We start from the raw sequence: 114,164 nt of genomic DNA, 5'->3' as shown, positions 1-114,164 counted from the left end.
TGCCCGGCATGATCGAGGAGCCGGGCTGGAGGTCGGGCAGGCTGATCTCGGCGAGGCCGGTGCGCGGCCCCGAAGCCATCCACCGCAGATCGTTGGCGATCTTCGTGAGGCCCACGGCGATGGTCCGCAGCTGCCCGCTGGTCTCGACGACCCCGTCGCGCGCGCCCTGCGCCTCGAAGTGGTCGCGGGCCTCGGTCAGCGGCAGCCCGGTGGCCCGCGCCACCTCCTCGATGACGGCGGCGGAGAAGCCGGGGGGCGTGTTGATGCCGGTGCCGACCGCGGTACCGCCCAGCGGCAGCTCGGCGAGCCGGGGGAGCGAGGCGTTCAGCCGCTCCACGCCGTACCGCACCTGGGCGGCGTACCCGCCGAACTCCTGGCCGAGCGTCACGGGCGTGGCGTCCATCAGATGCGTCCGCCCCGCCTTCACCACGTCGGCGAACTCGGCGGACTTGCGCTCCAGGGCTGCCGCGAGCTGCTCCAGGGCGGGGATCAGGTCGCGGGTGACGGCGGCCGTGGCCGCGATGTGCAGGGACGAGGGGAAGACGTCGTTGGAGGACTGGGAGGCGTTGACGTGGTCGTTGGGGTGCACGGCCCGGCCCAGGCGCTCGGTGGCGAGGGTGGCGACCACCTCGTTGGTGTTCATGTTGGACGAGGTCCCGGACCCGGTCTGGAACACGTCGACGGGGAAGTGCTCGTCCCACCGCCCCTCGGCGACCTCGGCGGCCGCCTCCTGGATGGCGTCGGCGATGTCCTTGTCGACCACCCCGAGGCGCGCGTTCACCTTCGCCGCGGCCCCCTTGATCCGGGCCAGCGCCTCGATGTGCGCACGCTCGATGCGCTGCCCCGAGACGGGGAAGTTCTCGACGGCGCGCTGTGTCTGGGCCCGCCACTTGGCGTTCGCCGGGACGCGTACCTCACCCATGGAGTCGTGCTCGATCCGGTAGTCGCTCATGTCCGGTACAGCGATCGGGGCGGCCCGGATGTTCCGCGCGCTGGGCCGTCCGGATGGCATCCGGCATGTGACCCAGGTCTCGTCGGGGTCGTGCAGCAGACGGGGGGCCGTTCACGTCGAGGAGGGGTGACAGGAAGGGAGGAGCGTGTGGAGACGGACTTCCAGGAATTCGTGGCCGCCCGGTCGGCCGCGTTGTTCAAGGGCGCGTTCGTCCTCACGGGAAGCCGTGAGGCGGCCGAGGACCTGGTCCAGGAGACCTTGGAGAAGGCGTGCCGCAAGTGGCGCGTCATCGCCGCGAAGGACGCTCCGGACGCCTACGTCCGGCGGATCATGGTGAACCTGGCCAACGACCGCTGGCGGAGATTCCGCCGCCTGACCACGACCGCCCATCCGGAAGACGGCGACACCGCCGCCCCGGGGGACGAGTACGGGCAGGTCGACAGCAGGGACCAGTTGGTGCGCGCGTTGCAGCAACTTCCCATGCGGATGCGGACGGTGGTGGTGCTGCGATACTTCGACGATCTCTCGGACGCTGAGATCGCGGCCGATCTCGGCATCACGCCGAGTACGGTCCGCTCCCAGCTGGCCCGGGGCATCGAGAAGCTCAGAAGTCAGTTCCCCGCACTCTCCGGCCCTTCACCGCTGCGGCACCCGGAAGGAATCCGATGACCTCGTACGGCGACGCGCGGCCTTCCGCCCGCACACCATTCGAAGAGGAACTGATGAACGCCATGAACCGTTTCGCGGACTCCGCCGAGACCCCCGACTTCGACGCGCCCCGGATCGAGCGGCGCACCCGCCGCAGGCGGACCGTCGGCATCGCCGCCGTCGCCGCCGCGCTCATCCTGGGCGGCGGGGGCACGGCCCTGGCCACCTCGGTGGCGGGCGGGGGGAAGTCGGCGGCCCCGGCGGCGACCAGCACGGTCACCGCGAGCGACGACGCCACCACCCTGCTCTACCTCTTCGGGGACGGTACGACCACGCGGCTCCCCCTCGCGGGCCTCAGCCTGGACATGGCCAAGCCGCTGCTCGAAAAGACGCAGACGAAGCTCGGCACCGTCACCAAGAAGGCCGTCAAGGGCTGCAAGCCGAACTCGGTGCTCGAGGTGACCCCGCACGCCCCGAAGACCATCAAGCCGGGCGACACGGTCAACTTCACCATCTGCGCCGGCTGACCAGGCCCTGACCTGACAACGACGCCCGCCCCTGCGTCAATCAGGGGCGGGCGTCCGTCACAGGATCACACGCGTCACACCAGACCCGGCCCCCGCACCGGAATCGACGTGAACGTCGGCGCCGGGGCCGGGTCCTGGAAGAAGTCGTTGCCCTTGTCGTCGACGACGACGAAGGCGGGGAAGTCCTCGACCTCGATCTTCCAGACGGCCTCCATGCCGAGCTCCTCGTACTCGACGACCTCGACCTTCTTGATGCAGTCCTGGGCGAGCCGGGCGGCCGGACCGCCGATGGAGCCGAGGTAGAAGCCGCCGTGCGTGCCGCACGCGTCCGTGACCTGCTTGCTGCGGTTGCCCTTGGCGAGCATGACCTTGGAGCCGCCGGCGGCCTGGAACTGCTCGACGTAGGAGTCCATGCGGCCGGCCGTCGTCGGGCCGAAGGAGCCGGACGCGTAGCCCTCGGGGGTCTTGGCCGGGCCCGCGTAGTACACCGGGTGGTCCTTCAGGTACTGCGGCATCTCCTCGCCCGCGTCCAGACGTTCCTTGATCTTGGCGTGCGCGATGTCGCGGGCCACGACCAGCGGACCGGTCAGCGAGAGCCGGGTCTTGACCGGGTACTTCGTCAGCTCGGCGAGGATGTCGTCCATCGGCTGGTTGAGGTCGATGCGCACGACGTCGGAGGAGTCGTCGAGGTGCTCGTCCGTGGTCTCCGGCAGGAAGCGCGCCGGGTCGGTCTCGAGCTGCTCCAGGAAGACGCCCTCGGCGGTGATCTTCGCGACGGCCTGCCGGTCGGCCGAGCAGGAGACGGCGATGGCGACGGGGCAGGACGCGCCGTGCCGGGGGAGGCGGACGACCCGCACGTCGTGGCAGAAGTACTTGCCGCCGAACTGCGCGCCGATGCCGATCCGCTGGGTCAGCTCGAAGACCTTCTCCTCGAGCTCCTTGTCCCGGAAGCCGTGCCCGAGCGGCGAACCCTCGGCCGGGATCTCGTCCAGGTAGTGCGCGGAGGCGTACTTCGCGGTCTTCAGCGCGAACTCGGCCGACGTGCCGCCGACGACGATCGCCAGGTGGTACGGCGGGCAGGCGGCCGTACCGAGCGAGCGGATCTTCTCCTCCAGGAACTTCATCATGGAGGCCTCGTTCAGGACGGCCTTCGTCTCCTGGTAGAGGAAGCTCTTGTTGGCCGAGCCGCCGCCCTTGGCCATGAACAGGAACTTGTACGCGCCGCCGTCGGCCGCGTACAGCTCGATCTGGGCCGGCAGGTTGGAGCCGGTGTTCCTCTCGTCCCACATGGTCAGCGGGGCCATCTGCGAGTAGCGCAGATTGAGGTTCAGATAGGCGTCGTAGATGCCGCGCGAGAGCGCCGACTCGTCGCCGCCGTCGGTGAGCACGTTCTGTCCGCGCTTGCCCATGACGATCGCCGTGCCGGTGTCCTGGCACATGGGGAGCACGCCGGCGGCCGCGATGTTCGCGTTCTTCAGCAGGTCCAGCGCGACGAACTTGTCGTTGCCGGAGGCCTCCGGGTCGTCGATGATGCGGCGCAGCTGCGCCAGGTGGGCCGGGCGCAGGTAGTGCTGGATGTCGTGGATGGCCTCTTCGGCGAGCTTGCGCAGCGCCTCCGGCTCCACCTTGAGGAACGTCCGCCCGTCGGCCTCGAAGGTGGAGACACCCTCGGCGGTCACCAGCCGGTAGGGGGTGGTGTCCTCTCCCATGGGAAGCAGATCGGTGTATGCGAACTCAGGCATCTCGCCCATTCCTCACTCGACAGACAGCGGGCCCGCCTCCATCGGCGGGCGCTCACCAGCGTAGAACCTGCCGTCGGCGGCGAGCTTGTGAGGTAAGGCTCAGTTCGCCGGTGCCCGCTTCGAGGTGGGGCTATCGCGATCTATCGTGTTTCGGTACGCTGCTCTCGTGGACCTTCACAAACAGACCGCCGCCCCCGCGCCGGCCGCGGAGTTGCGCGCCTCGGACGCCGACCGTGACCGTATCGCCGACATGCTCCGCGAGGCCCTCGCGGAGGGCCGGCTGACCGCCGACGAGCACGCGGAGCGTGTCGAGGGCGTACTGGCCGCCAAGACGGTGGGCGAGCTGGAGGTCTTCGTCCGGGACCTGCCGGCCGCGCACGAGCGGCGCGCGGCCCCCTCCTCCGCCCCCAGCCGGCCCACCGCGGGCGCGATCCCCGCCGACCCCGACGACAACGTGGTCGCGGTCTTCAGCAGCGCCGTCCGCAGGGGTCGCTGGCGCGCGGGCCGCCGGATCCACGCCTACGCGGTCTTCGGCACCGTCGAGATCGACCTCACCGAGGCGCTCTTCGAGTACCAGCAGGTCGTGATCAAGGCGATCTCGGTCTTCGGCAACGTCGAGGTCCGCGTCCCGGAGAACGTCTCGCTGCGCGGCACCGGCGGCGCGGTGCTGGGCAACTTCGAGGTGGACTCGCTCGATTCGCCCCAGCCCGACGCCCCGGTGGTCTACGTGGACGGCTGGGCGGTGCTGGGCAACATCGAGGGCCGGCCGAAGCGGGGCAAGCTCGTGGCGGACATTCTCGATCGGGTCCAGCACAAGGTCGACAGGAGTTTGCGCAAACACCTGGACCGTTGACGGTCGTGAAGTTCGCCGCGGGTCCGAGGCGAGGCTGTCGCGAGGGTCACCGCGGGCACGGTGGTCGGGGACTCAGTGCATAGGCGCGCGCACAGCGGGTAGGCCTTGCTGCATCGTCTCTCGCTCGCGAAGCCGTCGTCAGGAGTAGACCCGTGCTGCAACCGCCGCATTCGCCCGTGCAGGTCGCCGCTGTTCCGGCCCAGCGGGTACCAGCGCGCGACAGGGATCAAGACGCCCCCTGGCATACCGAGGCGGTGTGCCGACGCGACGAGGCAGGTCTGTTCTTCGCCCCCTCCAAGGAGCCCACGGCCGCCCGGCTCTCCCGCGAGGAGGCCGCGAAACGGGTCTGCGCGCGCTGTCCCGTCATGGTGGAGTGCCGCGAACACGCGCTCCTCCAACCCGAGCCCTATGGCGTCTGGGGCGGCCTCACCGCCGCCGAACGCCGGGTGGCCCTCGCCCGGCGCCGCCGACGCGACGTGGAACTGAAGAAGGCGGCACAGTCGGCCGGCCGTATAGCGGCGGCGGGCTGAGAAGTCCTCGGGGCACGCGAAAGGGGCACCCCCACCGCACCGGGGGTGCCCCTCTCACGCACTACGGGGACCGAACCGCCAGGTTCACCGAACTGCCCGGTCCTGTCGGACTACTTGGCCCGACCGACCACTCGGCCCGGCGAACTACTTGGCCCGGTCGAAGTCGACCGCGCTGTAGGCCCGCAGCTTGCTCAGCCGGTGCTCGGAGTCGATCCGCCGGACCGTCCCGGACTTCGACCGCATCACGATCGAGTCGGTGGTCGCGGTCTCCGACCGGTACCTGACCCCGCGCAGCAGCTCACCGTCGGTGATACCGGTGGCGACGAAGAACACGTTCTCGCCGGTCACCAGGTCCTCGGTGGTCAGGACGCGGTCGAGGTCGTGACCGGCGTCGAGCGCCCGCTGCCGCTCCTCGGCGTCCTTGGGCCACAGCTTGCCCTGGATGACACCGCCCAGGCACTTCACGGCACAGGCCGAGATGATGCCCTCGGGGGTGCCGCCGATGCCGAGCAGCAGGTCGACGCCGGTGCCCTCGCGCAGGGCCAGGATCGAGCCGGCGACGTCACCGTCGGAGATCAGCTTGATGCGCGCGCCGGTCGCCCGGATCTCCTCGATGATGCCCTCGTGCCGCGGGCGGTCCAGGATGACGACGGTGACGTCCTCGGGCATGGCCCGCTTGGCCTTGGCGACCCGCCGGATGTTCACGGCCACGGGCGCGTCGATGTCGACGAAGTCGGCGGCCTCGGGGCCGGTGACCAGCTTGTCCATGTAGAAGACGGCGGACGGGTCGAACATCGCGCCCCGCTCGGTGGCCGCGAGGACGGCGATCGCGTTCGGCATGCCCTTCGCCGTCAGCGTGGTGCCGTCGATCGGGTCGACCGCGATGTCGACCTCGGGCCCGGTCCCGTCACCTACGCGCTCCCCGTTGAAGAGCATCGGGGCCTCGTCCTTCTCGCCCTCGCCGATGACGACCACGCCGTTCATCGACACGGTGGAGACGAGGGTCCGCATGGCGCGCACCGCGGCGCCGTCGGCCCCGTTCTTGTCGCCGCGTCCCACCCAGCGGCCCGCGGCCATGGCGGCGGCTTCGGTCACCCGGACGAGTTCCAGGGCGAGGTTGCGGTCGGGGGCCTCGGAGGGGACATCGAGTTCGGACGGCAATTGATGATGCTCGGTCATCGGAGCGCACCTTTCTGACTGATACGACGACGGCCGGATGAGGGTTCGAACCCGACTCTATCGTCAGTCCGACAAAATGAGCAGGGGACCCCACGGATGAGCGCCTCGGGCACCTGCGACGATAGGGGGCGTGGCAGGTTCGAACGGCAAGCAGAAGACGGCCCGCGACATGATCCTCTCCCTCGGGGTGATCGTGCTCGCGGCGTGGGTCATATACCTCTTCGTCCCGCACGACGATCGCCCTCGCGACGTCCAGCAGGTCGACTACCGCGTAGAGCTCCTCACGGCGCGTCGCGCGGCGGCGTACCCGGTGGCCGCGCCCGAGGGCCTGCCCGCCACCTGGAAGGCGACCTCGGTGCGGTTCCAGGGCGACGACTTCGATGCCTGGCACCTCGGTTTCCACGCTCCCGACGGGGAGTACGTGGCGGTCGAGCAGTCCACTCAGCAGCGCTCGGAGTTCGTCGAGGAAGCCAGCCAGGGCTCGAAGGCGACCAAGGTCACCGAGCAGATCGGCGGCCGTACCTGGATCCGTTACACCGGCGGCCGCTACGACGCGCTCGTCCTCCAGGGCGCGGCGGGCTCCACCACCGTGGTGGCGGGCACGGGTTCCTTCGAGCAGCTGTCGACGATGGCCGAGGCGCTGAAGCTGGCGTGAGCACCACCTGACCTGCGAAGAGGCCCCCGGCGAGCTCGCCGGGGGCCTCTTCGCAGGCACTGCTGTCGGACGGCCGGTCAGACGGTCGGACGACGGTCAGGCGGTCGGACGACGGTCGGACGGCCTGGTGACGGTCAGACCGTGGTGACGACCTCGTCGTACGCCAGGCGCGGGGAGCGCGGGTAGGAGGCGCCCTCGCCCGGCTTGCCGATGTTGACGACCATCAGCGGGGTGTGGTCGTCGTCCAGGAACTCCTTGCGGACGCCCTCGAGGTCCACGCCGGTCATCGGGCCGGCGGCCAGGCCGGCGGCGCGGACGCCGATGATGAAGTACGCGGCCTGGAGGGCGGCGTTCAGCGCGGCGGCGCCCTCGCGGGCCGGGCGCTCGCTGAAGAACAGGTCCTTGGCCTGCGGGAAGGCCGGGAACAGGGTCGGCAGCTCGTGGTGGAACTCGTTGTCCGCGGAGAGGATCGCGACCAGCGGGGCGGTGGAGGTCTTGGGCTGGTTGCCCTCGGCCATGTGCTGCACCAGGCGCTCGCGGGCCTCGGCGGAGCGGACCAGGGTGATGCGCAGCGGGGTCTGGTTGAACGCCGTCGGCCCGTACTTGACCAGGTCGTAGATCGCCTGGACCTGCTCGTCGGTCACCGGCTCGTCGGTGAAGGTGTTCGCGGTGTGGGCCTCGCGGAACAGCAGGTCCTGGGCGGTGGCGTCAAGAACGAGAGACATGCGGAAACTTCCTCGGGGGTGGCGTCCGGATCCAGTACCGGACCGCGGTCCGGATAGGCTGACGGCACCGACAGTACGCGGGGAAGGTTCAAAGTTCAACAAAGACCGGAGTGGCGTGATCCGCTTCACAGGCCCGGTGCACCGCCACCCCGGCCGGGGGCACTCGGCTCACTCCCCGTCTTCCGCTTCCCCCTCCACGGCCAGCGCCGCGTCCAGCCGCGCCCGGGCGCCCTCCAGCCAGCGCCGGCACACCTTGGCCAGCTCCTCACCGCGCTCCCACAGGGCGAGGGACTCCTCCAGCGTCGTACCCCCCGCCTCCAGACGTCGTACGACCTCGATCAGCTCGTCGCGGGCCTGCTCGTACCCGAGCGCCTCGTCCGTCTTGCTCGTCATGCACCCATTCCCGGTGATCGTTGTTGTGATCGTCGCCGCCTAGTCGGCGACGTTCTCGACGCTCTCGATGTCGTCGATGTCGTCGACGTCGTCGACGTCGTCCACCCGGACGGTGAACTCGCCCTCGGCGACCCGCGCGCGCAGTGTCTCGGCGGCCGTCACCTCGGCCGGATCCCGGACCACGTGTCCGTCGGCCTTCTGAAGCACCGCGTACCCCCGCTTCAGCGTCGCGGCCGGCGAGAGCGCCACCACGCGCGCGTGCGTGTGGCCCAGCTCGGAGTCGGCGCGGTCCAGGAGATGCCCGAGCGTGCGCCGTGAACGGTCGACGAGCGAGGAGACGCGATCGGCCCGCTCGTCGATCATCCGGTGCGGATCCTGTATCGCGGGCCGCGCGAGGGCGTGGGCGAGCCCGCGTTCCTCCCGCTCCAGGAACCCCTGCACGCAGCGCCGCGCCCGCCCGCGCAGCATCCGCACCCGCTCCAGTTCCTCGCCGACGTCCGGTACGACCTTCTTCGCGGCGTCGGTCGGCGTCGAGGCGCGCAGGTCGGCCACGTGGTCGAGCAGCGGATTGTCCGGCTCGTGCCCGATCGCCGAGACGACCGGCGTACGGCAGGCGGCGACCGCCCTGACCAGCTGCTCGTCGGAGAACGGCAGCAGATCCTCCACGCTTCCACCGCCCCGCGCGACGATGATCACGTCCACGTCGTCCCTGCCGTCCAGCTCCTTCACCGCCTGGACGACCTGCGTCACCGCGTGCACGCCCTGGACGGCGACGTTGCGCACCTCGAAGCGGACGGCGGGCCAGCGGTGCCGGGCGTTCTCCAGGACGTCCCGCTCGGCCGCGGAGGCCCGCCCGCACACCAGCCCGATGAGCTGCGGCAGGAAGGGCAGCGGCTTCTTCCGGGCGGGGGCGAAGAGCCCCTCGGCGGCCAGGGACTTCTTCAGCTGCTCCAGCCGCGCGAGCAGCTCACCGACCCCCACCGGCCGTATCTCGACAGCCCGCAGTGACAACTGGCCACGCGGCGCGTACCACTCCGGCTTCGCGTGGACGACGACCCGCGCGCCCTCGCCGACGACGTCCGCGACCGCGTCGAAGACCTGCCGGTAGCAGGTCACGCTCACCGAGATGTCGTGCGACGGATCCCGCAGCGTCAGAAACACAACGCCGGCCCCCGGGCGCCGGGACAGCTGGGTGATCTGCCCCTCGACCCACACCGCGCCGAGCCGGTCGATCCAGCTTCCGATGAGCCGCGAGATCTCGCCGACGGGCAGCGGGGCGTCCGCGGACGTGTTCACAGCCATGCGCCCGAGCGTATCGGCAGCCACCGACAATCCGGGGGTCTCGCCGCCCCGGTGAGGAAGGCGCGGGCGGGGGTGGGGGTGGGGGCCGACCTCAGGTGATCCATCCCGGCTTCCGGACGTAGGTGCCTCCGGACGTCGGTGCCTCCGGACATCGGTGCCTCATGGCGTCGTTGCCTCGGGGCGTCGGTTCCTGGCGGCTCCCCTCGGCTCACCGCCGGTCTGCCCAGGCCCGGCAACGCGGTGATCTCCGACCCCTCGGGCGCGGCCTTACGATGGGACGCATGACTGCTTCGCCTGGCCGCCGCCGTGTCCTGCTCGCCGCTCCCCGGGGCTACTGCGCGGGCGTCGACCGTGCCGTGATCGCCGTCGAGAAGGCCCTGGAGCAGTACGGGGCGCCGGTCTACGTCCGGCACGAGATCGTCCACAACAAGTACGTCGTGCAGACCCTGGAGCGGAAGGGCGCCGTCTTCGTCGAGCGGACCGAGGAGGTCCCGCCGGGCAACATCGTCATGTTCTCCGCGCACGGCGTCGCCCCCGTCGTCCACGAGGAGGCCGCGCGCGGGCGGCTGGCAACCATCGACGCGACCTGCCCCCTGGTCACCAAGGTCCACAAGGAAGCCGTCCGTTTCGCCGACGAGGACTACGACATCCTCCTGATCGGGCACGAGGGCCACGAGGAGGTCATCGGCACCTCCGGCGAGGCCCCCGACCACATCCAGCTCGTCGACGGTCCCGCGGACGTCGCCAAGGTGGAGGTCCGCGACCCGTCGAAGATCGTGTGGCTCTCCCAGACGACCCTCTCGGTCGACGAGACCATGGAGACGGTCGACGCCCTCAAGGAGAGGTTCCCGCAGCTGATCTCCCCGCCCAGCGACGACATCTGCTACGCCACGCAGAACCGTCAGCTCGCGGTGAAGCAGATGGGCGCGGAGGCGGAGCTGGTGATCGTGGTCGGCTCCCGCAACTCCTCGAACTCCGTGCGGCTCGTCGAGGTCGCCAAGCTGGCCGGCTCCCGCGCGGCCTACCTGGTGGACTTCGCGAGCGAGATCGACGAGGCCTGGCTGGAGGGCGTGACCACGGTGGGCGTCACCTCCGGCGCCTCCGTCCCGGAGGTCCTCGTCGAGGAGGTCCTGGCCTGGCTCACCGAGCGCGGTTACGGGGACGTCGAACTCGTCAAGGCGGCCGAGGAGCACATCACCTTCTCGCTGCCCAAGGAGCTCCGCCGTGACCTGCGCGAGGAGGCGGCGGCGCTGGCGGCCGAGCGGGGCGGCAGCGGCACGGCGTCCGCGTCCGCGGCCGCGTCCGAGGCGGCGTCGGACGCCGGGTCCGACACCGGGTCCGCCGCGGTCTCCGGTCCTGCGGACAGCTGACCGACACCTCGGCCGAGTGAGTGACTGTCAGTCGACCGTCGTAACGTAGGGCCATGCAGATCTTCGGCGTGGACATCGGCGGCTCCGGGATCAAGGGCGCCCCGGTCGATTTGGACAGGGGCGACCTGGCTCAGGAGCGCCACAAAGTGCTCACCCCGCACCCGGCCACGCCCGAGGGCGTGGCCGACGGCGTGCGGGAGGTCGTCGAGCACTTCGAGTGGACCGGGCCGGTGGGCCTGACCTTCCCGGGCGTGGTCACCGGCGGCTCCACGATCCGTACGGCGGCCAACGTCGACAAGGACTGGATCGACACGGACGCGCGTGCCCTCTTCAGCGAGCGGCTGGGCGGCCTGCCGGTGACGGTGGTCAACGACGCGGACGCGGCGGGCGTCGCGGAGGTGTCCTTCGGCGCCGGCCGCGACCGCAGCGGCACGGTGATCCTGCTGACGTTCGGCACGGGCATCGGCAGCGCCCTCTTCGTCGACGGCGTCCTCGTCCCCAACACCGAGCTCGGTCACCTGGAGCTGCACGGGCACGACGCCGAGAAGCGCGCCTCCAGCAAGGCCAAGGAGGACGGCGAGCTGACCTGGGAGCACTGGGCACGCCGGGTCACGAAGTACCTCGCCCATGTCGAGATGCTCTTCTCGCCCGAGCTGTTCATCATCGGCGGCGGCGTCAGCCGCAAGGCCGACAAGTTCCTGCACCTCATCGAGGGCATCCGGGCGGACATCGTGCCGGCCGAGCTGCAGAACAACGCGGGCATCGTGGGAGCGGCGATGCACGCGGCGAAGCCGGAGTAGCCTCCGGCGGTCGGTGGCGAGGGTCCGGCGGCGAGGGGTCGGCGGTCGGTGGCTGGGCGCTAGCGGCGGTGCGGGGTCTGGCGGCGGGCCGCCGCCCGGCGCAGTCCGCGCGCCAGGACGGCCGCTCCCGCCACGAGCGTCCCGGCGTACAGCCAGCCGACCTGTGTGGCCAGCGCCGTGACCAGCCCCATCAGCCGCGCCCCGATGCCGTTCCCGCCCTCGGACACGGGCAGCAGTCCCACGGCGAACGCGATCGGCACGACCACCGGCGCGGACAGCAGGTCGCCCCGGCGCACGCACAGGGCGGTCAGCAGGCACACCGGCAGGAACAGCACGCTGTACACCGTCACCGAGGCGCCGAACAGCAGCTGGTCCAGGCAGCCGATCACGAACATCAACACCGTGCTGAACAGCCCGCCGCCGAGCCCGGTGAGCCGGGGATTCGGCATCCGGCGCACCGTCCCCGTCGCCCCCGCCGTTCCCGGCGCCCCGGCCGTCCGCACCAGGGGCGGCGCGGGCCGTCGTCCGGCGGGGGCCGGGCGAGGACCGCCGGAGCGCGGGTCCCTGGAGCGCGGGCCCCCGGAGCGCGGGGCGGCGGCTCGAGCGGGCCCGCTTGCCGGGCGTGGCTGCTCGCGGCCCGGCTCCCGGCTTGCGTCCCGGCCTGCCTGGGGTGGCAGAGGTGGTAGGGGTGGTGTGTCGCGGCGGGTGCCTTGGGCCGGGGAACGCGTCCTGTGTTGCTCCACTGGACCAACTTAGGTCGGTTTATGTGCCGAATCGGGTGTCGGACACGCCGCGGGGCGGAGCTTGGCCATGCGTTCGACAGGTCCGCCGGGGCGGCGCCGGGCACGCCGTAAACTGGTGGACCGGTCAGCTCTCTGGCCCCTGGCCCTCCCACTTCGGGACCGGCCCTCCGGCCCTCTCACCACGGGAAGTCGCAACGTGTCGCTCACGATCGGAATCGTCGGTCTGCCGAATGTCGGCAAGTCGACCCTGTTCAACGCCCTGACCAAGAACGACGTGCTGGCGGCCAACTACCCGTTCGCCACGATCGAGCCGAACGTCGGCGTGGTCGGCGTCCCGGACGCCCGCCTCACGAAGCTGGCCGAGATCTTCTCCTCGCAGAAGATCCTCCCGGCGACCGTCGACTTCGTCGACATCGCGGGCATCGTGCGCGGCGCGAGCGAGGGTGAGGGCCTGGGGAACAAGTTCCTGGCCAACATCCGCGAGTCCGACGCGATCTGCCAGGTCATCCGCGCCTTCAAGGACGAGAACGTCGTCCACGTCGACGGCAAGGTCTCGCCCAAGGACGACATCGAGACGATCAACACCGAGCTGATCCTCGCGGACCTCCAGACGATCGAGAAGGTCCTGCCGCGCCTCCAGAAGGAGTCGAGGATCAAGAAGGAGGTCGCGGCGAAGGTCGCGGCGGTCGAGGCGGCCCAGGAGATCCTGGAGAAGGGCGACACCCTCTTCTCCGCGGGCATCGCCCAGGGCTCCGGACGCGAGGAGCTCCTGCACGACCTGCACCTGCTCACCACCAAGCCCTTCCTCTACGTCTTCAACGTCGACGAGGACGAGCTGGTCGACGAGGAGTTCAAGGCCGAGCAGAGCGCGCTGGTCGCCCCGGCCGAGGCGATCTTCCTCAACGCCAAGCTGGAGCAGGACCTCGCCGAGCTGGACGAGGAGGACGCGATGGAGCTGCTGGAGTCGGTCGGCGCCGAGGAGCCCGGCCTCGCCACCCTCGCCCGCGTCGGCTTCGACACCCTCGGCCTCCAGACCTACCTCACGGCAGGCCCCAAGGAGTCCCGCGCCTGGACCATCAAGAAGGGCGCCACCGCGCCCGAGGCCGCCGGTGTCATCCACACCGACTTCCAGAAGGGCTTCATCAAGGCGGAGGTCATCTCCTTCGCCGACCTGGTGGAGACCGGCTCGGTCGCCGAGGCCCGCGCCAAGGGCAAGGCCCGCATGGAAGGCAAGGACTACGTCATGCAGGACGGCGACGTGGTGGAGTTCCGCTTCAACGTGTAGCGGTTGGACGCTCGGCGACGGGGGATCCGTCGAGCGGACAGGTCAGGAGGGGGCGGGCTCCATGGAGCCCGCCCCCTCCTGCGGTAGAGGCCCTGACGTTCTTCGGGCCCCGGCGGTGATGCGAGGTCGTGTTACCGTCGCGCGATGTCCAAGATCGAGATCGACTTGATGACCGCGGACTTCTTCGGCTCCTTCGACAACCGGGGCGGCGCGACCGCCGACTGGCACGAATCCGTCGGCTGGTTCTTCCCGATGGCGTGATCGTCAAGACCGGTCCGGAGTTCACGGTCTACACCGTGGAGGAGTTCATCGAGCCTCGTCGGCGGCTGCTGAACGACGGTCGGCTGGTCGAGTTCTCCGAATGGGAGACCTCCGAGCGAACCGACATCGCGGGCGACATCGCGTCGAGGTTCGGCGAGTACCGCAAGTCCGGGATCTTGGACGGTGAGCCGTTCGAGGGCGGCGGGACCAAGACCATCCAGTTCGTCCGCGCCTCGGAGGGCTGGCGCATCGCGGCGTTGGCCTGGTACGACCAGCCCTGACCGCCGTGGCAGCACCGGCGATCGCGGCCGTCACGAGGGGTGCCGTCCGGGCTGATCTCGGGCTACGGCATCCGGCCACGCTGCCGGGTTCAGGTCGGTGTGGTCGATCAGCTCGGTGAAGTGGGCCGAGGGCCAGCCGGGCGCGTCATCCGCGGCCGTGGAGCGCAGGCGGGCGGTGAGCGGCGGGACGACAGGGGTCCGTGCGCCCAGTTCCGTGAGGGCCCGGCGGATGCCGCCGGGCTCGCTCCAGTCGGGTGGGGTCGCCCGTTCCAGGCAGGCGCGGTAGGCGCGCCGCAGCGGCTCGACCGCGCCGCCGATCTCCAGGGTCGCCAGGGCCATGGCCGCCCATTCGCGGACGGTCGCGTTGTCGCTGTTCAGCAACCCGATGAGGGCGGGACCGCAGCGGGCGCCGCCCACCTCTTCGAAGACCTCGACGGCGGTCAGCTGACCGAAGCCGCCGAGGGAGGGCAGTCCGTCGACGACGGCGGGGGCGCGCGTGGCGCCCCTCGGCGGGCGGCGTAAGCGCTGGGCGAAAAGGCTGCGCGAAAGGGCTGGTCAGAGCCATGGATGGGGCTTCAGGGCAGGTCGGGATCACGGGCTCTGCCGGTCTTCTCGGTGTGTCGGTCCCGGGCCCGATAGGGCAGGGATAGCCGCTTCGGTTCGGGCGGATAGCGCGGGGCGCAAGAGTGTTTCTCGTCAAGCCACCCCCCACCGGATCGTGAGGACCTGAAGATGACCGAAACCCAACTCCGCCCGGCGTCGGGGGAGGTGACGTCACCGGATGCCGCCGTGCTCAGCGCGGTCGTGAAGCGGTTCGCCAATGCCAAGGGCGAGGAGTTCACGGCTGTGGACGGGCTGGACCTGCGGATCCGGCGCGGCGAGGTCGTGGCGTTTCTCGGACCGAACGGCGCGGGCAAGACGACGACGATCGACATGCTCCTGGGGCTCACCCGGCCCGACTCGGGGCAGGTGGAGCTGTTCGGCGAGGCGGCGCAGCAGGCGGTGCGCGCCGGTCGGGTGGCGGCGGTCCTCCAGAGCGGCGGACTGCTGCCGGACCTGACCGTCGAGGCCACGGTGCGGATGCTCGGCTCGCTGCACCCCGGCGCCGACCCGGAGACCGTGATGAGCAGGGCCGGCGTCACCAGGCTGCGGGACCGGCGGGTCGCCGAGTGCTCCGGCGGTGAGCAGCAGCGGCTGCGGTTCGCGATCGCGCTGCTGTCGAACCCGGAGTTCCTGGTGCTGGACGAGCCGACCGCCGGGATGGACGTGGCGGCCCGCCGCGAGTTCTGGGCCACCGTCCGCGAGGACGCCCGGGGCGGCATGACGGTCCTGTTCGCCACGCACTACATGGAGGAGGCCGACCAGTTCGCCGACCGGGTGGTGATGGTCGACCGGGGGCGGGTCGTCGCCGACGGATCCGCCTCCTCGATCCGCGCGCGTATCAGCGGCCGCACCGTTTCCGCCCTGATCAGCCCGCAGGACGCCGACGCGGTGGCCGGCTCCCCGTCCGTCCGTTCCGTCGCGGTCCGCGGCGAGCGTCACTACTTCGACTCCACCGACTCCGACGACCTGCTGCGGCTGCTCGTCACCCGGACCTCCGCCACCGAGATCGAGGTCGCGCCCCGAAGCCTCGAAGAGGCGTTCATGGCCATCACGCATGCCGGCCGCACCGGCCAGGAGGGCCCGCGATGACCACCTTGACCGCGCCGCCCGCCCGTCCCCGCGCCTCGTCGTTCGGCGGAGTCAACCCCACGTTCGTCCGCTACGAGCTGGCCCGCCGCTTCAACCGTCAGACCACGATCTTCACCCTCCTCCTGCCGGCCGTCCTCTACCTCGCCCTGTTCCGTACCGCGCCGGCCCACGGCACGCTGCCGCACGGCAACTTCGCGGCCTGGATGATGATCGGCCTCGCCGTGTACGGGGCCGCGATGGCCGCCACCAGTTCCGCGGCCACCATCTCGGTCGAGAAGTCGGCGGGCTGGATGCGCACGATCGCGCTGAGCCCGCTCGCCCCGCCCGGATACCTGCTCGTCAAGGTCCTGTGCTCGGTGGTGATGGCCGCCGTGCCGGTGGCCATCGTCGGAGTGCTGGGCTTCGTCACCGGCGCGCACGCCGATGCCGAGGTGTGGGTGACGTCGCTGGTCGTCGCCTGGCTCGGGGCCGCGGTCTTCGCCGCGCTGGGCATCTCGCTGGGCCTGGCCCTCAAGCCCGACGTCGTGATGCACATGCCGGGGCTGACGATGACCGCGCTGGCCTTCCTGGGCAACCTGTTCATCCCGCTCAGCGGCACCATGCTCGAGATCTCGCGGTACACGCCGATGTACGGCGTCTCCACCCTCGCCCGTTACGCCCTCACCGACGGCTACAGCTTCAGCGGCGAGCACTCCAGCCTGGCGGGCGCCGTCTTCAACATCGTCGCCTGGTTCGCCGGGTTCGGCTTCATGGCCGTCCGTCGGTTCGCGAAGAGCACCGGCCGCCAGTAGCACGGCCCAGGCCACCCGAAGCCCACCGCACCACCCGAAGCCCACCGCACCACCGGAATCCCACCGCACCACCTGAACACCACCTCACCGCACCCCACCGCCCGCCGGCCCGAGTGCCGTGCGACGGGCTCAACACGAAAGGGGGAGAGAACACATGTTCGCAATCATGGCGCCGGGTCAGGGCTCCCAGACCCCTGGCATGATGGCCGGCTGGCTGCGTGACCCGGTCCACGCCGAGCGCGTACGGGCCTGGTCCGAGGCCGCGGACTGCGACCTCGTCCACTTGGGCACCCGGGCCTCGGCCGCGGAGATCGCCCGCACCGAGAACACCCAGCCGCTGCTGGTCGCCCAGGGCCTGCTGGCCCACGAGGCACTGGCGGCGGCGGGCGACGCGGTCGTGGCCGGGCACTCGGTCGGCGAGCTCACCGCCGCCGCCTACGCCGGCTTCCTCACGCCCGTCGACGCGGTACGGCTGGCCGCGGTCCGTGGCCGGGCGATGGCCGCGGCCTGCGCCGAGGCACCCACCTCGATGGCGGCCGTGGTCGGCGGCGACGAGGCCCGGGTGCTGGCGCGGATCGCCGAACTCGGCCTGTACGCGGCCACGTTCAACGGTCCCGGCCAGATCGTGGCCGCCGGGCTCGCCGAGGACCTCCAGCGGCTGGCGGCGGCGCCCCCGCCCGACTCGACCGTCAAACCCCTGCCGGTCGCGGGCGCCTTCCACACCCCGTACATGGAGTCCGCGCGGCAGGCCTTCGCCGCCGCGGTCGCCGCGACCGACTTCGGGACGCCCCGCGGGTCCCTGCTCTCCAACGCCGACGGCGAGGTGGTCGCCGATCCCGAGGCGGTCCGCCGGCGGCTCGTCGACCAGGTGGTCCGGCCGGTGCGCTGGGACCTGTGCCTGCACACCCTCGCCCGCCTGCGACCCGGGCTGACGGTGTCCCTGCCGCCCGCCCGCACCCTCGCCAACATCGTCAAGCGCCGCCATCCCGAACTCGACGTCCTCCCGGTCAACACGGCCCGCGACATCGGCAAGGCCCTCGTGCGCATCGGCGAGAGCACTCGTCAGGAGGAACCCGCCCATGCTGGTGTCTGACCTCTTCGAGCGCGCCCGCGCCGAGCGCCCCGACCATCCCGCGGTCGTCGACGGCGACGGCAGCCTCACCTACGCCGAACTCGGCACGGACGTCGACCGCGCGGCCGGCTGGCTGCGGGCCCAGGGCATCGCCCCCGGCCGGCGCGTCGTCCACGCCGGCGGCAACGACCGCACCTTCCTCGCCCTCTTCCACGCCACCCTCCGGATCGGCGCCGTCTTCGTCCCCGTTCACCCCGGCCTGACCGACCTCCAGATCGCCGGGATCGTCGAGGACTGCTCGGCCGCCCTGGCGATCTGCCCGCCCGGCGCGGGGGAGGGGGCCGGGCGGACGGTCCCGGTCGAGCAGGCCCGCCGTGAGATCCGGGACACCCCCGCCGACGGCTTCGCCGCCCGGATCCCGGACGACGGCGTGGCGATGCTGATCTACACCTCGGGCACCACCGGCCGCCCGAAGGGCGTCGTCTGCCCGCACCGGCAGATGATCGCGGCCGTCGAGGCCGTGGGCGCCTGCCTCGGCTACACCGCGGACGACGTGGTGCTGTGCCGGCTCCCGCTCTCCTTCGACTACGGCCTCTACCAGGCCCTGCTGTGCGCCCGCACCGGCGGCACGCTCGTCCTCGCCGAACGCGGCGGCGACCGGGGACTGTTGGGGACGATCGAGCAGCACGGCGTGACCGTCGTCCCGCTCGTGCCCTCGCTGGCCCAGATACTGGCCCTGCTCCAGAGCCGGCTCCGGCGCCCCACCGGGGTGCGGCTGTTCACCAACACGGGCGCCCGCCCCGGCCGGGCCGTCATGGCCGAACTCCTCGAGGTCTTCCCGGGGTCGGCGTTCGCCTCGATGTACGGCATGACCGAGTGCAAGCGCATCTCGATCCTCGACCCCGCCGAGTACGCCGCCCACCCCGACTCGGTCGGGCGGCCCATCCCCGGCGACCGGGTCCGGATCGTCGACGGTGACAAGCGCGAGCTCGGCCCCCGCGAGGTCGGCGAGATCGTCGTGGGCGGCGCGACCGTGATGGCCGGCTACTGGGGCGTCCCGGCGGAGGCGCAGAACCGCTACGTCCGCGGGGCCGACGGCGAGCTGGAGCTGCACACCGGCGACCAGGGCTACCTCGACGAGGACGGCCGGCTCTACTTCGTCGGCCGCGACGACGACATGATCAAGCGGCGCGGGATCCGCCTCGGGCTGACCGAGATCGAGGACGCCGCCGAGCGGATCCCCGGCGTGATCGCGGCGGTGGCGCTCCGGCCCGAGACCGAGGACGCCCCCCTGCGACTGGCCGTGCAGACCTCCCTCACACCCGAAGAGGTCCGCGACCGGCTGCGGCCGCACCTCGACCGGGCCCGGCTGCCCGACCGGATCGTGCCCATCGACGCCGTACCGCTGACCGCGAACGGCAAACCGGACCGCAAGGCCGCCGAACTGCTGGTCCGCGCCGCCGACGCCGCCGCCACGGCTGGTGACGCCGCCGCCGACCCCCGCCCCGTCGGACAGCCGACACGACAGCCCACACAGACGAGGACCACCCATGAACCAGTCGCAGTTTGACCAGCTCGTCGAGGAGATCTGCGCCGTCACGGTCACCGACCCGCAGACCCCGCTCGTGGACCTCGGCGTGGACTCGCTCCAGACCATCGCCCTGGTGATGGCCGTCGAGGAGCAGTACGGCATCGAGATCGACCCCGAGGCGCTCGCCGACCCGGCGCTCACCTCCTCGGCCGGCCTGCTGCGTTCCGTGCAGGACCAGTTGGCCGCGGCACTGCCGGCCAGAGCCGGGAGCTGACCGCCATGTGGACCGACACACGACCCGCGGTGGAGATGCCGCGACTGTTCGAGCGGGGCGGGGACCTGATCTCCTTCGCGGGGGGCCTGCCCGACCTGGACGTCCTGCCGCTGGACGTCATCTCCGCCCAGCTCTCCCGGCTCCTGCGGCTCGGCGGGAAGCTCGCCCTCCAGTACACGACCCCGCATGTCGCGGGGGCCCTGGTGCCGGCGATCACCGACCTGATGGCCCGTGAGGGCGCGCACACCACGGCCGAGAACCTGGTCCCGACCGGCGGCTCCCAGATGGGACTGATGGCGGTGGCCCTGGGCCTCGCCGCCCCGGGCGAGACGGTCCTGTGCCAGACCCCCGCCTACCCGGGCGCCGCGGCCGCCTTCCGCACCGCGGGACTGCACCCGCACGCCGTGCCCGAGGACGCCGAAGGACTCGACCCCGAGGGCCTGCGCGAGACGGTGCTGCGACTGCGCGCCGACGGCCGCACCGCCCGCCTCCTGTACTGCAACCCGACCTTCCAGAACCCGACCGGCGCGACCCTCTCGGTCGGCCGCCGCGAGGAACTGCTCACCGTGGCCCGGGAACTGGACCTCCTGATCGTCGAGGACAACCCCTACGGCCTGCTCGGCTTCGACGGGCGGACGACCCACACCCTCCAGGGCCTCGACCCCGACCGGGTGATCTATCTCGGCACCTTCTCCAAGGTGTTCGCGCCCGGGCTGCGCTGCGGCTGGATCGCGGCGCCGGCGGAACTGGCGAGCACCCTGCGCCGGACGACCGAGATCATGGCGCTGTCCCCGTCGGCGCTCGCCCAGGCCGCGCTCGCCGCGTTCCACACGCGGTCCGGCTGGACGGACCTCGTCGACGGCTACCGGGCGAGCTACCGGGAGCGGTCGGCGCTGATGGCCGACGCGCTGGACGCCGAACTCGGCGCCGACGGGCCCTGGTCGTGGCAGCGGCCGGACGGCGGCTTCTACATCTGGCTGCGGCACCGCGACGGCGTCGACACGAACACCTACGCCGACGCGGCTGCCGAGCACGGGGTCTCCTTCGTGCCCGGCTCCCACTTCGGCATCGGCGGGGAGAACGCCGACGCGCTCCGGCTGTGCTTCAGCCACGTGCCGAAGAAGCGGATCGCCGAGGGGATCTCCCGGCTGGCGGCCGCGCTCGGCCAGGGGGCGGCGGAAGGGGTGGCCGCGTGACCGGCACGCTGGAGGCGACCCGCACGCTCGACTGGACGGCCTTCGGACCGTCGTACCGGCTGGGCGACAGCGCGTGGCGGGTGTGGGGCGTCGGACTGCTCCGCAGCGCGGGCTTCCCCGTCTCCGGCCTCGAACTGCTCGGCGGGCCGCGCGCGGCCCGGGCGGCGGAGCTGCTGGAGAGCGGCGGCGGGACGGACGGCGAGGAGGATCTCGACGCCGCCTACCGTGCCGCCTACCGCGCCGACACCGACGCCGAGGCCGGGCGGCTGGCCCTCCTGGCCACCGACGACAAGGTGCGCACCGCCATCGCCTGGCAGAACCGCACCGTCTACCAGATCCTCGACTCCCTCGCCGCGCGCAAGGGCAAGGAGTCCAAGCGCCGGCAGCGCGAACGCACCCTCGCCATGTACTGGCTGCGCTACTGCGCCAAGGCCGACACCATCGGCTTCTTCGGCCCCGGGGCGTGGATCTCCGTCGGGCAGGGGCGGCGCGCCGTCGATCTCGAGGTCGGCCCGTCGCTCACCTCCCGCAGCCGTACCTTCCTGGAACGCTGGACGGTGGCCGCCCTGGCCGACTGGATGGCCGGGCAGCCGGGCGCCCGCTGGTGGTTCCCGCCGATGCTGCGGCCCGACGTGCACCGCGACGGCGACCGGCTCGTCATGCAGGGCGGCCGTACGGTGCGGCTGCGCGAGGACGACGTCCAGGTGCTGCGCCTCGTGGACGGCGACCGTGGCGGCGAGGCCATCGCCGAGGCGACCGGCTGGGATCCGGCGACGGCGCGGGAGCGGGTCGAGAAGGTCCTGACCCGGCTGCTGCGGCAACGGGTGCTGACCTGGGACGCCAACATCCCCGTCGACGTCCGCGCCGAGGAGGTGCTGCGCCGAAGGGTGGCCGGCATCGGCGACCCGGAGCTGTTCGTCCGCTTCGACGCGGTCCTCACCGGAGTCGACCGGCTGCGCGACGACATCGACCGGGCGGCCACCGCCGAGGAGCTCGTCGTGGCGCTCGACCGGCTCGACGACTTCTTCGTCCGGACGACGGGACGGTCGGCCTCCCGCGAGGACGGCAAGGCGTACGCCGGCCGCACGCTCTGCTACCAGGACTCCCTCCGGGACTGCCGGATGGACCTGGGGCGGGACTTCCTGGACGGGATCGCCCGTCCGCTGGCCCTGGTCGCGGACGCGGCGGACTGGTTCGGCAACCGGCTCGCCGCACTGGTGGAGGCGGAGGTCGCCGGATTCGTACGGAAGGCCGCGGCCCGCCGCCGCGGGGACGTCACCCTCGCCGACGTGTGGACGCAGGTGCTCGGGCTGTTCTGGGGCGACGACGCCACCCCGGTGCAGACCGCGACCCGCGAACTGGCCGAGAAGTGGCGCGAGGTGCTGAACCTCGCCGGGGAACAGGACACCCCGGTACGCCTGTCGGTGTCCGACATCGAGGAGCGGGCCCGCGAGGTCTTCGCGACCGGCCCGGTGCGCTCACCCCATCTCGCCGTGCACAGCCCCGACCTGCAGGTGGTGGCCCGGTCCGTCGACGCGTTCAACGCCGGCGACTACACCACCGTCCTCGGCGAACTGCACGCCTGCCTGGCCACGTTGGACCTGCCGTTCCTCGACTGGACCACCGACGCCGGCTCGCTGCGGGACAAGGTGAACACGGCGATCGGCGCCCGGCGGCTGGTGCCGCTGCTGCCGGTCGAGTGGAAGCGCAACAGCGGCCGCATGGTGCCCGCCCCGATCGGCGCAGGCGACCGGCTGATCGGCTTCACCCGGGCCCCCTACGACGACCGCGCCCGCGTCGACCCGGCGGTGTCCGTCGGCCTGACGGAGCAGGACGGCACGGTCACCGCGACCACCCCCGACGGGGGCGTCTGGAGCGTCGCCGAGCTGCTCGCGGTGCCCGTCGCGATCATCGCCGCGGACGCCTTCAAGATCGGCCTGGACCGGCCGCACGCCCCGCGCGTGACCCTCGACGACCTGGTCCTGTTCCGGGAGACCTGGCGGCTGCCGGCCGCCGGAACGGGACTGCCCGACAAGGCCGAGCGGGAACGCGACTACCTCGCCGTCCGCCGGTGGGTGGCCGAACACGCCCTGCCCGACCTGCTCTTCGTCAAGTTCCCCGAGGAGACCAAGCCGTCCCTCGTGGACTTCACCAGCCCGACGCTGGTGCTGTCCTTCGCCAACCTCGTCCGGGCCGCGCGCCGGCTCGACCCCGACGCCGTCATCACCCTCAGCGAGCCGCTGCCGGCTCCGGAGGACTCCTGGCTGCCGGACGCCGACGGTGAGCGCTTCGTCAGCGAACTGCGGCTCCAGATCAGCAGAAAGGTGCCGGAATGACCGTCCTCGCCTCCGACGGCGCGGCCCTCGCGGTCCGTGCCACCCGCACCCGGGACCCCGACATCGTCGCGACGATCGGCGGCACCCCGCTGGTCGCCCTCGACCGCCTGTTCCCGCCCGCGCGGTTCCAGGTGTTCGCCAAGTGCGAGCGCTTCAACCCGGGCGGCTCCATCAAGGACCGCGCCGCCAAGTCGATGATCGAGCACGCCATCAAGGCGGGGAAGCTCGTCCCCGGGGTCTCCACGGTCGTCGAGTCCTCCTCCGGCAACCTGGGCATCGCCCTCGCCCAGCTGTGCAACTTCTACCGGCTGAACCTGATCTGCGTGATCGACCCGCGCACCACCACGCAGAACGCCGCCATCATGCGGGCGTACGGCGCCAAGGTCGAGGTCGTCGACCGCGACCCGGCCACCGGCGAGTACCTGCCGGCCCGGATCGAGCGGGTGCGGTCGCTCCTCGAGAGCGTCCCGGACGCCTACTGGCCCAACCAGTACGCCAACGAGCACAACTCCCGGGCCCACCACCACACCATGCGGGAGATCCACGAGGCCCTCCCGGGCGGCCCCGACCACCTGTTCCTCGCGGCCGGTACGACCGGGACGCTGCGCGGCTGCGCCGAGTACATCCGCGACCACGGCCTGGCCACGAACGTGGTGGCGGTGGACGCGGTCGGCAGCGTGATCTTCGGACCGCCGGAGCCGTGGGAGCTCACCCACCGGCGCACGATCCCCGGCCACGGGGCGGCGGTCGTGCCCCCGCTGCTGCGGCCGGGCCTCGCGGACCGGGTCGTCAAGGTCACCGACTTCGACTGTGTGCGCGGCTGCCGGCAGCTGCTCGCCCAGGAGTCCATCCTCGCCGGCGGCTCCTCGGGCGCCGTCGTGGCCGCGCTCCAGGACGCCGCGTCCTGGATCGAACCGGGCGCGACCTGCGTCGCCGTCCTTCCCGACGGCGGCGACCGCTACCTCGACACCGTCTACTCCGACTCCTGGGTCGAGGACCGCTTCAAGGACTTCCCGCTCACCGGCGACATCCCCGTACTCGGCACCGCCGATCACGACAATCCCGATCTCGAAAGGAGTGAGTCATGAGGATCCTCGGTCGCGACGACGTCGCACTGGCCCTGAAGGGCCTGGGGCCCGCCGTCCTCGACGCGGTCCGCAGCGCCTACGTGCTGCACGGCCAGGGCCACTCGCAGGTGCCGTTCTCCAGCTTCCTGCGCCCGCCGCGGCCCGCCGGCTCGCGCATCATCTCGCTGCCCGCCTACCTGGGCGGCCCGGAGCCCGTGATGGGCCTGAAGTGGATCTCGTCCTTCCCGGCCAACGTCGAGCAGGGACTTCAGCGGGCCTCCTCCGTCCAGGTGCTCAACGACCTCGACACCGGATACCCGCAGGCCCTGCTGGAGGGCAGCCAGATCTCGTCCTCGCGGACCGCGGCGAGCGCCGCCCTCGCCAGCGGCGCGCTGCACGGCTCCCGTCCGGTGCGCACGGCCGGACTGGTCGGGTGCGGCACCATCAACCAGCGCGTCCTGGCCTTCCTCACGCTGACCCACCCCGAGCTGGAGACCGTGGTGCTCCAGGACGTGGTCCCGGGCCGCGCGGAGGTGTTCGCCGCCGAACTGGAGTGCGAGTACCCGGGGATCACCTTCCGCACCGGTGACGTCGCCGCGGCGCTCGGCGCCCAGACGGTGAGCATCGCGACCACCGACTCGACGTACTGGCTCGACCTGGCCGCCTACCCCGACCGCCCGTCCCGCCAGGTGATCCTGCACCTGTCGCTGCGCGACCTGAGCACCGGCTCGGTCCTCGGCGCGTACAACGTGGTCGACGACATCGAGCACGCCGTCCGTGAGCGCACCTCCCTGCACCGTGCCGAACAGGAGGTCGGCCACCGGGAGTTCGTGCACGCCGAGATCGCCGGCGTGCTGGGCTGCTCCGAGCCGCCGGCCACGGACGGCACGATCGTCTTCTCGCCCTTCGGGCTCGGCATCCTCGATCTCGCGGTCGCGCAGGCGGTCCTCAAGGCCGCCACCGCGGCCGGCCTCGGCACCGAGGCCGCGGGATTCGACCCGGGCAGCCACCGGGTCACCGCGGCGATGGCGGGGAGGGCGGCATGAGCGCCTTCTTCGCCGAGGGCACCAAGGCCCTGGTCACCGGCGCCTCGCGCGGCATCGGCGCGGCGATCGCGCTCACCCTGGCCGAGCACGGCTGCGACGTGGCCCTCAACTACCGCTCCAACGCGGCGAAGGCCGAGGAGGTCGCCGAGCGGGTCCGCGACCTCGGCCGGGAGGCCCTGCCGATCCGGGCGGACGTCTCCGACGAGGCCCAGGTCGCCGCGATGTACAAGCAGCTGAAGGCGGCCTGGGGGCGTCTCGACGTCGCCGTCCTCAACTCCGGTGTCACCGCCGACGGCCACCTGGCCGCCATGAGCTCCGCCAAGTGGCAGGAGGTCATCGGCACCAATCTGACCGGCACCTTCTACACCGCCCGCGAGGCTACCAAGCAGATGTACGCGAGCGGCGGCGCGATCGTCCTCATCGCCTCCACCAGCGGCATCGCCGGCCGGGCCGGCCAGGCCAACTACGCGGCCAGCAAGGGCGGGGTGATCGCCATGGCCAAGACGCTGTCGTACGAGGTCGCCCCGCGCGGCATCCGGGTCAACGTCGTGGCGCCCGGGTTCATCGACACCGACATGGTCAAGAAGGTGCCGCCCGCCCATATGAAGGAGGCCCTCCAGGTCATCCCGATGGGCCGTATGGGCACCGCGGCCGAGGTGGCCCAGGCGGCCGCCTTCCTGGCCGCTCCCGCCGCCTCCTACATCACCGGCAAGGTGCTCACGGTCGACGGCGGAATGATCCCCAACTAGCCAACAAAACACAGTAATCGCACAGCATTCACCCCTTAGTGAAAGGAACGCACCGTGTCCGTCGCCACCTTCGAGGACCTCCGCAGCCAGGCCGAGACCCGCCTGGAGAAGAACATGAAGGTCAAGTCGATGATCATCGACCGCCTGGGCCTGGACGTAGAGCCGGCCGTCGTCTCCGACAACCAGCCGCTGTTCGGCCGCGGTCTGGAGATGGACTCGCTGGACACCCTGGAGATCGTCGTCATGGTCAACAACGAGTACGACGTGCTGATCAGCGACGACGACTTCGAGGCCTTCGGCTCCATCAACGCCCTGGTCGACTTCATCGAAGCCCGCGAGGTCTGAGCATGACGATCGCCTCCGAGGCCCCCGTGAGGGCCCGGCAGAAGCACAGTTACTCCTCCGACGACATCAAGCGCATGCTGCCGCACCGCTGGCCGATGCTGATGATCGACCGTGCCTACGACGTCGTCCCCGGCGTCTCGGGCCGCGGCGTGAAGAGCGTCTCGGTGAACGAGCCCTTCTTCGCCGGGCACTACCCCGACCACTCGATCATGCCGGGCGTGATGATCGTCGAGGCGATGGCCCAGCTGGTGGCCGTCGTGTACGTCGCCGAGATCATCGAAGCGGCCGCGGCGGCAGAGGCGGCCGGTGCGCCCGAGGGCGGCGGCGACCCGTCCGCGAGCGTCGGCTACCTCGGGTCCATCAGCTCGATGAAGTTCTCCCGGCTCGTCGTCCCCGGCGACCAGCTGACCCTGGACGCCAAGCTCGGCCAGCGGCTGGGCGGTCTGCGGCAGGTGTCGGTGCGGGCGAGCGTCGGCTCGGAACTGGCCGCCGCCGGCTCCCTGATCGTCACCACCGGCCGCAAGGCCTGACCCCCTCTGTACGGGTCCCACCGATGTACGGGTCCCACCGAAGAACTCCCGAAGAAAAGGAGGTGAGGCATGTCCATCACGATCCGCCCGTACCAGGAGGGCGACGCGCACGACATCGCGGCGCTCTACAACCGCCACCGCGACAACCCCAACCCGGTAGCGGGCGGCATCACCGGTGACGAGCTGGAGCGCGAACTGGCCGAACGCGACACGGGAACGTTCCTCGTGGCCGTGGACGGCGGGCGTGTGGTGGGCACCTTCGGCCTGTTCCACAACACCGGCCGACGCTCCGCCCGCGCCGGTGAGCTCATCGCCGACATGTTCTTCGTCGCCCCCGCCTACCGCAACGGAGTCATCACCGGCCGGCTGTTCACGGAGGCCGTCGAGTGGATGGTGCAGTCCGGCTGCCTCGTGCTCCGGCTCACCGTCAACCCGGCCAACAGCGTCGCGTTCAAGCTGTACCGGCGCGTCGGCTGCGTCTCCGTGGGCCAGACCGTGCCCGGCGAGGACGGCAACGTCGAACTGCACAACTACATCCCGCTGGTCCTGCGCAGCGTGTTCGCGGACCTGGGTCCGGAGGTCAGGTCGGCCCTGGGCGGACTGAACAGCTTCGGCACGGTCACCGAGGCCCGGGACGACGAACTGCGCTCCGACGTCCGACTGGTGGACGGCGTCCGCACGGTCGACTACCACCTGGCGCTGGGCGAGTTCCGGATCACCGCGAGCGTCGACGTCGACCGCGGCGTCGTACGCGAGGCGGAGGTCACCGGACCCGACGGCACCGGCCGCGCGCTGCGGCTCACCGAACCGCCGTACCACGTGCGCGCACCGCGGCGGCCGGAGCCGCACCGGTTCGGCTCCGGCGGGCTGACCTGCGAGGTGGACGGCGACGACGGCACGCTGTCGGTGCTGGCCGAAGGACACCACGGGCCGCTGTTCGTCTCCACCTGGCCCAGCTGCCGGGCCGACCGCCCGGCCGGCTGGCGCGAGGGCGAGCCCCGCGACCTGGACGTCGTCCCCGTCGACAACGGGGTCCGGATCACCGAGCGGTGCGGCGACGACGAGGTCGTCGGCACGGTCACCCTCACCGAGGGAACCCTGCGGCAGGACTTCGCCTTCACCCGCCGCCCCGGCCGGATCTTCCAGACGGTCGGACTGCGGCAGGGCGCCTTCGTCGACCCGGACGGCGAGCGCCACCCGATCGGCCTCGGCCTCGGCGTCCGCGACGCCTCGGAGGCGGTCGCCGCCTCCCAGGCGGTCCCGGCCGGCACCGAGCTCGCCTGGCAGGGAACGTCATGGGGCATCGGGCTGCCGGTCCGCGAGCCGGTCCGGCTGATCCACAGCGCCCTGCTGGAGCGCGGCCTGGCGGCCGGTCCGGACGGAGTCGCCCGACTGCGGACCGACTTCCGCCCGGCGGACGCGGGGACCGGCACGGCGACCCACGTAGGGACCGATGCGGGGACCGACGCGGGGGCTGCCCCGCGGACCGGCGTGGCGACCGACGCCGTACGGCCGGTCCATAGCGACCCGAAGCCGGGCGCCGTCCGTCGGCTGGAGCTGACCGCCTCCGCCGCCGGAGTCACCTCGTGGAAGGAGGGCGCCACCAAGGTCCTGCGCAGCCCGTACCCGCGCACCCGGGTCTTCGGCTACAACCCCCGCTGGTCGGCAGGCATGTGGGTCACCGCCGAGAACAGCCGGTTCGGCCGCGCGAGCGGTCTCGGCTGGGGCGTGCGACCGGCCGCCTGGGAGGAGAAGCACCCGCTCGGCCTGTACGCCCCGCGTGAGCGGATCGGCTGGGAGCTGACCGCCCCCGAGGACACCGCCGAGCCGGTCCGGGCCGACATCCAGGCCCCGGACAGCGAGGAGGAGATCGTCCTCTGGCTCACCCCGAACACCTCGCGCGAGACCACCGTGGTGCTCGACTCGGCCGGCACCCGATGGGAGCTCGGCTCGGCCGGCTTCCGCCAGATCTGGGCCACCGCCGCCACCGTACGACTCGCCGACGGCAGCTGGCTCGACTGCCGGCCCGCCGAGGGCGCCTGCGCGCAGGCGGAGATCGTCCTGCGCACGACCCCTTCCGGTCTGCTGATCGGCTGCGTGTCCCCGGCCCGCCGGCCGAGCGCCTGGCAGCTGGCCGTGCACAGCGGACCCACCCGTTCCTGAACCACCGTCACTCAGCTCTGACCACTGTCATTCGAGAGGAAACCGCACACCATGACCACCACCACCGTCTCCGCCCTCCGTACCGCCTCGGACGACTACGCCACCGTGCGCACCACCATCGGCGCCTACCGGATCGACGCCCCGCTGGTCCGCGTCTCCGGCGACGAGCGGCTGTCGCTGCTCGACCAGTTCCTGGCCAAGTCGGGCGACTTCGTCGAGCCGGACTCGGTCCGCGAGGTGCTGGCCCTGAACGCCGACGGCACCCCGTTCGCGATCCTGCTGCACTTCGAGATCGGCGAGGACGCCTGGCTGCTGCCGCGCACCGGGGTGAGCGCCGACGAGCTGCGCGGCTACCTCGACGGGCTGGACGTCCCCGAGGGAGTCGAGGTCGACGTCGAGCCGGAGGGCTGGGCCGCCACGGCGTTCGAGGGCCCGACGGCCTGGTCGGTCGCGGCGCGCTTCGTCGACTTCGACATCTCGGGCCTGACCCTGCACGCCGTCACCGAGTCCGCGCTGCCCGACGACCCGGCCGCCCTCGCGCACCTGGCCCGCGTCGGCACCACCGGCGAGTACGGGTACCTGCTCATCAGCAACGCCCCCGAGGCCGCGCACCGGGCCGTGCTCGCCGCGGTTCAGGAGGAGGGCGGCTCCCCGGTCGGCGCCGAGGGCCTCGCCCGGGTCCAGGCCGAGGCCGGCATGGCCGTCTACGCCGCCGGTTTCGCCGGCCTCTCGGTCGACGAGTCCGACCTGGCCTGGATGATCGACTGGAACCGGATCGGCGAGTTCCGCGGCTCCGACGACCTGGTCAGGCCCACCGCCGAGACCGCCCGCCTGACCGCCCTGGCCGCCCCCGCGGACAGCCGGTTCACGGCCGGCACGCAGGTGACCGCGGGCGGCCGGGAGATCGGCACGGTCCTGTGGCAGGCGCCCTCCGCCAACCCGGAGGAGGAGCTCGTCCTCGCCCTCCTGGACGCCCCGTTCTGGGTCTCCGGCCTCGAACTGGCCGCCAAGGACGAGCAGGCCGCCGAACGCCCGCTGCGCACCGTGACCCTGCCCCGTGTCATCGCCCGCTCCCTCACCACCCGGATCGCCTGATGTCCACGCCGAGAATCGCCCTGACGGGCCTGGGACTGATCACCGGTGCCGGTGACGACGTCGAGAAGAGCTGGTCGTCCATCGCGGCCGGGACCTCCGGCATCCGCACCAACACCCTCATGGACACGTCCGAGCTGCTGACCGAGTGGGCCGGCATGGTCACCGGCGAGCAGCCGGCCGACGTCGACCGCTGCTACGGCCTCGCCGCCACCGCCATCCGGGAGGCCCTGGAGAGCAGCGGGCTCGACCTGGACACCGTCGACCGGGACCGGGTCGCGGTCGTGGTCGGCTCCAGCCTCGGCGCCATGCCGACGCTGGAGAGGGTCCACGCGGACCTCGTCCACGAGGGGAAGCTGGACGCGGAGCGGGCGGCCGCCGTCCAACTGCCCTGCGTCGGCGACTACATCGCCGCCGAGTTCGACCTGCGCGGCCCGCGCGTGGTCCTGTCCAACGCCTGCGCGGCCAGCGCCGTCGCCCTCGGCTACGCGGCCGAGCTGCTGTGGAAGGGGGACGTCGACCACGTCATCTGCGGCGGCGTCGACCCCCTCGCCTCGCTCTCGGCGTACGGGTTCAGCGCCCTGGGCGCGCTCGACCCGGAGCCGTGCTCGCCGATGTCCGCGTCCACGGGCCTGACCCTCGGGGAGGGGGCCGGGTTCATGGTCCTGGAGTCGGCGGACCGCGCCGCCTCCCGGGGCGCCCGCGTCCTGGCCGAGCTGGGCGGCTACGGCCTCTCCTGCGACGGCTACCACCAGACCGCCCCCGACCCGAGCGGCAAGGGGGCCTGCGCCGCCATGGCCCAGGCCCTGGACACGGCGGGTCTGACCCCTGGGGACGTCGACTACCTCAACCTGCACGGCACCGGCACCCCGGCGAACGACGCCTCGGAACCGAAGGCCGTGAAGCTGCTGTTCGGCGCCTCGGTGCCGCCGGCCAGCTCCACCAAATCGATCCTCGGCCACACCCTCGGGGCTGCCGGGGCGGTCGAGGCGGTCGTCAGCACGCTGGCCATCGACCGCGGCACCCTGCCGCCGACCGTCAACACCCGGGGCGTGGCCCAGCCGTTCGGCCTGGACGTGATCCCGGACACCGGTCGCGCCGGGGCCCGCCCCGAGGTGGTCATCTCCAACTCCTTCGCCTTCGGCGGCAACAACGCCTCCGTGGTCCTCAACCGGCCGGGCCGCCCGAGCTCGGCCCCGCGCCGCACCGAGCAGGTCCACGAGGTCGTCGTCACCGGAGTGGCGGGGCTGGCGGGCGGCGCGGGCAACACCGCCGACCTGGTGGCCGCACTCGACGCCGGCCGCGCCTGCTTCACCGCCACCGAACACGTCGAGGGCGTGGGCGGGGTGCTGGTCGGCCGGGTGGACGTCAAGTCAGCCGCCCGGGGCATCAACCCGAGCCGGGCCCGCCGCATGGACCCGCTCAGCCTGCTGGCCGCCGCCGCGGTCGCCGACCTCTACGGCCGGCACGGCAAGCCCTCGCGGGCCGAGGCCGAGGGCACGGGCATCGTCTTCGCCACCGGCTACGGGCCGGTCACCTCGGTCCTCCAGTTCCACAAGGGCGTCCTGCAACAGGGCATCAGCGGCGCCAACCCGGCCCTGTTCGCCAACACGGTCGTCAACGCGGCGGCCGGCCATGTGGCGATGCTGCACCGCTACCGCGGCTACACCGCGACGATCGCCAACGGCGGCACGAGTTCCGTCCTGGCCCTCCAGCTCGCCGCCCGGGTCATCGCGCGCGGCATGGCGGACCGGATCATGGTCGTGATCGCCGACGAGTTCCCCGAGCAGGCCCTGGCCACCCAGGCCGGCCTCCCCGGTTACGCGCGCTCCGGGCCGGTGGTCCCGGGCGGCCGCAGCGGCATGGTGCTCAGCGAAGGAGCTGCGGCCGTCCTCCTGGAGAGCGAGCGGTCGGCCTCGTCCCGGGGCGCGGACGTCCTGGCGAAGGTGCGCGGTTACGGCGCCTCCGGCGAGTCGGCCGGCATCGGCCGCATCGGCCGCGACGGCGAGGCCTGGGCCCGGGCCCTGCGCGGCGCGATGGCCGAGGCCCAGGTCACGCCCGACGAGATCGACACCGTGGTCTCGGCGGCCTCCGGCTACAGCCTGGTGGACACCGCCCAGTCCCGGGCCCTGAGACTGGCGGGCCTCCACGGCCGTCCGACGATCACCCCCAAGGCCCTGCTGGGGGAGACCTACGGCAGCGCGGGCGCCCTGGGCCTGGTGGCGGCGCTGACCGCCCCGACCCGGCGGGGCAGGCTCCTGCTCTCCAGCTTCGCCTACGGCGGCAGCTACGCGGCGGCCGTGTTCGACACGGAGGCGTGATGGGGGCGCTGCTGGGGCTGGTGATGGATCCGGTCGTGCGGGGCGCGGCGCGGCCGGCCCCGATCGACTGCCTGGTCACCCACCACGCTCACCTTCCCCGTGACCACATGGGCTACCGTCTCAACGCCTCCGGCCGCTCGCTGATCATCGAGGCCGTCGCCCGGGTGTACGGCCTCGACATCGGCGTCCGGGACCTCACGAGGGACGTCCACAAGCGCTGGCACATCCCGGCCCACCACCTCACCGCCTCGGTCGCGCACTGCGACGGCTACAGCGCCGTGGCCCTGTCGGCCGGTCCGGTGCACCTCGGGGTGGACCTCCAGGACGAGCGGGACCGCCCGGCCGCCATGCGCTGGCTCGGCACCCTGCTCGGCCGCCGGCAGCCCGCCGAGATCCGGGACTTCGCCGAGTGCGAGGCGCTCATCAAGGCCTCGCACCTCACCAAGGAGACCTTCGCCGGGGTCCGGCTGCCCGCGTGGCGGCCGGGCTGGCGGCCCACCAACGTGGGTGCGTACCAGGTGAGTTCCACGACCGTGGCCCCGGCGATGCACCTGGCGCTCGTGGCCGACGCCCCCGCCCCCGTCCGTCTGCACACCCCGACCCAGGAGCCGGCATGACAGCCACGGCGGCCGCTGTACGGCCCTACACCCGCCGTATCTCGCCGATCGAACGCGGCTATCTGAACGCCGCGGCCACCGGCACCCCGCAGCTGATCCAGATGATCGTCGAGGGCGAGGGCCGCATCGACCCCGACGCGCTGCGCGACGCGGTACGGTCCGCCACCCTCGCGAGCCCCGGCCTCGCGGTGCGCCGCCGCGGCGCCGGCTGGCGCGCCGACGGCCCGCTCCCGCCGGTCGTCGAACTTCCCGGCGACGACGGCTTCGACGCCCCGTTCTTCCACCGCGACCTGGACGTCGTCACCGGCCCGGTCTGCGAGGTCGGGCTCGTCGAGGGGCAGTCGACCCAGGGGCCGTCGACCCGGCTGGTCGTCCGGGCCAGTCACATCGTCACCGACGGCCGCGGGCTCCGGCAGTGGATCGCCGACGTGTTCCGGGTGCTGCGCGGCGAGGAGCCGGTCGGCGCCGCGTCCGTCGTCGACGACGCCCACTTCCGGACGGCCGCCGGGAAGGTGCCGCCCGCCGAGCCGCCCGCCCGGCTGGAGGGCCTGCCCGCGATCCTCGGCGACGGACCGGCCGACGGCGCCCCGCTGTGGATACGGCGCCGGGTGCGGGCGGCACCGTCGGCGGTCACCGCCCGGGTGGCCGCCGCCCTCTCCCGCCGGCTGGCCGGCAAGACGGGCCGGCTGATCGTGCCGGTCGACCTGCGCCGCCACGACCGCACGGTCCGCTCCACCGCCAACCTCACCTCCCGGCTGGTGCTGGACCTGCACCGGGACGACAGCTGGAAGCGGCTGCACGGCCAGGTCGTCCGTGCCCTGCTCGACAAGCGCGAGGTGGCCGCGCTGGAGGGGGACTTCCTGCGCAGCAACCCCTTCGCCAACTCGCTGCGCGAGGCCCGGGAACTGGACGGCACCCGGTTCCCGTGCACGGCGATCATCTCCGACCACGGCCGGATCGACACCGCCGAACTGCGCACCGACCGGTTCCGGCCGACCGGCTTCTCCACGCTGCCGATGCTCGTGCCCTACGCCGAGATGTTCCTGAGCACCTGCCAGGTCGGCGACGACACCGAACTGACCCTGTCGTGCCGCAGCCGCCCCGGCGCACGCGAGGCGGCCGGGGCGGTCCTCGACGACATCGAGCAAGCCCTGACCACCCCACGCTGACCCACACCACCTGCCCCGAACCGACCGGCGCCACCTGTCCCGGCCCACCGACCTGTCGACCTCATCGCCCTGCTAAGGACGCCACCCATGGCATTGACCGAACAGACCAAAGAGGACGCGCCGAGCCCTCCGAGAGCCGCTTCCGGACCCACCGTCGTCACGATGGCCGTGGCCGTCACCGGCGGCTTCCTCGCCCTGCTCGACACCACCATCGTCAACGTGTCCCTGCACGAGACCACGGCCAGGTTCGGCTCGATCGGCCAGGTCCAGTGGGTGGTGACCACCTATCTGATGGCGCTGGCCGCCACCATGCCGGCCACCGGCTGGCTGGCCACCCGGTTCGGCGTGCGGCGCGTCTTCGCCGCCGCGACCCTCCTGTTCGCGCTCGGCTCGGCGGCCTGCGCGGCCAGCCAGACCCTGCCCGAGCTGATCGCCGCCCGCGGGATCGCCGGCGCCGCCGCCGGTGTCCTCACCCCGGTGTCGACGATCCTGCTCACCAGCGGCGTGCCCCGCGAACACCTGGGCCGGGTCCAGTCGTTGAACGGCAGCGTCATGCTGATCAGCCCGCTGCTCGGCCCGACGATCGGCGGCCTCCTGGTCGAGGCCGGGGGATGGTCCGCGGTCTACGTCGTCAACGTCCCGCTGTGCGCCGCCCTGTTCCTCGTCACCCTGCGCCGGGTCCGCAAGGACCCCCCGAGGGAGGGTGCCGCCAAGCCGCTGGACGTGATCGGCCTGGTGTCCTCGGCCGCCTGCACGGTGTGCACCGTACTGGCCGTCCACGAGTTCTCCGACCACGCCCTCGACGGGCGGGCCGCCTTCCTGGTCCCGCTGGCCCTCGCCGTGGCGAGCGGCGCCGTGTTCGTCGTACGGGAGCTGCGCGCGGCCCACCCGCTGCTCGACGTGCGCCTGTTCGCCCACCGCGTCTACCGGACGGCCGCGATCAACATCTTCTGCCTGGGCTTCGTCCTCTACTCGCCGATGATGCTCATCCCGCTCTACTTCGAGACCGCCCGCGGCGAGACGGCCGTGACGACCGGCCTGCTGATGTCCACGGGCGGCCTCGGCGTGGTCAGCGCGGTCTGGCTGTGCCGGGTGCTGATGAAGCGGCTGGGCGGTGGCGGCACCGTCGTCGTCGGCATCACCCTGACGATGCTGGCGACCGTGCCGCTGACCACGCTGTCCTCGGACACGTCGTACGTGCTGCTGTGCGCGAGCCTGGTGGTGCGGGGCCTGGGCACCGGACTGACGATCGTGCCGGCGATGACCCGGGCCTTCCAGTCGATCCGCCCGCAGTCCATCCCGGACGCCTCCTCCCAGCTCAACCTGATCCAGCGGATCGGCGGCACGGTGGCCCTCGCCGTGGTCACGGTGGTCCTGGAGCAGGCGGCCCGGCAGCGCCACGGACTGGTGCCCGGCGCCTTCGCGCACTCCTTCACCTGGGTCCTCGCGATCTACGCCGTCACCCTGCTCCCCGCCCTGGCCCTGCTCCTCGCCGACCGCAAGGAGACCCGCGCCGGCGCGGCGCACGCGTGACCGTACGGGCCCTGTCGCCGCACCTCCGCCCGTCCCCGCCCTGGGCGCGGCGGGCGGGAATGCGACGACGGGGCCCGAGGCGACCGCCCGGTATGGCGCGCTCGTGCCCGTGCCCGGTGTTCAGCGTGAGGAGGGCAGCCAGCCGTCCTGGACGGCGTGCACCCCCGCCTCGAAGCGGCTGCGGGCGTCCAGGCGTTCCATCAGCGTGGCGGCGGTGCGCCGGGCCGTGCGCGGGGAGACCCCGAGGCGCTTGGCGATGGCCTCGTCGGTGTAGCCCTGGGCGAGCATCTTCAGCACGGCGCGCTCCTGCGGCGGCATGCCCCTCGCCTCGCACTTCGGCGTACTCCCCAGTGCTGTCGCGGTGTTCCACACGCCCTCGAAGAGCGCGCACAGGGCCGCGACCGTCCCCGCCCCGCTCAGCACCACCCCGCCGACCCGGGCGTCGCTCGTGTCGACCGGCAGCACCGCCTTGCACCGGTCGAAGATGATCATCCGGACCGGCAGTTCGGGCACGGTACGGACCTGTCCGCCGCGGGAGTGCAGCCAGCCGACGTGGTCCAGCGTGGGCTGGTGGTTGCGCACGCTGTCGAGATAGACCGTCCGCATCCGCACCCCGCGGTCGAGCAGGGTGGAGTTGGGGGCACGGCTGGCCTGGAGGTCCTCGGCCCGGTGCGCGCCGCCCGGCGCGAACGTGGCGACCTCGACCTGGGCCGACTGGGCCAGTTCCGCGAGCCGTTCCCGGATCGCCTCCAGACCGTCCAGCTGCTCGGAATCGCTGTCGATGCCCCGTGGCCGTAGCGAGGAGCATTCGGCGATCAGTTGCGCGGCCGCCGCCCTGGATCTCTCCACGCGCATCTGCTGCGCCGCCAACTCCGCCTGCTGGCGCGCGAGCAGCACCTCCATGGCGGTCTCCGGGCCGACCGCCCGGAACCCTATGCCCTGCCGGGCCGATGGCTGGATCAGCGCGAGTTCGCTGAGCCGGTCCAGACCCGCGCGAACCCGTTCCTCCGGTAGCCCGAGTCGGGACACGAGGACGATGATGCCCTCCAGTGGATTGGCCAGCATCCACCGGTAGATGGCTTCTGCCTCGGCATCCAGTCCCAGAACCTCCAACATGATGCAGTCCCCCTGTTGCTGTCACACACTGCACACACTGTGTTCGAAACTTAGTGCCCCCGAGCTTACTGACCTTGAACTGCGGATGGCGGCTCGGCTGCACGGAGGACGGTTCCGGCCAATCGCTCGGCTTTCAACCACCCGTGGTGCCAGAGTGAGGACCGCGGCACATCCCGGCCGGCGCGAGACATCTCCCGGCCCATTCGCGGACTGCCGCCGGCGCCCCCTCCGCATGACGCTTTGTGCCATGGCACAAAGCGTCCATCGTGAGCCGGTCCACCACCACTGAACAGCACCGAAGATGAAGTCATGTATCTCATCCACGTGCGCCTGCGCGCCCCTGCCGAGGCATCCGCCCGGCCTGATCTGGCGGCGATCATTTCCTCGTACGCAGAGGAAAGCGACGGACTGGAACACGTCTCCGTGCACGCGCACGCCGGCGAGGGCCTCACGCTGGGCCTTTTCCTCCTCGCCGGCTCTCTCGCCGCGGCCGAGGACACCGCCGCGCGACTGTCGCGGCGAGCCGTGGAACACCATCCGGACCTGCTCGGCTACGGCGTCGTGACCTCCGGGGCCGTCCTGGTGCCCGGTCCCTGGTGGGACCTGTGAGCCCGGCGTTTCCCCAGGTCGGGGTGGACGGGATAGGACGCTGCACATTCCGTCCAGCCGTCCGCTGTTCCCTCCGGCCCGCGGGCCGAGCAGAGTTGAGCCATCGGCGGAACGAAAGCCGCCGAAGAGTTCACCGCAGAGTCCGCTGAAGACTCCGGAGGAATTCACTCCGGAAATCCGCTCACTCAATCGAGGAGAAAATCCATGCAGGGCACCCGTGTCTCCAAAATCGTCGCCGCCGTGCTCATCGTTCTCGGCGGAATGGCGATGACGGTGACCGTCACGGATTCTCCGAAGAACATCACGCACGCCGTCGAGAGCGACCTCCGCACCACCGCGGGCGACCACACCGACGGCGACGTCACCTGGGGCCCCTGAACATTCACGGGGGCATGTGCTGAACCGAGTTGAAAGACATCGGGGGACAGAAGAAATGGAATTCCTGGTCCTGGGATCCCTGGAACTGCGTGAGTCGGGCATCCCGATCCGCGTCCGGGGCATGCGGCAACAGCGGCTCCTCGCCCTGCTGCTCCTGCACGCCAACCGGGTCGTTCCGATGGACGCGTTGGTGGACGAGCTGTGGGAGGACCCGCCGCCGTCGGCCCGTCCGCAGGTGCACAACGCGATCCGCGACCTGCGCCGCATCCTCTCCGCGTCGGACGGGACCAGCCTGGTCACCGTGGACGTCGGCTACCGCCTGGTCGTACCCGAGGACGCCGTGGACGCGCACCAGTTCGCCGGCCGGGTGCGCGCGGCCAAGGCGGCGGAGCGCGAGAACCGGTACGCCGAGGCCGTCCGGCTGCTCCAGTCGGCGGTGGACCTCTGGCGCGGCGAGGCCTTCGCCGGCATCCAGTGCCCGACGGTCTCCGGCGCCGCGGTGAAGCTCGCCGAGCAGCGGCTGACCGCCGTGGAGGATCTCGTCGCCCTGCGCCTGAAGCTCGGCGAGACCGGCTCCCTCGTCGGGGAACTGCACGCGCTGATCGCGGAGTACCCGCTGCGCGAGGCCCTGCGCGGCAGCCTGATGATCGCCCTGTGCCGCAGCGGCCGGCAGGCCGACGCCCTCGCGGTCTACGACGAGGGCCGGCGCTTCCTGGTGGACGAGCTCGGCCTGGAGCCGAGCCCCCGGCTGCGCGCCCTGCACGCGGAGATCCTCGCCGACTCCCCGGACCTGCACGGCTCGGGCGGACCCGCCCTCTCGGCGGCCGGCGCCGAGCCGCCCGACGACCGCCGGACGGGACCGTCCGCGCCGCCCGGGAACGGCAGGCACTACCTGCCCCACGACCTCACCGACTTCACCGGCCGTACCGAGGAGTTGGCCACGCTGTCGGCCTTCGCCGCGCAGGAGCCGGGCGGCTCCCCCGTGATGGTGGCGATCGACGGCATGGGCGGGGTCGGCAAGACGACGCTGGCCGTGCGCCTCGCCCACCGGGTCACCGAGCTCTATCCGGACGGGCAGTACTTCATCAACCTGCACGGCTTCAGCGCCACCCGGTCGCCGGTGCCGACCGAGCAGGCGCTCGCCGTCCTCCTGCAGACGAGCGGTCTGGCCGCCGAGGAGATCCCGCCCAGCCTGGAGGAGCGCAGCGCCCTGTGGCGCGCGCGCCTGGCGGGCCGCCGCTGCCTGGTCGTCCTCGACGACGCGGCGGACACCGCCCACGTCACTCCCCTGCTGCCGGGCACCGGGGGGACCCTGGTGCTGGTGACCAGCCGGCGCAAGCTCACCGCCCTGGACGGCGCGCTGCCGCTCTGCCTCGACGTGCTGCCGCCCGCCGACGCCGTGACGCTGTTCCGGCGGATCGTCGGAGAGCCCCGCGCGCGGCGTGAGCCGGCGCAGGTCGCGCGGGCCGTCGAGCTGTGCGGCCGGCTGCCGTTGGCCCTGCGCATCGCCGCGACCCGGCTGCGCGACCGTCCGGCGTGGGCCGTCGCCGACCTCGTCGAGCGGCTCGCGCACCCGGCGCAGCGGGCCCGCTGTCTCCAGACCGCCGACCGCGACCTCATGGCCGTGCTTCGGGTGTCCTACGACCATCTGAGCGCGCCCGAGAGGCGGTTCAGCCGGCTCATCAGCCTCCAGCCGTCCGCCTCCTACGACATCGCGCACGCGGCCCTCGTCACGGGTCTGCCGGCCGGGGACGTGGAGCACCACTTCGACGCGCTGATCGAGAACAACCTGATCCGGGAGGACACCCCGGCCCGGTTCTCCTTCCACAGCCTGATCCGGGACTGCACCAGGGAGCTGCTCGTCGAGGAGGCGGGCGCGGCCGCCTGAACGGAATCTCCGTTCCGTCCGTGCTGGTGGGGCGCTTACGATGCGCGCAGTCGTACAACTGCCTGAACCGTCTGAACCAGGAGCACGGTACTCGTGTCCATACCCCCGCCTCCCGGGCCGCACCAGCCCCAGGACCCGTACCAGCCTCCGCAGCCGCAGCCGCAGGGCCCGTACCCGCAGGACCCGTTCGCCGCACCCTCGCAGGACCCGTACGCCCAGGGGCCGCAGGGGCCGCAGGGTCCGATGGGCCCGGGTCCGACGGGGCCCTACCCGCAGGCCCCGTATCCGCAGGGCCCGTACCAGCAGGCCCCGTACCCGCAGGCTCCGTACGGCGCGGTGCCCTACCCCGTCTGGGGTCAGGGGTACAGCCCCTACGGCCGGCCCTCGCCGGTCAACGGCGTGGCCATCGCCGCCCTCGTCCTGGGCCTCCTCTGCTTCCTGCCGGGCGTCGGGCTGCTCCTCGGGATCATCGCCCTGGTGCAGATCAGGAAGCGGGGGGAGCGCGGCAAGGCGATGGCGGTCGCGGGCACGGTCCTGTCCTCGGTCGGACTCGCGGTGTGGGTCCTCGCGCTGTCCACGGGCGGCGCCTCCGACTTCTGGGACGGCTTCAAGGAGGGTGCGACCGGCAACTCCAGCTTCGCGCTCGCCAAGGGCGACTGCTTCGACGTGCCGGGGGAGACCTTCGACGAGGACGTCTACGACGTCGACGAGGTGGCCTGCTCCGGTGAGCACGACGCCGAGGTGTTCGCCACGGTCCCGCTGTCCGGCGACAGCTTCCCGGGCGACGACCACGTCACGGACGTGGCCGACGACAAGTGCTACACGCTCCAGGACGCCTACGCGATGGACCCCTGGGCGCTGACCGACGAGGTGGACATCTACTACCTCACGCCCACCGCCGACAGTTGGAGCTGGGGCGACCGCGAGATCACCTGCGTCTTCGCCAACGTGGACGAGAAGGGCACCCTGACCGGTTCGCTGCGCGCCGACGCGTCGACGCTCGACCCCGACCAGTTCGCCTTCCTCGAGGCGATGGCCGCCGTCGACAAGGCGCTCTTCGAGGAGCCGGAGGAGTACGCCGAGGAGGACCTCGCGAGCAACCGCGCCTGGGCCGGTGACACCGGCGAGGTGACCGGCAATCAGGCGGACCAGCTGGGCTCCCACCTCTGGATGACGCCGGCCCGGGAAAAGCCCCTGGCCGTCCTGGCGAAGGACATGGAGGACGCGGCCGACGAGTGGGCGGCGGCGAAGAAGGCCACCACCGCCGACGGCTTCTACGAGCACTACGACAAGGCGTACGCGTACGTCGACGGCGCCACCACCGTCACCGCCCGCAAGGCTCTGGGCCTGGCCACCACCCCGCCGACCTACGACGAGGACTCCGACAGCGGGAGCGGCGGCACGGGCGGGGGCGACAGCGACAGCGGTCTGGATGTGTGATCGCGTCCATAGCGGGGAGAAAGTGCCTGGGTAAAGGGTTACCCAGCCGCATGTCATCACATCGAGTGATTCTCTGGCCTTTGCTTGCATGGTACAACCCACGGTTGCCAGGCTGTAGCTGTCTGTACAACCTGATGGGAGTGGCCAGTGACATTCGGTGAGCAGCCGGCGTATCTGCGTGTCGCGGGTGATCTGCGCAAGAAGATCTCCGACGGGTCACTGCCACCGCACACCCGGCTCCCCTCCCAGGCGAGAATCCGCGAGGAGTACGGGGTCTCCGACACCGTCGCCCTCGAGGCGCGCAAGGTGCTGATGGCCGAGGGGCTGGTCGAGGGCCGCTCCGGTTCGGGCACCTATGTGCGCGAGCGGCCCGTGCCGCGCCGGATCGCCCGCTCCGGCTACCGCCCCGTCAGCGGTGCCACGCCGTTCCGGCAGGAGCAGGCCGAGGCGCACACCCGGGGGACGTGGGAGTCCAGCAGCGAGCAGGTCGAGGCGGGCGTCTCCGTCGCCGAGCGGCTCGGCATCGCGGCCGGCGACCGCGTGATGTGCACCAGGTACGTCTTCCGGGAGGCCGGTGAGGCGATGATGCTCTCCACCTCCTGGGAGCCCCTCGCCGTCACCGGCCGCACCCCCGTCATGCTGCCCGAGGAGGGCCCGCTCGGCGGCATGGGCGTCGTCGAGCGGATGCGCGGCATCGACGTGATCGTCGACAACGTCACGGAGGAGGTCGGCGCCCGTCCCGGGCTCGCCGAGGAACTCCTCTCCCTCGGAGGCGTTCCGGGGCATGTCGTCCTGGTCGTCCAGCGCACGTACTACGCCTCGGGCCGCCCGGTCGAGACGGCCGACGTGGTGATCCCGGCCGACCGTTACCGGGTCGCCTACCACCTGCCGGTGAAGTAGCCGCCGGAGTGCGCCGGGAGCGTCTTCCGGCGCACGGGGCGAGGACCGCTCTCCGGTGGGGTGGGTGAAGGGGCGGGGGCGGGGTGTCGTCCGGGGCGCTAGCGCATTCGCCCGGGCGGCGCACACCCTTCCGGCAGTTGCCCCCGGTATCCGCCTGCCGCAGGTCCGCCCGCGCGCCGTCGGAATCCGGTCGTTTCCGGTTGTTCCCGCAGGTCGACCCATAGGTGCCCGACACCCCGCCGACCGGACGCATCGCGACGCGCGCACGGCGCGTTCGGTCCCGTGCGCCCCCTGCGTCTTGGCTGGTTGCGTACCTCTTTGTGCAAAGTCGTGTTCGGTGCGTAAAGGTAAGGCGTACGCTCGGGCATATGCGGATTGCGGTTTCCTTAGAGGGCGGGGCGCGAGGCGTGTCGCGGACGGGATCCGAGCGGGCCGGGGCGAGAAGGGGGAGTGGGGGGCGATGAACGACAGCACCATCTCTCTGCCCTGGCTCGTCATACGACAGGACGACAACGGCAATCGCTACCGCGTGGGCAGGTACGCGACCCGGGCCGAGGCCCAGAAGATCGCGGACAGCCTCGACAGTCGCGGACACAAGCAGCTCTACTGGGTCGAGCGCATCGGCCAGGGCCAGGCGCAGGCCCAGGTGCAGAACGGGGACGGCACCCGGAACTGACGCTCCGTGCGGTCCCGTAGGCTCCGGCGCATGACGGAACGGACCGTGGTGGTGGGAGCCGCCCTGCTCGACGCCGGCCGCCTGCTGGCCGCGCGCCGCAGCGCACCCCCCGAACTCGCCGGGCGCTGGGAGTTGCCCGGCGGCAAGGTCGAGGAGGGGGAGGCGCCCGAGGCGGCCCTCGTGCGCGAACTGCGCGAGGAACTCGGCGTCGAGGCCGAGACCGTCGAGCGCGTCCCCGGTGAGTGGCCGCTCAGGCCGCCCTACGTCCTCCAGGTGTGGACCGCCCGCCTGCGCCCCGGCTCCGCCGCTCCCGAGCCCCTCCAGGACCATGACGCGCTGCGCTGGCTCACCCCGGCCGAGATCTGGGACGTCGACTGGCTGGACCAGGACGTGCCCGCGGTCCGCGAAACCCTCTCCAAACTCGGCACCGAGGCCCGCTGACCCGAGACCCACCCGCCCAGGATGCCGCTGCCGGGCTGCCGGGCTGCCGGGCTGCCGAACTGCCGAACTGGGGCCGCCGGGCCGCCGAACTGCGGGGCCGCAGGGTTGGCGACCCGCGGGGTGCGCGGCTGTGGGGGTGCCGACCCGCGCGGCTGCGTGGTTGTGGGGCTGCCGAACCGTGTGGATGCCCGACCGGGGGCGCGTCCCGTGGCGTCCGGCCGATCCGGGGGCGCTTCGGCCGGGAGGCGGGCCGCCGCGTACGCCGTTCGTGCCACAGTGCGCCCTGCTGTGCGGTACTGCCTCCCGAATATCGGGTATGTGGCCATTAACCCCACGAAACCGGACATGGGTGTACTCGCTGGCCCGGGAAGTGATCGGCGTGATCGACACCGACGGAGACTGCGCCGAGTGGACGTTCCCCGCGGACCCCGGTGCGGTGCGCACCGCCCGCCACGCCGTCCGCGGCCAGCTGCACGTCTGGGGACTCGACAGCCTGAGCGACATCGCGGCGCTGCTGGTCAGTGAGCTGGTCACCAACGCCCTGCGGCACGCGACCGGCCCCATCGGCCTCCGTCTGGTCCGCCCCGCCGGACTGCCGGGCGTCCTGCTGGTCGAGGTCTCCGACCCGCTGCCCGACCCGCCCCGCGAACGGGTCGCCCGGCCCGAGGACGAGAGCGGGCGCGGACTGCAGCTGGTGGCCTCCTCCTCACGCCGCTGGGGCACCCGGCCCGGGAACACCGGCAAGACGGTGTGGTTCGAACTCGCGGTGCCGGGTTGACGGGGCGTCTCGCGGGGATGAGCCGGTGTACAGCGGGCCTCGCGGTGTCGCCCGTTCGGTTCCGGTCTCCGACCGGTCCCGGAAGAGGTGGTTCGACGACGTGTCCGCTGGTTAGAAGACTGGAAGTGTTGTCGCGGGACGGGCCAAAAAACGCCTGGACCGTGCTGTGATCGTGAACACCGTGTCGTGCGGACCCGTAGTGCTGGATACTGCGGGCAGCCGCCGCCGGTGACCGGTGCCGGACGCGGTGAGCTGGAGGGGACGGTTCGCGTGAGCGAGATACCAGCGAAGGCCACGGAGTCCGAGGACCCGTCGGGCGGCGCGAGGGCGAAGGCCGCGAGTGCGCTCGCAGGCGATGCCGCGCACGGCCTCGCCGACGGCCCGGGCGAGGCGGCGACGCCCGGTGACGCCATGTGGCAGAGCAGTCCGCCCGGCTCGATCTACGACTACATCAAGGTCGCCTCCTTCTCGATCGGCCCCGACGGCCTCGTCGACCAGTGGAGCCTGCGCGCCGAGCAGATCTTCGGCATCCCCGCCGACCGGGCCGTCGGCATGGACCCCATCGACGCGTTCATCGACCCTGAACTGCGCGAACGCGGCCAGCGCAAGATGGCCGAGATCCTCGACGGGCGGGAGTGGACCGGCGTGGTCCCCTTCCGGATGCCGGACCCGGTGCCCGGCGGCGGACGCGGCGAGACGGGTCTCGCCGAGGTCTACGTCATGCCGACGCGCAGCGCGGACGGCGAGAAGGCCGCCGTGTGCATCGTCGTCGACGTCCGCACGCTCCGCAGCATCGAGACCGACCTCGCCGCCTCGCAGGCCATTTTCGGCCAATCCCCGTTCGGCTTTCTGCTGATCGACCCCGACCTGCGGGTCCGCCGGGCGAACCACCGGTTCGCCTCGATCTTCGGCGGCACCCCCGACGACCACCACGGCAAGGGCGTCCACGACTACCTGCCGCGGCCCGAGGCCGACCGGGTCAGCGCGACCCTGCGCAGGGTCCTCGAGACCGGCGACTCCATCACCGACATGCACGTCACCGGATACGTGCCGGGCTCCGACGAGCGCCGGCACTGGTCGATCAACCTCTACCGCGTGCACAGCGGCACCGGCCGGCCCATCGGCGTCGCGTGGCTCGGCACCGACATCACCGCCCGCCGCGCCGCCGCCCGCGAGGCCGCCGCGGCCCGGCGCAATCTCGCCCTGCTGAACGAGGCGGGCGCCCGCATAGGGAACTCCCTCGACCTGGAGACGACCGCGCGCGAACTCCTCGACGTCGTCGTGCCCGGCTTCTGCGATCTCGCCACCGTGGACCTCTACCAGGGCCTCCTGGCCGGTGACGAGACCCCGCCCGGCCTCGCCGACGGCAGCGCCGAACTGCGCCGGGTCGCCTTCGCCTCCGCCGTCTCCGACGCCCCCTTCCCCGGTGCCGGCGCGCCCGTCGCGGTCGGCGCGGTCCACCACTTCCCGTTCAACTCGCCCTGCGCGGACGCCCTGCGCACCGCCCGCCCGCAGGCCATCCCCGGCGAGGAGGGCGGCCTCGTGCAGTCCACCCTCGCCGTCCCGATGGTCGCCCACGACACCGTCGTCGGCCTCGCGCAGTTCTCCCGTACGAAGGGCAGCGAGCCGTTCGGCGACCGGGACCGCGATCTGGCCGTGGAGCTGGCGGCGCGGGCCGCGGTCTGTATCGACAACGCGCGCCTGTACCGGCGGGAGCACGAACGGGCGTTGATACTGCAACGGTCGCTGCTGCCGCCCGGGGACCCGGTGGCCTCGGGCCTGGACATCGCCTGCCGCTACCTCCCCGGCAACGTCTCCATGGGCCGCCCAAGCGAGGTCGGCGGCGACTGGTTCGACGTCATCGAACTGCCCGGTCACCGCACGGCGCTGGTGGTGGGCGACGTGATGGGCCGCGGTCTGCGGGCGGCGGTCGCGATGGGCGAACTGCGCACGGCCGTCCGGACGCTGGCGCTGCTGGACCTGGAACCGGCCGAGGTCCTCTCCGCGCTGGACGAGATCGCGCGCGGCCTCGGCACCCCCGGAGGCGTCCAGCAGGCCACCCGGGCCGCCCGCCGCCCCCGCGAGGCCGACCTGTCCGAGGTGTACCTCGCGACCTGTGTGTACGCGGTCTACGACTCGGTGACCCGGCGCTGCACCTTCGCCAACGCGGGCCATCTGCCCCCGGTGCTCGTCGAACCCGGGGAGCCGGCGCTGATGCTCGACGTGCCGCCCGGCATGCCGCTCGGCGTGGGCGGCGAGCCCTTCGAGGAGGTGGAGGTCGAACTCCCCGAAGGCGCCCTGCTGGCGCTCTACACGGATGGACTGGTCGAATCGCGCGACCATCCGCTGGACGAGGGCCTCAACGCGTTCGTGGGGGCTCTCACCGACCCCTCCGCGCCTCTCGAGGACGTCTGCGACCACGTCCTCAACACCCTCGATTCGCACCACGGCGAGGACGACATCGCGCTGCTGATGGCACGCGTGCAGGGCCTGCCCGTCGACTCGGTCGGCGACTGGACCCTGCCGCGCGAACCGCGCAGTGTGGGACGGGCCCGGGAGCACGCCCGCGGCCAGTTGCTGTCCTGGGGTCTCGAACCCCTGGTCGACACGACGGAACTGCTGGTCAGTGAGCTGGTCACCAACGCGCTGCGGTACGGCGAGGGCGAGATCAGACTCCGGCTGCTCCTCGACCGCACGCTGGTGTGCGAGGTCTGGGACGCGGGCCTCGTCCAGCCGCGCCGCCGCCGTGCCCGGGACACCGACGAGGGCGGTCGGGGCCTCCAGCTCGTGGGCCTGCTGTCGGCGGCCTGGGGCTCGCGCCGTACCCCGCGCGGCAAGACGGTGTGGTTCGAACTTCCGCTACCGGACGGCGAGACGGTTCTGGCCGACCCGGCGGAGGCCTTGCTGAGCCTGTTCTGACCCGTTCTGGCCGGGCCCGAACCTGTTCCGCGCCTGTTCCGACCCGCCCTGAACCTCTCCGGCGAACGGCCGACGCTCACTCGGGGCTCGGTCGTGTCTGGGCGGGCCGTGCCTGGGCGGGCCGTGCCGGGCCGGCGAAGCCCGCGGGCGTCCCGTCCTCGGGATCCTCGGCCGGGACGATGCCACCGAGCACGGCCCCACCGGTGCCGGCCGTCTCTTCGGCGCCCGCGGCGCCCGCGTACGGGTTCCCGTGCGCCCGTACGTCGCGCTCGGCCAGCTCCCGGGCCTCCAGGGCGAGGACGTCGGCGGGCGCGCGGTCCGCCGGGTCCCCCGTCGCGAGGAGCCGTTCCGCCTCCGCCAGCCGGGTGCGCGCGGTGGCGCCGACCGCGCCCCGGTGCGTCGCGACGAAATCGGCCGCGGCGGCGGTGGCGGTGCGGGCGGTGATCAGAGCGGCGGCCGGCAGCACCCCGGCCCGCCCCGAGGCGACCGGCGCGGTAGCCCGTACGACCCGACGCAGCACCCCGACGGGATCCCGGGGCTGGCCCCCGGTCAACTCCTGCCGCACGGAGCCGAGCACGGCGTCCACATGCAGCAGCCGGACATGGAACCCCCCAGGGGTCGCCCCGGCGGCGCCGAGGGGCACGCTCGGGTCGGGGCCGGATCCGGCCGGGGGCGGCGTCGCCGATCCGGGGGCGGGACGCTGTCGGGCGGACGGTTCCGCCTGTCGTCTGGCCCGGGCCAGCTCCGCCTCCGCGCCCGTGAGGGCGGCCGGCACGGTCTGCTCGGCCGACCGCAGCGCCGCCGCCAGGCGCTCGACGCCCTCGACGAAGACGGCCGCCTGGGCGATGGCGCCCTCGGCGGCGCGCAGTTGCCGGGCCGCCCGCTCGGGTCGTCCCGAATCGGCCGACTGACGCGCCTGGTTCAGCCGGACGGTGGCGAACAGAAGGCGGTCCTTGGCCTGTTCGACGCTCCCGGTGACGGCAGCGGTGGCGGTCGGCGCGTACCGGCCCTGGAGCCCGGCGAGGATCGCCTCCGAGGCGCCCGCGCGCCCCGCCAGCTCCCGGAACCGCCCTTCGGCGACCCCCAACGCCTCACCCAGCCCCTGTTCCAGTCCCCGCAGCCGCCCGAACTCCCCGGCCACGGAGTCCAGCCGCCGCCCGGCCTCCGCGCACCGTCCGACGATCCCGGCGAGCGCGTGCCCGCGGGCCGCCTCCTCCGCCGGCACCCCGTCGTCGTACCGCTGCCGCATCCGGAACGCGGCGGCGAGTTCGGTCTCCGCCTCGCGGACGGCCCGGCGGACGGTCTCCAGCTCCTCGGCCGCGCACAGGGCCTCGGCGAAGCCGAGCTCGGTACGCGCCGCCCGGATCCGGTTGTCGGCCTCGACCAGCGCCGCGCAGGCCTGCTCGTCGAGGGCGGCCAGGGGCGGCGACGACCCCGGCGGCGGTGGGCTGCCGACCGCGCCGGGAGTCGTCCGGACGCGGGTGCGCCGGACGCGCCGTACGTACCCGTACCCGGCGATCGCCCCGGCCGCGCCGACCGCCACGAGCGGCAGCACCAGATCGACGGTGGACCTCTCGTCGGCCTCGGCCGCGGCTTCGGCCTCGGCGGCGCTCGCCCCGGGCGCCGGGTTCTTGATCGCAACCGGAGCGTCGCCACCCGACGTCATCCCTGGCAACACCAGCCACACGACCCCGACCGCACCGCCCAGCACGGCATGCGCCACCCGCACGGATATGTGCGACTTGGCCCGCCGCGGCCGGCCTCGGAGCAAGGAAGAGGTCACATTTGGGAGCGTATGGCCGCGATTACGGCGACGCGACCGGGATGCACCCGAGACGGGGGCGGTGGGGCGGAACGACACGCGAGGGGGGAACCGCGATGGAACGGCCACCGGTTCGGACGAAGACGGACACGGACACGGAGACGAAGGGGGAGCCGGGGACGAAGGGGGAGCCGGCGGCAGACACAGAGACAGAGACAGAGACAGAGACAGCGACAGCGACGGGAGCGGCGACGGACACGGACACGGCTGAGGCACCGGTGGAGTCCACCGCGGCGGACGACGAGAGTGCTGCGGGCGCCGGAGCCACGGGTGACGCCGGAGGTATGGGTGACGCCACAGGCACGGGTGACGGCGGAGGCGCGGGGGAGTCCGGAGGTGCCGAGGGGAACGGGACCGGCGACGATCCCGCGGCCGGGACGGTTCGTCGGCGCGGGCGTCGCGGACGGCTGGTGCGTCGCACCGCCCTCGCCCTCGTCCTGCTTCTCCTGGTCCCGATCCTCGCCGCCGAGACCGCCCTTCGAGTGAACTACCTGGGCGACCCGGCCGACGGCACGTACACCCGCGGCAAGGACGCCATCTGGCTGGGCCACGCCTGGGTCGACGGCCGCAAGACCGACGCCGACGTCAAGGCCCTGGCCGACCGCCTCGGGAAGACCGGCATTCGCGACCTGTACGTCCACGCCGGCCCCCTGGAGCACGACGGCACCCTCCCCGCCTCCGCGTACGCGGGCGCGCGTCGGTTCATAGCCGCCGTCCACCGGGAAGCACCGGAGCTCCGCGTCCAGGCCTGGCTGGGCGACGTCCTCGCCAGCGAGAGCCCGAACGGCATGCGGCTGGAGCGGGCCGAGACCCGCGCCGCCGTCGTGCGGTCCACCCGCGAGATCCTCGCCGCCGGCTTCCAGGGCGCCCACTTCGACCTCGAGCCGCTCCACTCCGACGACGGCGACTACCTCGGCCTCCTGGACGACCTGCGCGCCGTCACCAGGACGCGGAACGCCCAGCTCTCCGTCGCGGCCCACCAGATCGACCCGGTCCCCGGTTTCCACTCCTTCTGGGGCACGACCACCGGCCACCCCAAGTGGTGGTCGCAGAAGTTCTTCGGGCAGGTCGCCCGCCGCGTCGACCAGATCGCCGTGATGTCGTACGACACCATGCAGCCGCTACAGAGCACGTACGGCGGTTACGTCGCCCAGCAGACCTCGCTGGCCCTGGAGGTCACGCCGGCCTCCACCGACCTCCTGATGGGCCTGCCCTTCTACCACGAGAACCGGTTCGGCCACTGGAATCACGCGGAGACCGTCGCCGCCGCCGTGCGGGGCGTCCGGCTGGGGCTGTCCCGTACCGACGCCGACCGCGAGAACTTCGGCGTCGCGGCCTACGTGGACTTCGCGGCCACCGAGCAGGACTGGACGTCGTATGAACAGGGCTGGGTCCGGTAGATCCAGTAGATCCAGTAGATCCAGTAGATCCAGTAGACCCGGTGGATCCGGTGGATCCGGCGGTCCAGGCGGAGCCCTCCCCTGTCCTGGACCCGGGCCGGGTGGGATCATGAGCGCATGGTGCATTGGACTCTGGTGGTCACGGCCGTCGTCTGCGTGACGCTCATGGCGGTGGCCGGGCTCGCGGCGGTCACGCGGGAGTGGGTGCCGCCGTTCGGCCGTGGCCGGGTGGTGCGGCCACGGCTGTGGGGCGTCGGCGTCCTGGCGAGCGCCCTGGGCCTGAGCCTGTTCCTGTCCCTGGGCCCGCTGGCCTCCTCCGACCTGGGGGTGAACCTCTACATTCCGCTCGTCGGAATGGCCGTCAATCTCGCCGGGCTCGCCGTCCAGATGCTCGCCCAGCGCCCCGGACGCGTGCCCCGGCTGCCCCCGACGCCTACGACGAACGCCTCCTGATCTTCGATCCCAGCCACACCAGCGGGTCGTACTTGCGGTCGACCGCCCGTTCCTTCAAGGGGATCAGCGCGTTGTCCGTGATCTTGATGCCTTCGGGGCAGACCTCCGTGCAGCACTTGGTGATGTTGCAGTAGCCGAGGCCGTGTTCGTCCTGGGCCGTGCGTCCGCGGTCCAGGCCGCTCTCCTCGGCCGCGTCCAGCGGGTGCATGTCCAGTTCGGCGACCCGCATGAGGAAGCGGGGCCCGGCGAACGCCGTCTTGTTCTCCTCGTGGTCGCGGACGACATGGCAGGTGTCCTGGCACAGGAAGCACTCGATGCACTTGCGGAACTCCTGCGAACGGTCCACGTCCTCCTGGAACATCCGGTACTCGCCGGGGCCGACCCCCTCGGGCGGCACGAACGCCGGAACCTCCCGCGCCTTCTGGTAGTTGAAGCCGACGTCCGTGACGAGATCGCGGATCACCGGGAAGGCGCGCAGTGGCGTGACGGTGATCGTCTCCTCCCGGTCGAACACCGACATACGGGTCATGCAGAGCAGCCGGGGCCGCCCGTTGATCTCCGCGGAGCACGAACCGCACTTGCCCGCCTTGCAGTTCCAGCGGACGGCGAGATCGGGCGCCTGGGTGGCCTGGAGGCGGTGGATGATGTCCAGGACCACCTCGCCGTCGTTGACCTCGACCGCGAAGTCCTTCAGCCCACCGCCCTCGATGTCACCCCGCCACACCCGGAAGCGTGCCTCGTAGCTGCTCACTCGTACAGCTCCTCTTCGGTGAGGTACTTGACCAGCTCCTCCTTCTCGAAGAGGGCGAGCAGGTCGGGGCGGATGGGTTCGGTGTGCTCGCGGGTGAGGGCGATCCGGCCGCGGACGGGGTCCGTCGCCGCCAGGACCCCGGTGGGGTCGGCCGGTGCGCACAGCAGGTTGACGTTGCGCCACGCGCGGTCCATCGTCGGGTGGTCCTCCCGGGTGTGCCCGCCGCGCGACTCGGTGCGTTCCAGCGCCGCCCGGGCCACGCACTCGCTGACCAGCAGCATGTTCCGCAGGTCGAGCGCCAGGTGCCAGCCGGGGTTGAACTGCCGGTGCCCCTCGACCCCGGCCCGCTGCGCCCGTACCCGCAGCTCGGCCAGCTTCTCCAGGGCGTGTGCCATCTCGCCCTCGCGGCGGATGATGCCGACCAGGTCGTTCATCGTCTGCTGGAGTTCCTGGTGGAGGGTGTACGGGTTCTCCGGCGCGTGGTCCGCCCGGTCCCCGGGTCCCTCCGCGGAGAACGGCCGCAGCGCCTCCGCGGCCGCCGCGTCGATCTGGTCGTCGTCCACCGCCGGGCGTCCCCGGGAGAGGTCCGCCGAGTACTGGGCCGCGTGCAGTCCCGCCCGGCGGCCGAACACCAGCAGGTCGGAGAGGGAGTTGCCGCCGAGCCGGTTGGAGCCGTGCATGCCGCCGGCCACCTCGCCGGCCGCGAACAGTCCCGGCACCCCGCGGGCGGCCGCCGTCTCGGAGTCGACCGCGATGCCGCCCATCACGTAGTGACAGGTCGGTCCGACCTCCATGGCCTCCGCCGTGATGTCGACGTCGGCCAGCTCCTTGAACTGGTGGTACATGGAGGGCAGCCGGCGCTTGATGACCTCGGCGGGCATCCGCGTCGACACGTCCAGGAAGACCCCGCCGTGCGGGGAGCCGCGGCCGGCCTTCACCTCCGAGTTGATGGCCCGGGCCACCTCGTCACGCGGGAGCAGCTCCGGCGGGCGCCGGTTGTGGTCCGGGTCCTCGTACCAGCGGTCGCCCTCCTCCTCCGACTCGGCGTACTTCTCCTTGAAGACGTCCGGGACGTAGTCGAACATGAACCGCTTGCCCTCGGAGTTCCTGAGCACCCCGCCGTCGCCGCGCACCGACTCGGTGACGAGGATGCCCTTCACCGACGGCGGCCAGACCATGCCCGTCGGGTGGAACTGCACGAATTCCATGTTGAGCAGCGGGGCGCCGGCGAGCAGGGCCAGCGCGTGGCCGTCGCCCGTGTACTCCCACGAGTTCGACGTGACCTTGAAGGACTTGCCGATGCCGCCCGTCGCGATCACCACGGCCGGTGCCCGGAGGACGAAGAAGCGGCCGGTCTCGCGCTCGTAGGCGAAGACCCCGCTGACGCGTGAACCGTCCTTGAGGACCCGGGTGACCGTGCACTCCTGGAAGACCTTCAGCCGGGACTCGTAGTCGCCGGTCTCGCGGTGGTCCTCCTGCTGGAGCGAGACGATCTTCTGCTGGAGGGTGCGGATCAGCTCCAGGCCCGTGCGGTCGCCGACGTGCGCGAGGCGCGGGTACTCGTGGCCGCCGAAGTTGCGCTGGGAGATCCGGCCGTCCTTGGTGCGGTCGAAGAGGGCGCCCCAGGTCTCCAGCTCCCACACCCGGTCCGGGGCCTCCTGGGCGTGCAGCTCGGCCATGCGCCACTGGTTGAGGAACTTGCCGCCGCGCAGGGTGTCGCGGAAGTGGACCTGCCAGCTGTCGTGTTCGTTCGCGTTGGCCATGGCCGCCGCGATGCCGCCCTCGGCCATCACGGTGTGCGCCTTGCCGAACAGCGACTTGCAGATGACGGCGGTGCGGGCGCCGCGTTCGCGCGCCTCGATGGCGGCACGCAGTCCGGCGCCTCCCGCGCCGACCACGACGACGTCCCACTCCTGGCGGTCGACCACGGACATCAGCAGGCCCCACTCATCGGATACCTCCGAGGAAACCCCGGCCTTCAGGCCGGGGAGGAATCGGACTCCTGCGGAGCAGGGCAGGGAGCTGGGATTCGCCGCCAGGGCGGATCGCAGTGCTCTGACCCGCAGATTTGGAACTGACCAGCAATGGCTCTAGTTTGTGAGCGTGACCACGAAGCAGGTGAAGCGGGCGTTCAAGTACCGCTTCTATCCGACGGATGCGCAGGCGGCTGAGCTGTCGCGCACCTTCGGATGCGTGCGGAAGGTCTACAACCTGGCGCTCGCGGCCCGTACGCAGGCGTGGGTGCGGCAGGAGCGGGTCAACTACAACCAGACGTCCGCGATGCTCACCGCGTGGAAGAGGACGGAGGAGCTGGCCTACCTGGGTGAGGTGTCGTCGGTTCCGCTGCAGCAGGCGCTGCGGCACCTGCAGGTGGCGTTCACCAACTTCTTCGGCAAGCGGGCGAAGTATCCGCGCTTCAAGTCGCGGAAGAAGTCCCGCAGGAGCGCGGAGTACACCACCAGTGGTTTCCGCTTCCGTGAAGGCCGGCTGACTCTCGCCAAGATGGCCGATCCGCTCGACGTGGTGTGGTCGCGGCCGCTGCCCGAGGGGGCGCAGCCGTCCACGGCGACGGTGTCCCAGGACGCGGCGGGACGCTGGTTCGTCTCGCTGCTCTGCGACGACACGATCCTCCCGGCCCCGGCCACCACGAACGCGGTCGGTATCGACGCGGGGATCACATCCCTGCTGACGCTCTCCACCGGAGAGAAGATCACCAACCCCCGGCATGAGCGCAAGGACCGCACCCGGCTGGCCAAAGCCCAGCGGGAACTGTCCCGCAAGGCCAAGGGCGACGGGACCAACCGGGCCAAGGCCCGCAGGAAGGTCGCTCGCATCCATGCCCGGATCGCCGACCGGCGCCGGGACTTCCTGCACAAGCTGACCACTCGGCTCGTCCGTGAGAACCAAACGGTCGTGATCGAGGACCTCACCGTCCGCAACATGGTCAAAAACCACCGGCTCGCGCGTGCGATCTCCGACGCCTCGTGGAGAGAGCTGCGGACGATGCTGGAGTACAAGTCCGCCTGGTACGGGCGGGAACTCGTGGTCGTCGACCGCTTCTTCCCCAGCTCGAAACTGTGCGGTGCCTGCGGAGCGATCCGGGCGAAGCTGCCGCTGAACGTCCGTACCTGGACGTGCGCGTGCGGTGCGGTCCATGACCGGGATGTGAACGCGGCGAACAATCTTCTGGCCGCCGGGCTGGCGGTGTCTGTCTGGGGAGCTGGTGTAAGACCTCAACGGGAGTCCTCCCGGACGGGGCAGTCGGCGATGAAGCAGAAACCCCCACGGCGCGAGCCGTAGGAATCCCCCTCGTTCACGAGGGGGAGGAAGCCAACTAGAAAAACCTCGGATCGTCGAAGGCGCCGGACGCGACGAGATACACGTAGAAGTCGGCGAGCGACACGCTCACCAGCGACACCCACGCCAGCAGCATGTGATGGGCGTTCAGCTTCCCCACGAACCGCCACGCGCGGTAGCGCACGGGGTGTCGGGAGAAGTGCTTGAGCTGGCCGCCGACGATGTGCCGGCAGGAGTGGCAGGAGATGGTGTACGCCCAGATCAGCGTGATGTTGACCAGGAAGACCAGGGTCCCGAGGCCCATGTGGCCCCACGCGTAGTGCTCGTCGCGGAAGGCGAGCACGGTGTCGTACGTCAGGATCCCGGCGACGAGGATCGCCGCGTAGAAGAAGTACCGGTGGATGTTCTGCAGGATCAGCGGGAAGCGGGTCTCGCCGGTGTACTTCTTGTGGGGCTCGGCCACCGCGCAGGCGGGCGGGGACGCCCAGAAGCCGCGGTAGTAGGCCTTGCGGTAGTAGTAGCAGGTCAGGCGGAAGCCGAGCGGGAAGATCAGGATGAGGATCGCGGGGGAGAGGCTCCACCAGTCGCCGAACAGGTCCCAGTTGGGTCCGGACCGCATGGTCCGGCAGTTCTCCGCCAGACATGGGGAGAAGAACGGCGAGACGTACGGCGCGGCGTAGTAGTCGGCGTTCGCGAAGGCCCGCCAGGTCGAGTAGACGATGAACGCCAGCAGGCCGACGGCGGTGGCCGCGGGGGCGAGCCACCAGAGGTCGGTCCGCAGATGGGGAGCGGCGATAGCGGCGCGTCCGGCGCCGCGTACGCCGCTCGGGGGACGGTGGTCCGTCGGTGAGGGTTCCGTACCAGTGGCCAAGTCAGGACTCCGGTCGGGTCAGGGGGCGTGCCGGCCCCGGGCGCCAAGTCCCTCGTCGTCCGTGTCGATCCACAGGGAGTCGTCGTACGGGGTGTCGGGGATGGTGACGAGCTCGGGCCCGCGTGACGACCCGGGCTGGGAGACGGCCGCGCGCAGCAGCGCGACGCTCTCCCTCAGATGATCGGCGTCGGTACGGACCCGGCGCATTTCCAGGCCGGTGCTGCCGAGCTGCTGCTCCAGGCGGCCGACGGACCGGGAGAGGTCGTCGAGACAGCGCTGGGCCGTTGTCAGGTCGTCGTGCACGGACATGAGCAGTCCTCGCTTCCGTGGGGGCTGGGCCCTGGACGGCAACGTTCATGCGCCTGCGAGTGTTGCGCGTCACACCGGTCGATGTGAAGGCGTGTGCAGCGATTGGCGGGTGCGTTGCTCCGCACGAGTGGCCTTGGAAGCCCCTGCCGCCGTGTCGCCCACGGCAGGCGAACCCTTTCCTCTTCAGTGAGCCATAGATCTGATCAACTCCAAAATACCGCCAAACGTGATCAAAACGCACCCGCGTCGACGTATTCGCGTCCAGGTTTCCGGGGTGTTCGGGTCACCGGCGGCAGCGGCTCACCGGAGGTACCAGAGATGTCCCACGACGGCGTCGGCCCGCGCGCGGTGATGCGCTCGGTCGCCTTCCTCACCGCGGGCGCGCTCGCGGTGCCCCTGCTGTCCGGCTGCGGCTCCGCGGACGAGGCAGGCAAGCCCCTGGCTCGCCAGGACATCGCCCCGGCCGGCCGCGCCCAGGTCGCCGAGGGCGGCACGCTGCGCTGGGCCGTGGACGCGGTGCCGGAGACCTTCAACACCTTCCAGTCGGACGCCGACGCCGCGACCACCCGGGTCGCCCAGGCCGTCCTGCCCTCGATGTACCGGCTCGACGCGACCGGCCGGCCGCAGCGCGACGCCGACTACCTGGAGTCCGCGAAGGTCGTCGACACCGAGCCCAAGCAGGTCGTCCTGTACAAGCTGAACCAGCAGGCCGTCTGGAGCGACGGGCGGGAGATCGGCGCCGCCGACTTCGCCGCCCAGTGGCGTGCCCTGGCGGGCAAGGACAGCGCCTACTGGACCGCGCGCAACGCCGGCTACGAGCGCATCGAGAAGGTGGAGCGCGGGGCCAACGACCTGGAGGTCCGGGTCACCTTCAAGCGGACCTACGCCGACTGGCGGTCGCTGTTCTCCCCGCTGTACCCGAAGGACGTCATGGGCACGCCCGACGCCTTCAACGACGCGGCGCGCCGCAAGCTGAAGGTGACCGCCGGGCCGTTCGTGGTGAAGAAGGTCGACCGCAAGAAGGCGCAGGTGAGCCTCACCCGCAACACCCGCTGGTGGGGCCGGCCGGCCAAGCTCTCCGAGATCGTGCTGACGGCCGTCCCGAGGGACGAGCGGGCGACCGCGCTGGCCGCCGGGAAGATCGATCTGGCCGAGATCGACCCGGCCGCCGCGCAGCGCGTCGCCGGCGCCGCGAAGGGCACGGCCGGACCGCTCGCCGGTCCCGGCTCCGGGCGCACCGCCGCGAAGGCGCTGCGTTCCTGGGCGCTCGCCCACGGCTCGGACGAGGAGGAGGCCGAGGACGAGGTCGATGCCCGCGCCGAGCTGCGCAAGGCGGTCGCGAAGTGGGAGGGGCAGCAGAAGGCGCTGCGCGACTTCGAGGTGCGCAGATCGCTGGAGCCGGCGTACACGCAGCTGGCGCTGAACGGCGCGGACGGACCGCTGGCGGACGAGCGGGTGCGGCGCGCCGTCGCCCGCGCGCTGGACCGCAAGGAACTGGCCAAGATCGTGCTGAAGCCGCTGGGCCTGCCCGCGGAGCCCGTCGGCAGCCATCTGGCCCTGGCCGGGCAGGACGCGTACGCCGACAACAGCGGGGCGCTCGGCGGCCAGGACACCACTGAGGCGCAGGCGCTGCTCGCGGACGCCGGGTGGGTGCCCGGCGGCCCGGTCAAGAAGCAGGAGAAGGGCGAGAAGGCGGCCGGGTCGGAGGGGAAGAAGGCGGGCGGGAAGAAGGAGGGCGACTCCGACGACGACTCCGCGGACGGCGACGGCACGTACATCGTCGGTGCGGACGACAAGGGCGAGGGCGCGCGCAGGAGCGACGGCGGCGGACGGCAGCTCGCCCAGGACGGCAAGCAGTACCAGCAGGTGCGTCAGGGCGGCGCCCCCGGCGCCTACGCCCCGAAGGGCACCGCCGCGCCGGCCGGGGCCCCGGCCAAGACGTTGGCCAAGGACGGCAAGGCGCTCAGCCTGCGGTTCGTGCTGCCGTCCGGCCCGGGGTCGGAGCCGCTCGCGGCGGTCGCCGACCGGATCACGAGGATGCTGGCGAAGGTCGGCATCGGCACGGACATCACCAAGGTCTCGGACGAGAGCTACTTCAAGGACCACATCGCCTCCGGTCAGTACGACCTCGCGCTGTACTCCTGGCCCGGGTCCGCCTTCCCCGCCACCGACGCCCGGCCGATCTACGCCAAGCCGGTGCCGGCCGCCGACGGCTCGCTGAGCGTCGAGCAGAACTACACCCGGGTGGGCACCGACCAGGTCGATCAATTGTTCGAACAGGCGGTCTCGACCCTGGACGAGGGCGAGAAGCGGTCCCTGATCCGCAAGGCCGACTCCCGGATCTGGGCAGCTGCCGGATCGATTCCTCTCTATCAGCGCCCGCAACTCACCGCGGTACGGAAGACCGTGGTCAACGCGGGTGCCTTCGGCTTCCAGACCCCTGTCTACGAGGACATGGGCTTCCTGAAGAAGGGCGCCGGGAAGGGGGCGAAAGCCTCCGCGAGCCCCTCCGAGAAGTGAGCCGAGTGGCCCTGCGGGGGCCGTCCCCCGCCGGGCCACGTACCATGGGGTGAGGCCGTGGCGTGTCAAGCCCGGCAGGGCCCGCGTAACACAGACGTACGCAGCAGGGTCGCCCTCACACTCCGGGAGAACGCCGCTTTATGGCCACGCGCCACGACATTCGCAACGTAGCCATCGTCGCCCACGTCGACCACGGCAAGACGACTCTGGTCGACGCCATGCTCAAGCAGGCCGGTGCCTTCGCCGCGCACGCTGCCGAGTCGCTCGACGACCGCATGATGGACTCGAACGACCTGGAGCGTGAGAAGGGCATCACGATCCTCGCCAAGAACACGGCGGTGAAGTACCACCCCAAGGACGGGGGGGACGTCATCACCATCAACATCATCGACACCCCCGGTCACGCCGACTTCGGCGGCGAGGTGGAGCGCGGCCTGTCGATGGTCGACGCCGTCGTGCTGCTGGTGGACGCCTCCGAGGGCCCGCTGCCGCAGACCCGCTTCGTGCTGCGCAAGGCGCTCCAGCAGCGTCTGCCCGTCATCCTGTGCATCAACAAGACCGACCGGGCGGACTCCCGGATCGACGAGGTCGTCAACGAGACGTACGACCTCTTCCTGGACCTGGACGCCGACGAGGACCAGATCGAGTTCCCGATCGTCTACGCCTGTGCGCGTGACGGCGTCGCCTCGCTGACCAAGCCGGAGGACGGCACGGTCCCGCAGGACAGCGACAGCCTGGAGCCGTTCTTCTCCACGATCCTGTCCCACGTCCCGGCTCCGGAGTACGACGAGGCGGCCCCGCTCCAGGCGCACGTCACCAACCTGGACGCCGACAACTTCCTCGGCCGTATCGCGCTGCTGCGCGTCGAGCAGGGCGAGCTGCGCAAGGGCCAGACGGTCACCTGGATCAAGCGCGACGGCACCATGTCCAACGTGCGCATCACCGAGCTGCTGATGACCGAGGCGCTCACCCGCAAGCCGGCCGAGATGGCGGGCCCCGGTGACATCTGTGCCGTGGCCGGTATCCCGGACATCATGATCGGTGAGACCCTCGCCGACCCCGAGAACCCGATCGCGCTCCCGCTGATCACGGTCGACGAGCCGGCGATCTCCATGACCATCGGTACGAACACCTCGCCGCTGGTCGGCCGCGGCGGCACCGGCAAGGGCGCCTCGGCGAAGGCCGCGGTCAAGGACCGCAAGGTGACCGCCCGTCAGGTCAAGGACCGCCTGGACCGCGAGCTGGTCGGCAACGTCTCGCTCCGCGTCCTGGACACCGAGCGTCCCGACGCCTGGGAGGTGCAGGGCCGCGGCGAGCTGGCGCTGGCCATCCTGGTCGAGCAGATGCGCCGTGAGGGCTTCGAGCTGACCATCGGCAAGCCGCAGGTGGTCACCCAGGAGATCGACGGCAAGGTCCACGAGCCGGTCGAGCGCATGACGATCGACGTCCCCGAGGAGCACATGGGCGCGGTCACGCAGCTCATGGGCGTCCGCAAGGGCCGGATGGACAACATGTCGAACCACGGTTCGGGCTGGGTCCGCCTGGAGTTCGTCGTCCCGTCCCGCGGCCTCATCGGCTTCCGGACCGAGTTCCTGACCGGCACGCGCGGCACGGGCATCGCCCACTCCATCCACGAGGGCCACGAGCCGTGGTTCGGCGTTCTGACGACCCGTAACAACGGTTCGCTGGTCGCCGACCGCGCGGGCGCCGTCACCGCCTTCGCGATGACGAACCTCCAGGAGCGCGGCGTGCTGTTCACCGAGCCCGGCACCGAGGTGTACGAGGGCATGATCGTCGGCGAGAACTCCCGCGCCGACGACATGGACGTGAACATCACCAAGGAGAAGAAGCTCACCAACATGCGCTCGGCCGCCGCTGACTCGTTCGAGGCGATCGTGCCGCCGCGCAAGCTGTCGCTCGAGCAGTCGCTGGAGTTCTGCCGTGACGACGAGTGCGTCGAGGTGACCCCGGAGGCGGTTCGCATCCGCAAGGTCGTCCTCGACCAGCGCGACCGCGCCCGTAGCGCCAGCCGCGCCAAGCACGGCTGATCGACGGGTAGTTCACCGCCGCAGCACACTTTGAAGCCCGGGTGTCCCCAGCATGGGGATGCCCGGGCTTTTCGCAACCCGTTTTTCGGAGCCTCCACGGTGTCGCCTGTCCGAAATGCGGAGATCCTCGCCCGATAGCCATGTAACAAGTCCGTTTCGCGGCCTTCTCGCGCCAGAGACTTTGTCCGGATTTTGGAAGATCTAGGCGTCAGCTGTGACTGAATTGAGATTTAAAGACGGTGGTCGGCACATGGCGCATGCCAGATAGTTAGCCGCGTAACGCTCGGGTCAATGGGTCTCGCGCTGTGGGGACAGCGCCGACTCGCGAGCACCAGGGGGTGTCTGACCCTCCGTCAGGGGTGTCGGAGGTCGGACGAGCGCCCCCTCCTGTCGGTGAACACGTGGAGTCACAAGGAGGATCCCCATGCCAGTCAAGCTGCCCATGCGGTCCAGCACCGGTCTGTCCGCCCCCGCCCGCGGCGACTGTCACTGACCTGAACGTCCGGCCGCCGACTGCGGCCGTTCGGCTACGCGCGTCCGGCTGCGGCTTCTTCCGCGCCGCCCGTCCGGCGCGCTCCGGCGTCCCTTCATGCACCGATCGGCGATCACGCGGCAGCCCGCGTCCGTCGCCGGCTCGGCACACCCACACCCGTGAAGTGAAATGGGCGAACTGTGACAAGTCCTACCGACATCGAGGGCGGCGGTACGTCGGTCGTGGTCGACGGCGACCAGGAGCCGACGCCCGCGCCCGAGGCCAAGGTGCCCGTGGGCCGCTCTCCCGGTCAGCTCATGTGGCTCCGCTTCAAGCGGGACCGCACGGGCGTGATCTCGGCCTACGTCGTGCTGTTCTTCTTCCTGATCGGCCTGCTCGCCCCGCTGATCGCGAAGCTCTACGGCAACGACCCGTACACCGTGTTCGCCGACGAACGGCCGGAGTTGTTCGACAGCGCGGGTGTGCCGGTGCAGCCCAACGGCGGGATCAGCGGCGAGTTCTGGTTCGGCCTCGAACCGGGCAACGGCTACGACGTGTTCACCAAGTTGCTCTACGGCATCCGCAACTCCCTGGGCATCTCCCTCGCGGTCACCGTCGCCACCGTGCTGACCGGCATCGTCCTCGGGGTCGCGGCCGGCTATCTCGGCGGCAGGGCGGACTTCCTGATCAGCCGGGTGATCGACTTCCTGCTCGCCATCCCGGCCCAGCTGTTCTTCATCGCGAGCATGCCGGTCGTGGTCTCCCTGTTCGTCAGCCCGCGTGACGAGACGCCCGTCTACGTCCGGGTCGTCGCCCTGATCTCGGTGCAGTGGTTCCTCGGCTGGATGAGCCTCGGCCGCATCCTGCGCGGCACCAGCCTCGCCCTGCGGGAACGCGAGTTCATCGAGGCCGCCAAGGTGAGCGGGGCGCCACCGGGGCGGATCATCCGCAAGGAGATCCTGCCCAACGTGGTCACACCGATCCTGGTGCAGGCCACCTACATGCTGCCGAACTTCGTGACCGCCGAGGCCGGTCTGTCCTTCCTCGGCGTGGGACTGGTCGAACCGACGCCGGACTGGGGCCAGATGTTCTCCAAGGCGGCGACCGAACTCGTGATGCAGAACGACATCACCTACATGTTCTTCCCCGGTGTCTCGATGATCATCTTCATCGTGGCGTTCAACCTGCTCGGGGACTCGGTCAGGGACGCCTTCGACCCCAAGACGGCGCGCTGATCCGCACATCACGTCTTTTGGACTCACAGACTGCTGGACTCAAAGAGATGGGTGGGAAACGAGTGATGGGTAAGGGTGGACGCCGCGCGTACGCCGCGCTCTCGCTGGTCGCTGCCGGAGCGCTCGTGCTCTCCGGTTGCAGCGAGGGCGGCAGCAAGGAAGGCAGCAACAAGGACGACAAGGAGAACGCCCAACGCCAGCAGTCCTCCATCGACTTCGGCGACGCGAAGGCCTCGACCGGCCCGGCCGCCGAGGTCCCCGGCGCCAAGCCCGGAGGCGCGGTCACCGTTCTCCAGAGAGACAGCTACGCGCACCTCGACCCCGGGCAGATCTACGTCTCCGACGAGATGGCGCTGTCGCAGCTCATCCACCGCGGTCTGACCGGCTACAAGGCGACCGGTGACGACGGCAAGAAGCACGAGGTCGTCGGCGACCTGGCCACCGACAGCGGCACCACCACCGACGGCGGCAAGACCTGGAAGTACACGCTGAAGGACGGGGTCAAGTGGGCCGACGGCTCCGCGATCACCGCCACCGACGTGCGTCACACCTTCGAGCGGCTGTTCGCGCCGTTCGTCGCCAACGGCCCGACCTTCATCCAGCAGTGGCTCGCCGACACACCGGGCACGGGGTACCGCGACCTGCTCAAGGACGGCCCGTACGGCGGCAAGCACCTGCCGGACACCGTCCTGGAGACGCCGGACGCGAAGACGGTCGTCTTCAAGTTCAAGAAGGCCAAGCCGGACCTGCCGTACGCGCTGGCCATGGCCGGCTACTCGCTCGTCTCGAAGGCGAAGGACACCAAGGAGAAGTACGACAAGGCCCCGATGACCTCGGGCCCGTACAAGATCCAGGACTTCAAGTCCGGCAAGTCGATGGTCCTGGTCAAGAACACCAACTGGGACCCGAAGACCGACCCGATCCGGCACCAGTACGTCGACCGGTTCACCTTCGCGTTCAACAAGCAGTACGAGGACTCCACCAAGGCCATCCTCGACGACTCCGGGGCCAACGCCACGGCGGTCAGCTTCAACAACGAGGTCGACGCGGGCAACCTGTCCAAGGTCCTCGCCGACGCGACGCTGAAGTCCCGCACCGTCGCCGGCTACCAGCCGTACGTGGGTCAGATGGACATCAACCTGTCCCAGAAGGAGATGCAGGACAAGACGGTCCGCGAGGCCATCGCCTACGCCCTGCCGATCACCCCGTTCGTGCGCGCCTACGGCGGCACCGCGGCCCGCGAGGTCGCCGGCGGTCTGATCAGCCCGACCGTCTCCGGCTACAACCCGAGCTTCGACCCGTTCGGCAAGAAGAAGAAGCCGGCCGGTGACCCGGTCAAGGCCAAGGAGCTCCTGGAGAAGGCCGGCAAGGTGGGCCTGAAGCTGACCTTCGGCTACATCAACACCCCCGAGGGCCAGCAGTACTCCACCGCCATGGCCGCTGGTCTGGAGAAGGCCGGCTTCGACGTCCAGCGCCAGGAGATCCCGGCCGAGACGTACTACGACCAGGTCGGCAAGGTCAAGAACAACTTCGACATCTACCACACCGCGTGGGGCGCCGACTGGCCGAGCTCCTCGACCGTCATCCCGCCGCTCTACGACGGACGCCAGATCCAGGACGGCGCCGCGAACTACTCGCACATCAACGACCCGAAGGTGAACGCCGACATCGACAAGGCGAGCACCATCACCGACCCGATCAAGGCCGCGGAGGCCTGGAACAAGATCAACGAGTACATCGTGAAGGACGTCGTCTCCAACATCCCGACGGCGTACTACAAGCAGACCCAGATCGCCGGTTCGAAGATCGGCGGCCTCGTGTACGACGACGTCATCGGCGGCGTCGACCCGCGCAGGCTGTTTGTGAAGTAACCCCTTCCCGAGCGCGGCGCCCGGTGCGCCCCGTCCCGCGTCCGCGACGGGGCGCACCGGCCCGCACGGCCCTTTGAGGCGGTTCCACGAGCCGGCCTCACGAGCCCGAAAGCTGCCACTGAGATGCTGCGCTTCCTCCTTCGCCGGACCCTCGGCTCGCTGGTGATCCTGGTCCTGCTGACCGTCGTCGCCTTCCTGCTGTTCTTCGGCATGCCCCGTGACCCGGCGCTGCTGATGTGCGGCAAGACGTGCACGCCCGACGCGCTGGCGAACATCCACCGCACGCTCGGCATCGACAAGTCGATCCCCGAGCAGTTCTGGATCTTCCTGCAAGGGCTGATCGCGGGCCGGGACGACTTCGCCCAGGGGCCCTGCCCCGCCCCCTGTTTCGGCTACTCGTACCACACCAACGAGCAGGTCTGGTCGACCCTGATGGACCGGCTGCCGCTCACCGTCTCGCTCTCGCTCGGCGCCACCGTCGTCTTCCTGTTCGTCGGACTCGGCACCGGAATGCTGGCCGCCTGGCGGCGCGGCACGCTCATCGACAAGTCGTTCACCGCGGGCTCCATGGTGCTCAGCTCGATGCAGATCTACTTCCTGGGCCCGCTCGCCCTCGCCGTGCTGGTCTACCAGACCCACATCTTCGACGAACCCCGGTACACCGAGCTCACCAAGGACCCCGTCGCCTGGTTCACCGGGCTGATGATCCCCTGGGTCGTGCTGTCCACGATCTTCGCCGCGCAGTACACCCGTATGGCGCGCTCGTCGATGATCGAACAGCTCCAGGAGGAACACATCCGCACCGCCCGCGCCAAGGGGATGAGCCGGCGGTACGTCTTCTTCCGGTACGCCTGGCGCGGCTCCCTCATCCCGATCGTCACCATCCTCGGCATCGACCTCTCCTCGATGCTCGGCGGCGCGATCATCACCGAGTACACCTTCGGACTGCCCGGCCTCGGGCATCTCGCGGTGGAGTCCGTGCAGTTCAGCGACCTTCCGCTGCTGCTGGGCGTGATGCTCTTCGCCGCCGCCGTGATTCTGCTGTGCAACATCGTCGTCGACGCCTGCTACGCCTTCATCGACCCGCGCGTACGGCTGTCCTAGCCGTTTCCCGGACTGTCGTCAGGAGCTTTGTCGTGACCACTGTGACCAAGGAGGCCGGGGCGCCCGTCCCGGCCGGCGCGGGCGCGTTCCTCTCGGTGCGGGACCTGCACGTCAGTTTCGCCACGGAGGACGGCGCCGTACGGGCCGTCGACGGGCTCTCCTTCGACCTCGAACGCGGCCGCACCCTCGGCATCGTCGGCGAGTCGGGATCCGGGAAGTCGGTCACGAACCTGACCGTCCTCGGGCTGCACAACCCGATGTTCACCACCGTCGAGGGCGAGATCCTGCTGGAGGGCCAGGAGCTGACCACGGCCCGGGAGTCGGAACTGGAGAAACTGCGCGGCAACAAGGTCGCGATGATCTTCCAGGACCCGCTGACCGCGCTCTCCCCGTACTACACCGTGGGCCGGCAGATCGCCGAGCCGTACATGAAGCACCGGGGCGCCTCCAAGAAGGCCGCCTGGGAGCGCACGGTGGAGATGCTCGGCAAGGTCGGCATCCCCAACCCCCGGGAACGGGCGAAGGACTATCCCCACCAGTTCTCCGGCGGTATGCGGCAGCGGGCGATGATCGCGATGGCGCTGGTCTGCGACCCCGACCTGCTGATCGCCGACGAGCCGACCACCGCGCTCGACGTCACCGTCCAGGCGCAGATCCTCGACCTGCTCAAGGACCTCCAGCGGGAGTTCGGCACCGCGATCATCTTCATCACGCACGACCTCGGTGTCATCACCGACATGGCCGACGACATCATGGTGATGTACGCGGGCGGCGCGGTCGAGAGCGGGACGACCGAGCAGGTGCTGCGCTCGCCACAACACCCTTACACCTGGGGCCTGTTGAACTCCATGCCCCGGCTGGACTCGGACCTGGGCACTCCGCTCGCCCCCATCCCGGGCGCCCCGCCGTCGCTGTTGAACCCGCCCTCCGGCTGCCGTTTCCACCCCCGGTGCACCTTCCGGGACCGGGTCGGCGGCAACCGCTGTGTCACCGAACGTCCCCTGCTGGCCCCGGACCGCGCCTCCGCCTGCCACCTCACGACGGAGCAGAAGCGGACCATCTTCGTGGACGAGATCAAGCCCCGACTGGGGTAGGGGCAGGACCTTGAGGAGCAAGCACGTGAAGAAGGCCAGGAGGAGCACGTGAAGAAAGAGGAACCCGTACTCCCCGCCCCTCGCGAGGCGGGCGCCGACGGCGAGGGCGAGCGCCTGCTCGTCGTGTCAGGGCTCACCAAGCACTTCCCGGTCAAGGGCGGCTTCCCGATCCGGCGCACGGTCGGCCAGGTGCAGGCCGTGGACGGCATCGACCTGAGCGTGCGGTCGGGCGAGAGCTTCGGCCTGGTGGGGGAGTCGGGGTGCGGCAAGTCCACGACCGGCCGGCTGATCACCCGGCTCCTGGAGCCCACGGCCGGCACGATCACCTACCGCGGGCAGGACATCTCGCACGCCTCGCGCCGGCAGCTGGCGCCGATCCGGTCCGAGATCCAGATGATCTTCCAGGACCCCTACTCCTCCCTCAACCCCCGGCAGACCGTCGGCAAGATCGTCTCCGGGCCGATGGAGGTCAACGGGATCGAGCCCGAGGGCGGCCGCGAGAAGCGGGTGCGGGAGCTGCTGGAGATCGTGGGTCTCAACCCCGAGCACTACAACCGCTTCCCGCACGAGTTCTCCGGCGGCCAGCGGCAACGCATCGGCGTCGCCCGTGCGTTGGCACTGGAGCCGAAGCTGATCGTGGCCGACGAGCCGGTCTCCGCGCTCGACGTGTCGATCCAGGCGCAGGTCGTCAACCTGCTCCAGCAGGTCCGGCAGGAGCTCGGCATCGCGTTTCTGTTCATCGCCCACGACCTGGCCGTCGTACGGCACTTCTCGCAGCGGGTGGCCGTCATGTACCTCGGGAAGATCATCGAGGTCGGCGACCGTGACTCCATCTACACCCGGCCGCGCCACCCCTACACCCACGCGCTGCTCTCCGCCGTCCCCGAGGTGCGCGTCACCGGGGAGACGGCCGCGCGGGAGCGGATCCGGCTCGCCGGGGACGTGCCCTCGCCCATCGCCCCGCCCTCGGGCTGCCGGTTCCGGACCCGGTGCTGGAAGGCGCAGGACAAGTGCGCGGCCGAGGAGCCGCCGCTGATCCGCATCTCCGGCAACCACGAGGGCCATCTGACGGCCTGCCACTTCCCGGAGGAGCCGACGATCGAGGCGCGCGAGGAGGACATCGTGCTGGACCCGGCGCTCGCGGCGCTGGAGGAGGGGCGCGGGTGACTCCGGCGGGCCGGCGCGGGTGACTCCGGCGGGCCGGCGCGTGTTTGCCGGTCTTGCCCCGGCGGGTGCGCTGCCCTGCCGGTGTCGTGCCGGTGTCGTGGCGGCGGGTGTCTGCCGGTCGCCCGGCGGGCGGGGGCGGCTTGCCGGTGTCGTGCCGGCGGGTGCGGGTTCGTCGTGGCTGGTCGCGCAGTTCCCCGCGCCCCTGGGGGCCCTGCGGGCCCACAGGGGCCCGTTGCCGGTACTGGGTGGGCAGTTCCCCGCGCCGCCGGGGGTCATGCGGACCCACAGGTGGGGGCGCTGCGGGGCCGCGCGGGCACTGCCGGCTCCTGCTTCGGCGTTATCGTGCCGGGGTTGCCACCGTGATGATTTCCGGGCTTGTCCGGGTCAGTGGTTCTCCGTTCCAGTCCCCGTACTGTGCCTCCACCCGTAGGCCCGCCTCCGTCAGGAAACCGGTCAGGCTCCCCGGGTCGAGGAAGCGCAGGGTGGCGCGGCCGGTGTGGCGCCGGGGCCAGCCGGGGGAGTCGAAGGTCTCCGTGAACGTGACCCGGTCGCCGTACGGTTCGTCCTCCACCTCGTGCCAGACCCGCACGACCCGGCCGTCCGCGTCGGTGACCTCGCGGACGCGGTCCGGGGTCCAGGTCTCCCAGGCCCGCGCGGCCGGGTTGCGGGTCTCGAACACGAACCGTCCGCCGTCGCCGAGGGCCGACCGTACGGCCCGCAGCGCGCCGCGCAGTTCCTCGTCGCCGAGAAGCACCTGGAAGGCGTGGCCCGTCATGACCACGAGGTCGAAGTCGGCCTGCCACAGCCGGATGTTGAGGTCCCCCAGCAGCCACTCCACACGGGGCGCCCGGCGCCGGGCCTGGACGAGCATCGCGGCCGCCGGGTCGAGGCCCATGAGCCGCCCCGGGTGACCGTCCCCCGCGGCCCGCGCGAGGAGCCGGCCCGTACCGCAGCCGACGTCGAGCACCGAGTCGGCGGATCTCACCAGGTTCAGGTAGAAGTCGTCGTCCGGCCCCCACGGATTGATGCTGTCGTACAGCGCGGCGAGTGTCAGATCCACGAACGAATGATCGACCACCGCGGCAGTGTGCCACACCTCGGTGCGGCACAGGACAAGATCCAGAACATCGGAATCCGCTCGACAAGCGGGCCGGCGGCCGGACATGCTCTGCGCGATGACGAGAACAGACGACATGCCCCCCGCGTGGGACGAGCGCACCCAGCTCACCACGTTCCTCGACTACGCCCGGGACACCGCGCGCGCCAAGTGCGAGGACCTCTCCGACGCGGACGCCCGCAAGGCGCTCCTGCCGGGTTCGCCGCTGATGACCCCGAGCGGCCTGGTCAACCATCTGCGCTGGGTCGAGTACTACTGGTTCCGGGTCGTGTTCCTCGGCGAGGAGGACGAGGGGCCGTGGACCGACGAGGACCCCGACCGCGAGATGCGCATCGCCGTCGACCTCCCGCTCGCGCAGGTGCTCGGCGAGTACGCCGAACACGCCGAACGGCACCGCGAGCTGGTCGCCGAGCACGACCTCGACACCAAGGCGCAGCGGGCGACGAGGGACGGCCGGCATGTGGACCTGCGCTGGATCCTCCTGCACCTGATCGAGGAGACGGCCCGGCACAACGGCCACCTCGACATCCTGCGCGAACTGATCGACGGCCGCACCGGCGCGTAGGGCCTGTCCGGCGGATCATGCCGGAGACGCTGGTCGGGCCGGGGGGGAAGGCGGATGAAAGATCGCCGAAAGGGCCCGGAAAGGCGGCTCGGCGAGACTCTCGTACGGGGCGGGCGACCGACGGGGGACACGCGGCGCCCGCCCCCACCCGGCCCCGGCCGGGCCGCCTCGTACGGCGCCCGGCCGCCGCCGTGGCCCCGGCCCGGGGGATTGGCCGGATCCCGACGCTTGTGGACCCGTCGATTCCCGTTCGGGAAGGTCGGCGTTGCCCGGCACACGCCCCTGGACTACGTTCGGTGAATGCTCACCCCACGGCCCCGGTTCCGCCTGCTCGGACCGCTGGACGTCGAGATCGACGGACGGGTCGTCGTACTCACCGGCCGGCAACGCGCGCTGTGCGCCGTGCTCCTGCTGCACGCCAACCATGTCGTCTCCGTCGACCGGCTGATTCAGTGCCTGTGGGACGACCGGCCGCCCGGCGCGGGCGCGGCCCGGGTACGAGCCCTCGTCGCGGAGGTGCGGCGCGCCCTCGGCCCGGCGGGGACGGAGCTGCTGACCACCCGGCGGCCCGGCTACGTCATGCACGCGGGCCCGGACGAACTCGACCTGCTGGCCTTCGAGAACCTCATCAGGGACGCCTCGCGGGCCGCGGCCGACGGCGACTGGCGAACGGCCCGGCGCAGCGGTGAGCAGGCCCTCGCGCTGTGGCGGGACGAGCCGCTGCCCGACCTGCCGGAGGTCGCGGTGCGCGAGGCCGAGCGTCAACGCCTCGCCGAACTGCACCTCGTGGCCCGCGAAGGCGTGGCCGAGGCGGGGATCGAGACCGGCCGGCACCGGGAGGCCATCGCCGAACTCCTCCGGCTGACCGCCGCCCACCCGCTGCGCGAACGCCCGCACGGCCTGCTGATGCGCGCCCTGCACCAGGACGGCCGCAGCGCCGAGGGCCTTGAGCTGTACACCGCGCTGCGCCGACGCATGATCGACGAACTCGGCATGGAGCCCTCGGCTGACCTCGGGGACCTGCACCAGCGGCTGCTACGAGGCGGCGGCCGCTCCGCAGGCGCCCCGCCCGAGCGCCCCGCCCCGGCGTCCGAGCGCCCCGTACCGCGCCAACTCCCGCCCACCCCACGCCGTTTCGTCGGCCGTGACGGTGAACTCGACCGCCTCGACTCCTGTCTGCGCACCTCGGAACCGCTCGCCCTGATCGTGGGACCGGCGGGCGTCGGCAAGAGCGCCCTGGCGCTGAACTGGGCCCACCGGGTCGCCGACCGCTTCCCCGACGGCCAGCTCTTCCTCGACATGCGGGGCTTCGACAACGCCGAGCCGATGACGCCAGGAGAGGCCCTGCCGCTGCTCCTCCAGGGCCTGGGCTGTGCCCCGCGCGACATCCCGCTGGGCGCCGAGGCGCAGACCGCGCTGTACCGGACGATGCTCGCGGACCGCAGGGTGCTGGTCGTCCTCGACGACGTGGCCGACGCGTCGTACGTACGGCGGCTGCTGCCCGCCTCGGCGGGCTCGCTGACACTGGTGACGAGCCGCGACAAGCTCAGCGGCCTGGTCACCCTGGACGGCGCCTACCGGGTGTCCTGCGACGTCCTCGACAGCGCCGCCGCACTGGAGCTGATCAGCGGCGCGGTCGGCGCGGAGGCCGTCGCCGCCGATCCGGAGGCCGCGGCGCGGCTCGTCGAACTCTGCGACCACCTGCCGCTCGCGCTGTGTGTCGCCGGCTCCTGGATCGGCGACCGGCCAGGCAGTATCCGGGACTACGTCCGTGACCTCGCGGACCGGGGGCGACTGGCCCGGCTGCACGTCGAGGGCGAGGAGTCCGTCGCCGTACGGGCCGCGCTCGACCTGTCGTACGGGGTGCTGCCGGACGAGGCCCGGCGGGCCTTCCGCTCGCTGGGCGTGCTGCCGGGCACCGGCCGGTCGGTCCCGGCGGCCGCCGCGGCCGCGGGGACCGACGAACACCGCCTGGCCGACCTGCTGCGGCTGGCCCAGCGGGTCCATCTGCTGCGCGACGTCGAGCACGGCCGCCCGGCCTGGCACGACCTGGTGCACGAGTACGCCCGTGACCGGACGGCCGCCGAGGACGCCCCCGAGGAGCGGGCCGCCGCCGTCACCCGCGTCCTCGACCACTACCTCCAGAGCGTCGTCAACGCGGCCGCCACGGCCGGCCTGTACGTCATGCGCACCCGCCCGCCCGCCGTCGAGGGCTCCCTGCCGCGGGAGTTCGCCGGCGCCGAGGAGGCGTACGCCTGGTTCGACGGCGAGTGGGACGACATCGCGGCCGCCATCGGCCACGCCGCCGAGCACGGTCCCGCGCCGTACGTGTGGTGGCTGGTGGACGCGCTCCAGGACCTCTTCCACCACCGCAGGCCGCTCTCCGACTGGATGCGGCTGGCCACCCTCGCCCGGGAGGTGGCCGCGCGCGACGGCGACGAGGTCGGCCAGGCCTCCATGTGCCTGTCCCTGGGCAGCGCCCGCTGGCGCAACGGGGACCTGCGGGGCGCCCTGGCGGAGTACGAGGAGGCGGAGGAGCTGGCCCGCCGGGCCGGCTGGACGTACGGCGAGGCCGGCAGCCTCCAGGGCAAGGGCGTCACCCTCAAGCTGCTGGGCGAGCTGCGCCGGGCGCTGCCCTGCTACGACCGTGCCCTCGCGCTCTACCGCACCCTGGACAACGTCAGGAACGTGGAGATCATGCTGATCAACACGGCGTCCCTGAACCTCGCCCTGGGCCGCCTGGACGCGGCCGAGGAGGCGGCGTGCGCGGCCCTCGACCTGATCGGCGACACGGTCCACCACAACCGGGCGATGGCCCTCGTCAACCTCGCCCTGGTCCGGCAGAAGCAGGCCCGGTTCGACGAGGCGGCGGCGGCGCTGCGCAGCTGCTTCCTGGTCTCCCGCGACTCCGGTTCCACCTACACGGAGGCCGTGGCCCTGGAGGCGCTGGGCCGGGTCCGCGCCGACGCCGGCCAGGACGACCGCGCGCTCCTCGCCTACGAGGACGCCCTCGCCGTGTCCCGGCGGGTGGAGAACCGCAACTGCCAGGTCGACAGCCTGGTCGGGGTCGCCTCGGTGAAGCTGCGCGCGGGCCGCGCCGCGGAGACGGCCGAACACCTCGACGCCGCCTTCGAGATCGCCGAGCGCACCGGCCACCGGGCGGGCCTCGTCGAGGTCCTGCTGGCCCGCGCCGACCTGGCCCGTGCCCAGGGCCGCCCGGCCGACGCCCTGGACCAGCTGGAGCGCGCCGAACGCCTGGCGGCCGACGGCAACCCCCTCACCCTCCCGCGCGTCCACCTCACCACCGCCCTGACGCTCCTCGACCTCGGCACGGGCACCGGCACCGGAACCGGCACTGACACCGACGCCGGCAGCGGCACCGACGTCGGAACCGATACCGAGACCGCTCTCAGCCGGGCCCGTGACGCGGCGACCCTGGCGGCCGCCCTCGCCCGGAGCTCCGGCCAGCGCCTCCTGCACGCCCGCGCCATGGCGGCCCTGGCCTCCGCCCACGAGGCCCACGGCGACACCGGGCCGGCGCGGGAGGCCGGGACGGAGGCGACCGCCTTGTACACGGCGCTCGGCGTCCGGCATCCCCCCGGGGCGCCCGCCCCGCACCGCCCGCCGCCCCACCACCGTCACCGTGAGCTCCCACCGGACGCCGAGTCCCGCCTCACCCTGTACCTGACCGAGCACTTCGACGGCTGAGCCGCTTCAGCCGGAGTGGGCGTACGCGCTGCCGAGTCGCAGCCGCGGGTCGCGGGCGAGAATCCGTTCGTGCAGGGACCGCACTTCCGGGCCCGGTTCGCAGCCCAGCAGGTCGATCATCCGCAGGCGCAGCAGCTGGAAGCAGTCCAGCGCGTCCGCCTGGCGTCCCCCGCGGTGCAGGGCGAGCATCAGCAGGCCCGTGACCTTCTCGTCGAAGGGGTGCATCTCGGACAGCCAGTGCAGTTGCGGCAGGCACTCCTCGTGCCGCCCCACGCGCAGATACAGCTCGGTGCTGCCGACCAGCGCCTCCCGGTGCTCGCGCCGCAACGTCACCCGCGTCGTCTCCGCCCAGGCCGTGCGCACGTCGGACAGCGGCTCGCCCCGCCACAGCTCCAGGGCCCGCGCGTAGAGGCCGAGGGCCGTCTCGGTGTCGCCGGCGCGGGCCTCCTGCTGGGCCTGCCGGACCAGGGCGCGGAACCGTGCGGTGTCGACGCGGGTCTCGTCGATCGCGAGGACGTATCCGCCCCGCTTGCGGATCAGTTCGAAGCCCTCGGTCAGCTGCCCGTCGGCCCGCAGCGCCTTCCGCAGTCGGGTGGCCTGGATGTACAGGGCGTCGCGCGGGTGCTGGGGCCGGCGCTCCTGCCACACCCGCTCGATCAGCGTCTCGTCGGCGACGAACGCGCCGGGGGTCCAGGCCAGTGCCGCCAACAGCAGTTTGGTGCCGTGCGGAAGCGGCAGCTTGTCGCCGGAGCGGGCCCGTGCCTCTACGCAGCCCAGCAGCTGAATTTCCATGTACCCCCCGTACCTCGAACCACTCGAGTCACCACTGTGCGCGCGAGGTGTTCGGCTGGCGCATGGATGCTGCACGGGATGGCTGCCGCCGGCTTGGCTCGGCCGAAGGCGCGGTGGGTTGCGGGCGGGGTTGCGGTGCGTCGGCGGGTGCGGGTGCATCGTGGCCGGTCGCGCAGTTCCCCGCGCCCCTGGGCGGGCCCTGCGGGCCCATCGGTACGAGTGAAGGCCCGCGCTGGGTGAGCGCGGGCCTTCGTCCCCTGGACCGGACGTTCATGGGCTCGGGTCAATGGGCCGAGAAAGTCCGCTCCGAAAGGGGGCGGCTGACGAAAAGGGGTGTGTCAGGCCGCCGCCTCGGGGTCCTTGGCGAGACGGGGAGCCGGCACGGTGGCCGGCACGTCGGCCGTCTCGGGGTAGTGGCACGCCGTCAGGTGGCCGGGCTTGTTGCCCTCGACCTGGACCAGCGGCGGCGCCTCGCTCGCGCACTTCTCCGTCGCCTTCCAGCAGCGGGTGCGGAAGCGGCAGCCGGAGGGCGGGTTGATGGGCGAGGGCACGTCACCGACGAGGCGGATGCGCTCACGGCCCGGGGTTCCCTCGTCGTGCACGGTGGCCTCGGGAACGGCGGACAGCAGCGCCCGGGTGTAGGGGTGGCGCGGGTTGCCGTACAGGTCGTCGCGGTCGGCGATCTCGACGATCCGGCCGAGGTACATGACCGCCACGCGGTGGGAGAAGTGCCGTACGACGGCCAGGTCGTGGGCGATGAAGACGAACGCGATGCCCAGGTCCCGCTGGACCTTCTGGAGCAGGTTGACGACCTGCGCCTGGATGGACACGTCGAGTGCGGAGACCGGCTCGTCGGCCACGATCAGCTTCGGCTCGAGGGCCAGCGCGCGGGCGACGCCGATGCGCTGGCGCTGGCCGCCGGAGAACTCGTGCGGGAAGCGGTTGTAGTGCTCGGGGTTGAGACCCACGATCTCCAGCAGCTCACGCACGCGCGCCTCGCGCCCGCCGGCCGGGTGGATGTCGTTGATCTCCATCGGCCCCGAGATGATCTTGCCGACCGTCTGGCGCGGGTTCAGCGACGCGTAGGGGTCCTGGAAGATCATCTGGATCTCGGAGCGGATCGGCGCCAGCTGCTTACGGCCCGCGTGCGTGATGTCCTGGCCGCGGTACGAGATCCGGCCGCCCGTCGGCTCCAGGAGCCGGGTGATCAGCCGGCCCGTCGTCGACTTGCCGCAGCCGGACTCGCCGACCAGACCCAGGCTCTCGCCCTCGGCGACCTGGAAGTCCAGCCCGTCGACGGCCTGCACGGCACCGACCGTACGCCGGATCGGGAAGCCGCCCTTGATCGGGAAGTGCTTGGTGAGCCCGGAGACGTCCAGGAGGGGAGTGGTGCTGCTCATGGTGGTGAAATCCCGTCTCTTGTACGTCAGTTCGCGGCGCTGCCGGCGAGGTCGGAGAAATACTCGGCGCGCTGGTCGGGGGTCAGGTGGCAGGCGGAACCCCGCCCGTCGGTGACCTCCAGCGGCGGCTGCTCCGTGGAGCACAGGCCCCCTTCGACCTTCTCGGCGAAGGTGCACCGGGGGTGGAAGCGGCAGCCCGACGGCGGGTTCAGCAGCGAGGGCGGCGAACCGGGGATCGGGTTGAGCGGAACGTCCACCGGGTGGTCCAGGCTCGGCATCGAGCTCAGCAGGCCCAGCGTGTAGGGGTGCTGCGGACTTTGCAGCACCTCCCTCTTGGTGCCTCGCTCGACACAGCGGCCGCCGTACATGACCAGGACGTCGTCGGCGATGTCGGCGATGACGCCCAGGTCGTGCGTGATGAAGATGATCGCCGTGCCGAACTCCTGCTGGAGGTCCTTGAGCAGGTCCATGATCTGGGCCTGCACGGTCACGTCGAGGGCCGTGGTCGGCTCGTCGGCGATCAGCAGCTCCGGGTCGCAGACCAGCGCCATCGCGATCATCGCGCGCTGGCGCATACCGCCGGAGAAGAGGTGCGGGTAGTCGTCCACCCGGACTTCCGCCTGCGGGATGCCGACCCGCTTCAGCATCTCGATCGCCCGGGCCCGCGACTCGCTCTTGGAGGCGCCGGTGTGCTTGCGGTACACCTCACTGATCTGCTTGCCGACCGTGTGGTACGGCGACAGCGAGGCCAGCGCGTCCTGGAAGATCATCGACATCTTGTTGCCGCGCAGCCGCTCCAGCTCCCTTTCGGAGGCGGTCAGCAGCTCCTTGTCGTCCAGCACGACCTCGCCCTCGATCGCCGTGCGGTCGCGGTCGTGCAGACCCAGGATGGCCAGGTTGGTGACCGACTTGCCGGAACCCGACTCGCCCACGATGCCGAGCGTCTTGCCCTTCAGCAGGTCGAAGGAGAGCCCGTCGACGGCCTTGACGATGCCGTCCTCGGTGGAGAAATGGACTTTCAGGTCCCTGACGGAGAGGAAGGGCTGCTGATCGGTGCTCGTCACGGGGACGCTCCTGGGGGGTGATGCGAGAGGTAGGGGGCTTGGCGGAGGTCAGGCGAGCCGGATCCGCGGGTCGATGAGAGCGTAGACGGCATCGACGATGATGTTGAAGAACACGATGGCGCCCGCGGCCAGGAGGGTCACGCCCAGCAGCATGGGCAGGTCGCTCTGGTCCACGGACTTGACCGCGAGCCGGCCGATGCCCGGGAGGCTGAAGGTCTGCTCGGTGATGATGGCGCCGCCGATCAGCGTGCCGAGGTCGATGCCGAACACCGTGACGATGGGGCCCATCGCGCCGCGCCAGGCGAACCGGAAGAACACGTTCGCCCGGGACAGGCCCTTGGCGCGGGCGGTGCGGACGTAGTCCTCGCTCAGTTGCTCGACGAGCTGGGAGCGGGTCATACGCGTGTAGTTGGCGGTGAAGATGATCGCGAGGACCAGCCAGGGCAGCAGCAGTCCCGAGAACCAGGCGACCGGGTCGTCGCTGAACGGGGTCCACGACGGCTGGTCGAGCCATCCCAGCTGTGCGACGAGGTAGTACATCGCGATGTAGCCGACGAAGTAGATCTGCAGCGAGGAGCCGAGCAGCGACGCCGAACTGGCGAACTTGTCCAGGAACTTGCCCTGCTTGAGGGCCGCGAGCATGCCCGCGCCGACACCGAGGACCAGGAAGACGGCGGCCGCGCCGAAGGCGAGCGAGAGGGTCGTCGGCAGGCGGTCCATGATCGTGTCGAAGACCGGCACGTTGTTGGCGAAGGAGTAGCCGAAGCAGGGCGCGTCGCAGTACCCGTAACCGCTGTAGTCGCGACCGGCGAAGACGCCCTTCAGCCAGTACCAGTACTGCACCGGGATGGAGTGGTCGATGCCCAGGTTCTTCCGGATCTGCGCGAGGTTCTCAGGCGTGCAGTTCTTGCCGCAGGACATCATGGCGGGGTCACGCGGCACGGCGTAGAAGAGCCAGAAGGTGATGGCGCTGATGATCAACAGAATGACCAGCGCGCCGGTGACTCGGCGGACGAGGAAGCGGAACATGAGGCGTGACTTTCCGGACGGGGCGCCGTCGCCGCGGTAAGGAGAGGGGGGTGGACCGCAGGGGGTGGCCATGGTGATGACCACCCCCAGGGGGCGTGCGCTTACTTCTTGGCGTAGAGCTTGGAGAGCGCGACGCAGGTGTTGGCGCTGTCCCAGATGACGTTGCCGACCTTGGAGCCGTACAGGTAGTTGCGGATCTTGTGGTAGTCCGGAACGACCGCGGCCAGCTCCATGATCATCTTGTCGATGTTGCCCCAGGCCTTGTTGGCCTCCGCCACGTCCGCGATCTGGGAGGCCGCGTCGATCGCCTTGTTGACGCTCGGGTCGTTCAGCTGGGCGTAGTTGCTACGACCGTCGCCGATGTTCTTGCCGCTCCAGCAGGGGTAGAACTGCGAGTAACCGTTCGGCCAGTCCGGGCTCCAGCCGGCCGCGAACAGGTCGAAGTCGTTGTCGATCTTGCCGATCTGGGTGTAGAAGGTCGACTTGTCGACCTGCTTGTTGACGACCGTGAAGCCGGCCTCTTCCAGCGCGTTCTTGATGGCGACGGCGGTCTTCACCGCGGTGTCCGACTGCTGGTAGGCGATGACCAGCTTCTGGCCGACCTTGCCGGCCTCCTTCAGCAGGGCCTTGGCCTTCGCCGGGTCGCCGCCCGGCTTCTTGTCCACGCCGTACAGGTCGAACTTGGTGTAGCCGGGGGTCACCGGGGCGAAGATCGTGGTGGCGATCTCCTGGCTGTAGGCACCGCCGCCGATGGTCTGGAGCTGCTGGTGCGGCCAGGCGTAGTTGATGGCCTGGCGGACCTTCAGGTCCTTGATGCGGGTCATGTTGATCGGCCAGTAGTAGGTGACCGTGTCGACCGCCGTGAGGACGCGCTTCTTCAGGTCGGCGTTGGTGAGGACCTGGGCGATGCGCTCGGGCGCGACCTCGTTGAAGATCGGCACCGCGTACTGGTCGGTGCCCTTGTCCGCGATCCAGCGGTCGGTCGACGCGACCAGCTCGTAGCCCATCTGGAAGATGTACTTGTCCGGGTAGGCGTTGCGGATCGAGTCCGTCTTCGGGTCCCAGTGCTCGTTGCGCACGAAGGTCATCGACTTGCCGATGTTACGGCTTTCGACCTTGTACGGGCCGCAGGAGATGGGCTGCTTGTCGTACTTCTCCTTGGTGTCGTGCTTCTTCGGCACCAGGGAGTAAGCGCGCATCGCGAGCGTGAAGTTGAAGTCGGCGCGGGCTTCCTTGAGACGGAAGGTGATGGTCTTGCCGTCGACCTCGATGGAGTCGAGGCTCTTGCCCTCGTACGGGCCCTTGTACTTGTCGCCGCCCACCAGGAAGTCCTGGACGTAGCGCGGGCCCTCGGTGACGAAGGTGGCGAAGATGCGCTCGAAGGTGTGGCGGAGGTCGTCCGAGGAGATCTCGACGCCGTCCTCCCACTTCAGACCGTCCTTCAGCGTGAAGGTCCAGGTCTTGCCGCCGTCCTTCATGGTGCCGGCGTCGGTCGCGGCGTCGCCGACCAGGGTGGCGTTGCCCTTGGCGTCCAGCTTGTAGCCGGTCAGACCGCGCATGATCGGCACGGTGATGGCGGCCTCGGTCGAGACGTAGATCTGCGCCGGGTCCATGTGGTCCATGTCGAACTGCTGGAGCGAGTAGATCGTCCCGCCCTTGACCGCGCCCGTCACCTCGGCGGCCGGACCGGTGGAGTCGGCCTTGGTGCCGACCGGGATCTCGACGGTCTTGGCCCCGGTGACCTTGGGGGCCTTGTCCTGCGAGGAGCCCCCCTCGTCGCCGCTGCTGCAGGCGCTCAGCACCGACGTCGACGCCGCGGCGACGCCGGTGGCGATGAGGAAGTTTCTGCGCGAGAAGGACATGCTGCCTGCCTTGAAGTGGGAGTGATGAGAGAGATCCGGCACCCCGGCGTCCTTGCCGTGGTCCTGAAGAGGGCCGGAGCTAGCGCTTGGACTTGGGGTCGAGTGCGTCACGCACCGAATCGCCGAGCAGGTTGAACGCGAGGACGAAGATCACCATGGACAGGCCCGGGAAGAGCATGAAGGTGAGGTCCTCGGTGTAGAAACTTGCACCCCGCGCGATCATGACGCCCCAGTCCGGGGTCGGGTCGATCATGCCGACTCCGAGGAAGGCGAGACCCGCCTCAGCGGTGACGTACGCCGGGAGCATCAGCGTGGTCTGGATGATGATGGGCGTCCACAGGTTGGGCAGCAGCTCCTTGAAGACGATACGCCCCGGTGATGCACCCGTGACTTTCGCTGCCTCGACGAACTCCCGTTCACGCAGGCCCAGTACCTGGCCGCGCAGCAGTCGGGCGATGGACGCCCACCCGAAGGCGGAAAGGACGATGATCAGAGCTGTGGCCCGCAGCCAGGTCGGGATCTCCTCGTCGGGGGCGACGAAGAGCCCGAACACGACCGGCATGAAGGCGATGAAGAAGAGCGTGGACGGGAACGACAGCAGGATGTCGATGACCCGACCCACGAGGTAGTCCGTCTTGCCGCCGATGTAGCCCGCGGTGGTGCCGATGACCACACCGAGGACCACGGTGAGCACCGTGGCGGCGAGCGCGATGCCCAGCGAGTTGCGGATCGCGTAGAGCAGGAAGGTGAAGACGTCGCGCCCCAGCTGGGGCTCGATGCCGAACCAGAACTCGGAGCTCATGCCGCCGTTCGGACCCGACGGGTACGCGAAGGGGTTCAGCAGCTCGGGGCGCTGACTGGCGTAGGTGGTGTATGGGTCCTTGCCGTACAGCTTGGCTATCACCGGAGCGGCGATGGCGGTCACGAAGAAGAAGCTCACGATGCACGCGGATATGACGCCCGTGCGGTCCCGCTTGAAGCGGTTCCACGCCAGCCGTCCGGGCGAGCGACCCTCGCTGCCCTTGTGGGTGGAGGGCGTAGGTGACTTCTCGACGCTCTCGTCGGTCACCTCGAGCGGGGCGGCCGCTGATGGAGTTGGGGGGGTCATGGTGCTCCTGGCCCAAGGGAGGGTCTGATGACTCCGCAGGGCACTCCCTACGGGCTACGCCGGACTTTTTCAACGCAATTCATTCAAGGTCAATAAATTCTGGTCTCCCTTGGTTTTCTCTTTACTTTCTTTACCTGGACTTGACCATATCGTAGCTACGCGTGTAGCGCGCCGTAATCGTTCCGTGTCTGAATTCGGACCAACTGCGCGAAACGGGCAAGGAGTTCGATATTCGGACCCCGGGGTGTCGGAATGCGTACATCTCGGGGTCACAATCCAACGGTTCTGCATCGGATGGTGGAGATCCGTTGCGCACTGCACCGAAGATCCATTGTGACCTGCGAAGAAGATCCTTTTCGACCCCCCGCCAGGATCCTGCTGTCCGCGCCCGGCGGACTCGCGCCGTCCCCCGAATAGCCCCGCGAGAGCCTCCCGTTGGGCGCGGCCCGTGTGCGGCATGCACCTTTTAAGTTGATATTTACCGGTAATGGATCAGTGCTTCGGTGCTGACGGCACAGCGCTCGGGTAAAGCGCGGTCAATGAGGAGGCATCCATGCGTGGAGCCACGCACGCCAAGTGGGCCGCATGCGCGGCGGCGGCAGCACTCGCGGCGACGGCGTGCGGGGGCGGGGGGAGCGACGGCGGCGGCGACGGCGGCGCGGTGCTCAGTTCCTCCTGGGGAGACCCGCAGAACCCGCTGGAGCCCGCCAACACCAACGAGGTGCAGGGCGGCAAGGTCCTCGACATGATCTTCCGGAGTCTCAAGAAGTACAACCCGGAGACCGGCGCGGCCGAGGACATGCTGGCCGAGAAGATCGAGACCACGGACTCCCAGAACTTCACCATCACCGTCAAGGACGGCTGGACGTTCAGCAATGGCGAGAAAGTGACGTCGAAATCCTTCGTCACCGCCTGGAACTACGCCGCGAGTCTGAAGAACAACCAGAAGAACGCCTACTTCTTCGAGTACATCGACGGCTACACCGCGGCCCACCCCGCCAGTGGCTCGCAGACCACCGACGTCCTCTCCGGGCTCAAGGTCGTCAACGACAGGACCTTCACCGTCAAGCTCAAGCAGAAGTTCTCGACCTTCCCCGACACCCTCGGCTACCCCGCCTACGCCCCGCTGCCCCAGGCCTTCTTCACCGACCACGCGAACTGGGTGAAGAAACCGATCGGAAACGGCCCGTACACGATCGACTCCTATACCAAGGGCTCCCAGATGGCCCTGAAGAAGTGGGACGGCTACCCCGGCGACGACAAGGCGGAGAACGGTGGCGTGACCCTGAAGGTCTACACCGACAACAACACCGCCTACACCGACCTGCTGGCCGGCAACCTCGACCTCGTCGACGACGTGCCCGCGGCCCAGCTCAAGAACGTCAAGAACGACCTCGGCGACCGCTATCTGAACACCCCCGCCGGCATCATCCAGACCCTGGCCTTCCCCTTCTACGACAAGAAATGGAACACCACCGGCTCGGACAAGGTCCGCACCGGACTCTCCCGGGCGATCGACCGCAAGCAGATCACCGAGACGATCTTCCAGAACACCCGCACCCCCGCCACCGACTGGACCTCTCCGGTGCTCGGCGAGGAGGGCGGCTTCAAGGAAGGCCTGTGCGGGGACGCCTGCGAATACGATCCCGCCGCGGCGAAGAAGCTCGTCGAGGAGGGCGGCGGCCTGCCCGGCGGCCAGGTCAAGATCACATACAACGCGGACACCGGATCGCACAAACAATGGGTCGACGCGGTCTGCAACTCGATCAACAACGCCCTCGACAACGACAAGGCCTGCGTGGGCAACCCGGTCGGCACGTTCGCGGACTTCCGCACCCAGATCGGCGACCGGAAGATGACCGGACCCTTCCGGGCGGGGTGGCAGATGGACTACCCCCTCATCCAGAACTTCCTCCAGCCGCTCTACTACACGAACGCCTCCTCCAACGACGGCAAGTGGTCCAACAAGGACTTCGACAAGCTCGTCGACCAGGCCAACGCCGAGACCGACACCGCCAAGGCCGTGGAGACCTTCCAGCAGGCCGAAGAGGTCGTCCGCGACAACATGGCCGCCATCCCGCTCTGGTACCAGAACGGCAGCGCCGGCTACTCGGAGCGGCTCTCGAAGGTCAAGCTCAACCCGTTCTCCGTCCCGGTCTACAACGAGATCAAGGTCAGCTGACCCGCCATGGGCCGGTATGTGGTCCGGCGTCTGCTCCAGATGATCCCGGTGTTCATCGGCGCCACGCTGTTGATCTTCCTGATGGTGAACGTGATGGGCGACCCCATCGCGGGTCTCTGCGGTGACCGGCAGTGCGACCCGGCGACCGCAGCCCAGCTGGAGAAGGAGTTCGGCCTCGACAAGCCCGTCTGGCAGCAGTACCTGACCTACATGGGGAACGTCTTCACCGGAGACTTCGGTACGGCGTTCAACGGCCAGCCGGTCACCGAGCTGATGGCCACGGCCTTCCCGGTCACCATCCGGCTGACGATCGTCGCCATCGTCTTCGAGATCGTCATCGGCATCACCCTCGGCGTCCTGACGGGCCTGCGCCGCGGCCGGCCCGTCGACACCGGGGTCCTGCTGCTCACCCTCGTCGTGATCTCCGTCCCCACCTTCGTCACCGGCCTGCTGCTCCAGCTGCTGCTCGGCGTCGAATGGGGGTGGATCAAACCGTCGGTCTCCTCGGAGGCCACCTTCGGTGAGCTGATCGTGCCCGGGCTGGTGCTCGCCTCCGTCTCCCTGGCGTACGTCACCCGGCTGACCCGCACCTCCATCGCGGAGAACAGACGGTCCGACTACGTCCGGACGGCCGTCGCCAAGGGGCTGCCCCGCCGCCGGGTCGTCACCCGGCACCTGCTGCGCAACTCCCTGATCCCCGTGGTCACGTTCATCGGCACCGACATCGGCGCCCTGATGGGCGGTGCGATCGTCACCGAGCGGATCTTCAACATCCACGGCGTCGGCTTCCAGCTCTACCAGGGGATCCTCCGCCAGAACACCCAGACCGTCGTCGGCTTCGTGACCGTCCTGGTCCTGGTCTTCCTGGTGGCGAACCTGCTCGTCGACCTCCTGTACGCCGTACTCGACCCGAGGATCCGCTATGCCTGAGCCGATGCCGCCGGAGCAGCACCTGCCGGGCGCGGGCCGCACTCCTGAGGAGGGCGCCATCGCCGACACCGGCATGGGCGGCGCGATGGACCTGGCCACCGCGGAGGGGGAGACCCTCGAGAAGACACCCGGCGGCGGGCCGCAGGGCGCCGAGCCCTCCGAGAAGGCCCGTTCCCTCTGGTCCGACGCCTGGCGGGACCTGCGCCGCAACCCGGTCTTCATCATCTCCGGCCTGATCATCCTCTTTCTGGTCTTCGTCTCCCTGTGGCCCGGGGCCATCACCTGGCTGAGCCCCCTCAAGTGCGATCTCGCCAAGGCCCAGGAGGGTTCCCAGCCGGGCCATCCCTTCGGCTTCGACGGCCAGGGCTGCGACGTCTACACGCGCGTCGTCTACGGTGCCCGGACGTCCGTCACGGTCGGCGTCCTGGCCACCCTCGGCGTCGCCCTGCTCGGCAGCGTGCTGGGCGGTCTGGCCGGGTTCTTCGGCGGGGCGGGGGACTCGATCCTGTCCCGGATCACCGACATCTTCTTCGCCATCCCGGTCGTCCTCGGCGGCCTGGTCCTCCTCTCCGTCGTGACCAGCAATACGGTCTGGCCGGTGATCGGGTTCATGGTGCTGCTCGGCTGGCCCCAGATCTCCCGGATCGCGCGGGGCTCGGTGATCACCGTCAAACAGAACGACTTCGTCCAGGCGGCCCGGGCCCTGGGCGCCACCCACTCCCGGCTGCTGCTGCGGCACATCGCGCCGAACGCGGTCGCCCCGGTGATCGTCGTGGCGACCATCGCGCTCGGCACGTTCATCTCGCTGGAGGCGACCCTGTCCTACCTCGGCGTCGGACTGAAGCCGCCGACCGTCTCCTGGGGCATCGACATCTCCGCCGCCTCGCCCTACATCCGCAACGCCCCGCACGCCCTGCTGTGGCCCTCGGGCGCCCTGGCCCTCACGGTCCTGGCGTTCATCATGCTCGGCGACGCGGTGCGCGACGCCCTCGACCCGAAGCTGAGGTGACGGCCGGATGCTGCTCGAAGTACGCGACCTGCACGTGGAGTTCCGCACCAGGGACGGGATCGCCAGGGCCGTCAACGGCGTCAGCTACGGCGTGGACGCGGGCGAGACGCTGGCCGTGCTCGGCGAGTCCGGCTCCGGCAAGTCCGTCACCGCCCAGGCGATCATGGGCATCCTCGACATGCCGCCCGGCAAGATCACCGGCGGCGAGATCCTCTTCCGCGGCAAGGACCTGCTGCGCTTCAAGGAGGAGGAGCGCCGGAAGGTCCGCGGCGCCGAGATGGCGATGATCTTCCAGGACGCCCTGTCGTCCCTGAACCCCGTGCTGTCGGTGGGCGACCAGCTCGGCGAGATGTTCGTCGTGCACCGGGGGATGTCCAGGAAGGACGCGCGGGCCAAGGCCGTGGAGCTGATGGACCGCGTCCGCATCCCGGGCGCCCGGGAACGGGTCAGGGACTACCCGCACCAGTTCTCCGGCGGTATGCGCCAGCGCATCATGATCGCGATGGCGATGGCCCTGGAACCGGCGCTCATCATCGCCGACGAGCCCACCACCGCCCTCGACGTCACCGTCCAGGCCCAGGTCATGGACCTGCTCGCGGAGCTCCAGCGCGAGTACCACATGGGCCTGATCCTCATCACCCACGACCTGGGCGTGGTCGCGGACGTGGCCGACCGGATCGCCGTGATGTACGCGGGCCGGATCGTCGAGTCGGCCCCCGTCCACGACATCTACAAGGCCCCGGCCCACCCCTACACCCGCGGCCTGCTCGACTCCATCCCGCGCCTGGACCAGAAGGGCCAGGAGCTCTACGCCATCAAGGGCCTGCCGCCCAACCTCATGCACATCCCGCCCGGCTGCGCCTTCAACCCGCGCTGCCCGATGGCCCAGGACGTGTGCCGTACGGACGTACCCCCGCTGTACGAGGTCGACGAAGTCGGCGAGGCCGCCGGGGGCGACCGGTCCGGTGGGTCCGGTGGGTCTGGTGGGCCTGGTGAGTCCGGCGGGTTCGGTGGGGCCGTCGGGGCCGACGCGGACCGCACGAGCGCGTGTCACTTCTGGAGGGAGTGCCTGCATGGCTAGTTCCGCATCGGCCGAGCCGATCCTCGAAGTGAGCGGGCTGGTCAAGCACTATCCGCTCACCCAGGGCATCCTGTTCAGGAAGCAGGTCGGCGCGGTCAAGGCCGTCGACGGCGTCGACTTCACCCTCCACCGCGGCGAGACCCTGGGCATCGTCGGGGAGTCCGGCTGCGGCAAGTCCACGGTCGCCAAGATGCTGGTCAACCTGGAGAAGCCGACGGCGGGGGAGATCCGCTACAAGGGCGAGGACGTCACCGGCCTGTCGGGCAAGGCGCTGCGGGCGGTCCGGCGCAACATCCAGATGGTGTTCCAGGACCCGTACACCTCGCTCAACCCGCGCATGACCGTCGGCGACATCATCGGGGAGCCGTACGAGATCCACCCCGAGGTGGCGCCCAAGGGCGACCGGCGGCGGAAGGTCCAGGACCTGCTGGACGTCGTCGGGCTCAACCCCGAGTACATCAACCGCTATCCGCACCAGTTCTCCGGCGGCCAGCGGCAGCGCATCGGCATCGCGCGGGGGCTGGCCCTGCGCCCGGAGGTGATCGTCGCCGACGAGCCGGTGTCCGCGCTGGACGTCTCGGTCCAGGCGCAGGTGATCAACCTGCTGGACCGGCTCCAGAGCGAGTTCGACCTCTCCTACCTCTTCATCGCCCACGACCTCTCGATCGTCCGGCACATCTCGGACCGGGTGGGGGTGATGTACCTCGGCCGGATCGTGGAGATCGGCCGCGACGCCGAGATCTACGACCACCCGACGCACCCCTACACCCAGGCCCTGCTGTCCGCGGTGCCCGTACCGGACCCGGAGGCGCGGGAGCGCCGGGAGCGGATCATCCTGGCCGGCGACGTCCCGTCCCCGACGAACATCCCCTCCGGCTGCCGTTTCCGCACCCGCTGCTGGAAGGCGCGGGAGCGGTGCGAGCTGGAGGTGCCGGCGCTGGCGGTCCCGGCGGAGTTCCGGCTCGTGAGCGGCCCGGCGGCGCACGCCTCGGCGTGTCACTTCGCGGAGGAGAAGCAGGTGGTCCCGCCGGAGGAGGCGCCGGGGGAATCGCGGGACGATCACGGTGACGGGTCGCCATAGCCACCCAAACACGCATCAACCGCGTTAACACGCAGGCAACTTGACCGACCCGATTCCGATATACGGACGGGCCAGTCTGAACAGCGTACGGCCGTGCGGGTGCCGTAAACGGGCCGGGAGCGCCATGTCTCCCGGCCCGTTGCCGCGCCCGGGGCGCTACGTCAGCCCGAGCGAACGCCTGAGGAAGTCCACCTGGAGCAGGAGCAGGTTCTCCGCGACCTGTTCCTGGGGCGTCATGTGGGTGACGCCCGACAGGGGGAGCACCTCGTGCGGGCGGCCGGCGGCCAGCAGGGCCGAGGACAGCCGCAGGGCGTGCGCGACGACCACGTTGTCGTCGGCCAGGCCGTGGACGATCATCAGCGGGCGGTGGGGTTCGGCGGGCGAGGAGAGCCCCTCGTCGGTGACGAGCGAACTCTTCGCGTACGCCTCCGGGGTGGTGGCCGGGTCGCCGAGGTACCGCTCGGTGTAGTGGGTGTCGTAGAGCCGCCAGTCGGTCACCGGGGCGCCCGCGATGGCGGCGTGGAAGACGTCGGGACGGCGCAGCACCGCGAGGGCCGCGAGCCAGCCGCCGTACGACCAGCCGCGGATCGCCACCCGGGAGAGGTCGAGGGGATGACTCTTCGCCAGATCCTCCAGCGCCTCGATCTGGTCGTCGAGGCTGACCGTGAGGTCGTGGTGGATCGCCTTCTCCCAGCCGGGGGAGCGGCCCGGGGTGCCCCGCCCGTCGGCTACGACCACCGCGAAACCCTGGTCGGCGAACCACTGCGAGGTCAGGTGCGCGTTGTGCGCGGCGAGGACCCGGGGCCCGTGCGGGCCGCCGTAGGGATCCATGAGGACGGGCAGGGGGGTGTCACCGGGGTAGTCCGTAGGCATAAGTACGGCGCACGGGATTCGTCGTGCGCCCCCCTGGGTGAGGAGCACGCGGGGTGACATACCGGGATCTTCAGCGTACGACCGGACAGTCGCCGTGTGCTTCCCGTCCCGCAGCACCCGCGCCACGCTGCCCGGCCGGTCCGGCACCGCCGACACCAGAACGGTCACGTTCCCCGAGCGCACGGCCGAGTGCACCCCGGGCTCCTGGGAGAGGCGCTCGAGGCCGAGTTCGTTGACGCGGTAGACGTGCACCTCACCGGTTTCCGGCGCGGCCGCGTCCGCCCCGGCGGAGGCGGAGACCAGTACGTCGTCGGACGTGACGTCGAGTACCGCACGCACGTGCAACTGGGAGCCCGTCAGCAGGCGTTCACCCACCGAGAGGACCCGGGCGCCGCCCTCGTCGGCGATCCTGACCAACTGTCCCGACGGGCTCCAGCACGGCACCCCAGGGAAAAGATCGAGCCAAATCCGATCTTCGTCGGCGTGCACCATCCGGGTCGCCCCGGAGTCGGTGTCCACCGCCAGGAACAGCTGACTGCGCTGGTCGCGCGCCTGTACGAGCAGCAGCGGCGCTCCCGCCCCTGACCAGTGCACTCGCGCCAGATACGGGTAGCGCGCCCGGTCCCAGACGACCTCCGTACGCACCCCGTCGAGCCCGAACACGAACAGCCGCACCTCCGCGTTGGGCGTCCCGGCAGCCGGATAGGGCACGTGTTGTGGGTCACGTTTCGGCTGGGCCGGATCCGAGATCCACCACCGCTCCACCGGCGTGTCGTCCACCCTCGCGACCAGCAGTCGGTCCGACTCCGGAGCCCACCAGAACCCCCGCGTGCGGTCCATCTCCTCGGCCGCGATGAACTCGGCCAATCCATAGGAAACCGGGTCCGATTCCGGCTCCGCCAGCGCCCGGTCGCCGTCGCCCTCGGCGCCGACCACCCGCAGGGCGCCCCCGACGACGTACGCGACGAGTCGCCCGTCGGGGGACGGCCGGGGGTCGATCACCGGCCCGGGGACCGCGAGTTCGGTCGCCGTGCCGACCCGCAGCTCGGCCGTGAAAAGCCGCCCCGACAAGGCGAAAGACGCCAGCTCGACGGCCTCGTCGGTGGCGTAGCCGACGATCCCGGCGCCCCCCTCGCGGCTGCGCTCGCGGCGTGCGCGCTCCTGCGGCGAGAGGTCCTCCGAGGTGCCCCCGAGGAGGGCGCGCGGATCGGCGGCCGGGCGCTCCGTGCCGTCCGCCGGGTCGAGGACCCACAGCGCACCCGCGCGATCCGTGCCGGAGCCGGAACGCAGGAACACGACCCGCGAGCCGTCGGGGGCCACCGTGAACGAACGCGGCGCGCCCAGGGTGAAACGCTGGGTGCGGGCGTGCCTGCGGGGGAAGGAGTCGGACTCGGTCGTCATCCTCCGACCATATTGGCCATGCGACCCCCTTGTGCGGCCGTGCGCCGCGAGATGCGCACCCACACATAGTTATGATCACTAGCGCTGTGTGGGTATGAACCTGCTGGCTGATGTATGGATTTACACGTTCCCTTGTTCTGCTTTTGCCCCCACGTTCCCGGGTCCTTGGAGGTGAACCGCCGTGGCACTCTCGATTTCGGCGGTGGTGCTGCTGGCGATCATCGTCTTCTTGCTGGTCAAGAAGTCGGGGCTGAAAGGCGGTCACGCGGTCGTCTGCATCCTGCTCGGCTTCTATCTGGCCTCCTCGACGATCGCGCCCACGATCAGCGACCTGACGACGAGCGTGGCGAGCATGATCGGCAGCATCAAGTTCTGACGCGTGCCGACTCTGCGTCTGCCCCTGCGCGGGAGATGTAGGCCTGCCTCGTAGGGTTGGCTCCATGAAGGAACTCCCCGCTCGGCGTCTGCTGCTGGTGCACGCGCACCCGGACGACGAGTCGATCAACAACGGCGCGACCATGGCCAGGTACGCGGCCGAGGGTGCCCATGTGACCCTGGTCACCTGCACCCTCGGTGAACGCGGCGAGGTCATCCCGCCGGAGCTGCGGCACCTGACCGGCGCCGCCCTGGGGGAGCACCGGCGTCGTGAACTCGCGGCCGCCATGGCCGAGCTCGGCGTCGACGACTTCCGCCTGCTCGGCGGCGCCGGCCGCTTCGGCGACTCCGGGATGATGGGCCTCCCCGACAACGACGACCCCGCCTGCTTCTGGCGGGCCGACGTCGACGAGGCCGCCGCGTCCCTGGTCCAGGTCATCCTCGAGGTGCGCCCCCACGTCCTCGTCACCTACGACGACGACGGCGGCTACGGCCACCCCGACCACATCCAGGCCCACCGCGTCGCCATGCGGGCCGCGGAGCTGGCCGAGGACGCCGGGTGGCGCATCCCCAAGGTGTACTGGAACCGCGTCCCGCGCTCCGTCGCCGAGGCCGCCTTCGCCCGGCTCCAGGAGGAGCTGCCGGGGCTGCCCTTCGCCAAGAGCGCCGTCGTGCCCGACGTGCCGGGCGTGGTGGACGACGACCGGGTCAGCGCCGAGATCGACGGCGGCCCCGCGTACACCGCCGCCAAGGCCGCCGCGATGCGCGCGCACGCCACCCAGGTCGAAGTCGCGCCCGGTGAGCGGTACTTCGCCCTCTCCAACGAGCTCGCACAGCCCCTGTTCCCGACCGAGTACTACGAACTCGTCCGCGGGGAGCCCGCTCGACAGGCGCGGGACGGCCAGGGAGGCCAGGGCGGTCGGAAGAGGGAGAACGACCTGTTCGCCGGCACGGGCGACGCGGCGGAGGTGGCGTGATGTCCGACCGTGGTTCGATGCTCGCCCAGCCGCTGCGGATGCCCCCCGCCGGACGGATCGTCGCCTGCACGGGGCTCCTCCTGCTCGGCGCGGTCGCCGGTCTCGCCGGGGCGCTCGTCCAGGCCGGCTGGTTCCCGGGCGGACTGCTCCTCGCGCTCGTGGGCGCGGCCGGGCTGTTCCTCGGCGGGGCGCGGGCGCTCGGCAGTCGCGCCGGAGCCGTCGCGCCCGCCGTCGGCTGGATGCTCTCCGTGATCCTGTGCACGGCGGGCCGTCCCGAGGGTGACTTCCTGTTCGGCGCGGGAGGCGGTTCCTACCTCTTCCTGCTCGGTGGCATGGCACTTGCTGTGATCTGCGCCACCATCGGTTCGGGGCGGCAACCGGTCGGCGGCGACGTCCGACTTGGCAAGTGACGTACCACTTCACCGCGGTGTGCCCGTGCGAGTCCCGTGTGGGTTTCCCCGGCGGTCGTGGGATACGGGCCAGAAGTGGCCAGTATGGTGGTGCGCGCCGCCGAGCTGCCCGTGAGGCCGTGCGGGCGGCGGAGCCAACCTGGAGAACCTGCCTTGAGTCGTGAAACTGACAGTCCGTCCTCCGGGCCCAACGGGCGCGGCGGAGCCGCATACCCCTCGGGCACGCCGCCGTACGGCACCCCCGTGGTGTCCGACGCCGGTGCGGACGCGGGCCGTTCGTCCGCGCAGCCGGAGGAACGCAAGACCGAGACCACGCTGACGACCCGGATCCGCATCAACATCCCGGGTTCGCGGCCGATTCCGCCGGTCGTGATGCGCACGCCCGTCGCGGACGCGGAGGGCAAGGGCGGTGACAGCCCCGACGGCAACGCCCAGGCCGGTGCCGACGCGCAGTCGGCGCCGCCCGCGCCCGCCGTCGGCCACTCCTCGTCCGACACGGGCTCGTTCGAGCTGCCCGCCGAACCCGCGCCCGCCGCGGAGACGAGCAACTGGTTCGCGCCCCGCAAGTCCGGCCCGGGCAAGGGCGGACAGGGCGGCGGCTCCACGAACGGCGCGGGTCTGCCCGGCGGTTCCGCCGCCGGGACGGGCGCGCCCACGGGTGCCCCCGCCGGCGCGACGGGCCCGGGCGCCGGAACCGGTGCCGGTGCGCCCGGCGGCGCGCGGCCGGGCAACGGACGTCCCGGTGGTGTGGTCGGCTCCATGAGCGTGCCGGGCGGTTCACGTCCCGGCGGCACCAACGGCGCCGGGATCCCCGGTGGCGCCACCGGCGGTCCCGTGGCTCCGGGTCACGGCGGCGGCACGGGCTCCTTCGACGTCACCGAGGCACTCGCCGCGGGTCCGCTGGGCAACGGCCCACGCCCGGGCCAGCAGGGACAGCCGGGCCAGCCGCCGGTGCAGGGACAGGGGCCGGGCGCGGCACAGGGGCCGGGGCAGGGCGTCGGCGGTGCCGAGCCGCGTCGCGACAACCTGCCGTACTTCTCCGACAACGGCCAGCAGGGCCAGCACAACCAGCAGGGCCAGCACGCCCAGAACGGCTTCGGCGCGCCGAACGGCACGCACGGGCAGGGCCCCCAGGGCGGTCTCCCGGCCGGCCCCGGCGGCTCCTACGACTTCAACGGCCCGGACGGACCCGGCGGCCCCGGCGGCCGTGGCGGACCGCAGGGCGGCCCCGCGGGCCCGACCGGCGGTCCGGTCACGGGCGACGGCCCGATCGTGCCCCCGGTGGGCGGCGGCGCCCCGCACGGCGTTCCCGGCGCTCCGGGTGTGTCCCGCCCGCCCGGCGCCCCCGGTGGGCCCGGCGCGCCCGGCGGCCCGAACGGCCGTGGCGGTCCGGGTGGTCCGGGTGCCCTCGGCGGCCAGGCAGGTCCCGGCGGCCAGGCAGGTCCCGGCGGTCCGCGGGCCGTCGACGCCGCCCCCGGCACCGGTCGTCTCCCCGGCGGTGGCCTGAGCGACGACACCGCGATCCTCACCCCGCAGAAGCACGTCCCGGAACCCGGCGCGGGCGGCTACGGCGGCCGTCCCGTCGACAACGTCTCCGGGCACACCGTCACCAGCGGCATCCCCGTCGTGCCCGGCGGCCAGGCCGGTACCCGCACCGACGGGCCGCTGCCGCACACCCCGCCGAAGGGGCCGGACCCGGCCCCGCAGAGCGCGCCCGCGGGCGACTCCCGGAACGCCAAGAAGAAAAAGAAGAAGGGCCGCAGCAAGCTGCCCCTGCTGGGCGGTCTGGTGGTCGTCGCGGGGATCGGCCTCTACGGCGCCGGCCTGCTGATGAACCACTCCGACGTGCCCAAGGGCACCACCGTGCTCGGCGTCGACGTCGGCGGCGGCACCAGCGACGACGCCGTCAAGAAGCTCGACGACGCCTTCGACAAGCGGGTCACCCAGGCCCTGAAGCTGTCCGTCGACGGCGACACCGTCACGCTGAAGCCGGATCAGGCGGGCCTCCAGTTCGACATGCAGGCCACGGTCGACGACGCCGCCAAGAGCGACTACAACCCGGTCTCCGTGATCGGCTCGCTGTTCGGGCAGCACCGCGAGGTCGAGCCCGCGATGCCGGTCGACGAGGAGAAGCTCCAGGCGGCCCTCGCCACCGCCGCGGGCGGCTCCGGCTCGGCCACCGACGGCACGATCAAGTTCGAGTCCGGCAAGGCCGTCGCCGTCTACGGCAAGGCGGGCAAGGGCATCGACGCGGCGCAGGCCGAGGAGGCCGTCGTCGCGGCCTACCGGGCGCAGGTGGAGACCGGCACGACCACCGCGGTGAAGGTCCCGACGACCGACAAGAAGCCGACGATCTCCGACGCCGAGGTCGACCGGATGATGAAGGAGTTCGCCGAACCGGCGATGTCCGGCAAGGTCACCGTCATGACCGACGCCGCGCACACGGTCTCCTTCAGCCCGAAGAACTCCCTGTGGAAGTTCCTCCAGGTCAAGGCGGTCAACGGCAAGCTCGTCGAGAGCTACGACCAGGCCGCGCTGACCGAGCTCTACGGCGGCACCTTCAACGGTGTGCTGATCACCCGCGGCACCGGCCAGAAGACGGCCGTCACGGTCCAGGACGTCATCAGCGCCCTGCGCCCGGCCCTGAAGAGCGAGACGGAGCGGACCGGGGTCATCGACACCGACCCGAGCTGACCCGAGTTCACCGGAGTTCACCCGACGGAAGTGCCGCATGACATCTGTCATGCGGCACTGAGGACGGCCGACACTGCCGCCCACCCGGCCCCCGGGGCGACGATGACTGTCATGACGACGACAGCACCGGTGGTCGGGTTCGACCAGGTGAGCAAGAGTTTCGGGGACGTGCGGGCCGTGGACGGCCTGACGCTCGCGCTGCGCCCCGGGGAGACCGTGGCACTGCTGGGGCCCAACGGGGCGGGCAAGTCGACCACCCTCGATCTGCTCCTCGGCCTCAAGCAGCCCGACAACGGCACGGTCCGCGTCTTCGGCACCGGCCCGCGCGAGGCGATCGTCGCCGGCCGGGTCGGCGCGATGCTCCAGAGCGGCGGCCTGATGGACGAGGTCACGGTCGCCGAACTGGTCGCGCTGGCCTGCGGACTGCACCCCAGGCCGTACCGGGCCGCCGATGTGCTGGCCCGCGCGGGCATCGCCCAGATCGCCGACCGCAAGGTCGACAAGCTCTCCGGCGGCCAGGCCCAGCGGGTCCGGTTCGCCCTCGCCACCGCCGGCGACAGCGACCTCATCGTGCTGGACGAGCCCACCACCGGCATGGACGTCACCACCCGGCAGGCGTTCTGGGCCACCATGCGCGAGCAGGCCGACCAGGGCCGCACGGTCCTGTTCGCCACCCACTACCTCGAAGAGGCCGACGCCATAGCCGACCGGGTGCTGGTGCTGCACCGGGGCCGGCTCCTCGCCGACGGCACGGCGGCCGAGATCAAGGCCAAGGCGGGGGCGCGCAGGATCGCCTTCGACCTGGAGGACGGGTTCGACGAGGCCGCCCTGCGCGCCCTGCCGTTCCTCACCACCCTCACGGTGTCCCACAGCGGCTCCGCCGCGGCGTCGGGCCGGACCGTGCGCATCCAGTCCACCGACGCGGACGCCACCGTGCACGCCGTCTACGGCCTCGGCCTCTACCCGCGCAACCTCGAAGTCGCCGGGCTCGGCCTGGAGCAGGCCTTCGTCGCCCTCACCACCGCCGAGGAGGCGAAGTCCAAGTGAACGGCCTGATCAAGCTGGAACTCACCCGCGCCCTGCGCAACCGCAAGTTCCTGTTCTTCTCGGTGATCTACCCGTCGGTCCTGTTCCTGCTCATCGCGGGCAGCGCCGACAGCACGGAGAGGGTCGACGGCACGGGCCTGACCCTGCCGACCTACATGATGGTCTCGATGGCCTCCTTCGGCGCCCTCACCGCCGTCCTGATGGGCAACAGCGAGCGCATCGCCAAGGAGCGCCAGAGCGGCTGGGTGCGGCAGCTGCGCCTGACCACGCTCCCCGGCCGCGGCTACGTCCTCGCGAAGACGGCGAGCGCCGCCGTGGTCAGCCTGCCCTCCATCGTCGTCGTGTTCGCCGTCGCCGCGGCCGTGAAGGGCGTACGCCTGGACGCCTGGCAGTGGGGCGCCCTCACCGGCGCGATCTGGGCCGGCAGCCTGGTCTTCGCCGCCCTGGGCGTGGCGATCGGCTACCTCGCGAGCGGGGACGCGGTCCGCCCGATCACGATGATCACCTACTTCGGCCTGTCGATCCTCGGCGGTCTGTGGATGCCGACGACGACCTTCCCGACCTGGCTCCAGGACATAGCCAAGTGGGTGCCGACGCACGCGTACGCTGCCCTGGGGCAGTCCATCGAACAGAGTCAGGCCCCGCATGCCAAGGACATCGTCATCCTGGCCGTCTTCTTCGCCCTGTTCACGGGCGGTGCGGCCTGGCTGTACCGGAAGGACACGCTGAAGGCGTGAGCGTCATGACGGACGACCTGCTGACCGAGAAGGCCCGGCGGGGGTCACCGATCGCGCTGGGCGAGACCGCCCGCACCCCGCGCGAACTGTGGCGGCGCAAGCTGCTGTGGATCGGCGTCTGGCTGGTGTTCCTCAGCTCGCCGGTCCACGACCTCGTCTCCGGCGGCCACACCACCGGCGGCACGGTGGCCGGCTGGCTGGGCCTGGCGGTGTTCGTCACCGTCTACCTGTCGCTGCTCTTCCGCGACATGGGGGCCGCGCCCTACCCCGACGCGCTCGTCGCCGCCCTGATCGGCTCCATGGCGGTGCTCGCCACCGTCCTGTGCCTCACCCTCGGCTCCGCCTGGCTCGGCCTGTACTGCTACGTCTCCGTGGCCTGCGGGATGGTGCTCCCGCTGCGGGTGGCGTTCTGGACGATCCCGGGCACGGCCGCCGTGATGCTCCTCGTCGGCCTGCGCACCGACGAGGAGGAGGCGCTGAACCTCGTCCTGCTGGTGCTGCTCATCGGCTTCGCGATGACCGGCGTGAGCCAACTGGTCCGCACGACGGTGGAGTTGCGCAAGGCCCGCGCGACGGTCGCCCAGCTCGCCGCCAACGAGGAACGGCTGCGCCTGGCCAGGGACCTGCACGACCTGCTGGGCCACTCGCTCTCCCTGATCACCCTCAAGAGCGAGCTGGCCGGCCGGATGCTCCCCGGCCACCCCGACAAGGCCGCCCAACAGGTCGCCGACATCGAACAGGTCAGCCGCCAGGCCCTGGTGGACGTCCGGGAGGCCGTCACCGGCTACCGGCGCCCCCGCCTCGCCGCCGAACTCGCGGGCTCGCAGGTCGCGTTGACGGCGGCCGGCATCACCGCCGTGATCCCCGCCGAACCGGACCTCGACGGCGTCCCCGAGGAGAGCGAGTCCGCCCTCGCCTGGACCCTGCGCGAGGCGATCACCAACGTCGTACGGCACAGCGGCGGCGCCCGCTGCACGGTGGACCTGGTGCGACGGCAGACCCTGGACGGTCCCGTCCTCGAACTCTCCGTCGAGGACGACGGCTCCGGCGGCTCCGGCAAGGGCCCCGGCAACGGCCTCACCGGCCTCACCGAACGCCTGGAGAAGGCCGGCGGCACCCTGGAGGCGGGCCGCGTCAAGCGCGGCTTCCGGCTGACCGCCCGGGTCCCGGCCGGCCCGGTGCCGGACATAGGATCCCGCTCATGAGTGGTGGCATGATCAAGGTCCTGCTGGCCGAGGACCAGTCGATGGTCCGCGAGGCCCTGGCGGCTCTGCTCGGGCTCGAGGACGACATCGAGGTGGTCGCCCAGGTGGCGCGCGGCGACGAGGTCCTCGCGGCCGCCCGCGCCCACGACGTCGACGTGGCCCTCCTCGACATCGAGATGCCGGGCGCGACGGGCATCGAGGCCGCCGCGCAACTCCACAAGGAACTACCGGGGTTGAAGCTGGTCGTGCTCACGACCTTCGGCCGCCCCGGCTATCTGCGCAGCGCCATGGAGGCCGGCGCCGACGCGTTCCTCGTCAAGGACGCGCCCGCGGCGCAACTCGCGGCGGCGGTCCGCAAGGTCCTGGCGGGTGAGCGGGTCATCGACCCCACGCTCGCGGCGGCGGCCCTGGCGGGCGGCGCCAACCCCCTCACCGACCGTGAACGAGAGGTCCTGCGCGCGGCGGCCGACGGCTCGACGAACGCGGAACTGGCGGCCGCCCTGCACCTGTCCCAGGGCACGGTCCGCAACTACCTCTCGACGGCGATACAGAAACTGGCGGTACGCAACAGGGCGGAGGCGGTGCGGACCGCGCGGGAGAAGGGCTGGCTGTGAGGGGCGGCGCCCCGACGGGCCGGCGACGGGCCTTCCACGGGCCTCAGTTCAGCATGGCCCGCGCGGCGAACGCCTCCTTGCGCACCTGCTCCGCGGCCCGCTCGTCCACGACCTCCACCAGCCCCGCGTACTCCTCCAGCTCGTCCGCCCCGCCGACGAAGTCCCCGCGCTGAACCAGCAACTGCCCCTTCTCGTACCGCAACCGGGCCGGATGGGAGGGCACGGCCAACGCCAGCTCCACGGCCCACAGTGCGACATCCGACCGCTCCGGCCGGGCCATGGCCCACGACCGGATGTTGTTCAGGATCCGCATCACGACGTCCAACGGCTCCGCCGGGATCAGCATCGACGGCTCAAGCCGCGCCCCCGTCGCCCCGGTGACCAGCGACTCCGCGTCGTCGCCGGACAGGATCCGCCCCCCGTCGAAGGGATCGACGAGCACCTGCCGCTCGAGGTCCGCGGGCGGCCCGAGCCCCACCACGAAGTGCCCCGGCAGCGCGACCCCGTACACCGGCGCGCCGGCCCGTCGCGCCACCTCCACCCACACCACGGACAGCAGGATCGGCAGGCCCCGCCGTCGTACCAGCACCCGATGCAGCAGCGACGACTCCAGCCGCTCGTAGTCCGCGGCCGCACCGCGGAACCCGTACCGCTCGCCGAGCAGCTCCCGCAGCGCCACCGCCCACGCCCGCGGCCCGCCGGGCCGGTACGGCAGCTGCCCCGCCAGCCGGTCCAGCTCGATCTGCGCGGCGTCCAGTGCGGCCTCGTCCAGCTCCGGGTCCGGCTGCGCGCCGATCAGCAGGCACAGCAGCGCCAGATCGGGCCGCTCGGCCCGAGCCTCCTCGGCGAACCGCCGCCGCGCCTCCCCGGCCTCGAATCCGCTCACGAAGGCTCCCGATAATGGTGGTACGCGTGATGCGCGGCGAAGCCCATCCCGGCGTACAGCGCACGCGCCCCCGTGTTCTCCTCCTCCACCTGGAGCCAGGCCGCCGACGCGCCCTCCTCCAGCGCCCGCCCGGCGAGCGCGGCCATCACCACGGTGGCCAGCCCCCGCCGCCGCTGCGCCGGATCGACCTCGACCGCCGCGAACCCGGCCCACCGCCCGTCCACGACACACCGCCCGATGGCGGCGGGAGCCCCGCCGGACTCCCCGGGCACGGACGCGAACCACACCGAAGGACCGCTCTCCAGCACCTTCAGGGCCACCTCGCTCACCCCCTTGCGCTGATACCGGGCCAGCCACGCCTCGTCGGCCTCCCGGGCCAGGACCACCCCCTCAGCCTCCGCCCGGTCGGCGAGGGGCGCCAGTGCCCCGATCCACAACTCGGCGGTCACCTCACGCGCCCACCCGTGCCGCTCCAGCTCCGCGCACAGCAGCTCCTGGGTGCCCTCGGCCCCCGTCGCGGTCTGCACATAGGCGGGCAGCCCGCGCTCGCCGTACCAACGCCGTACGACGTCCAGGGCCTCGTCGAGCGGGACGCCCGGCGTGCCGAGCGGCAGCACCGAGTTGGCCCGGCGCGTGAACCCGGCGGCGGCCCGCAGCTCCCACTCGCCGAGCCGCGCGCTCTCCAGCGGACGCCAGGACCGGGCGGCGACCTGTGCGAGCTCCTCGTAGCCGGCGGCCGGACCCCGGCGGCGGGCCGGGGCGGCCGGTACGACCTTTCCGGCGACCAGCGAGGACGCGTCAATGCGGACGCTCTCGCCGCTCTTCCGTGTGATCACGAGCACACCGGCGTCCCATGATGTGAGAACACCTACCGTGTCGGTGAATTTCCCCCCGGCGGTACCCGCCTCGGTCAGGCATCGCACGGAGACACGTTTGCCCACGTCAGCAGTGGTGATGCGGACCTCGAGGCGTCCGGCGGCCGAGATTTCCACAGGTCAGTTCACCCCTCCTGTTCGGATCATGCCCAAGAACGGAGATACTAGAGGCGGGCATCGACGACGCCGCGCTCCCGCGCGCCAGGCGGCGGAGCCTGAGGAGGCCCGCCAGCGCCCTATCGAGGAGGAACGACAGCGTGACCTACGTCATCGCGCAGCCTTGTGTCGACGTCAAGGACAAGGCGTGCATCGAAGAGTGCCCGGTCGACTGCATCTACGAGGGCCAGCGGTCCTTGTACATCCACCCGGACGAATGCGTCGACTGCGGCGCCTGTGAGCCGGTCTGCCCGGTCGAGGCGATCTTCTACGAGGACGACACTCCAGAGGAGTGGAAGGACTACTACAAGGCGAACGTCGAGTTCTTCGACGAGCTCGGCTCGCCCGGCGGAGCCAGCAAGCTGGGGCTGATCGAGCGCGACCACCCCTTCGTCGCCGCGCTGCCGCCGCAGAACCAGTAAAAGCGGCCCGCACCTCGTGCCGCCTCGGTCCCGTACGGTCTGATCGCCTCTGATCGCCGTGCGGGGCCGAGGCGTTTGCCGTATGGGGCAGCTGCCGTACCAGAAAGTGAGCCAGAAGCCGTGTCCGCAGTCTCCGACCGTCTCCCCACCTTCCCCTGGGACAAGCTGGCGCCGTACAAGGCGACGGCCGCGGCCCACCCGGACGGCATCGTCGACCTTTCCGTCGGCACCCCCGTCGACCCGGTCCCCGAGCTGATCCAGAAGGCCCTGATCGACGCGGCCGACTCACCCGGCTACCCGACGGTCTGGGGCACGCCCGAGCTGCGCGACGCGATCACCGGTTGGGTGGAGCGCCGGCTCGGCGCCCGCGGCGTGACCCACCGGCACGTGCTGCCGATCGTCGGCTCCAAGGAACTGGTCGCCTGGCTCCCCACCCAGCTGGGCCTCGGCCCCGGCGACCGGGTCGCCTACCCGCGCCTGGCCTACCCGACCTACGAGGTCGGCGCCCGCCTGGCCCGTGCCGGGTACGAGGTCTACGACGACCCCACGGACCTGGACCCGGAGGGGCTGAAGCTCCTCTGGCTCAACTCGCCGTCCAACCCCACGGGCGAGGTGCTCTCCAAGGACGAGCTGACCCGGATCGTGGCCTGGGCCCGCGAGCACGGCGTGCTGATCTTCTCCGACGAGTGCTACCTGGAGCTGGGCTGGGAGGCGGACCCGGTCTCGGTCCTCCACCCGGACGTCAACGGCGGCTCGTACGAGGGCATCGTCTCGGTCCACTCCCTGTCGAAGCGCTCGAACCTGGCGGGCTACCGGGCGGCCTTCCTGGCGGGCGATCCGGCCGTCCTGGCCCCGCTCCTGGAGATCCGCAAGCACGGCGGCATGATGACGTCGGCGACCACGCAGGCGGCGGCCGTGGCGGCCCTCGGCGACGACGCCCACGTCCGTGAGCAGCGCGAACGCTACGCCGCCCGCCGCACCGCGCTGCGCGAGGCGCTGCTCTCCCACGGCTTCCGCATCGAACACAGCGAGGCCAGCCTGTACCTCTGGGCCACCCGCGACGAGTCCTGCTGGACCACCGTCGCCCACCTGGCGGACCTGGGCATCCTGGTGGCCCCCGGCGACTTCTACGGCGAGGCGGGCGAGAACTTCGTCCGCGTGGCCCTGACGGCGACGGACGAGCGGATCGCCACGGCGGTCGCGAGGCTCGCCCGCTAGGACGGGCCCCCGCGCCCGCCCCTGCGGGCCGCGAACGACGAGACGGGGCCCAGGGAGCACCCTGGACCCCGTCACCGGCTGGAGGGCCGCAGGCGTCAGCCGAGCGGCAGACCCTTCACCGGCAGGGTCTCGGCGCCGGGCAGCCCGCCCTTGGTGAGCGAGTCCGTCGGCAGTCCGCCCTTGGTGGCGGTCGAGGCGGTGTCCCCGAGGAGGCCCCCGGCGGAGCCCGCCGCCTCGCCGGCCGTCTTCTGTGCCGCCGGCGCCGCCTTCTTCACGGCCTTGCCGCCGGTCTTGCCCGCGGCCGGCACCGCCTGCGTGACGGCCTTGCCACCGGTCTCACCCGCGAGCCCGGTGACGTTCTGTGTCGCGCCGTCGACCGTGTTGCCGACGCCCGCCGCGTCCAGGGCGGTGAGTCCGCCGAGGTTCGGGGTGGCGGGAAGGCTGGGGGCCGCACTGGCGGAGCCGGCCACACCGACCCCGGCGGCCGCTCCCGCAGCGACAAGCAGCGCGGCACGGGCGATCCGGCGGGTCAGGGGGAGGGACATGATGCTCCTTCGACGGGAGAGAACAAGGACTGTCTGTGCTGCTGTGACTGTCTGTCCGGGCCCGGACGCAGTGACTACCGCTCGAAGCCCACGAAGGTTGCGCACGGCCGACGTAAAGAGTTGGCAATGCGTCGCATTATCGCCTGCGGATAAAAACGGGCAAAAACCGCCCGATGTGAAAGTCCGTCAAACCCCTGAAGCCCTTTGTCCGCAAGGGATTCGTCGGATGCGGGGGTGACGGCGCGAAAACCTGAGCACCCGGCCGCCCGAACGGCCCGTACATGACCCGACCGAGTGAAGACCCGTACTACTGAGCGGTGACGATCCGTACGCTCCCGGTACCGCCGCCCGCCCCCGCGACCCCGGCGGCCTCCGCGCTCGTCGAGCCGGTCGCGCGCCACCGGCTGTCGGTGTTCCCGGAGACCCACTCCCGGCCCGCGTACGAGACCCGCTCGATACGCAGCGCCGAGGCGTTGGCCACCGCCCAGTGCGCCAGCTGCCAGCCGCGCTCGCCGACACTGCGCCCACCGGCGGTGGTGTCCTCGGCCACGGGCAGCGTGACGGTCCGCCCACTGCTCTCGGCGGCCGGCGCGGCCGGGTCCGCAGAGGGAGTGGACGAGCTGTCCCGCGCGCCGACCTCCGCGCTCGCCTGCTGGAGCGCGTTCCGCCCGAAGTCGCGGACCAGCGCCGCCCGCACCGCGTCCGGGCCGGTCGCCGTCGGCGTGGCGGCCGAGCGGCCGTTGCAGGTCAGCGTGGCCGCCGCCGTCCCGGTCAGCGCCGCGGCCAGCACCGTGGCGTCCGGCTCGTGCTTGGCGTACGCCTCCGGATAGCCGCTGCGCTGCACGCGCTGCGCGGCGACGGTGAGCGGGAGCTCGGTGTAGTCGCGGACCTTCGCGAGGTGCTCGTAGAAGGTGTTCGCCGCGTACGCCGGGTCCGTGACCTGCTTCTCGGTGCCCCAGCCCTGCGAGGGCCGCTGCTGGAACAGACCGAGCGAATCCCGGTCGCCGTGGGTGAGGTTGCGCAGCCCCGACTCCTGGAGGGCGGTCGCGAGCGCGATCGCCACGGCCCGCTCGGGCATCGACCGGTTGGTGCCGACGGCGGCGATCGTGGCCGCGTTCACCGCCTGCTCCGGCGTGAACTCGTACGTCGCCCCGTGCGCGTCGCCGGAGGCGACTCTGCAGCCCGGATCGTCCGTGCCGCCGGTGACGTACTGCACCACGACATAACCCGCGACGGCGGACAGGACCACGCAGGACGCCCCGAAACGGAGGAGGCGGCCGCGGCGCTTGGGGGAGGAGGACGGCTCGGACACGCGTACAAGGTACTGGACGGTACTGAGGAGTAGGAGGCCTGTGAGCACAGCGGGGAAAAGCGGGGCCGTCGGTCGGCGCGTTAGGGTCGACGGCATGGCCGACACCCCGCTTGACCTCACGCTGGACGCCGCCGCACTCACCGCGCGGCTCGTCGACTTCCGTTCGGAGAGCGGCACCGAGAAGCCGCTCGCGGACGCGATCGAGGTCGCCCTGCGCGCGCTGCCCCACCTGACGGTGGACCGGTACGGCAACAACGTGATCGCCCGCACGGACCTGGGCCGCGCGGAGCGCGTGGTCCTCGCCGGCCACATCGACACGGTCCCGATCGCCGACAACGTCCCCTCGCGCCTCGACGAGGACGGGGTCCTGTGGGGCTGCGGCACCTGCGACATGAAGTCCGGGGTGGCGGTCCAGCTGCGCATCGCGGCGACGGTCCCGGCCCCCAACCGCGACCTGAGCTTCGTCTTCTACGACAACGAGGAGGTCGCCGCCGACCTCAACGGCCTCAAGCACGTGGCCGAGCACCGTCCGCAGTGGCTGGCGGGCGACTTCGCGGTGCTGCTGGAGCCCTCCGACGGCCAGGTGGAGGGCGGCTGCCAGGGCACCCTGCGGGTCCTGCTGCGGACGAAGGGCGAGCGGTCCCACTCGGCGCGCAGCTGGATGGGCTCCAACGCCATCCACGCGGCGGCCCCGATCCTGGCCCGGCTGGCCGCCTACGAGCCGCGCTACCCGGTCATCGACGGCCTGGAGTACCGCGAGGGGCTCAACGCGGTCGGCATCACGGGCGGGGTGGCCGGCAACGTCATCCCCGACGAGTGCGTCGTCACCGTCAACTTCCGCTACGCGCCGGACCGGAGCGAGGCCGAGGCCGTCGCCCATGTCCGCGAGGTCTTCGCCGACTGCGGAGTGGCGGAGTTCGTCGTCGACGACCACAGTCCGGCCGCCCTCCCCGGCCTCTCCCACCCGGCCGCGGCGGCCTTCGTCAAGGCGGTCGGCGGCACCCCGATGCCCAAGTACGGCTGGACGGACGTGAGTCGCTTCTCCGCGCTGGGCGTCCCCGCGGTCAACTACGGCCCCGGCAACCCGCACTTGGCGCACAAGCGGGACGAACGCGTGGAGACGGCCAAGATCCTGGCGGGCGAGGAGCGGCTGCGGGCCTGGCTGACCGCCTGAGAGGACGTTCGGCCCGGGGGCGCTTCATGGCGGACACGCCGACGTCCCCCGTCCGTAACCCGCGTAGATCTACGCTGAGGTGGAACAAAGGCAAGCGGAGGGAGCTCACCATGGCTACAGGGAACCCCGAGGGCAAGAAGCAGCCGCCGGACGAACAGCGCCTGGGACCGGTCCTCCGCAGGCGGGACCAGGTGCAGTCGAGTACCACGGACCAGCGGCTGCTGGACGAACGGGCCCCCTCCGACTGGGTTCACACGGACCCCTGGCGGGTCCTGCGGATCCAGTCGGAGTTCATCGAGGGCTTCGGCACCCTCGCCGAACTCCCCGCGGCGATCAGCGTGTTCGGATCCGCCCGCACACCGGTGGGCTCCCCGGAGTACGAGGCGGGCGTACGGCTCGGCGGCGCCCTCGTCGACGCCGGGTGGGCCGTGATCACGGGCGGCGGCCCGGGCGCGATGGAGGCGGCCAACAAGGGCGCGTCCGAAGCGGGCGGCGTCTCGGTGGGCCTCGGCATCGAGCTCCCCTTCGAGCAGGGCCTCAACCCGTACGTCGACATCGGCCTGAACTTCCGTTACTTCTTCGTGCGGAAGATGATGTTCGTGAAGTACGCGCAGGGCTTCGTGGTCCTGCCCGGCGGCCTCGGCACCCTGGACGAACTCTTCGAGGCCCTCACCCTCGTCCAGACCCAGAAGGTCACCCGCTTCCCGATCGTCCTGTTCGGCACGGAGTACTGGGGCGGTCTGATCGACTGGCTGAAGAACACCCTGATCGCCCAGGGCAAGGCCTCCGAGAAGGACCTCCTCCTCTTCCACGTCACGGACGACGTGGAAGAGGCCGTGGCCCTGGTGTCGAAGGAGGCCGGCCGGTAGGTGTTCCGCCCCTGGATTCCCGCCCCTCCGGCATTCGAGGGGCGGGAATCCAGGGGCGGAGTCCCCGGGACGGGACGGGGTAGGGGCGGCGGGGGGCGAGGAGAATCCGGTGGGGGCTAGGCCAGCCCGCGCCGCGCCACCGCCGGCGCCCGGTGCCCCGCGATCGACGCCACCATGTCCAGCACCTGCCGCGTCTCCGCCACCTCGTGCACCCGGTACACCTGCGCCCCCAGCCACGCCGACACGGCGGTGGTCGCCAGGGTCCCGACGACCCGCTCCTTCACCGGCCGGTCCAGCGTCTCGCCCACGAAGTCCTTGTTGGACAGGGACACCAGCACCGGCCACCCCGTCTCCACCATCTCCCCGAGCCGCCGGGTCGCCTCCAGGCTGTGCCGGGTGTTCTTCCCGAAGTCGTGCCCCGGATCGATCATGATCGACTCCCTCGGCACGCCCAGCTCCGCCGCCCGCTCCGCCAGCCCCACGGTCACCCGCAGGATGTCGGCCATGACGTCGTCGTACGTCACCCGGTGCGGACGGGTCCGCGGCTCGGCGCCCCCCGCGTGCGTGCACACCAGCCCCGCCCCGTACCGCGCCGCGACCTCCGCCAGCCGCGGATCGACGCCGCCCCAGGCGTCGTTGAGCACATCGGCCCCCGCCTCGCAGACCGCCTCGCCGACCTCGGCCCGCCAGGTGTCCACGCTGATGATCACGTCCGGGAAGCGGCGCCGCACCTCGGCCACGAAGCCGACGGTCCGCCGGGCCTCCTCCCGCGCGGTGACCTCTTCGCCGGGCCCGGCCTTGACGCCGCCGACGTCGATGATGGCCGCCCCCTCCGCCACCGCCTGCTCCACGCGCGCGAGGGCGGGCTCGTCGAGGAAGGTCGCCCCCTGGTCGTAGAAGGAGTCGGGGGTCCGGTTCACGATCGCCATGATCACCGGCTCGTGCGCGCCGAATTCACGCCTGCCCAGCCTGAGCATGCCCTGTGACCTCTCCTAGTACGTCCTGCACATCCACCGCCTGCGACCCTAACCGTCGGACCCGCATGGCACGATCGGACCCAAGCACATCCACTCCGAGCACACCGAGCGTGGGGACCCACCGATGGTTATGTTCTTGTTCCTGGTCATCGCGCTCGCCGTCGTGGTCGCCGCGGTGACACTCGCCGTCGTGGGCGGCGGCGAGGGCACCGGCCCGCTGCCGGAGGTCGCCCCCGAGCGGCTGCACGACCCGCTGCCCCCGGACCGCCCGGTCGACCGCTCCGACATCGACCACCTCCGCTTCCCGCTGGCCGTCCGCGGCTACCGCATGGCCGACGTGGACGACGCCCTGAACCGCGTCGCCGCCGAACTCGCCGAGCGCGACGCCCGCATCGCCGACCTGGAGTCCGCCCTGGCCGGCGCCAGGACCCCGGCCGGCGGCGGCCAGGTCTCCATGGAGAAGCCGGCCCCGGAGGATCAGCAGTGACCGACGGGAGTGCCCTCGTCGGCGCGGACGGCGCGCTGCGCTGCCCCTGGGCCCTGTCCACGCCGGACTACGTGGCCTACCACGACGAGGAGTGGGGCCGCCCGGTCCACGGCGACGACGCGCTGTTCGAACGCCTCAGCCTGGAGGCCTTCCAGTCCGGCCTGTCCTGGATCACGATCCTGCGCCGCCGCCCCGGCTTCCGCACCGCCTTCGCCGACTTCGAGATCGCCTCGGTCGCCGAATTCACCGACGAGGACCGCACCCGCCTGCTCGCCGACCCGGGCATCATCCGCAACCGCGCCAAGGTCGACGCCACCCTCGCCAACGCGCGCGTGCTGGCCGGCTGGGCGCCCGGTGACCTGGACGAGCTGATCTGGTCGCACGCTCCCGACCCGGCGGGCCGGCCGGTCCCCAAGACCCTGGCCGACGTGCCGGCGGTGACGGAGGAGTCGACGGCCCTGTCGAAGGCCCTGAAGAAGCGGGGCCTGCGCTTCGTGGGCCCGACGACGGCGTACGCGCTGATGCAGGCGTGCGGCCTGGTGGACGACCACCTGGAAGCCTGCGTGAGCCGTCTCGGCCCGTCCCGCCACGTCTGAGGACGAGGCCCACGGGGACGGGGCCCACGGGGACGGGGCCGGGGGCGGGTGGCCCCCGGTCCCGACCGGCGGTCACTTGCCGAGATACCTCGGCTCCTCCTTGTTGACGAAGGCCCGCACCGCGATCGCGTGGTCCTCGGAGGCCCCGGCCCGCGTCTGCAGCTCGTCCTCCCTGTTCAGCGTCTCGGCCAGCGAGTGGGAGGACCCGTACGCCACCGCCTCCTTGATCGCCGCGTACGCCACCGTCGGCCCCTCGGCCAGCATCCGCGCCAGCTGCTCGGCCGCGGTGCGCAGCGAGGCCGCCGGCACGATCCGGTTGGCGATACCCAGCTCGAGCGCCTCCTGGGCCGTGATGCTGCGCGGGAAGAGCAGCAGGTCGGCCGCCCGGCCCGGGCCGATCACCCGGGGCAGGGTCCACGAGACACCGGAGTCGGCGGTGAGCGCGACCCCCGCGAACGAGGTGTTGAAGGACGCGGTGTCGGCCACGACGCGGTAGTCCGCGGCCAGCGCGAAACCGAAGCCGGCGCCGGCGGCGACCCCGTTCACGGCGGCGACCACCGGCTTCGGCGCCTCGGTCAGCGCCCGCACGATCGGGTTGTAGTGCTCCGCGACCGTGCTCATGACCTGCTTCGAGCCTTCGGCCAGCAGCCCGATGTGTTCCTTGAGGTCCTGTCCCACGCAGAACGCCCGCTCGCCGGCGGCGGTCAGCAGTACGGCCCGCACGGCGTCGTCGGCAGCCGCGGACTGGACCGCGTCCCGGAGGGCGACCTTGGTCGCGATGTTCAGCGCGTTCATCGCCTCGGGGCGGTTCAGCGTGATCGTCGCGAGCCCGTCGCTCACCTCGTAGAGCACGGTGTCGGCCATGGCGTTTCCCCTCCGTGTCGCGGCTCCGGCGTACTACTGGTCAGTACGTCAGGTGTACGAGGACAGCATGGCGGAGATCACGGTCCGAGGACCGGACCCGACATGTGACCTGCGTCAAAGAATTCGGGAGGGTTTCCGGTGCGCGGAAGTCCGTGCGGCGGTGCAGTATCGCAGTCACATCGCCGAATTGAGTGGTTTTGCTCGCGCGCGTTGCCCAAGCGATGCCGACTGATGTTGGTCATCGGGTCCTGAGATGCGGGATAATGGCCTGGAAGCAATGTGTTCGATGCCGGTGTCGTGTGTCCCACGCTGGACCGCGGCTGCCCTCCTAGGGCCGTCGGCTTTGGCGATGAGCTGGTTTCAGGAAGGGGAACGAGCATGGCGGCCATGAAGCCGCGAACGGGTGACGGCCCGCTCGAGGTGACCAAGGAGGGGCGGGGCATCGTCATGCGCGTTCCGCTCGAAGGCGGCGGTCGACTCGTCGTCGAGCTGACCCCCGATGAGGCCGACGCGCTCGGCGACGCCCTCAAGAAGGTCGTCGGCTGACGCGCGAGCGACCCTACTCTTTCGACCGCTCCGGCATCCCTCAGGGTGCCGGAGCGGTCGTTTTTGTCAGCTTTCCCGCGGTCCGCCGCGGCCGTACGGCCCGAAAGGCCCAAAGGCCGCCCACGGGTCGGCCGCGCGCCGGGCCGTGCACCTCTGGGTTCAGCGCTTGACCGCGCACAGCAGTCCGTCGCCCACCGGCAGCAGCGACGGCACCAGCTCCTGGCTCTCGCGCACCGCCCGCAGCAGCTCCCGGATCCGTATGACCTCTGTGGGCTGCGGTCCGGAGTCGACGGTGCGGCCGTTGGCGAAGACGCCCTCGAACACGACGAGGCCGCCGGGGCGCAACAGGCGCAACGATTCAGCGAGGTACTCGAGGAGTTCCAGCCGGTCGCCGTCACAGAAGACCAGGTCGTAGCCCGCGTCCGCGAGACGGGGCAGGACGTCGAGCGCGCGACCGGGGATGAACCGGGCCCGGTTGCTGGCGAAGCCGCAGGCGCGGAAGGCCTGCCGGGCGAACTGCTGGTGCTCCGGCTCGGGGTCGACGGTCGTCAGAACGCCGTCCGGGCGCATCCCGTACAGCAGGTGGATCCCGGAGACGCCGGTGCCGGTACCGATCTCCGCGACCGCCTTCGCGTCCACGGTGGCGGCCAGCATCCGCAGCGCGGCGCCCGTGCTGGGCGACACCGAGCGCAGCCCTGCCTCACGTGCCCGGTCACGGGCCCAGTGCAGCGCTTCGTCCTCGGCGGCGTAGGCGTCGGCGAACGCCCAGCTTGCCTGCCGGTTGCCGGTAATGACCCTCTCCTGTCCCCGTGGTTGCCTGGGCGTGACTGTATCCGTTGCCGTCGGGAACCCGCAGATGGGACCGCGCGTTTGAAGGGGTGGGAACGACAGCGGGGGGACACGGTTGGATCACGACGAGGGACCGGGTGTCGAGCAAGTGCTGACGCAGCCGTATGAGCCGTGTCAGCACAGATCAATTTCTCGTAAAACCGCTTATCCGGAGCTAACGGGCGAGGTGGCTATGGTAGGGGCTCCACTGGACATCACCACCAGAGCCGACAGGGGAGGTGCGGCCGCGCCTGTGGATCGGGGAGGAGTGCTGCGGCGCTTTCTCGGGTCGGCGGGCAGGCCCAAATCCGTGAACGACACCGCTGCTGACCACAGCCAGGCCGCCGGCACCGCCGCCGGCCCCGCCCAGACCGCGACCTTCTCCACCGACGCGGACGGGCAGGCGTGGACTCCGCCCACGTGGGAGGAGATCGTCAGTATGCACAGCGGCCGGGTCTACCGGCTCGCCTACCGTCTGACCGGTAACCAGCACGACGCCGAGGACCTCACCCAGGAGGTCTTCGTCCGCGTCTTCCGCTCCCTGTCGACGTACACCCCGGGCACCTTCGAGGGGTGGCTGCACCGCATCACCACCAACCTCTTCCTGGACATGGTCCGCCGAAAGCAGCGCATCCGGTTCGACGCGCTGGGCGACGACGCGGCCGAGCGACTGCCCAGCAAGGAGCCCACCCCTCAGCAGGCCTTCAACGACGCCCACTTCGACGCGGACGTCCAGCAGGCCCTCGACACCCTCGCGCCGGAGTTCCGCGCCGCCGTCGTCCTCTGCGACATCGAAGGCCTGTCCTACGAGGAGATCGCCGCGACCCTGGGCGTCAAGCTGGGCACGGTCCGCTCGCGCATCCACCGCGGCCGTTCGCAGCTGCGCAAGGCTCTCGCGCACCGCTCGCCCGAAGCACGTGCCGAGCGCCGCTCCTTCGTGCCCCGCGTTCCCGCTCTGGGAGGAGGAAGGGGCGCGACCGCGTGAGTGGATCCCGACACAACGCCGCAGAGAGGATGCTCGCGGAGCAGCACCTCGGAGACCGGCTCTCCGCCCTGGTGGACGGCGAACTCGGTCACGACACCCGCGAGCGCGTGCTGGCGCACGTGGCGACCTGCCCGAAGTGCAAGACGGAGGTCGACGCGCAGCGCCGACTGAAGAACGTCTTCGCCGAGGTCGCCCCGCCGGCCCCTTCCGAAAGTTTCCTGGCCCGCCTTCAGGGGCTTCCCGGCGGAGGTGACCCGGACGGCGGCGGTATGCCGCTGGGCGGGGGCGGATTCGGCGACGGAGTCTTCGGAGTGAGCCGACGAGGACGGGACGAGCCGTTCGAGTTCGGCTACGTACCCGCCCACGGCCACGGGTCCGTCCTGTCACCGGCCTCGGACCGGGGTTTCCGCATCCACCCCGTCGGCCGTGGCGACCGCCATGACGCCGACCGTTCGCGCGGTATGCGGTTCGCGTTCGTCGCCGCCGGCGCCGTGTCGCTGGCCGCGATCGCGCTGGGCGGTATGACGACCGTCGCTCCGAGCGACACCACCGCGGACAGCCGCGGAGGCGCGGGTTCCGGGAGCAATGTGACACCGGCCCGCACCCCGGGCACGGGCTCGGCGACCTCACCGGAGAACCAGCGTCGCCGTGCCGTCGGTCCGCTGCTCTCCCAGGACGGCCAGCTCGGCGACACCCCGCTCGCCCCGACCGAGGTGTCCGCACCGCTGCTGCCCGGCGTGCCCTCCCCGGCCGCCCGTGAGCAGGCCCTGCACCGGCTCACCTCGCCCATGGTGGCCGGCGCCGCGGTCATGTCCCCGCTGATACGTCCGCTCGGCACCACCCCGCCGATCACCCTGCCCGCCCTGACCACCGCTCCGGAGGTCACCGGGTCCGGTCTGCTCGCCGCACCCGTCCCCGCCACCACCACCTCGCCTTCCTCGCAGAACACCCGCTGACCCGGGCCCTGCGCCGCGCCGCCACGAACCTGGTTGAATCCAGGGAGGATGCGGGGAGGACCGCGCCCTGCCAGGTGGCGGGGCGCGGAGGCGAAGTTCGCCGGGCCGGTGCCCGAGCGGGCCGCCGGTCGGCGCCGCGGCCCCGGGGGAGCGGGCTCGAGTGGGGGAGAGCATGGACGACGGGAAGCCCGCGAGGGCGAAGTGGTGGAGCCGGCCTCGACCGCAGGCGTCCCCGGGGCGGCAGAGCCCCGCGGACCCGGTCGACGGCACGACGGCGGAGCCGGCCCCCGAGGAGACCATCGGTCGCGAGCCGTCGACCGGGACCGAGGACGAGGGCGAAGGCGACTTCGAACTGGCCCGACCCGCACGGTCGACACCCCCCACCGACGACGGCGACTACGAACTGAGCCGCCCGGCCGCCGCGGCCGCAGAAGCAGTCCCCCCGACACGCCCCGCCCCGTCAACCGACCTTGAGGCTCCTGCGGTCCTCGTGGCACCTGAGGTCTCTGCGGTTCCTGAGGCTCCCGGAGCCCCTGTGGCCCCGGTGGCGCAGACCGGCTCGGAGGCTCAGGCCGGTCCGGCCGACGCGGTCCTCTCCGCCGACGCGGTCCTCTCCGCCGACGTGGCTGTCGCGGAGCCGTCGCCGGTCGTCGACGAGCGGCCCAAGCCTCTCCACGACCCCGACCCCTACAGCACCCCGCCGTACGGCGAACCGGGCCCCTGGGCGCCCGCCCCGCCTGTCCAGCACCCGGCGGCGGCCGCCGCGCCGGCCCCGGCCGCACACGGCGCTGTGCCGGCCCCACCCACGCCCGGCAGGGTGCCGACGACGGTGGAGTCCGGCGGCCCCGTAACGGCCGTAGCGCCCGCCTCGCCCCCCACCTCACCCCCCGTGCTCGCCCCGCCCGCCCCGCCCGCCGTAGGTTCGGCCGGGGGGCAGGTCTCCGTAGCGGATTCCGGCCCCATGCTCCCCGCCGACCCCTGGGGTCGCTACGACCCCTGGGCCGCCAACCCCGTCGTCGGAGCCGGTGGGCCCCTCCAGCACACGGGAGCGGCCGTGCTCACCGAGGATCAGCGGCGCAGGCAGGTGCGCAGGAGGCTGGTCGGGGGAGCGCTGGCCGTCGCGCTGGTCTCCGGTGGGCTCGGCGGAGCCGTGGGCGTCCATCTGGAGCGCAACGGCGGGCTCGACCCCGTAGAGCTGCCGCAGGCCGCCGCGGAGCCCACCGGGCGGTCCGCCGACAGCGTGGCCGGGATCGCCGCCCGCGCCCTGCCCGGGGTCGTCACGCTGCATGTCAGCGGCAGCGAGGAGTCCGGCACCGGCACCGGCTTCGTGCTCGACACGCTCGGCTACATCCTGACCAACAACCACGTCGTCGAGCCCGCCGGGGCCGACGGCGGGATAACCGTCGTCTTCAACGGGGGCCAGACCGCCGAGGCCGAGGTCGTCGGCCGGGACAGCGGCTACGACCTCGCCGTGGTGAGGGTGACCGGGGTGAAGGGGCTGAAGCCCCTCTACCTCGGCAACTCCGACAACGTCCGGGTCGGTGACCCGGTCGTCGCCATCGGTGCCCCGTTCGATCTCGAGGGCACCGTCACCTCCGGCATCATCAGCGCGAAGGAACGGCCCATCACCGCCGGCGGCGGGAGCGGGGACGGGAGCGACGTGTCGTACGTCGACGCCCTCCAGACCGACGCGCCGATCAACCCGGGCAACTCAGGCGGCCCCCTTCTCGACGCCCGGGGCCATGTCATCGGCATCAACTCCGCCATCCGTTCCGCCGAAGACGGCACCGACTCCGGCGGCGCCCGGGCCGGTTCCATCGGCCTGGGTTTCGCCATCCCGGTCAACCAGGGCAAGCGCGTCGCCGAGGAGCTGATCAACACCGGCAGGGCGACCCACCCGGTCATCGGTGTCACGCTCGACCTGGACTACGCGGGGGACGGCGCCCGGGTGGGTGGCGCGGACAGCGGGGCGGGCTCCCCGGTCACCGCGGGCGGGCCCGCCGACCGGGCCGGCGTCCGGGCGGGGGACGTCATCACGGAGGTCGACGGCCGGCGTGTCCACTCCGGCGAGGAGCTGATCGTCAAGACCCGCGCCCACCGTCCCGGCGACCGGCTGGCGCTGACGATCGAGCGGGAAGGCCGGGAGCGCACCCTCACGCTGGTTCTCGGCTCCTCCGGCGGCGGCTGACGCGGCCGGGCCCCGCCCCGGCCCTTTCCCGGGGATTGACAGAAACGTCACAGGTCAGGCCCCGAAACCCGGTCCCACAAGGCAAACAACGCGGAAAACCGGCCGCATACACCTGGTCGGACGCCCCCGGACGGTACCGGTCGGACAGGTGTGACAGGTACCGTGGACCCGGCCCGGACCACGGAAGACCCGAACTTGACCACTGAGGGCCGAGGGCCGAGGGCCGCGGACATCGCAAGGAGCTTCAGGTGTTCAATGACATAGGACCGCTCGAGCTGGTGACGATCGTCGTCCTGGCCGTGCTCGTCTTCGGTCCGGACAAGCTCCCGAAGGTCATCCAGGACGTGATGCGCACCGTCCGGAAGATCCGTGAGTTCTCGGAGAGCGCCAAGGCGGACATCCGCAGCGAACTGGGTCCGGAGTTCAAGGACTTCGAGTTCGAGGACCTCAACCCCAAGACGTTCATCCGCAAGCAGATGGACAACGACGAGCTGGGGCTGAAGGAGATCCGCAACGGCTTCGACCTGAAGAAGGAGATGGCCGAGGTCACGGACGCGGTCCACAGCCGCGACACGGACTCCTCCACCTCGGCGGTCTCTTCGGGTTCGGCGGCGTCCTCGGGAGACGGCCGTCTGGACATGACCAAGAAGCCCGAGGAGCCCGCCAAGGAAGAGCGTCCGCCGTACGACGCGGACGCCACCTGAGCCACTCGCGGTCCCCGATGTGAGGGGGCGCACGCCGCACGCGCCGGGCGGCTTCCCGGCGGCCGGGAGCGGGGTGGCTATGCTGCCTGGTTGTTGTGCGGAGCGGACGAGTACGCCCGAAGGGGGGCGGGCCGGTCGTTCCGTCGAGAACGAGGAGGCGTCCGGGCACATGGAGACGACGAGTCGGGCAGTCGAGCAGACGCCGGCCGCGGAGGGCGGACAACAGGTCCCCTCCGCGCGGCGAACGGTCGACGGCTACTTGGAGGCACCCTTCCCCTGGTACGGCCTCGACGAGGCCTTCACGGGGCCGCGCTGGCTGATGCAGGTGGGTACGGCCGCCGACGGGGCCGTCGAGCACGGTTCCATCGGACACGGCGACGAACCCTCCGTCCGGCACGAGACGGCCGGGGAGGACCGCGGGAAGTTCGCGGTCGTGGTGAGCGTGGCCGCGAACCCCGTACGGCGCAGCCCGGACGGCACGGGCCTGCTGGAGGCCACCTCGGTGTCCTCCGCGGCCTGGCTCGCCGGGGTGGGCCTGCTGACCTTCACCTGGCCGGGCCAGATGGACCACAGCCTGCGCGACGACTGGCTGGACCAGCAGACCGAGACGGCGTGGGTCCTCGCCGACGACCTCGCGGGAGCGGACTGGTCGACGCTGTCCCTGCCGGTCGACGGCGTCCCGACGCCCTTCCACTACCGCGAGTCGGAGTTCGGCTGGGTGCTGGCCGGCTCGACCTCGCAAGGGGTGCACGTGGGGGCGTACGGGAGGGGCATGAGCGCGTACGGCCTCGGTTTCGCCATGATCAAGGACATCGAGACGTACGCCTGACCGGCCGTGGGGCCGCGGGGGGGGGGGGGGGGGGGGGGGGGGGGGCCCCCCCGGGGGGGGGGGCGGGGTGGGGCGGGGGGGGGGGGGGGGGGGGGTTGTTTGGGGGGGGGGGGGGGGGGGGGCCCGGGGGATTGGGGGAGCGGGGGGGGGGGGGATA

The 114,164-nt window shown here is 71.5% G+C and carries 102 protein-coding genes (1 of these 102 running past the window's edge); 73 read left to right on the top strand and 29 right to left on the bottom strand.

Features of this window, described 5'->3' with window-relative positions:
* Positions 1-952 carry the 5' portion of a class II fumarate hydratase gene (locus tag ACIRPU_RS28680; RefSeq protein WP_355707437.1) on the bottom strand. 434 nt of this gene lie to the left of the window's left edge, so 952 of the gene's 1,386 nt are visible here — the first part of the coding sequence; it begins with the start codon at positions 950-952; its stop codon lies off the left edge, out of view.
* Positions 953-1,099: 147 nt separating this feature from the next.
* On the opposite strand from ACIRPU_RS28680, the gene ACIRPU_RS28675 reads away from it, so the two are divergent.
* Together ACIRPU_RS28675 and ACIRPU_RS28670 are read left to right on the top strand one after the other, a co-directional pair.
* Positions 1,100-1,621, top strand: coding sequence for a SigE family RNA polymerase sigma factor (locus ACIRPU_RS28675; protein ID WP_403872289.1), 522 nt, complete (start codon positions 1,100-1,102; stop codon positions 1,619-1,621).
* A 53-nt stretch (positions 1,622-1,674) separates the two neighbouring features.
* Positions 1,675-2,127 (top strand): hypothetical protein, encoded by a 453-nt coding sequence (locus tag ACIRPU_RS28670; RefSeq protein WP_403872287.1) that lies wholly within the window; start codon positions 1,675-1,677, stop codon positions 2,125-2,127.
* Positions 2,128-2,201: 74 nt separating this feature from the next.
* Here the strand turns inward: ACIRPU_RS28670 and ACIRPU_RS28665 are convergent, their stop codons facing one another.
* Entirely contained in the window at positions 2,202-3,869 is a 1,668-nt protein-coding gene (locus ACIRPU_RS28665) for a fumarate hydratase (RefSeq protein WP_403872285.1), read from the bottom strand.
* A 166-nt stretch (positions 3,870-4,035) separates the two neighbouring features.
* On the opposite strand from ACIRPU_RS28665, the gene ACIRPU_RS28660 reads away from it, so the two are divergent.
* Both ACIRPU_RS28660 and ACIRPU_RS28655 read left to right on the top strand, forming a co-directional pair.
* Positions 4,036-4,722 carry a DUF1707 domain-containing protein gene (locus ACIRPU_RS28660; RefSeq protein WP_355707448.1) on the top strand — a complete coding sequence of 229 codons (687 nt, stop codon included), beginning with the start codon at positions 4,036-4,038 and terminating at the stop codon, positions 4,720-4,722.
* 152 nt (positions 4,723-4,874) lie between these two features.
* A complete protein-coding gene (locus ACIRPU_RS28655) occupies positions 4,875-5,252 on the top strand; it encodes a WhiB family transcriptional regulator (RefSeq protein WP_028806547.1) in 378 nt (125 codons plus the stop codon).
* 144 nt (positions 5,253-5,396) lie between these two features.
* On the opposite strand, the gene glpX is transcribed toward ACIRPU_RS28655, so the two are convergent.
* Positions 5,397-6,431, bottom strand: a complete 1,035-nt coding sequence (glpX, locus tag ACIRPU_RS28650) for a class II fructose-bisphosphatase (protein ID WP_403872283.1) — start codon at positions 6,429-6,431, stop codon at positions 5,397-5,399.
* Between the two features lie 130 nt (positions 6,432-6,561).
* On the opposite strand from glpX, the gene ACIRPU_RS28645 reads away from it, so the two are divergent.
* A complete protein-coding gene (locus ACIRPU_RS28645; RefSeq protein WP_403872281.1) occupies positions 6,562-7,086 on the top strand; it encodes a DUF4245 domain-containing protein in 525 nt (174 codons plus the stop codon).
* A gap of 134 nt (positions 7,087-7,220) precedes the next feature.
* Here the strand turns inward: ACIRPU_RS28645 and ACIRPU_RS28640 are convergent, their stop codons facing one another.
* The 3 genes from ACIRPU_RS28640 to xseA all read right to left on the bottom strand — a co-directional run bounded on the left by ACIRPU_RS28640 (position 7,221) and on the right by xseA (position 9,506).
* A complete protein-coding gene (locus ACIRPU_RS28640) occupies positions 7,221-7,811 on the bottom strand; it encodes a malonic semialdehyde reductase (RefSeq protein ID WP_355707455.1) in 591 nt (196 codons plus the stop codon).
* Positions 7,812-7,979: 168 nt separating this feature from the next.
* The gene (locus ACIRPU_RS28635; protein WP_403872279.1) at positions 7,980-8,204 is read right to left on the bottom strand and encodes an exodeoxyribonuclease VII small subunit; all 225 of its coding nucleotides are present in this window, start codon (positions 8,202-8,204) and stop codon (positions 7,980-7,982) included.
* A 39-nt stretch (positions 8,205-8,243) separates the two neighbouring features.
* Positions 8,244-9,506, bottom strand: coding sequence for an exodeoxyribonuclease VII large subunit (gene xseA, locus ACIRPU_RS28630; RefSeq protein WP_403872277.1), 1,263 nt, complete (start codon positions 9,504-9,506; stop codon positions 8,244-8,246).
* A gap of 272 nt (positions 9,507-9,778) precedes the next feature.
* On the opposite strand from xseA, the gene ACIRPU_RS28625 reads away from it, so the two are divergent.
* Together ACIRPU_RS28625 and ppgK are read left to right on the top strand one after the other, a co-directional pair.
* Complete coding sequence (locus ACIRPU_RS28625; protein WP_403872275.1) at positions 9,779-10,876, top strand: 4-hydroxy-3-methylbut-2-enyl diphosphate reductase; 1,098 nt, start codon at positions 9,779-9,781, stop codon at positions 10,874-10,876.
* A 53-nt stretch (positions 10,877-10,929) separates the two neighbouring features.
* Positions 10,930-11,676: a polyphosphate--glucose phosphotransferase gene (ppgK, locus tag ACIRPU_RS28620; protein ID WP_403872273.1), complete on the top strand. Its 747-nt coding sequence runs from the start codon at positions 10,930-10,932 to the stop codon at positions 11,674-11,676.
* Between the two features lie 59 nt (positions 11,677-11,735).
* Here ppgK and ACIRPU_RS28615 read toward each other — a convergent pair whose 3' ends face one another.
* On the bottom strand, positions 11,736-12,125 hold the full coding sequence (locus tag ACIRPU_RS28615) for a DUF6542 domain-containing protein (protein WP_403872271.1): 390 nt from the start codon (positions 12,123-12,125) through the stop codon (positions 11,736-11,738).
* 490 nt (positions 12,126-12,615) lie between these two features.
* On the opposite strand from ACIRPU_RS28615, the gene ychF reads away from it, so the two are divergent.
* Both ychF and ACIRPU_RS28605 read left to right on the top strand, forming a co-directional pair.
* Positions 12,616-13,704 (top strand): redox-regulated ATPase YchF, encoded by a 1,089-nt coding sequence (gene ychF, locus ACIRPU_RS28610; RefSeq protein ID WP_355707467.1) that lies wholly within the window; start codon positions 12,616-12,618, stop codon positions 13,702-13,704.
* Between the two features lie 257 nt (positions 13,705-13,961).
* Positions 13,962-14,246 carry a DUF4440 domain-containing protein gene (locus ACIRPU_RS28605; RefSeq protein WP_403872269.1) on the top strand — a complete coding sequence of 95 codons (285 nt, stop codon included), beginning with the start codon at positions 13,962-13,964 and terminating at the stop codon, positions 14,244-14,246.
* 30 nt (positions 14,247-14,276) lie between these two features.
* Here the strand turns inward: ACIRPU_RS28605 and ACIRPU_RS28600 are convergent, their stop codons facing one another.
* The gene (locus ACIRPU_RS28600; RefSeq protein ID WP_403872267.1) at positions 14,277-14,663 is read right to left on the bottom strand and encodes a hypothetical protein; all 387 of its coding nucleotides are present in this window, start codon (positions 14,661-14,663) and stop codon (positions 14,277-14,279) included.
* A 315-nt stretch (positions 14,664-14,978) separates the two neighbouring features.
* Between ACIRPU_RS28600 and ACIRPU_RS28595 the strand changes: the two genes are divergently transcribed.
* The 18 genes from ACIRPU_RS28595 to ACIRPU_RS28510 all read left to right on the top strand — a co-directional run bounded on the left by ACIRPU_RS28595 (position 14,979) and on the right by ACIRPU_RS28510 (position 35,770).
* Positions 14,979-15,938, top strand: coding sequence for an ATP-binding cassette domain-containing protein (locus tag ACIRPU_RS28595; protein ID WP_403872265.1), 960 nt, complete (start codon positions 14,979-14,981; stop codon positions 15,936-15,938).
* On the top strand, positions 15,935-16,729 hold the full coding sequence (locus ACIRPU_RS28590) for an ABC transporter permease (RefSeq protein WP_403872264.1): 795 nt from the start codon (positions 15,935-15,937) through the stop codon (positions 16,727-16,729). Before ACIRPU_RS28595 ends, ACIRPU_RS28590 begins: the two co-directional genes overlap by 4 nt.
* Before the next feature lie 154 nt (positions 16,730-16,883).
* Positions 16,884-17,822 (top strand): ACP S-malonyltransferase, encoded by a 939-nt coding sequence (locus tag ACIRPU_RS28585; RefSeq protein WP_403872262.1) that lies wholly within the window; start codon positions 16,884-16,886, stop codon positions 17,820-17,822.
* Positions 17,809-19,371, top strand: coding sequence for a class I adenylate-forming enzyme family protein (locus ACIRPU_RS28580; protein ID WP_403872260.1), 1,563 nt, complete (start codon positions 17,809-17,811; stop codon positions 19,369-19,371). Before ACIRPU_RS28585 ends, ACIRPU_RS28580 begins: the two co-directional genes overlap by 14 nt.
* On the top strand, positions 19,352-19,606 hold the full coding sequence (locus tag ACIRPU_RS28575) for an acyl carrier protein (protein WP_389501290.1): 255 nt from the start codon (positions 19,352-19,354) through the stop codon (positions 19,604-19,606). Before ACIRPU_RS28580 ends, ACIRPU_RS28575 begins: the two co-directional genes overlap by 20 nt.
* A 5-nt stretch (positions 19,607-19,611) precedes the next feature.
* On the top strand, positions 19,612-20,802 hold the full coding sequence (locus ACIRPU_RS28570; protein WP_403872258.1) for a PLP-dependent aminotransferase family protein: 1,191 nt from the start codon (positions 19,612-19,614) through the stop codon (positions 20,800-20,802).
* Positions 20,799-23,138, top strand: coding sequence for a lantibiotic dehydratase (locus ACIRPU_RS28565; protein ID WP_403872256.1), 2,340 nt, complete (start codon positions 20,799-20,801; stop codon positions 23,136-23,138). Before ACIRPU_RS28570 ends, ACIRPU_RS28565 begins: the two co-directional genes overlap by 4 nt.
* On the top strand, positions 23,135-24,226 hold the full coding sequence (gene sbnA, locus ACIRPU_RS28560; RefSeq protein ID WP_403872254.1) for a 2,3-diaminopropionate biosynthesis protein SbnA: 1,092 nt from the start codon (positions 23,135-23,137) through the stop codon (positions 24,224-24,226). Before ACIRPU_RS28565 ends, sbnA begins: the two co-directional genes overlap by 4 nt.
* Complete coding sequence (gene sbnB, locus ACIRPU_RS28555; protein WP_385569567.1) at positions 24,223-25,251, top strand: 2,3-diaminopropionate biosynthesis protein SbnB; 1,029 nt, start codon at positions 24,223-24,225, stop codon at positions 25,249-25,251. Before sbnA ends, sbnB begins: the two co-directional genes overlap by 4 nt.
* Entirely contained in the window at positions 25,248-26,000 is a 753-nt protein-coding gene (gene fabG, locus ACIRPU_RS28550; RefSeq protein ID WP_403872252.1) for a 3-oxoacyl-ACP reductase FabG, read from the top strand. Before sbnB ends, fabG begins: the two co-directional genes overlap by 4 nt.
* Before the next feature lie 54 nt (positions 26,001-26,054).
* A complete protein-coding gene (locus ACIRPU_RS28545) occupies positions 26,055-26,345 on the top strand; it encodes a phosphopantetheine-binding protein (RefSeq protein ID WP_355707494.1) in 291 nt (96 codons plus the stop codon).
* Between the two features lie 2 nt (positions 26,346-26,347).
* Positions 26,348-26,875 (top strand): 3-hydroxyacyl-ACP dehydratase FabZ, encoded by a 528-nt coding sequence (gene fabZ / locus ACIRPU_RS28540; protein WP_403872250.1) that lies wholly within the window; start codon positions 26,348-26,350, stop codon positions 26,873-26,875.
* A gap of 69 nt (positions 26,876-26,944) precedes the next feature.
* On the top strand, positions 26,945-29,038 hold the full coding sequence (locus tag ACIRPU_RS28535; protein ID WP_403872248.1) for a GNAT family N-acetyltransferase: 2,094 nt from the start codon (positions 26,945-26,947) through the stop codon (positions 29,036-29,038).
* A gap of 51 nt (positions 29,039-29,089) precedes the next feature.
* Entirely contained in the window at positions 29,090-30,133 is a 1,044-nt protein-coding gene (locus ACIRPU_RS28530; protein WP_403872246.1) for an aminomethyl transferase family protein, read from the top strand.
* Positions 30,133-32,451, top strand: a complete 2,319-nt coding sequence (locus tag ACIRPU_RS28525) for a beta-ketoacyl synthase N-terminal-like domain-containing protein (RefSeq protein ID WP_403872244.1) — start codon at positions 30,133-30,135, stop codon at positions 32,449-32,451. Before ACIRPU_RS28530 ends, ACIRPU_RS28525 begins: the two co-directional genes overlap by 1 nt.
* Positions 32,451-33,068, top strand: a complete 618-nt coding sequence (locus ACIRPU_RS28520; protein WP_403872242.1) for a hypothetical protein — start codon at positions 32,451-32,453, stop codon at positions 33,066-33,068. Before ACIRPU_RS28525 ends, ACIRPU_RS28520 begins: the two co-directional genes overlap by 1 nt.
* Positions 33,065-34,237 (top strand): hypothetical protein, encoded by a 1,173-nt coding sequence (locus ACIRPU_RS28515; RefSeq protein ID WP_403872240.1) that lies wholly within the window; start codon positions 33,065-33,067, stop codon positions 34,235-34,237. Before ACIRPU_RS28520 ends, ACIRPU_RS28515 begins: the two co-directional genes overlap by 4 nt.
* Positions 34,238-34,324: 87 nt before the next feature.
* A complete protein-coding gene (locus ACIRPU_RS28510) occupies positions 34,325-35,770 on the top strand; it encodes a DHA2 family efflux MFS transporter permease subunit (protein WP_403872238.1) in 1,446 nt (481 codons plus the stop codon).
* A gap of 120 nt (positions 35,771-35,890) precedes the next feature.
* On the opposite strand, the gene ACIRPU_RS28505 is transcribed toward ACIRPU_RS28510, so the two are convergent.
* Positions 35,891-36,886 carry a helix-turn-helix transcriptional regulator gene (locus tag ACIRPU_RS28505; RefSeq protein WP_355707510.1) on the bottom strand — a complete coding sequence of 332 codons (996 nt, stop codon included), beginning with the start codon at positions 36,884-36,886 and terminating at the stop codon, positions 35,891-35,893.
* A gap of 309 nt (positions 36,887-37,195) precedes the next feature.
* Here ACIRPU_RS28505 and ACIRPU_RS28500 point away from each other — a divergent pair, with 309 nt between their 5' ends.
* The 9 genes from ACIRPU_RS28500 (at position 37,196) to ACIRPU_RS28460 (ending at position 46,915) form a co-directional block, all read left to right on the top strand.
* Complete coding sequence (locus ACIRPU_RS28500; RefSeq protein ID WP_355707512.1) at positions 37,196-37,495, top strand: hypothetical protein; 300 nt, start codon at positions 37,196-37,198, stop codon at positions 37,493-37,495.
* A 204-nt stretch (positions 37,496-37,699) separates the two neighbouring features.
* Entirely contained in the window at positions 37,700-37,873 is a 174-nt protein-coding gene (locus ACIRPU_RS28495) for a hypothetical protein (RefSeq protein WP_403872235.1), read from the top strand.
* A gap of 55 nt (positions 37,874-37,928) precedes the next feature.
* Positions 37,929-39,761: a BTAD domain-containing putative transcriptional regulator gene (locus tag ACIRPU_RS28490; protein WP_403872233.1), complete on the top strand. Its 1,833-nt coding sequence runs from the start codon at positions 37,929-37,931 to the stop codon at positions 39,759-39,761.
* A gap of 93 nt (positions 39,762-39,854) precedes the next feature.
* The gene (locus ACIRPU_RS28485; protein ID WP_403872231.1) at positions 39,855-41,201 is read left to right on the top strand and encodes a DUF4190 domain-containing protein; all 1,347 of its coding nucleotides are present in this window, start codon (positions 39,855-39,857) and stop codon (positions 41,199-41,201) included.
* A gap of 147 nt (positions 41,202-41,348) precedes the next feature.
* Complete coding sequence (locus tag ACIRPU_RS28480; protein ID WP_403872229.1) at positions 41,349-42,101, top strand: GntR family transcriptional regulator; 753 nt, start codon at positions 41,349-41,351, stop codon at positions 42,099-42,101.
* Positions 42,102-42,561: 460 nt separating this feature from the next.
* Positions 42,562-42,777 carry an SPOR domain-containing protein gene (locus ACIRPU_RS28475; protein ID WP_403872227.1) on the top strand — a complete coding sequence of 72 codons (216 nt, stop codon included), beginning with the start codon at positions 42,562-42,564 and terminating at the stop codon, positions 42,775-42,777.
* A 30-nt stretch (positions 42,778-42,807) separates the two neighbouring features.
* A complete protein-coding gene (locus ACIRPU_RS28470; RefSeq protein WP_403872225.1) occupies positions 42,808-43,218 on the top strand; it encodes a (deoxy)nucleoside triphosphate pyrophosphohydrolase in 411 nt (136 codons plus the stop codon).
* A gap of 349 nt (positions 43,219-43,567) precedes the next feature.
* Entirely contained in the window at positions 43,568-43,996 is a 429-nt protein-coding gene (locus ACIRPU_RS28465; protein ID WP_403872223.1) for an ATP-binding protein, read from the top strand.
* A gap of 270 nt (positions 43,997-44,266) precedes the next feature.
* On the top strand, positions 44,267-46,915 hold the full coding sequence (locus tag ACIRPU_RS28460; protein WP_403872221.1) for a SpoIIE family protein phosphatase: 2,649 nt from the start codon (positions 44,267-44,269) through the stop codon (positions 46,913-46,915).
* Between the two features lie 76 nt (positions 46,916-46,991).
* On the opposite strand, the gene ACIRPU_RS28455 is transcribed toward ACIRPU_RS28460, so the two are convergent.
* On the bottom strand, positions 46,992-48,698 hold the full coding sequence (locus ACIRPU_RS28455; RefSeq protein WP_403872219.1) for a hypothetical protein: 1,707 nt from the start codon (positions 48,696-48,698) through the stop codon (positions 46,992-46,994).
* Positions 48,699-49,021: 323 nt separating this feature from the next.
* Between ACIRPU_RS28455 and ACIRPU_RS28450 the strand changes: the two genes are divergently transcribed.
* Positions 49,022-50,137 (top strand): hypothetical protein, encoded by a 1,116-nt coding sequence (locus ACIRPU_RS28450; protein WP_403872217.1) that lies wholly within the window; start codon positions 49,022-49,024, stop codon positions 50,135-50,137.
* 117 nt (positions 50,138-50,254) lie between these two features.
* A complete protein-coding gene (locus tag ACIRPU_RS28445) occupies positions 50,255-50,590 on the top strand; it encodes a hypothetical protein (protein WP_403872215.1) in 336 nt (111 codons plus the stop codon).
* Here ACIRPU_RS28445 and ACIRPU_RS28440 read toward each other — a convergent pair.
* Both ACIRPU_RS28440 and ACIRPU_RS28435 read right to left on the bottom strand, forming a co-directional pair.
* Positions 50,571-51,341 (bottom strand): succinate dehydrogenase/fumarate reductase iron-sulfur subunit, encoded by a 771-nt coding sequence (locus tag ACIRPU_RS28440; RefSeq protein WP_385564732.1) that lies wholly within the window; start codon positions 51,339-51,341, stop codon positions 50,571-50,573. The genes ACIRPU_RS28445 and ACIRPU_RS28440 overlap by 20 nt on opposite strands.
* Positions 51,338-53,275 carry a fumarate reductase/succinate dehydrogenase flavoprotein subunit gene (locus tag ACIRPU_RS28435; protein WP_403872213.1) on the bottom strand — a complete coding sequence of 646 codons (1,938 nt, stop codon included), beginning with the start codon at positions 53,273-53,275 and terminating at the stop codon, positions 51,338-51,340. Before ACIRPU_RS28435 ends, ACIRPU_RS28440 begins: the two co-directional genes overlap by 4 nt.
* Before the next feature lie 163 nt (positions 53,276-53,438).
* Between ACIRPU_RS28435 and ACIRPU_RS28430 the strand changes: the two genes are divergently transcribed.
* Positions 53,439-54,641 carry an RNA-guided endonuclease InsQ/TnpB family protein gene (locus ACIRPU_RS28430; protein WP_403872211.1) on the top strand — a complete coding sequence of 401 codons (1,203 nt, stop codon included), beginning with the start codon at positions 53,439-53,441 and terminating at the stop codon, positions 54,639-54,641.
* Between the two features lie 34 nt (positions 54,642-54,675).
* Here ACIRPU_RS28430 and ACIRPU_RS28425 read toward each other — a convergent pair whose 3' ends face one another.
* Positions 54,676-55,509 (bottom strand): hypothetical protein, encoded by an 834-nt coding sequence (locus ACIRPU_RS28425; RefSeq protein ID WP_403872209.1) that lies wholly within the window; start codon positions 55,507-55,509, stop codon positions 54,676-54,678.
* An 18-nt stretch (positions 55,510-55,527) separates the two neighbouring features.
* Entirely contained in the window at positions 55,528-55,818 is a 291-nt protein-coding gene (locus ACIRPU_RS28420) for a hypothetical protein (protein ID WP_403872207.1), read from the bottom strand.
* 318 nt (positions 55,819-56,136) lie between these two features.
* On the opposite strand from ACIRPU_RS28420, the gene ACIRPU_RS28415 reads away from it, so the two are divergent.
* From ACIRPU_RS28415 to ACIRPU_RS28385, 7 genes are all read left to right on the top strand, one after another.
* Positions 56,137-58,338: an ABC transporter family substrate-binding protein gene (locus tag ACIRPU_RS28415; RefSeq protein ID WP_403872205.1), complete on the top strand. Its 2,202-nt coding sequence runs from the start codon at positions 56,137-56,139 to the stop codon at positions 58,336-58,338.
* A gap of 140 nt (positions 58,339-58,478) precedes the next feature.
* On the top strand, positions 58,479-60,386 hold the full coding sequence (gene typA, locus ACIRPU_RS28410; protein ID WP_384120859.1) for a translational GTPase TypA: 1,908 nt from the start codon (positions 58,479-58,481) through the stop codon (positions 60,384-60,386).
* Positions 60,387-61,058: 672 nt separating this feature from the next.
* Positions 61,059-62,093: an ABC transporter permease gene (locus ACIRPU_RS28405; protein WP_403872203.1), complete on the top strand. Its 1,035-nt coding sequence runs from the start codon at positions 61,059-61,061 to the stop codon at positions 62,091-62,093.
* Positions 62,094-62,158: 65 nt separating this feature from the next.
* A complete protein-coding gene (locus ACIRPU_RS28400) occupies positions 62,159-63,964 on the top strand; it encodes an ABC transporter substrate-binding protein (protein ID WP_403872201.1) in 1,806 nt (601 codons plus the stop codon).
* Between the two features lie 123 nt (positions 63,965-64,087).
* The gene (locus ACIRPU_RS28395; protein ID WP_355707553.1) at positions 64,088-65,068 is read left to right on the top strand and encodes an ABC transporter permease; all 981 of its coding nucleotides are present in this window, start codon (positions 64,088-64,090) and stop codon (positions 65,066-65,068) included.
* Between the two features lie 32 nt (positions 65,069-65,100).
* Positions 65,101-66,162 carry an ABC transporter ATP-binding protein gene (locus ACIRPU_RS28390; protein ID WP_403872199.1) on the top strand — a complete coding sequence of 354 codons (1,062 nt, stop codon included), beginning with the start codon at positions 65,101-65,103 and terminating at the stop codon, positions 66,160-66,162.
* Between the two features lie 48 nt (positions 66,163-66,210).
* Entirely contained in the window at positions 66,211-67,329 is a 1,119-nt protein-coding gene (locus ACIRPU_RS28385; RefSeq protein WP_355707557.1) for an oligopeptide/dipeptide ABC transporter ATP-binding protein, read from the top strand.
* A 337-nt stretch (positions 67,330-67,666) separates the two neighbouring features.
* On the opposite strand, the gene ACIRPU_RS28380 is transcribed toward ACIRPU_RS28385, so the two are convergent.
* Complete coding sequence (locus ACIRPU_RS28380) at positions 67,667-68,407, bottom strand: class I SAM-dependent methyltransferase (RefSeq protein ID WP_403872197.1); 741 nt, start codon at positions 68,405-68,407, stop codon at positions 67,667-67,669.
* A 97-nt stretch (positions 68,408-68,504) separates the two neighbouring features.
* On the opposite strand from ACIRPU_RS28380, the gene ACIRPU_RS28375 reads away from it, so the two are divergent.
* Both ACIRPU_RS28375 and ACIRPU_RS28370 read left to right on the top strand, forming a co-directional pair.
* The gene (locus ACIRPU_RS28375; RefSeq protein WP_403872195.1) at positions 68,505-69,011 is read left to right on the top strand and encodes a DinB family protein; all 507 of its coding nucleotides are present in this window, start codon (positions 68,505-68,507) and stop codon (positions 69,009-69,011) included.
* Between the two features lie 300 nt (positions 69,012-69,311).
* Positions 69,312-72,719: a BTAD domain-containing putative transcriptional regulator gene (locus tag ACIRPU_RS28370; protein ID WP_403872193.1), complete on the top strand. Its 3,408-nt coding sequence runs from the start codon at positions 69,312-69,314 to the stop codon at positions 72,717-72,719.
* 6 nt (positions 72,720-72,725) lie between these two features.
* On the opposite strand, the gene ACIRPU_RS28365 is transcribed toward ACIRPU_RS28370, so the two are convergent.
* From ACIRPU_RS28365 to ACIRPU_RS28340, 6 genes are all read right to left on the bottom strand, one after another.
* Positions 72,726-73,511, bottom strand: coding sequence for a BTAD domain-containing putative transcriptional regulator (locus ACIRPU_RS28365; RefSeq protein ID WP_403872191.1), 786 nt, complete (start codon positions 73,509-73,511; stop codon positions 72,726-72,728).
* A 338-nt stretch (positions 73,512-73,849) separates the two neighbouring features.
* Positions 73,850-74,911 (bottom strand): ABC transporter ATP-binding protein, encoded by a 1,062-nt coding sequence (locus ACIRPU_RS28360; protein ID WP_403872189.1) that lies wholly within the window; start codon positions 74,909-74,911, stop codon positions 73,850-73,852.
* 26 nt (positions 74,912-74,937) lie between these two features.
* A complete protein-coding gene (locus ACIRPU_RS28355) occupies positions 74,938-75,975 on the bottom strand; it encodes an ABC transporter ATP-binding protein (protein WP_355709022.1) in 1,038 nt (345 codons plus the stop codon).
* A 48-nt stretch (positions 75,976-76,023) separates the two neighbouring features.
* The gene (locus tag ACIRPU_RS28350; RefSeq protein ID WP_403872187.1) at positions 76,024-77,004 is read right to left on the bottom strand and encodes an ABC transporter permease; all 981 of its coding nucleotides are present in this window, start codon (positions 77,002-77,004) and stop codon (positions 76,024-76,026) included.
* 101 nt (positions 77,005-77,105) lie between these two features.
* Positions 77,106-78,866 (bottom strand): ABC transporter substrate-binding protein, encoded by a 1,761-nt coding sequence (locus ACIRPU_RS28345; protein WP_403872437.1) that lies wholly within the window; start codon positions 78,864-78,866, stop codon positions 77,106-77,108.
* Between the two features lie 79 nt (positions 78,867-78,945).
* Positions 78,946-79,974, bottom strand: a complete 1,029-nt coding sequence (locus tag ACIRPU_RS28340; RefSeq protein ID WP_355709016.1) for an ABC transporter permease — start codon at positions 79,972-79,974, stop codon at positions 78,946-78,948.
* Between the two features lie 553 nt (positions 79,975-80,527).
* On the opposite strand from ACIRPU_RS28340, the gene ACIRPU_RS28335 reads away from it, so the two are divergent.
* Genes ACIRPU_RS28335 through ACIRPU_RS28315 form a run of 5 tightly spaced genes read left to right on the top strand, consistent with a single transcriptional unit; the run spans position 80,528 to position 86,257 of the window.
* Complete coding sequence (locus ACIRPU_RS28335; RefSeq protein WP_403872184.1) at positions 80,528-82,156, top strand: ABC transporter substrate-binding protein; 1,629 nt, start codon at positions 80,528-80,530, stop codon at positions 82,154-82,156.
* Between the two features lie 6 nt (positions 82,157-82,162).
* Positions 82,163-83,086, top strand: coding sequence for an ABC transporter permease (locus tag ACIRPU_RS28330; protein WP_355709012.1), 924 nt, complete (start codon positions 82,163-82,165; stop codon positions 83,084-83,086).
* The gene (locus tag ACIRPU_RS28325; protein ID WP_403872182.1) at positions 83,079-84,095 is read left to right on the top strand and encodes an ABC transporter permease; all 1,017 of its coding nucleotides are present in this window, start codon (positions 83,079-83,081) and stop codon (positions 84,093-84,095) included. The genes ACIRPU_RS28330 and ACIRPU_RS28325 overlap by 8 nt, the downstream gene beginning before the upstream one ends.
* Positions 84,096-84,102: 7 nt before the next feature.
* Positions 84,103-85,176, top strand: coding sequence for an ABC transporter ATP-binding protein (locus ACIRPU_RS28320; protein WP_403872180.1), 1,074 nt, complete (start codon positions 84,103-84,105; stop codon positions 85,174-85,176).
* Positions 85,169-86,257 (top strand): ABC transporter ATP-binding protein, encoded by a 1,089-nt coding sequence (locus ACIRPU_RS28315; protein ID WP_403872178.1) that lies wholly within the window; start codon positions 85,169-85,171, stop codon positions 86,255-86,257. Before ACIRPU_RS28320 ends, ACIRPU_RS28315 begins: the two co-directional genes overlap by 8 nt.
* A 156-nt stretch (positions 86,258-86,413) precedes the next feature.
* Here the strand turns inward: ACIRPU_RS28315 and ACIRPU_RS28310 are convergent, their stop codons facing one another.
* Positions 86,414-88,531 carry a prolyl oligopeptidase family serine peptidase gene (locus ACIRPU_RS28310; RefSeq protein ID WP_403872176.1) on the bottom strand — a complete coding sequence of 706 codons (2,118 nt, stop codon included), beginning with the start codon at positions 88,529-88,531 and terminating at the stop codon, positions 86,414-86,416.
* A gap of 181 nt (positions 88,532-88,712) precedes the next feature.
* Between ACIRPU_RS28310 and ACIRPU_RS28305 the strand changes: the two genes are divergently transcribed.
* The 8 genes from ACIRPU_RS28305 (at position 88,713) to ACIRPU_RS28270 (ending at position 96,590) form a co-directional block, all read left to right on the top strand.
* Complete coding sequence (locus tag ACIRPU_RS28305) at positions 88,713-88,907, top strand: hypothetical protein (protein ID WP_020127941.1); 195 nt, start codon at positions 88,713-88,715, stop codon at positions 88,905-88,907.
* A gap of 64 nt (positions 88,908-88,971) precedes the next feature.
* Positions 88,972-89,883, top strand: a complete 912-nt coding sequence (gene mshB, locus ACIRPU_RS28300; protein WP_403872174.1) for an N-acetyl-1-D-myo-inositol-2-amino-2-deoxy-alpha-D-glucopyranoside deacetylase — start codon at positions 88,972-88,974, stop codon at positions 89,881-89,883.
* The gene (locus tag ACIRPU_RS28295) at positions 89,883-90,293 is read left to right on the top strand and encodes a DUF6113 family protein (RefSeq protein WP_403872172.1); all 411 of its coding nucleotides are present in this window, start codon (positions 89,883-89,885) and stop codon (positions 90,291-90,293) included. The genes mshB and ACIRPU_RS28295 overlap by 1 nt, the downstream gene beginning before the upstream one ends.
* 153 nt (positions 90,294-90,446) lie before the next feature.
* Positions 90,447-92,987, top strand: coding sequence for a hypothetical protein (locus tag ACIRPU_RS28290; protein ID WP_403872170.1), 2,541 nt, complete (start codon positions 90,447-90,449; stop codon positions 92,985-92,987).
* Between the two features lie 111 nt (positions 92,988-93,098).
* Complete coding sequence (locus ACIRPU_RS28285) at positions 93,099-94,034, top strand: ABC transporter ATP-binding protein (protein ID WP_403872168.1); 936 nt, start codon at positions 93,099-93,101, stop codon at positions 94,032-94,034.
* Entirely contained in the window at positions 94,031-94,771 is a 741-nt protein-coding gene (locus ACIRPU_RS28280) for an ABC transporter permease (protein ID WP_403872166.1), read from the top strand. Before ACIRPU_RS28285 ends, ACIRPU_RS28280 begins: the two co-directional genes overlap by 4 nt.
* 5 nt (positions 94,772-94,776) lie before the next feature.
* A complete protein-coding gene (locus tag ACIRPU_RS28275; protein WP_403872435.1) occupies positions 94,777-95,976 on the top strand; it encodes a sensor histidine kinase in 1,200 nt (399 codons plus the stop codon).
* Positions 95,973-96,590 carry a response regulator transcription factor gene (locus ACIRPU_RS28270; RefSeq protein ID WP_062641497.1) on the top strand — a complete coding sequence of 206 codons (618 nt, stop codon included), beginning with the start codon at positions 95,973-95,975 and terminating at the stop codon, positions 96,588-96,590. The genes ACIRPU_RS28275 and ACIRPU_RS28270 overlap by 4 nt, the downstream gene beginning before the upstream one ends.
* 43 nt (positions 96,591-96,633) lie before the next feature.
* On the opposite strand, the gene ACIRPU_RS28265 is transcribed toward ACIRPU_RS28270, so the two are convergent.
* Positions 96,634-97,476 carry a tetratricopeptide repeat protein gene (locus ACIRPU_RS28265; RefSeq protein ID WP_403872164.1) on the bottom strand — a complete coding sequence of 281 codons (843 nt, stop codon included), beginning with the start codon at positions 97,474-97,476 and terminating at the stop codon, positions 96,634-96,636.
* Positions 97,473-98,468 carry a GNAT family N-acetyltransferase gene (locus ACIRPU_RS28260; RefSeq protein WP_403872162.1) on the bottom strand — a complete coding sequence of 332 codons (996 nt, stop codon included), beginning with the start codon at positions 98,466-98,468 and terminating at the stop codon, positions 97,473-97,475. Before ACIRPU_RS28260 ends, ACIRPU_RS28265 begins: the two co-directional genes overlap by 4 nt.
* Positions 98,469-98,608: 140 nt before the next feature.
* Between ACIRPU_RS28260 and fdxA the strand changes: the two genes are divergently transcribed.
* Together fdxA and ACIRPU_RS28250 are read left to right on the top strand one after the other, a co-directional pair.
* Positions 98,609-98,929, top strand: coding sequence for a ferredoxin (fdxA, locus tag ACIRPU_RS28255; protein WP_003973842.1), 321 nt, complete (start codon positions 98,609-98,611; stop codon positions 98,927-98,929).
* 120 nt (positions 98,930-99,049) lie between these two features.
* Positions 99,050-100,147 (top strand): bifunctional succinyldiaminopimelate transaminase/glutamate-prephenate aminotransferase, encoded by a 1,098-nt coding sequence (locus ACIRPU_RS28250; protein WP_385564831.1) that lies wholly within the window; start codon positions 99,050-99,052, stop codon positions 100,145-100,147.
* Positions 100,148-100,242: 95 nt separating this feature from the next.
* Here ACIRPU_RS28250 and ACIRPU_RS28245 read toward each other — a convergent pair whose 3' ends face one another.
* On the bottom strand, positions 100,243-100,692 hold the full coding sequence (locus tag ACIRPU_RS28245) for an ATP-binding protein (RefSeq protein ID WP_355708967.1): 450 nt from the start codon (positions 100,690-100,692) through the stop codon (positions 100,243-100,245).
* Between the two features lie 307 nt (positions 100,693-100,999).
* Entirely contained in the window at positions 101,000-102,004 is a 1,005-nt protein-coding gene (locus ACIRPU_RS28240) for a heavy metal transporter (protein ID WP_403872159.1), read from the bottom strand.
* A 94-nt stretch (positions 102,005-102,098) separates the two neighbouring features.
* Here ACIRPU_RS28240 and dapE point away from each other — a divergent pair, with 94 nt between their 5' ends.
* Positions 102,099-103,178: a succinyl-diaminopimelate desuccinylase gene (dapE, locus tag ACIRPU_RS28235; RefSeq protein WP_403872157.1), complete on the top strand. Its 1,080-nt coding sequence runs from the start codon at positions 102,099-102,101 to the stop codon at positions 103,176-103,178.
* A 110-nt stretch (positions 103,179-103,288) separates the two neighbouring features.
* The gene (locus ACIRPU_RS28230) at positions 103,289-104,047 is read left to right on the top strand and encodes a TIGR00730 family Rossman fold protein (protein WP_403872155.1); all 759 of its coding nucleotides are present in this window, start codon (positions 103,289-103,291) and stop codon (positions 104,045-104,047) included.
* 116 nt (positions 104,048-104,163) lie between these two features.
* Here ACIRPU_RS28230 and folP read toward each other — a convergent pair whose 3' ends face one another.
* Positions 104,164-105,024 carry a dihydropteroate synthase gene (folP, locus tag ACIRPU_RS28225; RefSeq protein WP_403872153.1) on the bottom strand — a complete coding sequence of 287 codons (861 nt, stop codon included), beginning with the start codon at positions 105,022-105,024 and terminating at the stop codon, positions 104,164-104,166.
* 130 nt (positions 105,025-105,154) lie between these two features.
* Between folP and ACIRPU_RS28220 the strand changes: the two genes are divergently transcribed.
* Together ACIRPU_RS28220 and ACIRPU_RS28215 are read left to right on the top strand one after the other, a co-directional pair.
* A complete protein-coding gene (locus tag ACIRPU_RS28220) occupies positions 105,155-105,511 on the top strand; it encodes a DivIVA domain-containing protein (RefSeq protein WP_384124826.1) in 357 nt (118 codons plus the stop codon).
* Positions 105,508-106,107 carry a DNA-3-methyladenine glycosylase I gene (locus ACIRPU_RS28215; protein WP_403872151.1) on the top strand — a complete coding sequence of 200 codons (600 nt, stop codon included), beginning with the start codon at positions 105,508-105,510 and terminating at the stop codon, positions 106,105-106,107. The genes ACIRPU_RS28220 and ACIRPU_RS28215 overlap by 4 nt, the downstream gene beginning before the upstream one ends.
* 72 nt (positions 106,108-106,179) lie before the next feature.
* Here the strand turns inward: ACIRPU_RS28215 and ACIRPU_RS28210 are convergent, their stop codons facing one another.
* Positions 106,180-106,971 (bottom strand): enoyl-CoA hydratase/isomerase family protein, encoded by a 792-nt coding sequence (locus ACIRPU_RS28210; protein ID WP_385564850.1) that lies wholly within the window; start codon positions 106,969-106,971, stop codon positions 106,180-106,182.
* A gap of 378 nt (positions 106,972-107,349) precedes the next feature.
* On the opposite strand from ACIRPU_RS28210, the gene ACIRPU_RS28205 reads away from it, so the two are divergent.
* The gene (locus tag ACIRPU_RS28205; RefSeq protein WP_003966491.1) at positions 107,350-107,517 is read left to right on the top strand and encodes a DUF3117 domain-containing protein; all 168 of its coding nucleotides are present in this window, start codon (positions 107,350-107,352) and stop codon (positions 107,515-107,517) included.
* Between the two features lie 159 nt (positions 107,518-107,676).
* Here ACIRPU_RS28205 and ACIRPU_RS28200 read toward each other — a convergent pair whose 3' ends face one another.
* On the bottom strand, positions 107,677-108,375 hold the full coding sequence (locus ACIRPU_RS28200; RefSeq protein WP_355710523.1) for an O-methyltransferase: 699 nt from the start codon (positions 108,373-108,375) through the stop codon (positions 107,677-107,679).
* A 238-nt stretch (positions 108,376-108,613) separates the two neighbouring features.
* On the opposite strand from ACIRPU_RS28200, the gene sigE reads away from it, so the two are divergent.
* From sigE to ACIRPU_RS28175, 5 genes are all read left to right on the top strand, one after another.
* Positions 108,614-109,330 carry an RNA polymerase sigma factor SigE gene (sigE, locus tag ACIRPU_RS28195; RefSeq protein WP_355710520.1) on the top strand — a complete coding sequence of 239 codons (717 nt, stop codon included), beginning with the start codon at positions 108,614-108,616 and terminating at the stop codon, positions 109,328-109,330.
* A complete protein-coding gene (locus ACIRPU_RS28190; protein WP_403872148.1) occupies positions 109,327-110,286 on the top strand; it encodes an anti-sigma factor family protein in 960 nt (319 codons plus the stop codon). Before sigE ends, ACIRPU_RS28190 begins: the two co-directional genes overlap by 4 nt.
* Before the next feature lie 172 nt (positions 110,287-110,458).
* A complete protein-coding gene (locus ACIRPU_RS28185; protein ID WP_403872146.1) occupies positions 110,459-112,474 on the top strand; it encodes a trypsin-like peptidase domain-containing protein in 2,016 nt (671 codons plus the stop codon).
* Positions 112,475-112,722: 248 nt separating this feature from the next.
* A complete protein-coding gene (locus tag ACIRPU_RS28180; protein WP_403872144.1) occupies positions 112,723-113,178 on the top strand; it encodes a sec-independent translocase in 456 nt (151 codons plus the stop codon).
* Positions 113,179-113,347: 169 nt separating this feature from the next.
* Positions 113,348-114,007: a hypothetical protein gene (locus ACIRPU_RS28175; RefSeq protein WP_355710504.1), complete on the top strand. Its 660-nt coding sequence runs from the start codon at positions 113,348-113,350 to the stop codon at positions 114,005-114,007.
* The last annotated feature ends 157 nt before the right edge of the window (positions 114,008-114,164 follow it).

It is taken from the genome of Streptomyces sp. NPDC102259 (assembly GCF_044766465.1).
Classification (GTDB): Bacteria; Actinomycetota; Actinomycetes; order Streptomycetales; family Streptomycetaceae; genus Streptomyces.
The sequence above is the reverse complement of the archived record's forward strand: the minus strand, read 5'-3'. Positions and strand labels throughout refer to the sequence as shown.

Excerpts from the sequence above, each read along its gene's own strand:
- ACIRPU_RS28325 (WP_403872182.1), top strand. The coding sequence starts at position 83,079 with ATGCCTGAGCCGATGCCGCCGGAGCAGCACCTGCCGGGCGCGGGCCGC.
- fabZ (WP_403872250.1), top strand. The coding sequence starts at position 26,348 with ATGACGATCGCCTCCGAGGCCCCCGTGAGGGCCCGGCAGAAGCACAGT.
- ACIRPU_RS28185 (WP_403872146.1), top strand. The coding sequence starts at position 110,459 with ATGGACGACGGGAAGCCCGCGAGGGCGAAGTGGTGGAGCCGGCCTCGA.
- ACIRPU_RS28490 (WP_403872233.1), top strand. The coding sequence starts at position 37,929 with ATGGAATTCCTGGTCCTGGGATCCCTGGAACTGCGTGAGTCGGGCATC.
- ACIRPU_RS28535 (WP_403872248.1), top strand. The coding sequence starts at position 26,945 with ATGTCCATCACGATCCGCCCGTACCAGGAGGGCGACGCGCACGACATC.
- ACIRPU_RS28635 (WP_403872279.1), bottom strand. The coding sequence starts at position 8,204 with ATGACGAGCAAGACGGACGAGGCGCTCGGGTACGAGCAGGCCCGCGAC.
- ACIRPU_RS28335 (WP_403872184.1), top strand. The coding sequence starts at position 80,528 with ATGCGTGGAGCCACGCACGCCAAGTGGGCCGCATGCGCGGCGGCGGCA.
- ACIRPU_RS28500 (WP_355707512.1), top strand. The coding sequence starts at position 37,196 with ATGTATCTCATCCACGTGCGCCTGCGCGCCCCTGCCGAGGCATCCGCC.
- ACIRPU_RS28510 (WP_403872238.1), top strand. The coding sequence starts at position 34,325 with ATGGCATTGACCGAACAGACCAAAGAGGACGCGCCGAGCCCTCCGAGA.
- glpX (WP_403872283.1), bottom strand. The coding sequence starts at position 6,431 with ATGACCGAGCATCATCAATTGCCGTCCGAACTCGATGTCCCCTCCGAG.
- ACIRPU_RS28370 (WP_403872193.1), top strand. The coding sequence starts at position 69,312 with ATGCTCACCCCACGGCCCCGGTTCCGCCTGCTCGGACCGCTGGACGTC.
- folP (WP_403872153.1), bottom strand. The coding sequence starts at position 105,024 with ATGCTCAGGCTGGGCAGGCGTGAATTCGGCGCGCACGAGCCGGTGATC.
- ACIRPU_RS28580 (WP_403872260.1), top strand. The coding sequence starts at position 17,809 with ATGCTGGTGTCTGACCTCTTCGAGCGCGCCCGCGCCGAGCGCCCCGAC.
- ACIRPU_RS28270 (WP_062641497.1), top strand. The coding sequence starts at position 95,973 with ATGAGTGGTGGCATGATCAAGGTCCTGCTGGCCGAGGACCAGTCGATG.
- ACIRPU_RS28375 (WP_403872195.1), top strand. The coding sequence starts at position 68,505 with ATGACGAGAACAGACGACATGCCCCCCGCGTGGGACGAGCGCACCCAG.
- ACIRPU_RS28175 (WP_355710504.1), top strand. The coding sequence starts at position 113,348 with ATGGAGACGACGAGTCGGGCAGTCGAGCAGACGCCGGCCGCGGAGGGC.
- typA (WP_384120859.1), top strand. The coding sequence starts at position 58,479 with ATGGCCACGCGCCACGACATTCGCAACGTAGCCATCGTCGCCCACGTC.
- ACIRPU_RS28515 (WP_403872240.1), top strand. The coding sequence starts at position 33,065 with ATGACAGCCACGGCGGCCGCTGTACGGCCCTACACCCGCCGTATCTCG.
- ACIRPU_RS28310 (WP_403872176.1), bottom strand. The coding sequence starts at position 88,531 with ATGACGACCGAGTCCGACTCCTTCCCCCGCAGGCACGCCCGCACCCAG.
- ACIRPU_RS28595 (WP_403872265.1), top strand. The coding sequence starts at position 14,979 with ATGACCGAAACCCAACTCCGCCCGGCGTCGGGGGAGGTGACGTCACCG.
- ACIRPU_RS28315 (WP_403872178.1), top strand. The coding sequence starts at position 85,169 with ATGGCTAGTTCCGCATCGGCCGAGCCGATCCTCGAAGTGAGCGGGCTG.
- ACIRPU_RS28625 (WP_403872275.1), top strand. The coding sequence starts at position 9,779 with ATGGGACGCATGACTGCTTCGCCTGGCCGCCGCCGTGTCCTGCTCGCC.
- ppgK (WP_403872273.1), top strand. The coding sequence starts at position 10,930 with ATGCAGATCTTCGGCGTGGACATCGGCGGCTCCGGGATCAAGGGCGCC.
- ACIRPU_RS28210 (WP_385564850.1), bottom strand. The coding sequence starts at position 106,971 with ATGGCCGACACCGTGCTCTACGAGGTGAGCGACGGGCTCGCGACGATC.
- ACIRPU_RS28400 (WP_403872201.1), top strand. The coding sequence starts at position 62,159 with ATGGGTAAGGGTGGACGCCGCGCGTACGCCGCGCTCTCGCTGGTCGCT.
- ACIRPU_RS28295 (WP_403872172.1), top strand. The coding sequence starts at position 89,883 with ATGTCCGACCGTGGTTCGATGCTCGCCCAGCCGCTGCGGATGCCCCCC.
- sbnB (WP_385569567.1), top strand. The coding sequence starts at position 24,223 with ATGAGGATCCTCGGTCGCGACGACGTCGCACTGGCCCTGAAGGGCCTG.
- ACIRPU_RS28475 (WP_403872227.1), top strand. The coding sequence starts at position 42,562 with ATGAACGACAGCACCATCTCTCTGCCCTGGCTCGTCATACGACAGGAC.
- xseA (WP_403872277.1), bottom strand. The coding sequence starts at position 9,506 with ATGGCTGTGAACACGTCCGCGGACGCCCCGCTGCCCGTCGGCGAGATC.
- sbnA (WP_403872254.1), top strand. The coding sequence starts at position 23,135 with ATGACCGTCCTCGCCTCCGACGGCGCGGCCCTCGCGGTCCGTGCCACC.
- ACIRPU_RS28245 (WP_355708967.1), bottom strand. The coding sequence starts at position 100,692 with ATGTCCCTCCCCCTGACCCGCCGGATCGCCCGTGCCGCGCTGCTTGTC.
- ACIRPU_RS28345 (WP_403872437.1), bottom strand. The coding sequence starts at position 78,866 with ATGTCCTTCTCGCGCAGAAACTTCCTCATCGCCACCGGCGTCGCCGCG.
- ACIRPU_RS28450 (WP_403872217.1), top strand. The coding sequence starts at position 49,022 with ATGGGTGACGCCACAGGCACGGGTGACGGCGGAGGCGCGGGGGAGTCC.
- ACIRPU_RS28435 (WP_403872213.1), bottom strand. The coding sequence starts at position 53,275 with ATGTCCGTGGTCGACCGCCAGGAGTGGGACGTCGTCGTGGTCGGCGCG.
- ACIRPU_RS28420 (WP_403872207.1), bottom strand. The coding sequence starts at position 55,818 with ATGTCCGTGCACGACGACCTGACAACGGCCCAGCGCTGTCTCGACGAC.
- ACIRPU_RS28360 (WP_403872189.1), bottom strand. The coding sequence starts at position 74,911 with ATGAGCAGCACCACTCCCCTCCTGGACGTCTCCGGGCTCACCAAGCAC.
- fabG (WP_403872252.1), top strand. The coding sequence starts at position 25,248 with ATGAGCGCCTTCTTCGCCGAGGGCACCAAGGCCCTGGTCACCGGCGCC.
- dapE (WP_403872157.1), top strand. The coding sequence starts at position 102,099 with ATGGCCGACACCCCGCTTGACCTCACGCTGGACGCCGCCGCACTCACC.
- ACIRPU_RS28575 (WP_389501290.1), top strand. The coding sequence starts at position 19,352 with ATGAACCAGTCGCAGTTTGACCAGCTCGTCGAGGAGATCTGCGCCGTC.
- ACIRPU_RS28640 (WP_355707455.1), bottom strand. The coding sequence starts at position 7,811 with ATGTCTCTCGTTCTTGACGCCACCGCCCAGGACCTGCTGTTCCGCGAG.
- ACIRPU_RS28520 (WP_403872242.1), top strand. The coding sequence starts at position 32,451 with ATGGGGGCGCTGCTGGGGCTGGTGATGGATCCGGTCGTGCGGGGCGCG.
- ACIRPU_RS28665 (WP_403872285.1), bottom strand. The coding sequence starts at position 3,869 with ATGCCTGAGTTCGCATACACCGATCTGCTTCCCATGGGAGAGGACACC.
- ACIRPU_RS28275 (WP_403872435.1), top strand. The coding sequence starts at position 94,777 with ATGACGGACGACCTGCTGACCGAGAAGGCCCGGCGGGGGTCACCGATC.
- ACIRPU_RS28505 (WP_355707510.1), bottom strand. The coding sequence starts at position 36,886 with ATGTTGGAGGTTCTGGGACTGGATGCCGAGGCAGAAGCCATCTACCGG.
- mshB (WP_403872174.1), top strand. The coding sequence starts at position 88,972 with ATGAAGGAACTCCCCGCTCGGCGTCTGCTGCTGGTGCACGCGCACCCG.
- ACIRPU_RS28570 (WP_403872258.1), top strand. The coding sequence starts at position 19,612 with ATGTGGACCGACACACGACCCGCGGTGGAGATGCCGCGACTGTTCGAG.
- ACIRPU_RS28415 (WP_403872205.1), top strand. The coding sequence starts at position 56,137 with ATGTCCCACGACGGCGTCGGCCCGCGCGCGGTGATGCGCTCGGTCGCC.
- ACIRPU_RS28340 (WP_355709016.1), bottom strand. The coding sequence starts at position 79,974 with ATGACCCCCCCAACTCCATCAGCGGCCGCCCCGCTCGAGGTGACCGAC.
- ACIRPU_RS28470 (WP_403872225.1), top strand. The coding sequence starts at position 42,808 with ATGACGGAACGGACCGTGGTGGTGGGAGCCGCCCTGCTCGACGCCGGC.
- ACIRPU_RS28670 (WP_403872287.1), top strand. The coding sequence starts at position 1,675 with ATGAACGCCATGAACCGTTTCGCGGACTCCGCCGAGACCCCCGACTTC.
- ACIRPU_RS28590 (WP_403872264.1), top strand. The coding sequence starts at position 15,935 with ATGACCACCTTGACCGCGCCGCCCGCCCGTCCCCGCGCCTCGTCGTTC.
- ACIRPU_RS28230 (WP_403872155.1), top strand. The coding sequence starts at position 103,289 with ATGGCTACAGGGAACCCCGAGGGCAAGAAGCAGCCGCCGGACGAACAG.
- ACIRPU_RS28330 (WP_355709012.1), top strand. The coding sequence starts at position 82,163 with ATGGGCCGGTATGTGGTCCGGCGTCTGCTCCAGATGATCCCGGTGTTC.
- ACIRPU_RS28530 (WP_403872246.1), top strand. The coding sequence starts at position 29,090 with ATGACCACCACCACCGTCTCCGCCCTCCGTACCGCCTCGGACGACTAC.
- ACIRPU_RS28395 (WP_355707553.1), top strand. The coding sequence starts at position 64,088 with ATGCTGCGCTTCCTCCTTCGCCGGACCCTCGGCTCGCTGGTGATCCTG.
- ACIRPU_RS28495 (WP_403872235.1), top strand. The coding sequence starts at position 37,700 with ATGCAGGGCACCCGTGTCTCCAAAATCGTCGCCGCCGTGCTCATCGTT.
- ACIRPU_RS28585 (WP_403872262.1), top strand. The coding sequence starts at position 16,884 with ATGTTCGCAATCATGGCGCCGGGTCAGGGCTCCCAGACCCCTGGCATG.
- ACIRPU_RS28350 (WP_403872187.1), bottom strand. The coding sequence starts at position 77,004 with ATGTTCCGCTTCCTCGTCCGCCGAGTCACCGGCGCGCTGGTCATTCTG.
- ACIRPU_RS28220 (WP_384124826.1), top strand. The coding sequence starts at position 105,155 with ATGTTCTTGTTCCTGGTCATCGCGCTCGCCGTCGTGGTCGCCGCGGTG.
- ACIRPU_RS28615 (WP_403872271.1), bottom strand. The coding sequence starts at position 12,125 with ATGCCGAATCCCCGGCTCACCGGGCTCGGCGGCGGGCTGTTCAGCACG.
- ACIRPU_RS28205 (WP_003966491.1), top strand. The coding sequence starts at position 107,350 with ATGGCGGCCATGAAGCCGCGAACGGGTGACGGCCCGCTCGAGGTGACC.
- ACIRPU_RS28285 (WP_403872168.1), top strand. The coding sequence starts at position 93,099 with ATGACGACGACAGCACCGGTGGTCGGGTTCGACCAGGTGAGCAAGAGT.
- ACIRPU_RS28365 (WP_403872191.1), bottom strand. The coding sequence starts at position 73,511 with ATGGAAATTCAGCTGCTGGGCTGCGTAGAGGCACGGGCCCGCTCCGGC.
- ACIRPU_RS28445 (WP_403872215.1), top strand. The coding sequence starts at position 50,255 with ATGGTGCATTGGACTCTGGTGGTCACGGCCGTCGTCTGCGTGACGCTC.
- ACIRPU_RS28525 (WP_403872244.1), top strand. The coding sequence starts at position 30,133 with ATGTCCACGCCGAGAATCGCCCTGACGGGCCTGGGACTGATCACCGGT.
- ACIRPU_RS28320 (WP_403872180.1), top strand. The coding sequence starts at position 84,103 with ATGCTGCTCGAAGTACGCGACCTGCACGTGGAGTTCCGCACCAGGGAC.